The sequence below is a fragment of the Solidesulfovibrio magneticus RS-1 genome, from assembly GCF_000010665.1.
Taxonomy (GTDB): domain Bacteria; phylum Desulfobacterota; class Desulfovibrionia; order Desulfovibrionales; family Desulfovibrionaceae; genus Solidesulfovibrio; species Solidesulfovibrio magneticus.
Genome location: NC_012796.1, coordinates 4,240,001 through 4,353,911, shown reverse-complemented (window position 1 = coordinate 4,353,911; position 113,911 = coordinate 4,240,001). Strand labels below are relative to the sequence as shown.

The 113,911-nt window shown below is 66.7% G+C and carries 100 protein-coding genes and 1 riboswitch (2 of these 101 cut by a window edge); of the genes, 52 read left to right on the top strand and 48 right to left on the bottom strand.

The annotated features are described in order from the left end of the window. The 6 genes from DMR_RS18045 to DMR_RS25450 form a co-directional block, all read right to left on the bottom strand. On the bottom strand, positions 1-553 hold the 5' portion of the coding sequence (locus DMR_RS18045; RefSeq protein WP_015862479.1) for a LuxR family transcriptional regulator. It extends 221 nt beyond the left edge of the window; 553 of the gene's 774 nt are visible here — the first part of the coding sequence; the start codon lies at positions 551-553; its stop codon lies off the left edge, out of view. A 300-nt stretch (positions 554-853) separates the two neighbouring features. Beyond that, a complete protein-coding gene (locus tag DMR_RS18040; protein WP_015862478.1) occupies positions 854-2,572 on the bottom strand; it encodes an HD domain-containing phosphohydrolase in 1,719 nt (572 codons plus the stop codon). A gap of 22 nt (positions 2,573-2,594) precedes the next feature. Further along, positions 2,595-2,981 (bottom strand): response regulator transcription factor, encoded by a 387-nt coding sequence (locus DMR_RS18035; RefSeq protein ID WP_015862477.1) that lies wholly within the window; start codon positions 2,979-2,981, stop codon positions 2,595-2,597. 121 nt (positions 2,982-3,102) lie between these two features. Then, positions 3,103-3,441, bottom strand: coding sequence for a hypothetical protein (locus DMR_RS18030; protein WP_015862476.1), 339 nt, complete (start codon positions 3,439-3,441; stop codon positions 3,103-3,105). A gap of 113 nt (positions 3,442-3,554) precedes the next feature. Next, positions 3,555-3,896: an IscA/HesB family protein gene (locus tag DMR_RS18025; protein WP_015862475.1), complete on the bottom strand. Its 342-nt coding sequence runs from the start codon at positions 3,894-3,896 to the stop codon at positions 3,555-3,557. Positions 3,897-4,131: 235 nt separating this feature from the next. Next, the gene (locus DMR_RS25450) at positions 4,132-4,452 is read right to left on the bottom strand and encodes an IscA/HesB family protein (RefSeq protein WP_232502828.1); all 321 of its coding nucleotides are present in this window, start codon (positions 4,450-4,452) and stop codon (positions 4,132-4,134) included. 146 nt (positions 4,453-4,598) lie between these two features. Here DMR_RS25450 and pyrR point away from each other — a divergent pair, with 146 nt between their 5' ends. Beyond that, positions 4,599-5,135, top strand: a complete 537-nt coding sequence (pyrR, locus tag DMR_RS18010) for a bifunctional pyr operon transcriptional regulator/uracil phosphoribosyltransferase PyrR (RefSeq protein WP_015862472.1) — start codon at positions 4,599-4,601, stop codon at positions 5,133-5,135. 117 nt (positions 5,136-5,252) lie between these two features. Next, complete coding sequence (locus tag DMR_RS18005; RefSeq protein WP_015862471.1) at positions 5,253-5,906, top strand: flavodoxin family protein; 654 nt, start codon at positions 5,253-5,255, stop codon at positions 5,904-5,906. A 195-nt stretch (positions 5,907-6,101) separates the two neighbouring features. Here the strand turns inward: DMR_RS18005 and argB are convergent, their stop codons facing one another. From argB to DMR_RS17975, 6 genes are all read right to left on the bottom strand, one after another. Continuing rightward, positions 6,102-6,995 (bottom strand): acetylglutamate kinase, encoded by an 894-nt coding sequence (argB, locus tag DMR_RS18000; protein ID WP_015862470.1) that lies wholly within the window; start codon positions 6,993-6,995, stop codon positions 6,102-6,104. Positions 6,996-7,012: 17 nt separating this feature from the next. Further along, positions 7,013-8,386 carry an ATP-dependent protease ATPase subunit HslU gene (gene hslU / locus DMR_RS17995; RefSeq protein ID WP_015862469.1) on the bottom strand — a complete coding sequence of 458 codons (1,374 nt, stop codon included), beginning with the start codon at positions 8,384-8,386 and terminating at the stop codon, positions 7,013-7,015. Positions 8,387-8,474: 88 nt separating this feature from the next. Beyond that, entirely contained in the window at positions 8,475-9,020 is a 546-nt protein-coding gene (gene hslV, locus DMR_RS17990; RefSeq protein ID WP_015862468.1) for an ATP-dependent protease subunit HslV, read from the bottom strand. A 239-nt stretch (positions 9,021-9,259) separates the two neighbouring features. Further along, positions 9,260-9,829, bottom strand: a complete 570-nt coding sequence (locus DMR_RS17985; RefSeq protein ID WP_015862467.1) for a macro domain-containing protein — start codon at positions 9,827-9,829, stop codon at positions 9,260-9,262. 98 nt (positions 9,830-9,927) lie between these two features. Then, positions 9,928-11,187 (bottom strand): M16 family metallopeptidase, encoded by a 1,260-nt coding sequence (locus DMR_RS17980; protein WP_015862466.1) that lies wholly within the window; start codon positions 11,185-11,187, stop codon positions 9,928-9,930. 9 nt (positions 11,188-11,196) lie between these two features. Next, the gene (locus DMR_RS17975) at positions 11,197-12,318 is read right to left on the bottom strand and encodes a sigma 54-interacting transcriptional regulator (protein ID WP_015862465.1); all 1,122 of its coding nucleotides are present in this window, start codon (positions 12,316-12,318) and stop codon (positions 11,197-11,199) included. Positions 12,319-12,484: 166 nt separating this feature from the next. Between DMR_RS17975 and DMR_RS17970 the strand changes: the two genes are divergently transcribed. The 6 genes from DMR_RS17970 to DMR_RS17945 all read left to right on the top strand — a co-directional run bounded on the left by DMR_RS17970 (position 12,485) and on the right by DMR_RS17945 (position 17,092). Next, entirely contained in the window at positions 12,485-13,165 is a 681-nt protein-coding gene (locus tag DMR_RS17970; protein ID WP_015862464.1) for a PspA/IM30 family protein, read from the top strand. 120 nt (positions 13,166-13,285) lie between these two features. Continuing rightward, complete coding sequence (locus DMR_RS17965; protein ID WP_015862463.1) at positions 13,286-13,537, top strand: hypothetical protein; 252 nt, start codon at positions 13,286-13,288, stop codon at positions 13,535-13,537. Continuing rightward, positions 13,524-13,892: a PspC domain-containing protein gene (locus DMR_RS17960; protein WP_043601056.1), complete on the top strand. Its 369-nt coding sequence runs from the start codon at positions 13,524-13,526 to the stop codon at positions 13,890-13,892. Before DMR_RS17965 ends, DMR_RS17960 begins: the two co-directional genes overlap by 14 nt. A gap of 395 nt (positions 13,893-14,287) precedes the next feature. Beyond that, positions 14,288-14,372, top strand: a riboswitch (cyclic di-GMP riboswitch). A gap of 19 nt (positions 14,373-14,391) precedes the next feature. Continuing rightward, a complete protein-coding gene (locus DMR_RS17955) occupies positions 14,392-16,434 on the top strand; it encodes a methyl-accepting chemotaxis protein (RefSeq protein ID WP_043601053.1) in 2,043 nt (680 codons plus the stop codon). A 29-nt stretch (positions 16,435-16,463) separates the two neighbouring features. After that, positions 16,464-16,718, top strand: coding sequence for a hypothetical protein (locus DMR_RS17950; RefSeq protein ID WP_015862461.1), 255 nt, complete (start codon positions 16,464-16,466; stop codon positions 16,716-16,718). Then, the gene (locus DMR_RS17945; RefSeq protein WP_015862460.1) at positions 16,706-17,092 is read left to right on the top strand and encodes a PspC domain-containing protein; all 387 of its coding nucleotides are present in this window, start codon (positions 16,706-16,708) and stop codon (positions 17,090-17,092) included. Before DMR_RS17950 ends, DMR_RS17945 begins: the two co-directional genes overlap by 13 nt. Positions 17,093-17,306: 214 nt before the next feature. On the opposite strand, the gene DMR_RS17940 is transcribed toward DMR_RS17945, so the two are convergent. Next, a complete protein-coding gene (locus DMR_RS17940; protein WP_232502827.1) occupies positions 17,307-18,293 on the bottom strand; it encodes a hypothetical protein in 987 nt (328 codons plus the stop codon). A 134-nt stretch (positions 18,294-18,427) separates the two neighbouring features. Between DMR_RS17940 and DMR_RS17935 the strand changes: the two genes are divergently transcribed. Then, entirely contained in the window at positions 18,428-19,270 is an 843-nt protein-coding gene (locus tag DMR_RS17935) for a ribonuclease H-like domain-containing protein (protein ID WP_015862458.1), read from the top strand. Positions 19,271-19,674: 404 nt separating this feature from the next. Here the strand turns inward: DMR_RS17935 and DMR_RS17930 are convergent, their stop codons facing one another. Together DMR_RS17930 and DMR_RS17925 are read right to left on the bottom strand one after the other, a co-directional pair. Beyond that, positions 19,675-20,121, bottom strand: coding sequence for a hypothetical protein (locus tag DMR_RS17930; RefSeq protein ID WP_015862457.1), 447 nt, complete (start codon positions 20,119-20,121; stop codon positions 19,675-19,677). Between the two features lie 89 nt (positions 20,122-20,210). After that, positions 20,211-21,455 (bottom strand): DUF459 domain-containing protein, encoded by a 1,245-nt coding sequence (locus tag DMR_RS17925; RefSeq protein WP_043601049.1) that lies wholly within the window; start codon positions 21,453-21,455, stop codon positions 20,211-20,213. A gap of 234 nt (positions 21,456-21,689) precedes the next feature. Between DMR_RS17925 and DMR_RS17920 the strand changes: the two genes are divergently transcribed. From DMR_RS17920 to DMR_RS17860, 13 genes are all read left to right on the top strand, one after another. Further along, the gene (locus tag DMR_RS17920) at positions 21,690-23,156 is read left to right on the top strand and encodes an MBOAT family O-acyltransferase (RefSeq protein WP_015862455.1); all 1,467 of its coding nucleotides are present in this window, start codon (positions 21,690-21,692) and stop codon (positions 23,154-23,156) included. A gap of 444 nt (positions 23,157-23,600) precedes the next feature. After that, entirely contained in the window at positions 23,601-26,033 is a 2,433-nt protein-coding gene (locus DMR_RS17915; protein WP_043601046.1) for a DUF459 domain-containing protein, read from the top strand. A 175-nt stretch (positions 26,034-26,208) separates the two neighbouring features. Then, a complete protein-coding gene (locus tag DMR_RS17910) occupies positions 26,209-26,421 on the top strand; it encodes a hypothetical protein (RefSeq protein WP_015862453.1) in 213 nt (70 codons plus the stop codon). A 236-nt stretch (positions 26,422-26,657) separates the two neighbouring features. Further along, positions 26,658-26,960, top strand: coding sequence for a hypothetical protein (locus DMR_RS17905; protein WP_015862452.1), 303 nt, complete (start codon positions 26,658-26,660; stop codon positions 26,958-26,960). Between the two features lie 302 nt (positions 26,961-27,262). After that, on the top strand, positions 27,263-28,123 hold the full coding sequence (locus DMR_RS17900; protein WP_015862451.1) for a 50S ribosomal protein L11 methyltransferase: 861 nt from the start codon (positions 27,263-27,265) through the stop codon (positions 28,121-28,123). Between the two features lie 82 nt (positions 28,124-28,205). Beyond that, positions 28,206-29,156, top strand: coding sequence for a UDP-glucuronic acid decarboxylase family protein (locus DMR_RS17895; protein WP_015862450.1), 951 nt, complete (start codon positions 28,206-28,208; stop codon positions 29,154-29,156). Between the two features lie 21 nt (positions 29,157-29,177). Then, positions 29,178-30,161: a glycosyltransferase family 2 protein gene (locus DMR_RS17890; protein WP_015862449.1), complete on the top strand. Its 984-nt coding sequence runs from the start codon at positions 29,178-29,180 to the stop codon at positions 30,159-30,161. Further along, a complete protein-coding gene (locus tag DMR_RS17885) occupies positions 30,158-31,186 on the top strand; it encodes a glycosyltransferase (RefSeq protein WP_015862448.1) in 1,029 nt (342 codons plus the stop codon). Before DMR_RS17890 ends, DMR_RS17885 begins: the two co-directional genes overlap by 4 nt. 1 nt (position 31,187) lies before the next feature. Beyond that, on the top strand, positions 31,188-32,663 hold the full coding sequence (locus tag DMR_RS17880) for a B12-binding domain-containing radical SAM protein (RefSeq protein ID WP_015862447.1): 1,476 nt from the start codon (positions 31,188-31,190) through the stop codon (positions 32,661-32,663). A 98-nt stretch (positions 32,664-32,761) separates the two neighbouring features. After that, on the top strand, positions 32,762-33,697 hold the full coding sequence (locus DMR_RS17875) for a glycosyltransferase (protein ID WP_015862446.1): 936 nt from the start codon (positions 32,762-32,764) through the stop codon (positions 33,695-33,697). A gap of 45 nt (positions 33,698-33,742) precedes the next feature. Then, complete coding sequence (locus DMR_RS17870; protein ID WP_015862445.1) at positions 33,743-34,810, top strand: NAD-dependent epimerase/dehydratase family protein; 1,068 nt, start codon at positions 33,743-33,745, stop codon at positions 34,808-34,810. Between the two features lie 251 nt (positions 34,811-35,061). Next, positions 35,062-36,129 (top strand): NAD-dependent epimerase/dehydratase family protein, encoded by a 1,068-nt coding sequence (locus DMR_RS17865; protein ID WP_015862444.1) that lies wholly within the window; start codon positions 35,062-35,064, stop codon positions 36,127-36,129. Between the two features lie 65 nt (positions 36,130-36,194). Next, positions 36,195-37,040 (top strand): tetratricopeptide repeat protein, encoded by an 846-nt coding sequence (locus DMR_RS17860; RefSeq protein WP_043601043.1) that lies wholly within the window; start codon positions 36,195-36,197, stop codon positions 37,038-37,040. Positions 37,041-37,258: 218 nt separating this feature from the next. On the opposite strand, the gene DMR_RS17855 is transcribed toward DMR_RS17860, so the two are convergent. The 6 genes from DMR_RS17855 to DMR_RS17830 all read right to left on the bottom strand — a co-directional run bounded on the left by DMR_RS17855 (position 37,259) and on the right by DMR_RS17830 (position 45,090). Continuing rightward, positions 37,259-38,095: a hypothetical protein gene (locus DMR_RS17855; protein WP_015862442.1), complete on the bottom strand. Its 837-nt coding sequence runs from the start codon at positions 38,093-38,095 to the stop codon at positions 37,259-37,261. A 406-nt stretch (positions 38,096-38,501) separates the two neighbouring features. Beyond that, positions 38,502-39,893, bottom strand: a complete 1,392-nt coding sequence (gene mnmE / locus DMR_RS17850) for a tRNA uridine-5-carboxymethylaminomethyl(34) synthesis GTPase MnmE (RefSeq protein ID WP_015862441.1) — start codon at positions 39,891-39,893, stop codon at positions 38,502-38,504. Between the two features lie 6 nt (positions 39,894-39,899). Continuing rightward, positions 39,900-41,108, bottom strand: coding sequence for a PLP-dependent aminotransferase family protein (locus DMR_RS17845; RefSeq protein ID WP_015862440.1), 1,209 nt, complete (start codon positions 41,106-41,108; stop codon positions 39,900-39,902). A gap of 126 nt (positions 41,109-41,234) precedes the next feature. Continuing rightward, on the bottom strand, positions 41,235-42,587 hold the full coding sequence (locus DMR_RS17840; protein WP_015862439.1) for a TolC family protein: 1,353 nt from the start codon (positions 42,585-42,587) through the stop codon (positions 41,235-41,237). 2 nt (positions 42,588-42,589) lie between these two features. Beyond that, a complete protein-coding gene (locus DMR_RS17835; protein WP_015862438.1) occupies positions 42,590-44,014 on the bottom strand; it encodes a multicopper oxidase family protein in 1,425 nt (474 codons plus the stop codon). A 77-nt stretch (positions 44,015-44,091) separates the two neighbouring features. Continuing rightward, positions 44,092-45,090, bottom strand: coding sequence for a glycosyltransferase (locus DMR_RS17830; protein ID WP_043601040.1), 999 nt, complete (start codon positions 45,088-45,090; stop codon positions 44,092-44,094). A gap of 90 nt (positions 45,091-45,180) precedes the next feature. Here DMR_RS17830 and DMR_RS17825 point away from each other — a divergent pair, with 90 nt between their 5' ends. From DMR_RS17825 to cobT, 3 genes are all read left to right on the top strand, one after another. Then, entirely contained in the window at positions 45,181-46,509 is a 1,329-nt protein-coding gene (locus DMR_RS17825) for an ATP-dependent 6-phosphofructokinase (protein ID WP_015862436.1), read from the top strand. Between the two features lie 158 nt (positions 46,510-46,667). Then, positions 46,668-49,292, top strand: coding sequence for a WD40/YVTN/BNR-like repeat-containing protein (locus DMR_RS17820; protein WP_015862435.1), 2,625 nt, complete (start codon positions 46,668-46,670; stop codon positions 49,290-49,292). An 85-nt stretch (positions 49,293-49,377) separates the two neighbouring features. Then, positions 49,378-50,442, top strand: a complete 1,065-nt coding sequence (cobT, locus tag DMR_RS17815) for a nicotinate-nucleotide--dimethylbenzimidazole phosphoribosyltransferase (RefSeq protein WP_015862434.1) — start codon at positions 49,378-49,380, stop codon at positions 50,440-50,442. A 336-nt stretch (positions 50,443-50,778) separates the two neighbouring features. Here the strand turns inward: cobT and DMR_RS17810 are convergent, their stop codons facing one another. From DMR_RS17810 to DMR_RS17790, 5 genes are all read right to left on the bottom strand, one after another. Next, positions 50,779-51,930 carry a cytidylyltransferase domain-containing protein gene (locus tag DMR_RS17810; protein WP_232502826.1) on the bottom strand — a complete coding sequence of 384 codons (1,152 nt, stop codon included), beginning with the start codon at positions 51,928-51,930 and terminating at the stop codon, positions 50,779-50,781. Beyond that, positions 51,927-54,575, bottom strand: a complete 2,649-nt coding sequence (locus DMR_RS17805) for a glycosyltransferase (RefSeq protein ID WP_015862432.1) — start codon at positions 54,573-54,575, stop codon at positions 51,927-51,929. Before DMR_RS17805 ends, DMR_RS17810 begins: the two co-directional genes overlap by 4 nt. After that, positions 54,572-56,380, bottom strand: a complete 1,809-nt coding sequence (locus DMR_RS25640) for a glycosyltransferase (protein ID WP_015862431.1) — start codon at positions 56,378-56,380, stop codon at positions 54,572-54,574. The genes DMR_RS17805 and DMR_RS25640 overlap by 4 nt, the downstream gene beginning before the upstream one ends. A 185-nt stretch (positions 56,381-56,565) precedes the next feature. Next, entirely contained in the window at positions 56,566-56,874 is a 309-nt protein-coding gene (locus tag DMR_RS17795; protein ID WP_015862430.1) for an isoamylase early set domain-containing protein, read from the bottom strand. A 138-nt stretch (positions 56,875-57,012) separates the two neighbouring features. Beyond that, positions 57,013-57,408: a response regulator gene (locus DMR_RS17790; RefSeq protein ID WP_015862429.1), complete on the bottom strand. Its 396-nt coding sequence runs from the start codon at positions 57,406-57,408 to the stop codon at positions 57,013-57,015. A 204-nt stretch (positions 57,409-57,612) separates the two neighbouring features. Here DMR_RS17790 and DMR_RS17785 point away from each other — a divergent pair, with 204 nt between their 5' ends. The 8 genes from DMR_RS17785 (at position 57,613) to uppS (ending at position 64,621) form a co-directional block, all read left to right on the top strand. Beyond that, entirely contained in the window at positions 57,613-58,326 is a 714-nt protein-coding gene (locus DMR_RS17785; protein ID WP_015862428.1) for a lysophospholipid acyltransferase family protein, read from the top strand. After that, positions 58,323-59,978 carry a ribonuclease J gene (locus tag DMR_RS17780; protein ID WP_015862427.1) on the top strand — a complete coding sequence of 552 codons (1,656 nt, stop codon included), beginning with the start codon at positions 58,323-58,325 and terminating at the stop codon, positions 59,976-59,978. Before DMR_RS17785 ends, DMR_RS17780 begins: the two co-directional genes overlap by 4 nt. Positions 59,979-59,994: 16 nt before the next feature. Further along, a complete protein-coding gene (locus DMR_RS17775; RefSeq protein WP_015862426.1) occupies positions 59,995-60,768 on the top strand; it encodes a fumarylacetoacetate hydrolase family protein in 774 nt (257 codons plus the stop codon). A 154-nt stretch (positions 60,769-60,922) separates the two neighbouring features. Beyond that, on the top strand, positions 60,923-61,699 hold the full coding sequence (gene rpsB / locus DMR_RS17770; RefSeq protein WP_015862425.1) for a 30S ribosomal protein S2: 777 nt from the start codon (positions 60,923-60,925) through the stop codon (positions 61,697-61,699). Between the two features lie 12 nt (positions 61,700-61,711). Then, positions 61,712-62,314, top strand: a complete 603-nt coding sequence (tsf, locus tag DMR_RS17765) for a translation elongation factor Ts (RefSeq protein WP_015862424.1) — start codon at positions 61,712-61,714, stop codon at positions 62,312-62,314. Positions 62,315-62,620: 306 nt separating this feature from the next. Next, on the top strand, positions 62,621-63,343 hold the full coding sequence (gene pyrH / locus DMR_RS17760) for a UMP kinase (RefSeq protein ID WP_006919013.1): 723 nt from the start codon (positions 62,621-62,623) through the stop codon (positions 63,341-63,343). Between the two features lies 1 nt (position 63,344). Continuing rightward, entirely contained in the window at positions 63,345-63,899 is a 555-nt protein-coding gene (frr, locus tag DMR_RS17755; protein ID WP_015862423.1) for a ribosome recycling factor, read from the top strand. A 47-nt stretch (positions 63,900-63,946) separates the two neighbouring features. Continuing rightward, positions 63,947-64,621, top strand: coding sequence for a polyprenyl diphosphate synthase (gene uppS, locus DMR_RS17750; protein WP_232502938.1), 675 nt, complete (start codon positions 63,947-63,949; stop codon positions 64,619-64,621). A 237-nt stretch (positions 64,622-64,858) separates the two neighbouring features. Here the strand turns inward: uppS and DMR_RS17745 are convergent, their stop codons facing one another. From DMR_RS17745 to DMR_RS17735, 3 genes are read right to left on the bottom strand one after another with little or no spacing between them, the layout of a single operon-like run. Continuing rightward, positions 64,859-65,146, bottom strand: coding sequence for a DUF1330 domain-containing protein (locus tag DMR_RS17745; RefSeq protein ID WP_043601034.1), 288 nt, complete (start codon positions 65,144-65,146; stop codon positions 64,859-64,861). A 10-nt stretch (positions 65,147-65,156) separates the two neighbouring features. After that, positions 65,157-65,936 (bottom strand): SDR family oxidoreductase, encoded by a 780-nt coding sequence (locus tag DMR_RS17740; protein ID WP_015862421.1) that lies wholly within the window; start codon positions 65,934-65,936, stop codon positions 65,157-65,159. After that, positions 65,927-66,262: a nuclear transport factor 2 family protein gene (locus DMR_RS17735; RefSeq protein ID WP_015862420.1), complete on the bottom strand. Its 336-nt coding sequence runs from the start codon at positions 66,260-66,262 to the stop codon at positions 65,927-65,929. The genes DMR_RS17740 and DMR_RS17735 overlap by 10 nt, the downstream gene beginning before the upstream one ends. A gap of 92 nt (positions 66,263-66,354) precedes the next feature. Here DMR_RS17735 and DMR_RS17730 point away from each other — a divergent pair, with 92 nt between their 5' ends. Further along, complete coding sequence (locus DMR_RS17730; RefSeq protein ID WP_015862419.1) at positions 66,355-66,693, top strand: winged helix-turn-helix transcriptional regulator; 339 nt, start codon at positions 66,355-66,357, stop codon at positions 66,691-66,693. A gap of 208 nt (positions 66,694-66,901) precedes the next feature. On the opposite strand, the gene DMR_RS17725 is transcribed toward DMR_RS17730, so the two are convergent. The 4 genes from DMR_RS17725 to DMR_RS22550 all read right to left on the bottom strand — a co-directional run bounded on the left by DMR_RS17725 (position 66,902) and on the right by DMR_RS22550 (position 73,634). After that, positions 66,902-68,770, bottom strand: a complete 1,869-nt coding sequence (locus DMR_RS17725; protein WP_232502825.1) for a methyl-accepting chemotaxis protein — start codon at positions 68,768-68,770, stop codon at positions 66,902-66,904. A gap of 751 nt (positions 68,771-69,521) precedes the next feature. Further along, entirely contained in the window at positions 69,522-70,901 is a 1,380-nt protein-coding gene (locus DMR_RS17720; RefSeq protein WP_015862417.1) for a sensor histidine kinase, read from the bottom strand. Then, positions 70,888-71,565 (bottom strand): response regulator transcription factor, encoded by a 678-nt coding sequence (locus DMR_RS17715; protein WP_015862416.1) that lies wholly within the window; start codon positions 71,563-71,565, stop codon positions 70,888-70,890. Before DMR_RS17715 ends, DMR_RS17720 begins: the two co-directional genes overlap by 14 nt. An 11-nt stretch (positions 71,566-71,576) precedes the next feature. Next, a complete protein-coding gene (locus DMR_RS22550) occupies positions 71,577-73,634 on the bottom strand; it encodes an ATP-binding protein (protein WP_015862415.1) in 2,058 nt (685 codons plus the stop codon). A 220-nt stretch (positions 73,635-73,854) separates the two neighbouring features. On the opposite strand from DMR_RS22550, the gene DMR_RS17705 reads away from it, so the two are divergent. Next, a complete protein-coding gene (locus tag DMR_RS17705; protein WP_052279013.1) occupies positions 73,855-75,096 on the top strand; it encodes an ABC transporter substrate-binding protein in 1,242 nt (413 codons plus the stop codon). 65 nt (positions 75,097-75,161) lie between these two features. Here the strand turns inward: DMR_RS17705 and DMR_RS17700 are convergent, their stop codons facing one another. The 4 genes from DMR_RS17700 to rnr are packed head-to-tail and all read right to left on the bottom strand — an operon-like array spanning position 75,162 to position 80,856. Further along, complete coding sequence (locus DMR_RS17700; RefSeq protein ID WP_015862413.1) at positions 75,162-77,354, bottom strand: ATP-binding protein; 2,193 nt, start codon at positions 77,352-77,354, stop codon at positions 75,162-75,164. Continuing rightward, positions 77,354-78,220, bottom strand: coding sequence for a substrate-binding domain-containing protein (locus tag DMR_RS17695; RefSeq protein WP_015862412.1), 867 nt, complete (start codon positions 78,218-78,220; stop codon positions 77,354-77,356). Before DMR_RS17695 ends, DMR_RS17700 begins: the two co-directional genes overlap by 1 nt. Positions 78,221-78,232: 12 nt before the next feature. Further along, positions 78,233-78,643 carry a hypothetical protein gene (locus tag DMR_RS17690; protein WP_015862411.1) on the bottom strand — a complete coding sequence of 137 codons (411 nt, stop codon included), beginning with the start codon at positions 78,641-78,643 and terminating at the stop codon, positions 78,233-78,235. Then, positions 78,640-80,856: a ribonuclease R gene (gene rnr, locus DMR_RS17685; protein ID WP_043601029.1), complete on the bottom strand. Its 2,217-nt coding sequence runs from the start codon at positions 80,854-80,856 to the stop codon at positions 78,640-78,642. Before rnr ends, DMR_RS17690 begins: the two co-directional genes overlap by 4 nt. Positions 80,857-80,981: 125 nt before the next feature. Between rnr and DMR_RS17680 the strand changes: the two genes are divergently transcribed. Next, a complete protein-coding gene (locus DMR_RS17680; RefSeq protein WP_043601027.1) occupies positions 80,982-81,350 on the top strand; it encodes a hypothetical protein in 369 nt (122 codons plus the stop codon). A gap of 4 nt (positions 81,351-81,354) precedes the next feature. On the opposite strand, the gene DMR_RS17675 is transcribed toward DMR_RS17680, so the two are convergent. Further along, positions 81,355-82,191 (bottom strand): M48 family metallopeptidase, encoded by an 837-nt coding sequence (locus DMR_RS17675; RefSeq protein WP_015862408.1) that lies wholly within the window; start codon positions 82,189-82,191, stop codon positions 81,355-81,357. A gap of 71 nt (positions 82,192-82,262) precedes the next feature. Between DMR_RS17675 and DMR_RS17670 the strand changes: the two genes are divergently transcribed. From DMR_RS17670 to DMR_RS17660, 3 genes are all read left to right on the top strand, one after another. Continuing rightward, positions 82,263-83,633, top strand: coding sequence for an SH3 domain-containing protein (locus tag DMR_RS17670; RefSeq protein ID WP_015862407.1), 1,371 nt, complete (start codon positions 82,263-82,265; stop codon positions 83,631-83,633). Positions 83,634-83,654: 21 nt separating this feature from the next. Beyond that, positions 83,655-84,092 carry a hypothetical protein gene (locus tag DMR_RS17665; protein ID WP_015862406.1) on the top strand — a complete coding sequence of 146 codons (438 nt, stop codon included), beginning with the start codon at positions 83,655-83,657 and terminating at the stop codon, positions 84,090-84,092. 203 nt (positions 84,093-84,295) lie between these two features. Next, complete coding sequence (locus DMR_RS17660) at positions 84,296-85,513, top strand: C45 family autoproteolytic acyltransferase/hydolase (protein ID WP_015862405.1); 1,218 nt, start codon at positions 84,296-84,298, stop codon at positions 85,511-85,513. Positions 85,514-85,637: 124 nt separating this feature from the next. On the opposite strand, the gene DMR_RS17655 is transcribed toward DMR_RS17660, so the two are convergent. After that, positions 85,638-87,038: an NAD(P)/FAD-dependent oxidoreductase gene (locus DMR_RS17655; RefSeq protein WP_015862404.1), complete on the bottom strand. Its 1,401-nt coding sequence runs from the start codon at positions 87,036-87,038 to the stop codon at positions 85,638-85,640. 285 nt (positions 87,039-87,323) lie between these two features. Between DMR_RS17655 and DMR_RS17650 the strand changes: the two genes are divergently transcribed. Both DMR_RS17650 and DMR_RS17645 read left to right on the top strand, forming a co-directional pair. Beyond that, entirely contained in the window at positions 87,324-88,541 is a 1,218-nt protein-coding gene (locus DMR_RS17650; protein WP_015862403.1) for a response regulator, read from the top strand. Next, positions 88,538-89,692, top strand: a complete 1,155-nt coding sequence (locus DMR_RS17645; protein WP_015862402.1) for an HD domain-containing phosphohydrolase — start codon at positions 88,538-88,540, stop codon at positions 89,690-89,692. Before DMR_RS17650 ends, DMR_RS17645 begins: the two co-directional genes overlap by 4 nt. 48 nt (positions 89,693-89,740) lie before the next feature. On the opposite strand, the gene DMR_RS17640 is transcribed toward DMR_RS17645, so the two are convergent. Continuing rightward, positions 89,741-90,145, bottom strand: coding sequence for a hypothetical protein (locus tag DMR_RS17640; protein WP_015862401.1), 405 nt, complete (start codon positions 90,143-90,145; stop codon positions 89,741-89,743). Positions 90,146-90,301: 156 nt separating this feature from the next. After that, the gene (locus tag DMR_RS17635) at positions 90,302-92,869 is read right to left on the bottom strand and encodes a PAS domain S-box protein (protein WP_015862400.1); all 2,568 of its coding nucleotides are present in this window, start codon (positions 92,867-92,869) and stop codon (positions 90,302-90,304) included. 369 nt (positions 92,870-93,238) lie between these two features. Here DMR_RS17635 and DMR_RS17630 point away from each other — a divergent pair, with 369 nt between their 5' ends. Beyond that, positions 93,239-94,039: a DUF169 domain-containing protein gene (locus DMR_RS17630; protein ID WP_015862399.1), complete on the top strand. Its 801-nt coding sequence runs from the start codon at positions 93,239-93,241 to the stop codon at positions 94,037-94,039. 224 nt (positions 94,040-94,263) lie between these two features. Here DMR_RS17630 and DMR_RS17625 read toward each other — a convergent pair whose 3' ends face one another. Further along, entirely contained in the window at positions 94,264-94,485 is a 222-nt protein-coding gene (locus DMR_RS17625; RefSeq protein ID WP_015862398.1) for a hypothetical protein, read from the bottom strand. Between the two features lie 198 nt (positions 94,486-94,683). Between DMR_RS17625 and DMR_RS17620 the strand changes: the two genes are divergently transcribed. Continuing rightward, positions 94,684-94,953, top strand: coding sequence for a hypothetical protein (locus tag DMR_RS17620; RefSeq protein WP_043601024.1), 270 nt, complete (start codon positions 94,684-94,686; stop codon positions 94,951-94,953). Positions 94,954-95,096: 143 nt separating this feature from the next. Here the strand turns inward: DMR_RS17620 and DMR_RS17615 are convergent, their stop codons facing one another. Continuing rightward, positions 95,097-95,735 carry a hypothetical protein gene (locus DMR_RS17615; protein ID WP_043601021.1) on the bottom strand — a complete coding sequence of 213 codons (639 nt, stop codon included), beginning with the start codon at positions 95,733-95,735 and terminating at the stop codon, positions 95,097-95,099. A gap of 411 nt (positions 95,736-96,146) precedes the next feature. Here DMR_RS17615 and DMR_RS17610 point away from each other — a divergent pair, with 411 nt between their 5' ends. The 7 genes from DMR_RS17610 (at position 96,147) to DMR_RS24745 (ending at position 106,464) form a co-directional block, all read left to right on the top strand. Then, entirely contained in the window at positions 96,147-97,511 is a 1,365-nt protein-coding gene (locus DMR_RS17610) for a sigma-54 interaction domain-containing protein (RefSeq protein ID WP_015862394.1), read from the top strand. Then, entirely contained in the window at positions 97,501-99,648 is a 2,148-nt protein-coding gene (locus DMR_RS17605; protein ID WP_043601019.1) for a peptidase domain-containing ABC transporter, read from the top strand. The genes DMR_RS17610 and DMR_RS17605 overlap by 11 nt, the downstream gene beginning before the upstream one ends. Beyond that, a complete protein-coding gene (locus DMR_RS17600; RefSeq protein WP_015862392.1) occupies positions 99,648-101,015 on the top strand; it encodes an HlyD family type I secretion periplasmic adaptor subunit in 1,368 nt (455 codons plus the stop codon). The genes DMR_RS17605 and DMR_RS17600 overlap by 1 nt, the downstream gene beginning before the upstream one ends. A gap of 28 nt (positions 101,016-101,043) precedes the next feature. Then, positions 101,044-102,252 (top strand): hypothetical protein, encoded by a 1,209-nt coding sequence (locus DMR_RS17595; protein ID WP_015862391.1) that lies wholly within the window; start codon positions 101,044-101,046, stop codon positions 102,250-102,252. Positions 102,253-102,470: 218 nt separating this feature from the next. Continuing rightward, positions 102,471-102,845 carry a hypothetical protein gene (locus DMR_RS24940; RefSeq protein WP_043601016.1) on the top strand — a complete coding sequence of 125 codons (375 nt, stop codon included), beginning with the start codon at positions 102,471-102,473 and terminating at the stop codon, positions 102,843-102,845. After that, on the top strand, positions 102,842-105,793 hold the full coding sequence (locus DMR_RS17585; protein WP_015862389.1) for a glycosyltransferase family 39 protein: 2,952 nt from the start codon (positions 102,842-102,844) through the stop codon (positions 105,791-105,793). Before DMR_RS24940 ends, DMR_RS17585 begins: the two co-directional genes overlap by 4 nt. A 407-nt stretch (positions 105,794-106,200) precedes the next feature. Further along, a complete protein-coding gene (locus DMR_RS24745) occupies positions 106,201-106,464 on the top strand; it encodes a hypothetical protein (protein WP_148208478.1) in 264 nt (87 codons plus the stop codon). A gap of 32 nt (positions 106,465-106,496) precedes the next feature. Here DMR_RS24745 and DMR_RS22540 read toward each other — a convergent pair whose 3' ends face one another. The 3 genes from DMR_RS22540 to DMR_RS17575 form a co-directional block, all read right to left on the bottom strand. Next, complete coding sequence (locus DMR_RS22540; protein ID WP_015862387.1) at positions 106,497-106,691, bottom strand: hypothetical protein; 195 nt, start codon at positions 106,689-106,691, stop codon at positions 106,497-106,499. Next, positions 106,681-107,973, bottom strand: coding sequence for a hypothetical protein (locus DMR_RS17580; RefSeq protein WP_015862386.1), 1,293 nt, complete (start codon positions 107,971-107,973; stop codon positions 106,681-106,683). The genes DMR_RS22540 and DMR_RS17580 overlap by 11 nt, the downstream gene beginning before the upstream one ends. Before the next feature lie 122 nt (positions 107,974-108,095). After that, complete coding sequence (locus DMR_RS17575) at positions 108,096-108,905, bottom strand: TIM barrel protein (RefSeq protein WP_232502937.1); 810 nt, start codon at positions 108,903-108,905, stop codon at positions 108,096-108,098. Between the two features lie 399 nt (positions 108,906-109,304). Here DMR_RS17575 and DMR_RS17570 point away from each other — a divergent pair, with 399 nt between their 5' ends. Together DMR_RS17570 and rsgA are read left to right on the top strand one after the other, a co-directional pair. After that, a complete protein-coding gene (locus DMR_RS17570; RefSeq protein ID WP_015862384.1) occupies positions 109,305-109,820 on the top strand; it encodes a GNAT family N-acetyltransferase in 516 nt (171 codons plus the stop codon). A gap of 245 nt (positions 109,821-110,065) precedes the next feature. Then, a complete protein-coding gene (rsgA, locus tag DMR_RS17565) occupies positions 110,066-111,115 on the top strand; it encodes a ribosome small subunit-dependent GTPase A (RefSeq protein ID WP_015862383.1) in 1,050 nt (349 codons plus the stop codon). A gap of 89 nt (positions 111,116-111,204) precedes the next feature. Here the strand turns inward: rsgA and purT are convergent, their stop codons facing one another. Both purT and DMR_RS17555 read right to left on the bottom strand, forming a co-directional pair. After that, positions 111,205-112,386, bottom strand: a complete 1,182-nt coding sequence (purT, locus tag DMR_RS17560; RefSeq protein WP_015862382.1) for a formate-dependent phosphoribosylglycinamide formyltransferase — start codon at positions 112,384-112,386, stop codon at positions 111,205-111,207. A 106-nt stretch (positions 112,387-112,492) separates the two neighbouring features. Then, positions 112,493-113,911, bottom strand: partial view of a GGDEF domain-containing protein gene (locus DMR_RS17555; RefSeq protein WP_015862381.1) — the 3' portion only. The gene runs 141 nt beyond the window's last position; the window shows 1,419 of its 1,560 coding nt (coding positions 142-1,560); its start codon lies beyond the right edge, outside the window; its stop codon occupies positions 112,493-112,495.

The window sequence follows — 113,911 nt, the reverse complement described above, 5'->3', positions numbered from 1 at the left end:
GCGACTCGATGATTCTCGAAGAGGCCAGATGCAGATGGGGGACGATGGTCTGCAAAATGGCGATGACGGTCGGGTCATATTTCTTGAAATTTCCGGAAAAGGAAAACAAGCTGGCCTGCTTGCAAAAACCGAACGGTCTGGCGCCGTAGGTGTAGCCATGGATCAGGTTGAAGTCCGAGGCCAGGGTGATGAACTCGCGGGCCGGCTTGTGCGCTTTGTAGGTATGGTCCCAGTATTGCGGGGTAAAAGACGTGAAGTTGCGTTTGACGATGACGTCGATGCCGCTGAAGTTCTTCTCCTTGTAGGTTTGGAGCCATTCAACGGGATAGTTGATGTTGGCCAGTTCGTAGGACTCGACCGCGCCGTCCGAGCTCAGCTTGGCCAGGCCCGAGGTGGACTGGTCGAAGGGCACGATGGTGTTTAAAAGGGCAAATATCTGTTTGTACTCGGCTTCCGTGCTGCACTCCAGACATTTGACCGTGATGTCGAGCAGGGTAAGCGCGTCGAGTTTGGACAGTCGTGGCAGTTTTTTGGGGCCATCGTTTTGAGACATGGGCGGCGCCGTGTGGTTGAAGCTTCGTTGCCGGTTGGATCGAGACGGTTTCCCTGTTGCAAGGCTTGGCGTTCATGGGCCGGCCCCGCTCTCGCGCCGTGGCGTTTGCGTGTTGGGCCGGCAAACGGCGCGGCAAAGCCGCGGCAGCCTGCCGGCGGCCGGGCGCATCGCGAGGAGCCGGATGCCCGGAAGGGCCAGGGCCTTCAGCTTGGCCTACTCGGACCTGGGGCTGTTGACAAGTCTGTAAAAGAGAGCCTGTGCGGCAAACGCTTTTCGCGTGGCCTTTGCGGGCGGGCGGGATCAGGAAAGGTCGGGGAACGGGGCCAACAGCAGCTCGCCGAGGTCGAAGCCAGTCTCCAGACGGGCGCTGTCGCGTTCCACAGCCTCGATGTTGGCCGCCAGCAGAGCCACCAGCTCGCCGTCGATGCGGCCCCTGGCCGCCTCGTCGCCCAGGATCGACAGCGCCCGCTGCCGGGACAGGGCCGGTTTGTAATGGCGGGCCATGGTGATGGCGTCGTAGATGTCGACAATGGCGATGATGCGGCTTTGCAGCAGGATGGCCTCGCCGCGCAGGGCGTCGGGGTAGCCCGAGCCGTCCAGGCGTTCGTGGTGCTGGGAGATGATGGCTAAAAGGCGGGCCATGTTTTCGGGAAAGGGGATGTGCTGGAGGATGCGCCGGCTTTCCTCGGGGTGGCGCTCGATCTCCTTGCGCTCCTCGGGGGTCAGGTTGCCCCGGGCGATGCAAAGGCAGGCGGCTTCGTCCGGTTCGAGCACGGGCAGGGACCCGTGGGCGGTGTCCAGGCGCAGCTGGCTGATCCTGGCCACCAGGGCGAGGTCGTCGGAGCTGACGGCGTCGGCGGCGTTGATCCGGGCCAGGTGTTCCGCCTCAGGCCCGTAATCCCGCCCCTGGAGCTGGCCGAGCAGGGCCAGACGCTGGCCGATGACGGCCATGGTCCCGTCGGACAGGCGGGTGGCCTTGGTGAGCACTTCCTCGCGGATGCCGATCTTGCCCACGTCGTGGAGCAGCCCGGCGTAGAGCAGTTCCTCAAGATCGCTTGGGGTGAAGGTCACGCCGGCAAACGCGCCCTCGTCTTCGTGCACGGCCCGGGCCAGGGCCACGCCGAGGCGGGCCACCCGCTGGGAATGGCCCGAGGTGAAGGGATCGCGGGCGTCGATGGCCGTGGCCAGGGCCTGCATGAGGGAATTGATCAGGGTCTGGATGGACTTGAAGTGGAGCGCGTTGCCCAGGGCGATGCCGGCCACTGCGGCCAGGGTGCCGACGTGCTGGAGGTGGCTGGCCTCGAACAGCATGGGGACCGGCCCGGCCAGAACCAGCATGCCCACGCATTTGCCCGAGGACAAAAGGGGATAGACCAGCAGGGAGGCCACGTCGGCCTCGCCGGCCCAGCGTTTGTCGGCGGCCAGGTCGTTGATGATCTCGCCCTTGCGGCTGGCGACGATGGCGGTAAAAAGGGTCGAGGCGGCGATGTTGTCCAGGCGGCAGGCACTGGTCTGGCCGAAGCTCACGGCCGGCGCGAACGGGGCGTCGGCGGCTTCGCGCAAAAACACCATGCCGCTGTCGGCCGGCAGTTCGCCGCGGCGGCATTCGTCTAAAAGGGCCAGGGCCGCTTCGCGGGGGCGCAGGGAGGCGTTGAGTCCGGTGGTGGCCCGGTGGAGCAGGGAGACTTCGCGGTATTTGACCAGGGTTTCGGCGGCCAGGGTCCGGCGCAGGGCCTCGCCGTCGATGATGGTTTCCAGGCAGTCGGCGGCGAATCGGGCCGTTTCGGCCAGGGCGGCCTCGCCGGCCGGGTCCGGGGGCGCGCCTCCTGGCGGCGTGCAGGCCAGATAGCCCAGGATTAGGCCGTCCTGGCGCAGGGGTTCAAGCCGATGGACGCTTGCCGGGATGGGGTCGGCGGCGTCGATGACCGTGGCGGCCCAACCCGGGCCCAACATGCGGCTGGCCCGTTCGAGCAGGGGGGCCAGGGCCCTTTTTTTGAGCAGTCGCCGCAACGGCACCATGTCGGCAGATTCCCCGGCCCGCTCAGGGGTCGAGTCCGAGCAGTTCCTTGGCCACCTTGAGCACTTCATCGGGGTCGAAAGGCTTGGTCATGTAGCGGCTGGCCCCGAGTTCCAGGCCTTGGCGGCGGTCGACCTCCTGGCCCTTGGCGGTCAGCAGCACGATGCCGATGCCGGTGGCTTCGGGGTCTTCCTTGACGCGCTGGCAGACTTCGTAGCCGTTGAGCTTGGGCATCATGATGTCGAGGAAAACGACGTCGGGCTTGCGGGACTTGATGAGTCCCAGACCTTCCTCGCCGTTTTGGGCGGAAAGAATCTCCACGCCATAATCCTCTTCCAGCTCTTCCAGCGTCTGCTCCAGGAGCATACGGATGTGGACCTCATCATCGACGATGAGAATCGTTCCGGGCATGACCGTCTCCTTTGGGTGGCGCCAACCGACCCGAATGGTAGTCAATGCCCAAGCCGAAGGCAAGGACACACGGGCATTTGCGCGCAAAAAACCGAAAACGGCGGTCGGTCCGTGACCAGGATCAGTGATGATGGGAGCCGCAGGCCCCGCCGCAATTGCCGCCGGCCCCGGAAAAATCCAGGCTCGAATGGATGACGAAGCCCTGCGGCCCGCAGTCCACGGTGACCGGCGCGGCCTGATCGCACAGCAGCCGGGCCATGCACAGGGCATGACCGGCCGCCTCCACGACGACGTCGGCGTCCGTGGCCGTATCCGGGGCAAGGTCGAGCCGGGGGCCGGAGGCGTGCATAAAGGACAAAAAGATGCGGAGTTGCGGCCGGGCCGCGCCCGGGAAAAGGCCCTCCAGGGCCTGGCGGGCGGTCTCGGTCAGACGGATGGGGGACGTGGCGGCGGACTCCATACGCGTGACTTACGTTTCGTGGCGCGGGCTGTCAACCGGCCATGGACATTGAAGAAAAAAGGCCGGCGAAAGCCGGCCTGCAAACACGGTGTTTGGAGGGGACGTCGCGACAATCAGGAGCAGGAGCCGCCGCCGCAGCCGCCGCCGGAACCGCCGCCGCAACCCCCGGAACCGCAGGAGCCGCCGCCAAGCTGCAGGCTTGATTTCACGGTGAACCCGTAGTCGGTCATGTCGATGTCGATGGGGCTGGCCATGGCCGCCAGTTCCTTGTCCACAACAATGGTGTAGCCGTTGACGTCAAAGACGTCGTCGTTGTCCCGGGGCTCGTCCAGGGCCAGGGTCAGGGACGGACCGCAGCAGCCGCCCTTGTTGAGATAGACGCGGATGGGCGTTTTCTGTTTGTCGGCAAAGTAATTGTCCAGTTCGGTCCGGGCAGAATCGCTCAAAGAAACCATGGATACCTCCAGGCGAGAGTTGGTTAACGGGTAATCACGCCCCAGGGCATTGTCAAATACGCCTGGTCGATGGATTTTCGGGTGTTTGAGAGGAAAACGTGATGCAAGGGCGGTTTCGGCCCGTCTTGCTTCGGCCAGTCGGCCAAGCCCGTCGCCCTGTCCGGCGAACCGGCCGGAACCATAAAAAAGGCCGGCTGTCGCCAGCCGGCCCGGGAAAGCACATCAACCTCGGCGGTTAGACCGAGCAGGAACCGCCGGAACAGGACGAGCCGCAGCCGCTGCCGCCGCCCAGCTCCAGGCTGGAAGTCACCGAAAAGCCCATGTAGGTCATGTCGACCTTCAGCGGGGAAGCCTTCTCGTAAAGCTCCTTTTCGATGACAAAGGTGTATCCGGAAACGTCGAGCACCTCGTCCGCTTCGCGCGGCTCATCCAGAGCCAGCGCTAGTCTCGGACCCGCTCAGCCGCCAGACGACAGGTAAATACGGACCGGGGTCTTTTCCTTGTCGGCGAAATACCCATCCAACTGGGTCTTTGCCGATTCCGTCAACTCAACCATGGGAACCTCCATAGGACAAGCTCGTTCAATGCAACTAAGCATGACCGATCAGAAAGTCAAATAGGAGCCGCCGCCGGGCCGTCGGGCCGATTGCCAGGGTTTCCCCTTTTAGGCTAGACGGATGCAAAGCCGGACGGGAGTATTGCGTGAGCAAGCACAAAAAAATTATGACCGCCGGCGAGGTGCGCCGCACCCTGGAGCGCCTCGCTTTCGAAATCATCGAACGCCACGACCCTAGCTGCCATCTGGCCATCGTCGGCATCCAACGGCGCGGGGCCGAGCTGGCCACCCGGCTCAAAGCCCTCATCGACGCCCGGGGCCAGTGCGACGTGCCGCTGGGCAAGCTCGACATCAATCTCTACCGCGACGACTGGACCACCCGCGAGGTGCAGCCCCAGGTCGGGCCGTCGGAGATCGCCTTCTCCCTGGCCGAAAAAAACGTCATCCTCGTTGACGACGTGCTGTTCTCCGGCCGCACCATCCGGGCCGCCCTGGAAGCGCTGCTGGACTACGGCCGCCCCAAACGCGTGGAACTGCTCGTGCTCATCGACCGGCGCGGCCACCGCGAACTGCCCATCCAGGCCGATTACGTGGGCAAACGCGTGCACACCGAACCTGGCGAACGGGTGGATGTGGCCGTGGCCGAGCTCGACGGCGAGGACGGCGTGTTGCTCATGGAGTAAGGCACTTTTGGGGAACGCAGTACCTTGGCGGAGCCTCTGTACCGTTTCGGGAAGCCGTTGCCACGGCCCGGCAAAAGACGTATCCGGCGGCCATACCTGCTTCAGGAGGAAACCGCCATGACGATACTCGCCATTAACGGCAGCCCGCGCAAGAAATGGAACACCGCCCAGGTCCTTAAAAGCGTCCTCGACGGCGCGGCCAAGGCCGGAGCCGAAACCAAGCTTGTTCATCTCTACGACTACGACTTCAAAGGCTGCGTCAGCTGCTTTGAATGCAAGCGCATCGGCGGCAAGAACTACGGCCGCTGCGCCGTCAAGGACGGCCTGACCCCGCTTCTGGCCGAAGCCGCCGCGGCCGATGCCCTGGTCATCGGCACGCCCGTCTACTTCGGGGCCGAAACCGGCGAAACCCGCTCGTTCATCGAACGGCTGCTGTTCCCCTACCTGACCTACACCCCGGGCTACGCCGCCATCTTCCCGCGCAAGATCCCCACGGCCATGGTCTACACCATGAATGTGCCCGAAGACGTCATGGAACAGCGCAACTACGGCCACATGACCGGTCTGGCCCAAGGCTTCATGAGCCGCACCTTCGGCGCCTGCGAAGTGCTCACCGTCAACGACACCTACCAGTTCGACGACTATTCCAAATATCTCTGCACCGTCTGGGACGCCGAAGCCAAGGCCAAACGCCGCGAGGAAGTGTTCCCGCAGGACCTGGCCAAAGCGTTTGATTTGGGCGAGAGATTGGCGGCGGGGTTTAAAGAGTAGGACGATGGACTATAACAGGTCGGAATAAGAATAAGATGCCTCCGGCGGCCAAAGGGGTGACCCCTTTGGAATCCCTCCTGAAAGACGAAACGGGGACGACGTTACAACGTTGTCCCCGTTAAATCTCGCTCATCAAGGGGGTCCGGGGGGGATTATCCCCCCCGGCCGCCGGAGGCATCTTTATATTCTTTTCCCCTACGCCTGGCACCGCTTGCACACGATTTCGGTGCCGATGCCGGAGCGGGTGAACAGTTCCAGGATGATGCAGTTCTCGACGCGGCCGTCGAGGATGTGGGCTTTTTCCACGCCCGCGTCCACGGCTTCCATGCAGCAGCTGACCTTGGGGATCATGCCGCCGACCAGCACGCCGTCGGCCATGGCCTGGGAGGCTTCCTTGATGTCCAGCGACGAGATGAGCGTCTTGTCCTTGTCCAGGACGCCGGAAACGTCGGTTAAAAGCACCAGGCGCTTGGCCCCGAGGGCGGCGGCTACGGCTCCGGCCACGGTGTCGGCGTTGATGTTGTAGGTCTCGCCGTCTTCGTCGACGCCCACTGGCGCGATGACCGGGATGAATCCCTGGGCAAGGAGCGTGGTGATGAGCTGGGTGTTGATGCCGGTCACTTCGCCGACCTTGCCGAGGTCGATGATTTCGGGCGGGGCGTCGCCGCGTTCCAGCACCATTTCGAGCTTGCGGGCGGTGATGAGCCGGCCGTCCTTGCCGGACAGGCCCACGGCCGAGCCGCCTTTGAGGTTGATCAGGTTGACGATGTTTTTGTTGACCTTGCCCACGAGCACCATCTCGACCACGTCCATGGTGGCGTCGTCGGTGACGCGAAGGCCTTGTTTGAACTGGCTTTCGATGTTCAGCAGCTTAAGCATCCGGCCGATCTGCGGGCCGCCGCCGTGGACGATGACGGGGTTGATGCCGATGTATTTGAGCAGGATGACGTTTAAGGCGAAGCTTTCCTGCAACTGTTCATCGACCATGGCGTGGCCGCCGTATTTGATGACCACGGTCTGGCCGTAGAAATTGCGGATGTAGGGCAGGGCCTCCAGCAGCAGATGCGCCTTGGCGTGTTCGCGGTTCATTGTCGCTCCCCGGGAGATTAGAGAATGTACCGGGACAAATCCCGGTCCTCGGCCACGTCGGCGAGCTTTTCGCGCACGTAGGCCGGGTCCACGACCACGGTTTGGCCGCCCTGGTCCGAGGCGGCAAAGGACAGGTCGGATAGAATCTTTTCCATGATGGTGTAAAGCCGCCTGGCTCCGATATTCTCGGTGTCCGCGTTGATACGCTGGGCGAACTGGGCCACTTCCCGCAGCGCCTCATCGGTGAATTCCAGGGTCACGTTCTCGGTGGCGAGCAGGGCCTTGTACTGCACGGTGAGCGCGTTTTGCGGCTCGGTGAGGATGCGGTGGAAATCCTCGGCCGTCAGCGCCCGCAGCTCCACGCGCAGGGGAAACCGGCCTTGCAGCTCCGGCACGAGGTCGGAGGGCTTGGAGAAGTGGAACGCGCCGGCGGCGATGAACAGAATATGGTCGGTCTTGACCATGCCGTACTTGGTGTTGACCACGCAGCCTTCGACCACGGGCAAGAGGTCGCGCTGCACGCCCTCGCGGGACACGTCCGGCCCCTGGCCGCCGCCCTGCCTGCCGCAGATCTTGTCGATCTCGTCGATAAAGATGATGCCGGTCTGTTCCACGCGCTCCCGGGCCGTCTCGGAAACCTTGTCCATGTCCACCAGCCGGTCGGACTCCTCCTGCAGGATCACCTCGTAGGCCTCGCGCACCCGCATGGTCTTGGTCTTCTTGCGCTGGGGAAAGGCCTTGGAGAACAGGTCCTTGAACTGGCTGCCCATCTCTTCCATGCCCGGCATGGACATGATCTCCACCTGGGGCGAGGGCATGGACACCTCCACGGGCACCATGCGGTCGTCGAGCTTGCCCTCGCGCCACAGCTTGCGCAGCTTGTCGCGGGTGGTCAGCCCTTGCTCGCCGGCCGGCTCGGCCGGGGCCTCGATGGCGGCCGGCATGGGGATGGGGCCGTGGGCCGGACGCTGGGATTCGGGCAGGAGCAAATCAAGCAGGCGTTCCTCGGCGGCCTTCTCGGCCTTGACCCGCACCCGCTCCAGTTCTTCCTGGCGCACGAGGTTGACGCCGATTTCCATGAGGTCGCGCACCATGGATTCCACGTCGCGCCCGACATAACCGACCTCGGTGAACTTGGTGGCTTCGACCTTGAAAAAAGGCGACCCGGCCAGCCGCGCCAGCCGCCGGGCGATCTCGGTCTTGCCCACGCCCGTGGGGCCGATCATGATGATGTTTTTGGGCGCGATCTCGTCGCGCAAGACCGGCTCGATCTGCTGGCGACGCCAGCGGTTGCGCATGGCGATGGCCACCATGCGCTTGGCGTCGCGCTGGCCGATGATGTATTTGTCGAGTTCCGAAACGATTTCACGCGGCGTCAGGCTGGCGTGCATGGGTGCTCCTTGCTGCGGCGTCCGCGAAAAGCGCCTTGGCGCTTTCGCTGGCAAGCCACGAAAACCATTCTTCTTCTACGATACGCAATTAAGCAGGCTTTTCCAGCGTCTCCACCACCAACTGGTCGTTGGTGTAGACGCACATCTCGGCGGCGATGGCCATGGATTTTTCCACGATCTCCCGGGCCGACAGTTCGGTGTTGCGCAACAGCGCCCGGGCGGCGGCCATGGCGTAGGGGCCGCCGGAACCAATGGCGGCCACGCCGTCGTCGGGCTCGATGACGTCGCCCGTGCCGGATAAAATCAACACATTGCCGGCGTCGGCCACGATCATCATGGCCTCCAGACGCCGTAAATACTTGTCTTTGCGCCAATCCTTGGCCAGCTCCACCGAGGCGCGCACGAGGTTGCCGCCGAATTCCTCCAGCTTGGCCTCGAAGCGCTCGAAAAGCGTGAAGGCGTCGGCCGTGGCCCCGGCAAAGCCGATGACGACCTTGTCCTTGTACATCCGGCGCACCTTGCGCGCGGTATGCTTGACGGCAATGGCCTGGCCCAACGTCACCTGCCCGTCGCCGGCCACGGCCACGCCGGCCTCGGTCCGCACCGCCACAATCGTCGTTCCACGTAGTTGCATCGTGAGTTTGCCTCCGGCGGCTGGGGGAAGGAACCCTTTTTTGAAAAAAAGGGTTCCTTCCCCCAGACCCCCATCCTCCCCAAAAACTTTCAATGGGGGGGTGTACTTTTCACCAACTATGGGTCGTATCAGCCGAAAATCTTCTCTCGGGCCTGCCGCCCGCCGACCATCCCCCCTCCGCACGACCGTCCCCAGGTCGGGGGTCCGGGGGGCTGAGCCCCCCGGCCGCCGGAGGCATCCTACTCTCCCGCGTTCCCGCCAAATAACGCATCCGCCGCCGAGCGCCAGACCCCGAAAGCTGCCGTGCCGTGCAGGTACATGCGCACTTCGCGCAGTCTTCCGCCCCTTAACGCCTCGGCCATAACGCCAAGGGCGATGGGCGCGGCCAGGTGGACGGGGAAACCGTAGACGCCGGTGGACACGGCCGGGAAGGCGACGGTGGTCAGGCCGTGTTCCACGGCCCGGTTGATGGACTGGGCGTAAGCCGAGCGCAGGGCTTCGGGTTCGCCCGTCTCGCCGCCGCGCCAGATGGGGCCGACGGTGTGGATGATGTGGCGGGCGGGCAGCTCGAAGCCGGGAGTGATGACCGCGCCGCCGGCCGGCAGGCTGCCGATGCGGGCGATGATGTCGCGGCAGGCTGCGGGCAGTTTCGGGCCGGCGGCGCGGTGGATGGCCCCGTCCACGCCGCCGCCGCCGGCCAGGGCCGAGTTGGCGGCGTTGACGATGGCGTCGGCGTCATCGACGGTGATGTCGCCTTCGATGAGGCGAAGGCTTCCTGGGCCGATGTCGTAGGCGGCGTGTCCGGGCATGGGGAACACCTCCGGGGCATGGTCTTGGGACGGGCGGTTTCCTGTTGCGATACCGAACGCTGCAAGAAGACCGGCGTGTTTTCGAAGCACCGCCGGGCTTAGGGCAAGGCGGCAGTCGGCCCCATGACGGCCAATCCGGCGCTGCCCGGCGCAAAGGCCGCCTTGGCGGTGCGGGCGATGTCGTCCGGGGTCACGGCGTCGAGGCAGGCGGCGGTTTCCTCAAGCGGGATGGAGCGGTTAAACAGCAGGATGTTGCGGGCCAGGCGCATCATGCGGTTCTCGGTGGATTCCGCGCCGAGGTATAAAAGGCCCTTCAAGTGTTCGCGGGTGTGGTCGAGTTCCTCGGCCGTCACCGCGCCGTCGGCCACGGCGGCCAGTTCGGCGTTGACCACCGAGAGCAGCTCGGCCGTGCGGTCCGGGTCCACGGCGGCCTGGATTTCCAGCAGCCCCACGTCGGCCAGGCCGTTGACGCCAGCGTAGATGGAGTAGGCCAGTCCGCGTTTTTCCCGCACTTCCTGGAAAAGCCGCGAGGACATGTTGCCGCCAAGCAGCGTGGCCAAAAGGGTATGGGCGAAGCGGTCGGCGCTGACGTTGCCGACCGAGGGGTAGGACAGGATGACGTGGTTTTGTTCCCAGTCACGGCGCTCGGCCAGGTACGGCGGCGTGTAGGCCCCGGCGGCCGGCGCGGGCGCGGTCTGGATTTTTCGCAACGAGCCGAAGGCGGCCTCGGCCATTTCGGCCAGGGCGTCGTGGTCAAGGGCCCCGGCGGCGACCACGGTGATGGCCTCGGGATGGTAAGCGGCGCGCCGCCACTGAGCCAGGGCCTCGGCCGTGACCGCGCCCACGGACTGCGGCGTGCCGGTGATGGGATGGGCCAGCCCCGGATCGGCCCAGGCGGCGGCCCAGAAGTCCTCGTGGATTTTTTCCTCGGGCGTCTCCTCGACCATGGAGATTTCCTGCAGGATGACGGCCTGTTCCCGGGCCAGCTCCTCGGGATCAAGCAGCGGACGCAAGACGATGTCGCTTAAAATGTCGAAAGCCCGGGCCAAGTGGGCGTCCATGACGCGCACGTGGAAACAGGTGGCCTCGCGGGAGGTAAACGCGTTGGAAAGCCCGCCCAGGGTGTCAAGTTCCTTGGCGATGGCCAGGGCGTCGCGCCGGGCCGTGCCCTTGAAAGCCATGTGCTCCATCAGATGGGCCATGCCTTCCTGACCCGGGGCTTCGTGGCGCGAACCGGCCTCGATCCAGATGCCGAGGCTGGCGGTTTTGGAAACGGGCATGTGTTCGGTGACGATACGGACGCCGTTAGGCAGCCTGTCGGCGCGGATACGGCTGTCGGATTCGGTGATTTGGCGCATCGCCTGGGGCTACGGGGCTTTGGACGCGGCGTCAAGAGCGCCGGCATACTTGCGGTACAGCCCCCGGAACTGGTGATAGCCAAGCCCGAGCAACCCGGCCGCCCGGCGCTGGTTGCCGCCCGAACGCGCCAAGGCGCGGCCGAGCAGCGCGATTTCCAGGGACGCGACAGCTTCGGTGAAGTTGGGGAGGGGAGAAGATGGGGATGCCTCCGGCGGCCAGGGCGCTGCCCTGGACCCGTCGGGGGGGATCATCCCCCCCGAACCCCCTGGATGGGGGGAAGGGGTGGATGAAACAGTAGATGCCTCCGGCGGCCAGGAGGGGGTCACCCCCTCCTGGACCTCCCGGGTGGGGGACAGGGCGGCGAAAGGGTCGAGGGTGATCGTGTCGATAAGGGGGGTGGGGCAGGCCAGCACGGCGCGTTCGACCACGGTCTTGAGTTCGCGGATGTTGCCGGGCCAGGGGTGGGCGGCAAGGGCGGTCATGGCAGCCCGGGAAAAGGTCGGCGGCTCGGGCCGGCCGAGCTGGGCGGCGAACCGGGCGGCGAACCGCTCGGCCAGGTACGGGATGTCGCCATGGCGCTCGCGCAGGGGCGGCATGACCAGCACGCAAAAGGCCAGCCGGTCCAGGAGATCGGGCAAGAGCCTGCCCTTGGCCACGAGCCGACGCGGATCGACGTTGACCGCCGCCACGATGCGCACGTCCACGGCCACGGGCTGGCTCGACCCGATGCGCTCAATAAGCCCATATTCCACCGCCCGCAGCAGTTTGGCCTGGACGGCCACCGGCGCGGCGTGGAGTTCGTCCAGAAACAGCGTCCCCCCGTCAGCTGTCTCGAAGCGCCCGGCCCGACGCCGCGCCGCGCCGGTAAAAGCCCCGGCCTCATGGCCGAACAGCTCGGATTCCATGAGCGTTCGGGGCAAGGCGGCCAGATTGACCGGCACATAGGGGCGGTCCCAGCGCGGGGAATGGTAGTGCAGCCGGGCGGCGGCCAGCTCCTTGCCCGTGCCGCGCTCGCCCACGACGAGCGCCGGCCGGTCGATGCCGGCGGCCTGGGCCACGGCCTCCATGCAGGCCAGAAAGGCGTCGGATTGGCCCAGGGCCTCGGCCAGCCAGGGAGCGTCGGGCGTCATGGCGATTTTCTCCAGTTTTGTGGCGAAAAATACCAGTATCTGGCGATAACTGCAACGATCTTGCTTCGTCATTTCGGGCAACATCCTGAAAGTACGACAGAAAATATCTGGCACGCTCCCTGCTTTACGGCAGCCATCACGGCGCAGCCGCGCCAGGAGGAACGCCATGGGTATTTTCAGCCGCTTCCGCGACATCATCCACTCCAACATCAACGCCATGCTCGACAAGGCCGAGGAGCCCGAAAAGCTCATCCGGCTCATGATCCAGGAGATGGAAGAAACGCTGGTGGAACTTAAGGCCGACTGCGCCCGCACCATGGCCCAGGCCGCCCGCATCGCCCGCGAACACGACATGCTCGCCGCCGCCGCCGGCCGCTGGGGCGAAAAGGCCGAACTGGCCGTGGACAAGGGCCGCGAAGACATGGCCCGGGAGGCGCTGCTGGAAAAGCGCGACCTCGAAACCCGGGCCAGCGTCGTGGCCGGCGAACTGGCCGCCGTGGAAGGCCTCATCGAAGCCTGCCGCGAAGACATCGCCACCCTTGAGGAAAAGCTCGCCTCGGCCAAGGAGCGCCAGCGCACCCTGCTGGCCCGCCATATGCGCGCCACCGGACGCAAGCGCATGCGCGAGGACGTCTCCCGCGCCGACTCCAGCGAAGCCCTGCAACGCTTCGAGGCCTTCGAAGCCCGCATCGACCGCCTGGAAGCCGAAGCCGAACTGGCCGGCACGGCCGCCTCGCGACGCCGGCCGGCCGAAGACCAAAGCCTCGACGCCCGCTTCGACCGCCTGGCTGCCGACGAAGACGTGGAACGCGAACTGGCTCAAATCAAATCCCGCCGCGCCCAGTAGGGCGGAGGGGGAGGCCTCCGGTGGCTGGGGGCCTGAGGCCCCCAGAACCCCCACCTGGGAAAAGGCATAAGGGGAACGTCGCGGCCCCAAGACGGACACGCTGTTGCAAAAGGACAAGCAGTGCTGGAACACACAGTTTATATCGGCCACGTGCCGCTGGTCGTCAAAATCCTTCTGGTGGTCGCAGCCATCCTCGTGCTGCGGCAGTTGCGCCGCCGCGACGACCGGGTGCGCGGCCGCGACGAGGAAGCGGCCATGGCTGTGGTGGACGAGGTGCGCGCCGGACTGGCCCGCCTGGAAGAGCGCATGGACAACCTGGAAACCCTGCTGCCGGAAGCATCCGGCAAACGAGGCGGACATGAGAAGCCGTAACGACGATTTCCCCGGCCGCAAAAAGCTCTATCGGTCCCGAAACGGCTTGGCCCTGGGCGTGTGCCGGGGGCTGGCCGACTATCTCGGCTTGCCGCGCTGGGTGGTGCGGGCCTTTGTGGTCGTGCTGTTTGTTTCCACCGGTTTTACGGCCGCGATTCTCTACTTTGCCGCAGCCTTCTTCGTGCCCCTGGCTCCCGAAACGGGGGGGGGCGAAGACATCGACACGGGCCGGCTCGGCCGGGCAGCAGTCGATGTATCGCGGCGTTTCAAGGATTTGGATGTCCGGCTTTCGCGGATGGAGTCCCATGTGACCTCCCGGGAGTATGATTTCGACCGGAGATTGCGCGGCCGATGAGCGGGAGGAAACGTCTCTTGTGCGATTTTTAACAAAGATGGTGTTCGCCTGGCCTATAGTGATTCTTGATATGGTGAAGATGGGAACAATTGCCCCGGGCATGAATCCTCCCCGGCGCACGGGGCGTTGCGAAAGCCCTGGTGTCGGGTGGCTTCGGATGATTGCGTGTTGATGCTACGTTGACGCAGCGCGGGCATAATTTCTTGGCACAGATGAGCGAGGAGGCATCCTGGAGCGGCTGTACGCTTTCTTGGTTAATTACTATCGTGTTGCATCGGTGGTTTGTTCGGGCATCTGGTTCGGCTATTGGCGTCGCATGGCTCATGTAACTGTGGAAAAAGTACACACATAAAACGTCTCTTGCTTCGGTCCGCTGGCGTTGCTAGGAGGATTTTGCCCAATAACGCCACCCCTGCCGCGAGGCAGGTCCGGAAAGCCGCGGGTCTCGACGGCCGTCGTCGAGACAGCCGGGCCGCTGGGAAACACCGAGGGGGACGTCATGCGGGTTTCCATCGCGGCCAAAATCATGGCCCTGGTCATTGCTTCCGTCGTCGCCACCGTGGCCATCATCCAGGCCGTGGCCTACTCCAGCGTCAAGGACGGCTACGAAGCCGTCACCGCCCAGGCGGTCGAAAGCTATCTTCATGTCCTCAACCGCCAGATCGAATCCTACAAGGAAGTCTACGCGGACATGGCCCGGACCCAGGCCTTGCGTCCCAACGTCATCGACGGCGTCCTGGCCGGCGACACGGCCAAACTGCGCGATCTCGGCCAAACCCTCATGGCCGGCGGCAAGGCCGACCTCGTTGTCTTCGCCAACGCCAAGGCCGACGTCTTGGCCCGGGCGCATAACGACAAGGCCGGCGACAACATCGGCAACCAGGAAGGCGTCAAGCGCGCCCTGGCCGGCGAACCCTGCTCGGTTTTCGAATCCGGCAACACGGTGCGTTTTTCCATCCGCGCCTATGCGCCCATCAAAAAAGACGGGGCCGTCATCGGCGTGGTCATCGTCGGCCAGGACCTTTCCAACAACAGCACCCTTGTCGACGGCGTGAAAAAAGACCTGGGAGCCGAAGCCACCATTTTTTACGGCGACACCCGCGTCTCCACCTCCCTGGTCGTTGACGGCAAACGCGCCGTGGGCACCGCCCTCGACAACAAGGCCATCGTCGATGCGGTGCTGCGCCAGGGCAAAACCTATCTGGGCGAGAACACCCTGTTCGGCCGCCTCTACCGCACCGCCTACGCCCCGCTCAAAAACGACGGCAACATCGTCGGCATGGTCTTTATCGGCGTGGACATTTCCCAGGTCATGGCCGCCCGCGACGCCATCATCAAGCAGATCGGCCTAGCCGGTCTCGGCAGCCTGATCCTGTTCGCCGCCCTGGCCTGGTGGCTGTCCAAGGTGCTGGTTCGTCCGCTTTTGGCCTGTATGGACTTCGCCCGAGCCGTGGCCCGGGGCGAGACCGACCGGGCGCTCGTCGTTTCCCGGGCCGACGAGACCGGCGTTCTGGCCCAGGCCCTGACCGCCATGGCCGGCGACATCCGCTGCCGCATGGACGAGGCCGCCGCCGCCAAGCAGCAGGCCGAAGCCGAGGCCCTTTGCGCCAAGGCCGACCGGGCCAAGGCCGACGAGGCCTGCCGTCTGGCCGAAACCGCCAAGATGGAAGGGATGCTCCACGCCGCTGAACGCATCGAGGTCGTGGTCGAGGCCGTGACCAACGCTTCCCACCAGCTGGCCGCCCAGATCGAGCAGTCCACCCAGGGGGCTAAGGACCAGTCGCGCCAGGTGGCCGAAGCCGCCGGCTCCATGGAGCAGCTCAATTCCACGGTGCTGGAGGTGGCCAAAAACGCTTCCGAGGCCGCCGATGCCGCCGAGGCCGCCCGCAAGCGGGCCGAGGAAGGCGCATCGGTGGTGGACGAGGTGGTGCGCGGCATCTTCCAGGTGGCCGACCAGGCCCGGGGCCTCAAGGACGACATGGGGGCGCTGGGCCAGAAGGCCCAGAACATCGGGGCCATCATGGAAGTCATTTCCGACATCGCCGACCAGACCAACCTCCTGGCCCTTAATGCCGCCATCGAGGCCGCCCGGGCCGGCGACGCCGGCCGGGGATTTGCCGTGGTGGCCGACGAAGTGCGAAAACTGGCCGAAAAGACCATGACCGCCACCAAGGAAGTCGGCGCGGCCATCCAGGGTATCCAGGACGGCGCGCGGCGCAACGTCGCCGGTTTCGACAAGGCCGTGGAAGGCGTGGAAGCCGCCACCGATCTGGCCCGTCGTTCCGGCGAGGCCCTGACCTCCATCGTCGGCCTTGTCGACGCTGTGGCCGATCAGGTACGCTCCATCGCCACCGCCGCCGAAGAACAGTCCGCCGCCGCCGAGGAAATCGGCCGCACCGTGGACCGCGTCAGCCGCATTTCCGGCGAAACCGCCCAGGCCATGGGCGAGTCGTCGGCGGCCGTGGACAACCTTGCCGGACAGGCCAAGGCCTTGCAGGGGCTCGTCCTCGACATGCAGCGCGAGGGGGAGGCCAAGGCCTAGACCGCCTGCTCCGGTCCGGAGCCGCATGTATGATGGGACTGCTTTCTTCCCTGGTGGTGGCCGGGGCCACCCTGGTCGGTCTGGTGATTCTTGGCGCGGTGTTTCTCATCGGCGTGCGTCTCGTGCGCCCGGCAGGCCGGGCCGCGCCCGGCGGCGACGCCGATGAGGTCCGGCTGCTCCAGGAAATCCACCGAAGCCTGGAACGTCTGGAATCCCGGGTCGATACCCTCGAAACCGTGGTGCTCGACGCCCGGGCCAAGGGGCGCGGGTCATGCGACACGTAAGCGAACTCGATTGGCGGCGGCTTTACCGCTCGCGTACCGGGGCCGTGCTTGGCGTGTGCAAGGGGCTGGCCGCCTTTCTCGACGTGCCCGTGGCCGCCGTTCGCGCCGGCGTGGTCCTGCTGACCCTTTCCGCCGGCGTGTGGCCCGTGGTCGCCGCCTACGTCATTGCCGGTTTCTGCCTCAAGCTGGAGCCGGCCCTGCCCCCGGACTCCGAGGCCGAAAGCGACGCCTGCAACGCCTATCAGACCGACCGCAAAGCCGTCTTGGCCCGGCTGCGCGACCGGGCCGAGCGCCTGGAACGCCGGGTACGCCGCCTGGAAGACCACGTCACCTCCCGGGAATTCGACTTCGATCGCCGCCTGTTCCGGCCCTGACCCCTCGCCCCTTGAAAATACAACAGTATTTTCAAGACCTCACGCGGTGCTCGGAAGCTGCTTGCAAGGCGAAAGACCCCTTTTCAAGGCTCGTGGCCAAGACGAACCGCTGACGGCCAAGCCCAGATCCGCAGCGTTGGAAACCTTTGGATGCCGCAAAAAAAGGGCGCGGGGACCCTGTCCCCGCGCCCGAAGCGTTTCCTGTCTCCCCGGGCTACCAGCGCCCGGGCATGATCGACTGCCAGGCCTCCGGAATAAGCGGCCGGAAATCCTTACCCACCTGCCACAGCTTGGTCAGCCGTCCCTCAATGACAATGGAGCGCGGCCTGGGCCGCAGCGCCCGATAATGGCGCGGAATCTGGAAGCGATTGTTTTTTGACAGCACCACGTCCAACTCGGCGTCCCGGTCGCGCACCACCAGCGCCTCCGGGAAAAAGACGGTATGCTTGAGTCTTGCGGCCATGGCCTCGAACAGCGCGGCATGGAGCTGGCTGAAAGGCTCGGCCGTATGCCGGGCTGTGGGCGCGGCCACATTTTCGTTGGCCACGAACGCCACCGGCCCGTCCGGCAGCGCGGCATACACGCCCGGATCGCGCGCGTCGGCCGCCATCACCTGCCCGACGCCCAGGGAACGCAGCAAGGCGTCGGTGCGCTCGCTGATGCCCGAATCCAGCTCGAAGCCGTACAACCGGGTCTCCCCCACCCCGTTGCGCCTGGCCTGAAACCAGGCCGCGGCCAACAAAATGCCGCTGCCCGTGCCGATGTCCAGACCCAAAAACGGGTCCTGCACCATGGCCGGCGGCAATGGCCGGTTGGCGATGGAACGGAAAATATGGGCCGTGCGCGGCAAATCCGTCAGCATCCGCAGCGGGTAGGCGCTGTAGTCCCCGGCCAGGGGCAACACCTTCTCCAGCGAACCCTCGGACCACAGCTCGTAAAACTGCTCCAAAAGCCCGCTGATCTCTTTGAGCGCAATGGGGTGCTCCTGAGAGCCGGGATACAGACAAGCATGGAAATACTTGAGCAAAAGGCTCAAAATGTCGGCTTCGGCCATGGGCGTTGCCGGGCTTGCCAGCCGCTCGAAGTCATTTCGCAACGTCCCGGAACGGTAAACGTCAGCGGCGATGACGGTTTCCCGACGGATCGCGGCCGGCGTCTGCCGCCGTGGCGAGGCGGAAGCGGCGTCGTTTGGTCGCATCATGGGCTCCTTCCTTGGATAAGCGGTCCAACCCGGCGGAAAAAATCGCCGAGTCGGCGTAACCCATGCAGAAATGATGCCGTCGCAGCCTTTGCAAATGGTTGAGATCGGCAGACAAAACAGGTACACGACCAGCCGTGCTGCGCCATACCTTCCTCCATCTGCCCGGCTTGGGGCCGTCCACCGAACGCCGCCTCTGGGCCGCCGGCATCCGCGACTGGGACGCTTTCCTTGACGCCGACACCCCGCCCCTGGCTTCGGCCAAGGCGCCCATGTGGCGCAACGAACTCCTCGAATCCAAGGAACGCCTGGCCGCCGGCGACGCCGACTGGTTTGCTCAGCGCCTGCCGCCCGCCGAAGCCTGGAGGCTGTTCTTCGACTTCAAGGACAGCCTGGCCTGCGTCGATATCGAAACCGACGGCACACCCCAAAACGAAGTCACCGCCGTGGCCCTCTACGACGGCATAAACGCCGCCCGCACCTACGCCCACGGCCAAAACCTCCACGACTTCACCGGCGACATCCTGACCAGCAAGGTGCTGGTCACCTACAACGGCCGCTGCTTCGACGCCCCGGTGCTCACCTCGCACCTCGGCGCAAAACTTCCCAAAGCCCACATCGACCTGCGAAACGTCCTATGCGGTATCGGCATCAAGGGCGGGCTGAAAAAAAGCGAGGAACACTTCGGCATCGACCGGGGCGATCTGGCCGGAGCCGATGGCTACATGGCCGTGCTGCTGTGGCGTGAATACTCCCGCCACGGCGATCCCGCCGTCCTGGAAACGCTGCTCGCCTACAACGCCGCCGACGTCCTGGCCCTGCCCGTGCTGCTGGCCCACGCCATCAATCGGCTGCTGGAAGACACCCCCTTCGCCGACGCCTACGGCCAGGACATCCCCAGCCCAGGCCAAAATCCGCATATCCCCGATCCCGCCGTCCTGCGCCGCGTCTGGCACGAACGCTATCATCATCGTTCATAACTAGGGCGCTGCCCGTGACCCGCCGGGGGGATAATCCCTCCGGACCCCCTGATCGTCTGTGGCGGGCGGGCGAGCGACAAGCGGGAGGGACAGGCGCGGGGGCATGGCGGCTGCGCCGCGTGGGTCGTTGGAATTTCCGGGGCGTCGAGCGCCCGGCTTGCGCCGGGTGCTCGACGCCCCGGAAATTCCAACGACCCGGTTCGCCCGGGGGTGCCCGGTGCGGGAGAGCTTTAGCTGAACATTTATTGCCCAGCCCAGTCATCCTGTTGATCTTCCTCTCTCTCGGGCCAACCGCCCGCCGACCATCGCCTCACCCCCGCCGACCGTCCCCCCATGTCGGGGGTCCGGGGGGCTGAGCCCCCCGGCCGCCGGAGGCATCTTCTCTTCTCTCGCTCTCCATCAACCTACTTAAATCGATCAAACTTCTCGAATTCGGCAAACGCGCTGCGCTTGGCTTTATTCTTCGCCTTGATGTCGTCGAGGATGGAGTGGCTCAGGTCCGAGGCGTCCACGGCTTTGACCTTGCCGCGCGGCATCTGGCCGGGATCGAGGAACTGGCCGCCGAGGTCGGCCAGTTCGTTGACGGTGAGCCGCCCGCCGGGCTGTTGTTGCGGCGGCGCGAGGTAGGGTTGCGGCTCGGGTTCCGGCTCGGGCACGAAGGTGGGCGTGTAGGCGGCCTGCGGCGCGGGTTCGGGCGCGGACGGCGGCGCGGCGGCGGTGAGGGGCTGGCTGGCGGGAGCGGCGGCCTGGGCGGCCAGGGGCGCGCCGTGGGTGACGGCCTGGCGCAGCATCCGCACTTCCGCGAGGATCTCGTTTTGGACTTCGAGGATTTTGAGCAGGATGGTTTCCATGGGGCGGGCTTAGCACGCGCGAAATGGGTGGTAAAGCGGCCCGCCCCGGGAAATGTGGTGGCTCGTTTTTGTTCTGTTTTAGTGGTGGGTTAAGGTTTGGACAAGGCGGCGAGGTTGGGGCCAAGGGAGGCCAGGGCGGCGTTGGCCAGGAGTTTGGCGCCAAAGGGGGTGAGGTGGACGCCGTCCTTGGTGCGGGTGGCTTTGGGGCCGTCGGGGGTGATTTTGGCCTGGGCGTAGCGGCCGGCCGGGTCGGCCAGGGTGCGGGAGACGTCGATGTAGCGGCAGCCGGGCAGGGCGGCCAGTTCCCGGGCGATGACGGCGTTGATGGCGGCCACGTCGGCGTTGAGCTTGGGGTCGGCCATGACCGGCGCGCCGAGCCAGTAGATGCGGGCGCTGGGGTTGGCCGAGCGGGCGATTTCCACCAGCCGGCGCACCCGGCGGCCGTATTCAGCGTCCCAGCCCGGGCGGCCGAAGGCGAGCTTGGTTCCGTCTGGGCGGGCCAGGGTCTGGTTGTCGTTGGTGGCGATCATGACGATGACGGTGTCGGGGGCGTGGGCGGTGGTGAGGGCGGCCATTTCGCGTTCCCAGTTGAAGAAATCGGGCCGGGCTAGGCCGCTGGAGACCTTGCCGCGCGAGGCGAAGGCGGTTTGGGGCCGGCCAGCCAGCATGGGGCGCAGGGCGTCGGCCAAAAACAGCGACAAGGAGTCGCCGGCGACCAGGATGCGTTTGCCGGGTGCGGTGGCGAGCTGGGCCGGGGCGGGCGGCGCAGCGGGCGCGGCGGCCTTGGCCGAGGGGACCGGCTGGGCTGGCGTGGTCTGGGCGGCTGGTGTGGCGGTTCGGAGCGGGGCGGCCGGCTGGGGCGTTGCCGGCGGCAGGGCCTTGCCGCCGGGAGCGGTCGCCGAGGTGGCGGCCAGGATGGCGACGGATTTGGCGGCTGGCGTGTCGGGAGCAGGCGACGGAGTTTTGACGGGTGGCGTTTCCAGGGCGGCGACGGCATCGATCCCGGGGGCGGGCAGGCGTACCAGGCGCAGGGCCGAGGCCTTGGACCCGAGGGGTTCGCCGGGGCGCACGGCCAGCCGGCTGTCCAGGGGATGGCGGGCGGCCTTGTCCACGGGCAGTCGCACGGCGTGTGGCATGACGGCGGCGATCAAGGCGGCGTTCGGGGACTGGTCCGGGGCGTCGAACACGGCGGCCAGGGACGGCCGATCCGGGCCGTGGGGCGGGGCCAGGCCCGGGTGGGTGAGGGCCGGCGCGGCGAGCAGGGCGGCCAAGGCCAGGGCCAGGGCGGCGGCAGGGCGGCGCGAGCGCGGGTGGTCGGAGCGGATATGCTGCATGGTGGTTGCCGGCTGTTTGCCCCAAGCGGGGCATCCGCTCGGGGGCATGACAGGCAAAGCAAGGTCCGGGCCGAAATGCGCGATGGGGCAGTTCTTTGGAATAATGGAGAAAAGCAGCTTTTGGCCGGCGTCAGACCGCCGACGGTCCGGGGTTGGGGCGGTTGGCCGGTTGCCTTTTGGCGGCGGCGCGGCTAGCGTGCGCCACATTTCCCGGAGGTCCCGAGGCGACGCCCTATGAACATCACCAGCTTTGAATTCGCCCTGTTTTTTGCCGCCATCTTGCCGCTCAACTGGCTGCTGCGGCCCCATGCCGGGGCGTATCGCCTGTTTTTGTTGTTGGCCTCCTACGTCTTCTACGCCTCGTTTAACGCCAAATTCTTGCTGATCCTGCTGGTTTTCAGCTTCCTGACCTGGTTTTTCGCCGTGGTCTTCGCCGAAACCTCGGACCAGCGTTTTCGGCGCTTCTGCCTGGTGCTTTACGTCGGCTTTGCCTTGGGGATGCTCGTTTTCTTTAAGTATTACGAGATGCTCTACATTTCGGCGGATTGGCTGTTCCGGGTGCTTTCGGTCAAAAGCCCGGTGCCGCTGCTTGACGTCATCATGCCGATCGGCATTTCGTTTTTCACCTTCCAGGGCATGTCATACGCCATCGACGTCTACCGCGACCCGATCAAGGTCGAGCGCAGTCTGGTGGAAGTCTTCTGTTTCATTTCCTTTTTTCCGACCATCCTGTCCGGCCCCATCCTGCGGGCCGGCAATTTCCTGCCCCAGCTCAAAAAGGAGCGGGTGGGGCAGCCGGATTTTTCCCGGGCCTTTTATCTGCTGATCCGGGGCCTTATTAAAAAGATCATCATTTCGAGTTACCTGTCCGAACACATCGTGCGCACCACCTTCGGCGCGCCCGAGGGCTTCAGCTCGGCGGCGGTCCTCGTCGGCATCCTGTCCTATGCCGCCCAGATTTATTGTGACTTTTCGGGCTATTCCGATCTGGCCCAGGGCGTGGGGCTGCTCATGGGCTTTGACATCCCGGACAACTTCAACGCCCCGTACACGAGCTTGAGCCTGCGCGATTTCTGGCGACGCTGGCACATCACCTTCTCCACCTGGCTACGAGACTACCTCTATATTTCCCTGGGCGGCAACCGCAAAGGCACCGTGCGCAAGTACGCCAACCTCGTGGCTACCATGGCCTTGGGCGGGCTGTGGCACGGCGCGGCCTACAATTTCCTGGTCTGGGGCTTCATCCACGGCTTCGGACTGGTCATCGCCCATTTCGTGGGTTCGCTGCGCCCGACCCGGGCGGCCAAGCCGGCTGCTCCGGCGGCGGGCGACGCCAATGTCCCCTCGGGGCCGGGCTTCTTCGGCGGCCTGTGGAACGCGGTCTGCTGGGTTTCAACCTTTGCCTACGTCAACGTGGCCTGGGTGTTTTTCGGGGCCGAGGACGCCGGCAAGGCCGTGGACATCTTGAAGCGCGCCGTGGCCCTGGATCCTGACGGCGCGGGTTTCCGGCCGACCTGCCTGGTCCTGGTGGTCCTGGTGTTGGGGGTGCAGTTGCTCAATTTCACCGGCCGCGACGTCTTTCGCAAGAGTTTCGACTGGATGCCGTTTCCGCTCCAGGGCGCGGCCCTGGGCGTGGCTGCGGCCTGCATCTTGAAACTCGGCCCGGACGGCGTGCTGCCGTTTATCTACTTCGCCTTCTGATTTTTTTCTTCCGCCATCGGTCTGGCGGGGCTGGGCGGGGACATGGCCGCCAAGTCCCGCCAGTCCTCGTTTTGCGGCCGCCGTGCCCGACAGCGGGGCAGTCGCCCGATCCTTTCTCTCTGCATTTTTTCCTTTTTTTTCCGATAAGTGGATGAATCTGGTATTTATCTTGAAAGGAGCATCGCGTTCTGCTAGTGTGCAGACTCAGGATGGGAACGCAGCTTCGGCGGCGTCGTCCACAGATAAGCGCCCGAAATCGTTGGGGAACGAAGTCCGTAGGAGGCTTGGGCGCAGATCCGGACGAGGCTTTATGGGACGCCGGCTGTTTGAGAAACTCATACCATCCAGGGTCGCGTTTCTTACATTATCATGCCGTTACCGGGACTTGGCGGGCGCGATGGGGGTCGCGCGGCGCGGGGCCGGGCCGGCACTGAGGTGTTGTGTATGCGAAGCCCGAGTCAGGTCCTCCTCCTGGCCGTACTGATCGTCTCCTTGATTCTCCCTCCCGGACTGCCCGTGGCGGGCGCGGCCAAGGTCGATCCCGGCGCGCCCAAAGCCAAGCGTATCCTGCTGGTGGGCGATTCCTTGTCCATTGGCCTGGGCCAGCAGATGGAGACCGCTTTCGCCGGCAAGCCAGCGGTGCGTTTCGCGTACCTGGGCAAGGTGTCGAGCGGTCTGGCCAATCCCTCGTTTTTCGACTGGGAGGCCAATCTCGACGCCCAGGTGAAGGCTCATCATCCCGATGTGGTCATGATCATGCTCGGAGCCAATGACGACAAGCCCCTGCCCACGCCCTCCGGGCGCAGCGCGCCGTACAAGTCCGCGTCCTGGGACGTCGAATACGCCCGGCGCGTGGCCCGGCTGCACGCCATCGCCAAAAGCGAGAACCCCGCCGCTGCCGTGTACTTGATCGGCGTGCCCATTATGGGCGACGCCGCTTTCGACGCCGGCATGGGCCATGTCAACGGCGTGCTGGCCAGGACCGCCGCCAGCTTGCCGGACTGCGCCTATATTAACGTTCGCGACGTCCTGGCCGACGCCTCCGGGGCCTACGCTCCGGTGGCCCGCACGGCTTTGGGCGCCACTGTCAAGCTACGCGCCGACGACGGGGTGCACATCTCCGCCGCCGGCTCGCGCCTGCTGGCTGCCCGGCTGATCGAAACCGTGGCCGAACCCTCGGGCCTGCCCCGGGGCGAACTGCTGGCCGCCATTGAAAACCGCGATCTGACGCCCATGGCCCGCCCCGGCCGTCCGGCGACCCCGTCCGTGACGGCGGTCGCTTCCGCGACGGCCCCGGCTTCGGCCCCGGCCGTTGCCGCCGCCGAGAAGCCGGCCGCCCCCGTGGCCGTTGCCGCCGCCGCCGTGGCGGCCAAGCCTGTAGCCGCCCCGGCCGTGCAGGTCGCCCAGGCGACCGCCGCGCCCAAGGCTCTGTCCTCGGCCGCTGCGCCGGCCAAGGGCGCCGCTCCGGCTGTCCAGCCGACGCCTGCTCCGGCCGCCGCCGCCAAGGCCGCCGCGCCGATCCAGGTCGCCGAGGCTCCGACCAAGGCCGCCGCCTCGTCCGTCGATCCCATGGGCCGCCCGGCCGCGCCGGCTCCGGTGGTCGCCACGCCGGCTGTGGCTCCCGGCGTCAGCTACGCCGTGGCCGACGGCGACACCCTGTGGTCCGTGGCCAAGCGCCTGGGGGTGTCCGCCGACGCCCTGGCCGCTGCCAATCCCGGCGTCGATCCCCGTCGCATGAGCATCGGCCAGCGCCTGGCCGTGCCGGCCGGGGTGGACCTCGCCCAGGTCACCAAGGCCCAGATCCGCCCGAGCAGCCCCACCGCCGCGACCAAGGTCCACACCGTGGCCGACGGCGACAACTTTTGGTCCGTGGCCCGCCAGCACAGCGTCACCGTAGCCGCGCTCACCGAAGCCAATCCCGGCGTCGATCCCACCCGGCTGCGCATCGGCCAGCCCCTGGCCCTGCCCGCCGCCGCCTCGGCCACGGCCGCCCGGCCGGCCGCCGGCAAGCAGCACGCTGCCCTGGACGGGGCTGGCTATGTGGTGGCCGACGGCGACAACTTCTGGTCCATCGCCAAGCGCCTGGGCGTGTCGGCCGACGACCTGACCCGCTTAAACGCCGGCCTTGACCCCCTGCGCCTGCAGCCCGGACAGGTCCTGGCCGTGCCGGACAACGCCCGGGCCGAGGCCCTGGCCGCACCCGCTCCGGCCGCCGCCGAAACCCGGACGGTCAGCGACGCGGGGCTTTATCCCGTGGCCCCGGGCGACACCCTGTGGGGCCTGTCGCGCCGGTTCGGCGTCTCCCTGGAGGAGATGCTGGCCGTCAACGGCGAGGTCGATCCGTCGCGGCTGCGCGTTGGCCAGCTGGTCACCGTGCCTGCGGAGGGCGGCCTGGCCAGCGCCGAAATGCTGCTCTTCCCGGTCTCGGCCGGCGATAGCCTGTGGAGCATCGCCAAGCGTTTCGACGTCAGCGTCGAGGCTTTGACCGCCGCCAATCCCGGCGTCGATCCGTTGCGCCTGCGCGAGGGCCAGACCCTGCGCGTGCCGTCGTCTCTGGCTGCCGTGGCCGCTTCCGGCGCGCCGGCCAAGGAAGCTTCGGCCAAGGCGGCGTCCGTGGCCGCGCCGGCTATCCTGCCGGCCGAGGCCCAGGGCGGGACTGTCCCGGCCGCCACCCCGGCGCCGACCGCAGGTCCGGCCCATGCCCCGGCCCGGCAGCACGTCATTTCCGAGGGCGACAACCTCTGGAAGCTCTCGCGGGCGTATGGCCTGAGCGTCCAGCGCATCCTGGCCGAGAACAGCGGGCTGGACCCCATGCGTCTGCGCGTGGGCACGGTGTTGCAGTTGCCCGTGGGCGTGGCCTCCATGGCCGCCCGCTAGTTTCGTGCGCGGCAAAGCCGATTCGCGGGTGGGCGTGATGGTGTTTTGAACAGGCTGTTGTGTTGGCTAGAATGTGTTTTCCGTTTGCGATTGCCCGAAGATGGCCTGACGCCATTTGACCGGCGACCCTCGGCCGGGTAGAGAGGAAAAAACAGGTTTGTCGGCGGAGTCGGCCATGGGCGGAAAAATCTGGGACGTCATGGGGAGCAAGGCCGGGTATACCCTGATGATGGACACCCTGGACAACATCCGGGAAGTCGCGCCCACCACAGCCTTCGAGCGCGGCGACGCCATCGACCTTGTCTACACGGGGCCCAGCACGCCCCGGAGCGGCGAAGCCCAGGCATTTGCTTCGGGCGTGGGGTCGCTGGCGGATAAAAAAACCTGACCGGTCGGGCGCGCTCCGGCAGTTGACGTGAGCACTGCGGCCGGCGCATTGGTGGAAATCCCGAAGATTTGCGAGGTTGGGCGACAGCCTGGGTTTTTAGGGCAGGCACCGGGCTTTTCCTGCAGAAGTATTCCCGGCCCGCGCCATAGGCGCACGCCGGGAGCGCGACACGAGGCGACGAACCGAACACGCCGTGCGCCGGGGCCTGCTCCGACGACGCGGCAGGGAGCAACGCCATGAGCGCCATCACGTTTTCCAATCCCTTAAGCGCCGAGGTCGCCGGCGGCATCGTGACCAAGACGCTGGACACCTTCAACAGCATGCCTTCCTCGTCCGGCGCATCCTCGGCCGGCGACGCCGCGCCCTTCGACAAGCAGACCTTTGGCGCGGCTGTGGTGGAAAAAACTTTGGATTACATGAACTCCGGCTCCTCGGGGGCGACCGCCTCAAACGACATGAGCCAGACCTACCAGTTTTCCAAGGACGTGCTCGGAGCCTACGCCTCGGGCATAGGCACCCTGGCCGACGCCGACGTCTGAGGCCGGCCGGCGGGGAATGCCGTCGTGGGCGCTGCGCAGAACGCAGGCCCAGGCGAGGCGGCGTTGCCCCGGGAACGGGGCCTGGCGCTTCCACTTCCAGCACGGCGGCCCTGGCCCTGGGGAGGGCGGCCGGCCCTGCGGTCGAGAAACCTGGGTCTGCCCCGGTGTGGTTGACCGGCAAGGGCGATACATGGCGCACCAAAGGGCGAAAGCCCGGCGGCCTGTGTTTTTTGCGTTTGGATATGTCGAATGCCACAATAACGACAGGGGCTTGGCCCCTGTTTCTGCGTTTAGGAGCACCTGTGCGCAAACTGCTTCGCGTTGATATCACCGTGCCCGGCGGCGGCGAAACCGCCGAACTGCTGGAAGCTTGGCTGGCCGGCCGGGCCGCCCAGGGCTGGGAAGAGGCCGTCCTGGAGGACGGCGAGACCGTCCGCTTCCGCGTCCACATGGAAGACGCCCCGCCGGCCCGGGCCTTTGCCGAGGAAGTCGCCGCCGACTGGCCGGACCTGCCCCGGGAAGTCTCCACCCTGGAAGAAGAGGACTGGGGCGCGGCCTGGATGGCCTTTTTCACGCCCATCGAGGTCGGCGGCGTCTACGAGATCCTGCCGCCCTGGATGGCCGACCACGACACCGGCGGCAAGAAGCCCCTCCTCATCGAACCCAAGATGGCCTTCGGCACCGGCCACCACCCCACCACGGCCCTGTGTCTGGAAGCCTTTGCCCAGGCCCAGACCTCGGGCTGGCTGACCCCGTCCATGCGTTTTCTCGATCTCGGCACCGGCTCGGGCATCCTGGGCATCGGGCTTTGCCGCCTGGGGCTGACTGGCGTGGGCCTGGACATCGACCCCCAGGCCGTGTGGTGCGCCGCCGACAACCTGCGCTTAAACGGCGTGGAAGGCGCCATGTCCCTGGCCGTGGGCGGGGTGGGGAGCCTGGCCCCGGACAGCCGCTTCGAGGTCGTGGCCGCCAACATCCTGGCCGCGCCGCTCATGGCCATGGCCAAGCTGCTCACGCGCCACGTGGCCCAGGGCGGGATGCTCGTCCTGTCCGGCATCCTCGAAACCCAGGCCAACGACGTGGCCGCCGCCTACCAGGCCACTGGCCTCGGGCAGCCCGTGCGACGGGTGTCCGGGGAATGGGCCTCGCTTTCCTGGCAGTGATTTACATTCCCCCAAAAGGGGATTATGGGGACGCTTTCCGCGTTTGCATCATCCACCTCAAACCGTCTTCAAGGCACAAGCCATGCACCTGAAAAAACGTGTTCTCGTCACCGGCGGCGCCGGCTTTCTCGGTTCGCACCTGTGCGAACGCCTGCTCGCCCAGGGTTGCGACGTCATCTGCCTGGACAACTATTTCACCGGCTCCAAGCAAAACGTCGCGCATCTCCTCGACAATCCGAACTTCGAGCTGATGCGCCACGACGTCACCTTCCCCCTCTACGTGGAAGTCGACGAGATCTACAACCTGGCCTGTCCGGCCTCGCCCATCCACTACCAGCACGACCCGGTGGCCACCACCAAGACCAGCGTGCATGGCGCCATCAACATGCTCGGCCTGGCCAAGCGCCTGCGGGCCAAGATCATGCAGGCCTCCACTTCCGAGGTCTACGGCGACCCGTCGGTGCATCCCCAGCCCGAATCCTACTGGGGCAACGTCAACCCCATCGGTTTCCGCTCCTGCTACGACGAAGGCAAGCGCTGCGCCGAAACCTTGTTCTTCGACTACCGCCGTCAGCACAACCTGCGCATCAAAGTCGCCCGCATCTTCAATACCTACGGGCCGAGAATGCATCCCAACGACGGCCGCGTTGTCTCCAACTTCATCATCCAGGCTTTGCGCGGCGAGCCGCTGACCGTCTACGGCCAGGGCCAGCAGACCCGGTCGTTTTGCTATGTTGACGACCTCGTCGAAGCCTTCCTGCGCCTCATGGATACCCCCGACGACTTCACCGGCCCGGTCAACACCGGCAACCCGGGCGAATTCACCATACTGGAACTGGCCAAGCTGGTCATCGAATACACCGGCTCCAAGTCGATCATCGACTACCGCCCCCTGCCCCAGGACGATCCCAAACAGCGCCGCCCGGACATCACCCTGGCCAAGGCCAAGCTTGGTTGGGAACCCAAGGTTGCCCTGCCCGAGGGCCTTAAAAAGACCATCGAATACTTCGATGCCTTCCTGCGCCAGGCCTAAGCCAGCGAAACGGAATCCCGGATGACGTATGACGCCGACAGCCGCCCCGCCTCCCGGCGGGGCGGCAAAATTTCCCTTGTGGTCCCGGTCTACAACGAAGGCCCGGGGCTTTATGCCCTGCGCGACAGCGTCACGGCGGTCATGGAGGCCACGGCCTACGATTGGGAGTGCATCCTGGTCGATGACGGCAGCCGCGACCGCTCTTGGGCCGTCATTGAAGAGCTGTCCGCCGCCGACGGCCGCTTCAAGGGCCTCATGTTCTCGCGCAACTTCGGCAAGGAGATGGCCCTGACCGCCGGCGTGGAGCACGCCATCGGCTCCGACGCCGTCATCTGCCTCGACGCCGACCTCCAGCATCCGCCCGAGATCATCCCCGAGCTTTTGGCCAAGTGGGAGGAGGGCTACGACATCGTGGCCACCATCCGCGAAAAGGTCGCCGACTACTCCCTGGTCAAAAAGATGGGGTCCAAGGCCTTTTACTGGTTCATGCGTCGGTTCACCGATCTCGATTTGCCGCCCAATTCCACCGATTTCCGGCTGCTGGACCGCAAGGTGGTGGAGACGCTGTCGCAGTTCACCGAAGGCTCGCGCATGTTTCGGGGACTTATCGACTGGATGGGCTATAAAAAGACCTACATTTCCTTTTGCGCCCCGGCCCGCAGCCAGGGCGAGCCGGCCTATTCCGTCAAGAAGCTTTTTGATCTGGCCATCAACAGCTTCACCTCCTTTTCCCTGGTGCCGCTGCGCCTGACCGGCTATCTGGGGCTTTTGATCATGGCCGTCACCGTGCCGGTGCTGGGGCTTATGGTCGTCAGCAACTGGTTTTTCGGGGCCAACATCACCGCCTTGGCCTTTTTCACGGTCTTTAATACGCTTTTAATCGGCATCGTGCTGTGCGCTTTGGGCATGATGTCGCTGTATATCGGCCACATCCACACCGAGGTGGTCAACCGGCCCCTCTACATCGTGCGCTCCCGCGCCGGAACCTGGGACGAGACGCAGTGAGTCCGACGCCGCCGCTGTTTTCCATCATCATTCCGTTTAGGGCCCCCGGCCCTTACATCGAAGAGAGCCTGCCTCATCTGCTGGCCCTGGCCGAAGCGGATTTCGAGGTCATCCTCGTGCCCGACGGCCCCATGGACGTGGCCGCCCTGACGGCCGATCCCCGGGTGCGGGCCATTGCCTCGGGGCCGGTGTCGCCAGCCGTCAAGCGCGACCTCGGCGCGGCCGCCTCCCTTGGGCTTTACCTCGCTTTCATCGACGACGACGCCTATCCCGAACGCGGCTGGCTCTCCATCGCCCGGGCCGCCTTCGAGGGCGATCCGACCCTGTCCGCCGTGGGCGGACCGGCGGCCACGCCCCCGGACGATCCCTTCTGGGCCAGGGCTTCGGGCGCCGTCTTTTTGAGCCGCCTCACCGGCGTGCCCGAGCGCTACCGCCCGACCCCGCCCCGGCGGGAGGTGGACGACTGGCCCACGGTGAACCTCATCGTGCGGCGCGACGCCTTTTACGACGTGGGCGGCTTCGACACCGCCTGCTGGCCCGGCGAGGACACCAAGTTCTGCCTGGATCTGGTCCACAAAAAGGGCGGGCGCATCCTCTATCTGCCCGAGCTATTTGTGTGGCACCACCGCCGGCCGGGCCTGGCCAAGCACCTGCGTCAGGTCGGCAACTACGGCCTGCACCGGGGCCATTTCGTGCGGGTGCATCCCGAAACCTCGCGCCGCCCGTGTTATTTCATCCCCTCGGCCTGGGTGCTCTTTCTGGTCCTGGCCCTGGGCTACGGCTTTTTTTACGTGGCCGACGGGAGCTCGCCCTGGCCGTTTCTGGGCTGCCTTTTAAGCCTGGGCTTTGCCGCCTACGGCTGTTTCCTGGCCGCCGTCTTTTTCGATCTCACGGTCCTTCGCCGCGAGCCGGCCCTTGTGGCCCTAGCCGCTTTGCCTTACGTGGCGCTCACCCACGTTTGGTACGGCGTCCGTTTTCTCGTAGGCCTTTCCCGCAAAACGCTGACCAGCTCCCTTGGCAGGTGATATGAAAGTTTCCGTGGCCTATCCGCCGCTGTCCTCGGACAAAGGCACGCCGCTTCTGTCCCAGAACCGGCAGTTCCAGTGGTTCACCAACCCCACCTACATCTACCCCATGGTGCCGGCCTATGCCGCCAGCCTCATGGCCTCGCGCGGGCATACCGTCACCTTTGACGACGGCATCGCCGACGAGATGACCTACGAGGCCTTCAAGCGCGATCTGGTGGCCAAGGCCCCGGATGTCATCGCCATGGAGACCAAGACCCCGGTGGTGACCCGGCACTGGAAGATCGTGGCCGACTTCAAGGCGGCTTTGCCCGGCGCGACCATCGTGCTCATGGGCGACCACGTCACCGCGCTTCCCCGCGAAACCATGGAAAACTGCCCGGTGGACTACGTCATTTGCGGCGGCGACTTCGATTTCATCCTGGCCGATCTGGTCGATCATCTCGACGGCCGGCCCGTGGCCCTGCCGGCTGGTGTCTGGCGGCGCGAGAACGGTGAAATCGTCGACGGCGGCCTGGGGAACCTCACCCACAACCTGGACGAGTTGCCCTACATCGACCGCGAACTCATCAAGTGGAAGCGCTACGCCTTTAAAAACGGCAATTTCAAGTACACCCCCGGGGCCTATGTCATGGCCGGGCGCGACTGCTGGTGGGGGCGTTGCACCTTTTGCAGCTGGACGACCCTGTTTCCCGGCGCGACCTACCGCACCGTGTCCCCGGCCCGCCACGTGGCCGAGATCGAGCGGCTGGTTGCCGACTACGGCATCCGCGAGATCTTCGACGACTCGGGTTGCTTCCCGCGCGGGGCTTGGCTGGAGGAGTTCTGCAACCTTCTTATCGCCAAGGGCTTGCACAAGAAAGTCGTCATGGGCTGCAACATGCGCGTGGGCGAGCTGACCCAGGCCCAGTGGAATCTGCTGAAAAAAGCTAATTTCCGCTTTATCCTGATCGGCCTGGAGTCCATGTCCCAGGATACGCTCAATCGTCTCAAAAAGGGCATCAAGGTCTCCCAGATCGAGGAGACCGTGCGCATGGCCAAGAAGGCCGGCCTGGAACCCCACATCACCACCATGGTGGGCTACCCCTGGGAAACCCGCGAGGACGCCCGGCGCACCGTGGATTTCGCCAAGTCGCTGTTCTCGCGCGGCCTGCTCAATACCTTGCAGGCCACCATCGTCGTGCCCTATCCCGGCACGCCGCTTTTCGAGGAAGCCAAGGCCAACGGCTGGCTCACCACCGAGAACTGGGATGACTACGACATGCGCGACTCGGTCTGGAAAAGCCCCATCTCCTCCAGCGACGTGTTGCAATTCAAGGACGAGTTGTATAAAGCCGCCCTCACGCCGGCGTTCATCGCCCGAAAGATCCTGAGCATCCGGGACCTCGACGACATCAAGTTCCTGGCCCGGGCCGCTTCCAAGCTCATCGGACACCTGCTCAACAAAAGCCGCGCCAAATCCTGCGGCTGCAAATAGGCAGCCGCCGACCCGCCATCCACCATGTCAAAGACGCGCATACGCTTTACCGGCCACGGTCGCCTGTCCGCCGGCTCCAGCCGGCCCGGAGTCCCGGCATGATCCGCGTTTCCGTGGTGGTCACCACTCGAAACGAGGCGGCCAACATCGGCAATTGCCTGGCTTCGGTGGCCGGCCAGGACTTCCCCCGGGAAGCCCTGGAAATCATCGTCGTGGACAACGCCTCCACCGACGACACCAAGGCCATTGCCCGCCGTTTCACCGACCGCGTCTTCGACAAAGGGCCGGAACGCTCTGCCCAGCGCAACTACGGCATGCTCGACGTGGCCGCCGGGGAGTACGTCATGTTCCTCGACGCGGACATGATCCTGTCGCGCACCGTGGTGCGGCGTTGCGTGGAACTCCTGGACGCCTCCGGCCACGTGGCCCTGCATGTGCCCGAGATCGTGCTCGGCACGGGCTTTTTTCCGTCGGTGCGACGTTTCGAGCGCAGCTTCTACGACGGCACGGTCATCGACGGCGCGCGGTTCATGCGCCGTGACGCCTTTGCCGCCGTGGGCGGGTTCGACACGTCCCTGACCGGTCCCGAGGACTGGGACCTGGACAAGAAACTTAAAGGCATCGGGACCATCGGCCTCCTGTCGCGCTACGATTTCGACGCGGTGGACGCCTATGTTTCCGGGTTGCCCGCTGCGGGCATTCCCGATGCGCTCGTGGGCTTCGAAGCGAAAAGCGGACAGGACGTGCCGCTGCTGTTTCACAACGAAGCCGCCTTTCACCTCGGCCGCTACCTGAAGAAGAAGACGTATTACACAGGCAGCGCCGAAGCCTACATCGCCAAATGGACCCGGCAGGACCCGGACATCGCCCGCCAGTACGGGGCGTTCTACCGGTTCGTTGGCGTATTCGTCGAACAAGGCCGCTACCGCCGGCTCCTGGCCCATCCGGTCAAGGCCTGCGGCATGTATTTCCTGCGTTTCCTCGTGGGCGCCCTGTTTTTGGCCAGAAGATCACGCCAGGCCCCAAGCGCGTAAGCCGCCCCCGAAACTCGCACCCAATCGCCAACAGGAGAGATCCCCGTGGCTGTCGCCATCGTTACCGGCTCCGCCGGCCTCATCGGTTCGGAAACCGTCAAGTTTTTCTGTGACAAAGGCTTCGATGTCGTCGGCATCGACAACAACTTCCGCAAGACCTTCTTCGGCGAGGACGCTTCCACTGAGTGGAACCGCCAGCGCCTGGAAGCTTCCCACAAGAACTACACCCACTACGACGCCGACATCCGCGACCACGAAGGCATCTCCAAGATCTACGGCCGCTACGGCAAGGACATCAAGGCGGTCATCCACTGCGCCGCCCAGCCCTCCCACGACTGGGCCGCTTCCGACCCCTACATGGACTTCACCGTCAACGCCAACGGCACCCTGGTGATGCTCGAGAATTTCCGCGCCCACTGCCCGGACAGCGTGTTCATCTTCACCTCCACCAACAAGGTCTACGGCGACACGCCCAACTACCTGCCCCTGGTGGAGCTTGAAACCCGCTGGGAAATCGATCCGTCCCATGCCTACAACGACGGCATCGACGAGACCATGTCCATCGACCACACCAAGCACAGCCTGTTTGGCGCGTCCAAGGTGGCCGCCGACGTGCTGGTCCAGGAATACGGCCGTTACTTCGGCTTCAAGACCGGCGTCTTCCGGGGCGGCTGCCTCACCGGCCCCTCCCACTCCGGCACGCGGCTGCACGGGTTTCTCTCCTATCTCATGCGCTGCTGCATCACCGGCAACAAGTATTTCATCTACGGCTACAAGGGCAAGCAGGTCCGGGACAACATCCACTCCTACGATCTGGTCAACAGCCTGTGGCACTTCTTCGAGAAGCCCCGCGTCGGCGAGGTCTACAACATGGGCGGCGGCCGCTACTCCAACTGCTCCATGCTCGAAGCCATCCACTTGTGCGAAGAGATCACCGGCAAGAAGCTCAACTGCGAATACGACGAGACCAACCGCATCGGCGACCACATCTGGTGGATCAGCGGCCTCAAGAAGTTCGAGCAGCACTACCCCGACTGGAAGATGACCTACGACGTGCCCCGCATCCTCAAGGAAATCTACGAGACCCAAAAAGACGTTGTCGAGACGGCTTAAATCGAAGATGCCTCCGGCGGCCGGGGGACATGATGCCCCCCGGACCCCCTCTATTGAGGCGGGGTTGCGGCCGAAACGGCCGCAACCCCGCCTCTTCAGTTGATTCCCGAAGTGGAAGTACGGTATCCCCCATTGATATTTTGGGGAGAGGAAGGTGGGGACCCATGCCAGGGTTTTCCCTGTTGCTGCGGGCCGCTTGGCCCGGGGTTTCCTCCCCCCGGGGCTTCGCTTCGTTACCCGAAGGAGTTGATATGCAGACCATGTTGGTGACCGGCGGCGCCGGATTCGTGGGCAGCAATCTGGCCGTGGCCTTCAAGCGCAAATATCCCGAGCGCACGGTCATCGTGCTCGATAACCTCAAGCGGCGCGGTTCGGAATTCAACGTGCCCCGGCTGGTGGCCGAGGGCATCCGGTTTATCCACGGCGACATCCGCAATCCCGAGGACATGGAGTTCGACGACAAGATCGACGTGCTGCTGGAATGCTCAGCCGAGCCGTCGGTGCTGGCCGGCTTTGGCGGTTCGCCCAAGTACCTCATCAACACCAACCTGACCGGCACCATCAACTGCCTGGAAGTGGCCCGTAAAAACGCCGCCGACGTGGTGTTTCTCTCCACCAGCCGGGTCTATCCCTACGATCCCATCAACGCCATCGGCCTGCGCGAGGAAGAATCGCGCTTCGTGTGGCAGGCCGGGGACGGGCCGCGCGGCTGGAGCGAAGCGGGCGTGGACATCGACTTTGACTTAAACGGTCCCAAGTCCATGTACGGCGCGACCAAGCTCTGTTCGGAATTCGTGCTGCGCGAATACGAAGCCATGTACGGCGTGCGCAGCGTCATCAACCGCTGCGGCGTCATCGCCGGTCCCTGGCAGTTCGGCAAGGTCGACCAGGGCGTGTTCTCGCTGTGGGTCCAGGCCCATTATTTCAAACGCAAGCTCTCCTACATCGGCTTTGGCGGCCTGGGCAAGCAGGTGCGCGATCTGCTCCATATCGACGACTTGTTCGATCTGCTCGATCTGCAGCTGGCCGACCTTGAGAAAGCCAAGGGCAAGGTGTACAATGTCGGCGGCGGCAGGGAAACCAGCCTGTCGCTTCTGGAGACCACCCGCCTTTGCGAGCAGCTCACCGGCAACGCCATCGAGATACGGCGCGATCCGGTCAATCGGCCGGCCGATCTGGCCATCTACATCGGCGACAACCGCCGGGTGACGGCCGACTATGGGTGGAAGCCCAAGCGGAGCGCGGAAACGGTCCTGACGGACCTCTTTGACTGGGTCCGCGACAACGAAGCGAGCCTGCGCACGCTCTCCGGCCTCTAAAGCCCCCCCGGATCAGGGGCGCCGTTTGGCCGGTTGCGCGGGCCGCCGTCCACGGAGGCGGACACATGGCGCAACGTAAGGTCGACCATAACCGGATGCTGGCCGATGCCCGCACCATCCGGGAGAACATCAGTCGCGCCCGGGGGTATCTGCGGCGCGACGACTTCTACCGCTGCATCGAGGCGGCCAACGACGCGCTGGTGCTCAAATCCACCAGCTCGGCCCTGGGCATGGGCCGGTCCGAGGTCGATCTGCTTTTTGTCGAAATGTGCGACGATTTCAGCCGCCACCCGCGCGTGATCGCTTTCCTGGAAAGCCTCGGCGTGTGTGGCGGCCCGTTTTTGCGCTACAAGTCCGGCGATGAGACGCTGCTGATTAAAAAACTCACGGCCTTTCGCCTCAAGATGGAAGAGCTGGAGGAGCAGGCCGCCGCCAAGGAAGAAAAGCGCCGCAACGCCCAGCGCGAGGAATGGCTGGCCCTGGGCCGGGAGTGCCTGGACCAGAAGAGCTTCCCCAAGGGCAAGGTCTACCTGCGCCGGCTGGTGGAAAACTACGGCGATGAGCCGGGCATGATCCGCGAAGTCGGCAAGCTTTTCGCCGACGCCGGGCTGTTGCCCGAAGCCTCGGAAATGTTCATGCTGGCCATCGAACGCTTCCCGTCCGACCAGCAGGCCTGGCGCATGGCCATCGACGCCTGGGACGCCCTTGGCGAATTCAAACAGGCCGAAGCCCTCTACCTCGACGCCGTCAAAACCTTCGGCGGCCACCCCATGACCTTCCTCAACATCGCCAAGTTCTATATGAAATGGCACAAGAAAGACGACGCCTACGACTACGCCCAACGGGCCTTGGACCTGGACGCCACCTTGGCGGAGGCCAAGGCTATTCAGGACGCGATTGAGAATCGTTGAGAGAGAGGGGCGAGAAGAGAAGGGCGGAGAAGCGGAAGATGCCTCGATTGTAGGTGTCTATTGCCAGAATAGATCTGAAAACATCCTCACTGAGCGCCCCGATTATACGAATCCATTGCCAGAATGGATCGAAAGACATCATTATCGATAGCCATAAAGCTTCCTCCATAAAGGAGTATTTCTTCTGGTTTCTACGAAATCAGCCAAGCATCAACAATTTAATTCCCTCTCTTGAATAATAGCATAGAGTAGTCTAGCTTGTTAGTAAAAGGAGTGCTTAAAGCGCCTGCATTACCAGCGTTTACGTACTTGCTCATATGATAAATCCATGGCAATTTTTCTTCGATCCCTGCTCTCGTCACGTCATCCATCGTCATCTCAATCCAGGCCCCCTTAAATCGATATCCTGGACCGAAGACGGTCGCGAACTCGTCAGGCATAACAACTTGGACCGTATAAGGGTCGGCGAGATCGCCAAATGTGACCATGGTAGGGATGAGGTCGCCATGGAGTTCGGCCCGCCCTTCCCAGGTGCGCGCCCTCGTATAGGACTGACCATTGTCCCCACCAAGCACCTCCGACGGCAACCGCGACAGCCGACCCTCATTGGCTCCAGTGGGACCGAAGCCTAGGGTAGCAATAACATTTTTCCCTTGGCCAAGATCAAGAAAAATTGCCTCTCCCTCGACGCGGATGATTATGGGAGAAGCACTCGGGTTCCAATGGACAAACTTCGGCGTAATAGTCACCTGGACAACATTCGATCCTGTCTTTAATCCTTCTGGCGTTTCAACTTCAATAATTATTTTATATTTTATAACTGTTGTCGTCAGCGCATCGCTCACGATCTTTCCGCTCGATACGAACAACCTCGGGCCGGCAACGAGAATGAGGATTGTCAGAAAAATCCATCGCAACAAAGAGACGCGCCAAAACAAAAGCATTGCTATAAATGAAAAGATAGATATGGCAATCTGGGCGTGAAGGCCAATAATGGTATGCAGCAGCGCTGCATACATCCAGATATAACTTACGAAATCACTGCCCTGTAACATGCTTACCAACGTCGTTGCGGCAAGTTGTTGTCTACCGCAGTATTATAGAGTTGCGCGACCATTTTTGCCTGAGCCCCCCGGTGAGCCAGTCCCATGTCTCATACATTCCAAGCGTCTCCACGGGCATCAGTTGCCCATGGAGCTTCGTTTTGACCTGCCCGTATCTAAACCTTCGAGGATTGGATACAGGAAATACTCAATGACGCGGCGCTTGCCAACAGTGATTTCAGCGCAAAGGGTCAGGCGGGGATGCCCGGAAAGCCGGGCGGCAGATTCTTGAGCTCCGCGCAGGAGGCGGGCGGGAGGACGATCCTGGCGCGAACGGTCAGCGTGTCGCCCAGGGCCTGTGTTTGTGGAAGATGTCCTGCTGATGGTCTTGACCGTTGCGCTTCTCACGCCATGCTTGTCATTTTCCGATGCAGAACCGGTCGAAGACGGCGTTTAGGACGTCGTCGGGCGTGGTCTCGCCGGTGATGTCGGCGACCAGCCCGGCGGCCGTCTCCAGGCGCACGCCCATGAGGTCGTAGGGGATGCCTGAAGCGATGTCCTCGGCCAGGGCGGCCAGCTCGGCTCGAGCCGCCGACAGCGCCGCCGCTTCGCGGTCGCTGGGGGCCGGCGTGTCCGGCTCGGGCGGGCCGTTCTCGGCGGTCAGCATGGCCCGGATGGCGGCCACAAGACCGGTGAGGCCGTGGCCGGTGCGCGAGGACACGGCCACGCCACGGATGCCGCGCCCGGCAAGCGCGGCCAACGGCGCGGGTTCGGCCGGCGGCAGGTCGGCCTTGGTGGCGACGGCCAGCACCTTGCCCGGCCCCAGTTCGGCCAGCACGGCCTCGGCCTCGGGGTCCGGGGCAAAGGGCGTGGAGCCGTCCACCACGTACAGTCCCAGCGTGGCCCGCCGGGCCTTTTCCAGGCCGCGCTTCTTGCCCATGTCCTCGATGGCGTCGTCGGTGGCCCGCAGCCCGGCCGTGTCGGTCAGGCGCACGGGCAGGCCGTCGAGGTCGAGGCTCTCTTCCAGATAATCGCGGGTGGTGCCGGGAAGCGCCGTCACGATGGCCCGGTCCGTGCCGAGCAGGGCATTAAATAAGCTCGACTTGCCGGCGTTGACCTTGCCGAAAAGGGCCACCGTCGCGCCTTGCCGGTAGGGCGCGGCCCGTTGTCCGGCTTCGAGCAGGGCGTCGATGCGGGCAACAGCCGCTGCCACGCCGTCGGCAAAGGCCTCGCGCGGCAGGCATTCCACTTCCTCTTCCGGAAAATCCACGGCCAGGCAGATGCCGGCCAGGAGATCGGCCAGGGCCTGCCCCAGTTCCCGGGCCGCCTCGCCCATGCCGCCGGTCAGGCGGTTTAGCGCCAGATCGGCCTGGACCGCGCCCCGGGCGGCGATGAGTTCGGCCACGGCCTCGGCCTGGGACAGGTCCAGCCGGCCGTTTAAAAAGGCGCGCTTGGTGAATTCCCCGGCTTCGGCCGGCCGCGCGCCCAGGGCGTAAGCGGCCCCGAGCACGGCAGCCAGCACGGCCGGGGAGCCGTGGCAGAAAAGCTCGGCCGTGTCCTGCCCGGTGTAGCTGCCCGGGCCGGGCATGAAGGCGGCCATGCCCTCGTCGAGGAGCCTGCCCCCGGGCGCGTGAAAGGTCCCGTGGTGCAGGCGGTAGGGCCTAAGGCCCGAAAAGTCCGGCCGTGGCGACCGGAAGAGCTTCTCGGCAATGTCCCGGGCGGCCGGGCCGCTGACGCGAATAATGCCGACGCCGCCGCGACCCGGCGGGGTCGCGACGGCGGCGATGGTGTCGGAAGGCTTGGGGCGCATGGGGCGTTAGGCGTCCGGTCCGGCCGGACAGGCCGGCGTTTCCAGAAGCTTTTCAATGGCCCGGCCCATGCGGCGGATGCCTTCCACGATGCGCTCGGGTTCGGCGTTGGAGAAGTTGAGCCGCATGGTGCGCTGGCCCGAGCCGTCCACGAAAAACGGCTCGCCGGGCACGAAGGCGACCTTTTCCTTGATGCACAGGTCAAACAGGGCAAAGGCCGAGCAGCCCTCGGGCAGAGTGACCCACAGGAACATGCCGCCCTCGGGTTCGGTGTACGCCACGCCTTCGGGGAATTCGGCCTTGATGCGTTCGACCATGAGATCGCGCTGGGCCCCGTAGGCGGCCTTGATGGTGGCGATATGGGCGTCGAGGTCGTTGTCGGCCAGGTACTGCACCAGGATGCGCTGCACCAGCGTCGAACAGTGGAGGTCGGAGGCCTGCTTGGCCGTGACGAGCTTGGGCAGGGAGTCGGGATCGGCCACCACCCAGCCCAGGCGCAGGCCCGGGGCGGCGATCTTGGAGAACGTGCCCAGCAGATAGCGGTCCTGGGTCATGAAGGCTGACACCGGCGGCAGGGCTTCGCCCATGAAGCGCAGTTCGCCGTAAGGGTCGTCCTCGACGAAAACCGCGTCGGACACGCGCATGGCCTCGGACACGGCCCGGCGGGCGGCCAGGGAATAGGTCAGGCCCGAAGGATTCTGGAAGTTGGGAACGGCGTAGAACATCTTGGCCCGTTGCCGGGTGAGCACGTCGGTCAGGCGGTCGATGTCCGGGCCTTCGGGCCCCAGCGGCACGCCGGCAAAGGTCGGTTCGAAGACCGAGAAGGCCTGGATGGCCCCGATGTAGCCGGGCAGCTCCACGCCGACCACGTCGCCGGGGTCGAGAAAGACCTTGCCCAAGAGATCCAGGCTTTGCTGGGAGCCGTTGGTGATCAGGATCGTGGCCGGATCAATGTCCAGGCCGCGCTTTTTTTTGTAGCGGTCGGCGATCCACTGGCGCAGGGCCGGTTCGCCTTCGGTGACGGAGTATTGCAGGGCGGCGGGGCCGTTTTCGGCCAATACCCGGGCGGCGGCGTCGGCGATGGGGCCGGTGGGAAACAGGTCGGGCTTGGGCAAACCGCCGGCAAAGGAGATGATGGACGGATCGGCGGTGACCTTGAGGATTTCCCGGATGAACGAGCGGCGCACCTGGGACATGCGTTTGGCGAAAGCGGGCACGGCGTGAGCCTCCTTGGGTTGGTGGAGGGCCGCGACGTTCTGGCGGGCGACAGGCCGCCAGACGCGGCCGGTCGCCCCATGCTAGCCTGAAAGGTTGCCCGAGGAAAGATTTTTCCGCGTCCCGGATCAGGCTCCCGGGATGGGGCCGCCCAGTACGAACTCCAGCCGGACCAGGGCTTGCTGTTCGGCCAAGAGCGCCTGGTTGTGGCGCAGCCGTTCGCGCAAAAGCTCCAAGGATGCCTCCAGGGCGGTCAGCTCCGAAAGCTGCATGGCCCCGGCGTAGGTTCCGGCCCACTTGGCCGCCCGGGCGGCCGGCGGCAGCACGCCCGTTTCCAGGGCCTCGGCCGTGGTCCGGGCCAATCCGGCTTCCTCCAGGGCGCGCAGGGCCTCCTCGGCGGCCCGCCCCCTGGCCTCCTCCACCAGCCGGGCGGCCTGCCGCCGCAGGTGGTCGGCCTTGGCCTTTTGGGCCTGGTTCTGGTCAAAAAGCGGCAGCCGCACCGACGCGCCCGGGCCGACGGTGCGGTTGCTCTCGATGTCGAGGTCGTAGCCCAGGCCAATGTCGAAGTCCTTAAGCCACCGGATTTTTTCCAGGGCTACGCCGCTTTGGGCGGCCTTTTCGGCAAAGATCGCGGCCTGGACGGCCAGATTGTGGGCCTTGGCGTAGGCCGAGGCCTCGCCGGCTGGGGGCAGGGGCACGGCCTTGGCCGGAACTTCGCCGGCGATGTCCAAGGGCTGGGCCGGGTCGAGGCCGGTCAGCCGGGCCAGCCGGGCCTTGGCCACCTGGAGCCTAGCCCGCAGTTCGGCGGTTTCCAGGCCCGCCTTGGCCGTGCCGGCTTCCAGAGCGGCCACCCGGGCGTCGTCGGCCAGCCCAAAGGATCGGTAGTATTTGGCGGCCTCGGACAGTTTCTTCACCTGTCCGGCCACCTCCCCGCCAAGGGTCAGGGCGCGCTTGGCATAGGCGACTTCGAGCCAGGCCAGCCGGGCTTCCCGGGCGATCTCGCAGGCCCTTAGTCCCACCAGCAGGATGTCGCGTTCGAGTTCGGCCTGGGCCTTGGCCGTGCGGTCCTTCACCTGGGCCAGATCGGACACCGAGGTCATGGCCGTGGCCGCCAGACTGCCCAGGGGACCGCCGGCGAATAGCGGGAACCCGAACAGCACGGCCAGGGACGGATTCTGGGGCAGCCCGGCCTGGACCACCTCGGACCGGGCCACGCCGATGTCCTCGAACCGGGCCTGGACGCCGGGGTTGTTGACCAGGGCCAGACGCACGGCGTCGGAGAGCGTCATGCCCCGGGCGGCCACGGCGGCGGCTTGCCCGGCCACGGCCGCGTCGTCCTCGGGGGTGCGCCGCCACAGGGGCTGGACCCCTTCGCGCTCGGCCACCAGGGCTGCCATCTTGGCGAAATCGGCCTGGGGTTCCACCTTGGCGCAGCCGGCGGCCAGGAACACGAGCAGCACGGGCAAAAGGGCGCGTCCCATGGCTAGTTGCCTCCGTGGCCTTGGTGGCTGTCATGTCCGGCGTTGGCCGGAGCAGGCTGGACGTGGCCGTCGTGTCCGGCGTTTGCCGGGGCTTGTCCGTCGAGTCCGGTTTGGGGCGGGGCGTGTCCGGCGTCGTGCCCGCCCTGGGCCGGGGCGACCTCGAAGAGCATGGTCATGCCGCCCATGGGCATCACGCCCATGGGCACGGCGGCGTGGGCGTTCACGGTGTGGTGGAGCTTGTGGCAGTGCAGGTGCCAGTAGCCGGGATAATGGAAGGTGAATTCCACGTCGCGTACGGTTCCGGGAGCCACGTTGACGGTGTTGCCCGGCCACTGGGCCGATTCCGGGATGGGGCCGCCCTCGGTGCCGGTGACGCGCCAGGTGACGCCGTGGAGGTGGATGGGGTGGGCGTGCATGTTGGACAGGTTGGCGATGCGCAGGCGCACGGTCTGGCCGACCCTGGCCGTCAGCACGTCGGTGGACGGCGCGGCCTTGCCGTTGATGGTGAACCAGTTGGGGTCGGTGGAGGTCACGTCCACGTGCTCGTTGCCGGGATAAAAAAAACATTCCTGCAACAGCAGGCCGTAGTCGCGGTCCACCCGGCGCGTGCCGTCGGCCGGATGGCTGATGAAAAAGCCGCCCAGGCCCATGCCCACCTGCTTTTTCTCGTTAAACGAGGAGTGGTACATGAAGGTGCCGACCTGATTGACGGTGAATTCGTAGACGTACGTCTGGCCCGGGCGGATGGGCGGCTGGGTCAGCCCCCCGACGCCGTCCTGGTCGTTGGGGATCTCCAGGCCGTGCCAGTGGATGCTGGTGGCCTCGGGCAGCTCGTTTTTGACGATGATCCGCACCCGGTCGCCCTGGATGACCTCGATGGCCGGGCCGGGCATGGAGCCGTTGAATCCCCAGAGCTTGACCGGTTTGGGGATGTCCATGCCGTGCATGGCCCCCTTGGCCTTGTGCCAGCGGTCCCACAGCGAACCGGGACGCGGCGGCCCGTCCAGCAGCAGCCGGGTCACGGGCTGGGCCGTCAGACGAAAAACCTTGACGTCGCCGTCGCGCTCGTAGCCCAGGCTGGGGATATGGGGTGTGATGACCTCTCCCTCGCCCTTGCCGGTAAGCGGCGGGGGCGGGGTGATAGCCACGGCCGGATCGCGCCAGGGAAAGATCATGCCGCCGTGGCCGCCGTGGCCGCCGTGTCCGCCGTGTCCGCCTGGTCCGCTAGGTCCGGGCGGCATGGCATGGCCGGCGTGGGGATCGGACTTGGCCAGGGCCGGGGCGGCGGCCAGCACCGGGGCCAGGGCGGCCAGGGAGAGGAAGCGGCGGCGCGCCGGCCGCGCGGCGGCCGTGTCGTCGGGCGTGGTATCGGGCGTGTCCGGGCGACGCGGCAGCCAGGAAGCGAGACGATAGAAAAAACCGGCCATGGGAACTCCTTGCCTGGGACGGGAACTGTTTCCTACCAATGTAAGCAACAATTCGCCGCGAAAGGCAAGGGGCGCTTTCAGCCGACGAGCGTTTGCCAAATGGCCGCCAACGCCTCCTGCCGGGCCTGGGGCCCATAGGCCGCCGCCGTGGCCGCCGCATTCTCCAGCGCCGCTGCCAGGGCCGGGCCGCCGTCCAGCCACAGTCGGGCCGCCGCCTCCAGGGCCAGGGTCGCCCCGAAAACGTCATTGTCGGCGGCGTAAAACCCGTTGCCGCCCCAGGGAACCTCACGCAGGGAAACCGATGGGACATGGCCGCCCGGGCCGATGGAGCGCATGTAGTCAAAGCCGCCAAAGCCGGCAAAGCCGGCCACGATGCAGCCGCAGGCCAAGGCCTCCAGCGGCGGCAGCGGGCAGCCCTCGGGAAAGCCCGTGGCCAGAAACACGTGGCAAGCGCGCAGGGCCTCGGCCACGCCCTCACGCGGCAGCCCCTCGATGGCGATCCATTCGAGGGCCAGCCCGGTCCGGGCGGCCCGGGCCGTGGTCGTCTGGCGGATCATGGTCGCCAGGGCCTTGTTCTTGCGCGGCATGTAGCCGACTCGCACCGGCGAGGGGGCCGGCTTTTGGGCGGGCGGCGAAAAAAGCGCCGGATCGATGGCCGGGCGCAGCACCGACGGCAGGGTTCCGGTCGCCAGTTCGATATAGCGGGCCACCGGGTCGGACACGGCGAGAAAGGAAACCGGCAGCTGGTCCCAGGTCACGCCATCGGGCAGGCCGTTGTGGAAGTAGGCCCAGTTCTGGCAGTAGACCAGGCAGCGCGCCCCGGCGGCCAGGCCCGGAGCCAGGGCGTTGGGCCAACCCTCGGGCACGACGTAGACGTCGTCCGGGGTCAGGCCGGCGGCGTCCAGCGCGACCGCCGGCAGCCCGGGCGGCAGGCGTAGCGGCGGCGCGGCCGGATCGCGCAGCACCAGGACCACGTCCTGGCCCAGTCCGGCCAGCCCGGCCGCGACCTCGGCCAGCACGGCCAGGCCCCCGGAGACCGCCCGAAGCGGCGGCAGGAAAATGCAGGTACGCGCCAAAACGCCTCCCAGGGCCGGTTGCCGGGAACCGGGCAAAAGGCTACGACCGGAATAATCGCCCAACGCGTATTTGTGCCGCAAGGAGTCCTCATGCGCAACACCCAGGACGCCGCCCTGATCGAACGCCTCACCCCGGCCGACGCGGCCGTGCCCCAGCTCGGCCAGGCCGCCTGCGACAGCCCCAAGTGTTCCGGGGCCTTTATTGAAGACGAGTCCGGGGTGCTGGTCGGCATAAGCCGGCAGAATCTGGCCGATCCCGAGACCGTGCCGGTCTTTTTCGAGGAGGCCGGCCCGCGCCGCCAGCTTTTTTTCTCGCCCCACAAGACCAAGGTGGCCGTGGTCACTTGCGGCGGCGTGTGCCCGGGCATCAACGACGTCATCCGCTCCATCGTCATGGAGGCCCACCACCACTACGGCGTGGCCGCCGTGCTGGGCATCCGCTACGGCCTGCGCGGCTTCATCCCGGCCTGTCGCCATGACGTCATGGAACTGACCCCGGACGCCGTGGCCGAGATCCACGAATTCGGCGGCACCATCCTGGGCTCCTCGCGCGGTCCCCAGGCCGTGGACGAGATCGTGGACGCCATGGAGCGCCTGGGCATCGGCTTTTGCGTCTTCATCGGCGGTGTGGGCACCATGCGCGCCGCCTCGGCCATCCGGGACGAAATCACCGCCCGCGAACTGCCCATGGGGGTGGTGTGCATCCCCAAGACCGTGGACAACGACATCCATTTCGTCTCGCGCACCTTCGGCTTCGCCACCGCCGTGGAGCAGGCCGCCGAAGCCATTGCCTGCGCCCATGTCGAGGCTTCGGGCGCGCCCTACGGCATAGGCCTGGTCAAGCTCATGGGCCGGCAGTCCGGGTTTATCGCCGCCGAGGCCAGCATGGGGCTCAAGCACGTCAACATGGTGCTGGTGCCCGAGGACCTGTTTGCCCTGGACGGGCCGGGCGGGGTGCTGGACGTGCTGGAAAAGCGCCTGCGCTCCCGGGGCCATGCCGTCATCGTGGCGGCCGAGGGCGGCGGGCAGCATCTCGTGGACGACACCGGCCGGTTCGATCCCTCGGGCAATCCGGTGCTCGGCGATTTCTGCGGCCTGCTGGCCGCGCGCATCAAGGCCCACTGCAAGGCGGCCGGCCTGCCCATCACGCTCAAGGCCATCGACCCCAGCTACATCATCCGCTCCGTGCCGGCCAACACTGCTGACGCCGTCTACTGCGGCTTTCTGGGCCGTCTGGCCGTCCACGCCGGCATGGCCGGCAAGACCGGGCTCATGATCGGCTCGGTCAACGACCGCTTCGTCCATGTGCCGTTGCGGCTCGTCACCGGCGAGCGCAAGCGCGTGGACATCGCCTCGGACTATTGGCAGGCCGTGCTTGATTCCACGGGCCAGCCACGTTTTGCCCAGGCCGGGGGCTGATGCCGCGTCCCTTAAAAAAATACGAGAGTTTTTTTCTTTGATATGTCCTGTGCGCTTTTCGTGAGCGCGACACGAGGCCCCGGGCGAGGGCATCCCTGGGGCGTTGGCGGCGGGAAGGGTTTGGTCGTTTCAAGAACCTGCAACCCGGGAGGGAGGCCATGCCTCGTCGACGTCTTAGGTGGCCATGCTTTGTTTGGTTGATGCTCGCCGGCTGCGCGGCGCTCGGACTTTGGGGCTGCAGCCAGGGCGAGGGGCCGGTCCCGGCGGCCAAGCCCGCCGCCCAGACCGCCGCGCCTGCACCTGAGCCGGCCTTCAAGCCGGGGATTTCCGAGGCCAAGAAACTGGCCGCCCTCGATCCCCAGGCCGAGGCGGCCCGCCTGGCCAAGATCATGGAGCGCAAACGGGCCAAGCCCAAGAAGAGCTTTGACAAGCCCCGGGAAGCCCAAATCTTTTTTGCCGAGAAACGCGCTCCCGTGGGCCAGACCGCCATTCCGGTCCAGCGCTATGTCGAGGCCATGCAGGCCATGCAGGCCATGCCGGTCTTTTCCACCCAAGCCGACAAACTTGTCTCCGCCGCCGATGCCAAGGCCGACGCGCCCTTTGGCCAGGCCCTTGGCCGCTGGACGGGCGTGGGGCCGGGCAATGTGGGCGGGCGGGTGCGTTCCTTGCTTATCGATCCGGCCACCCCGGCCACCATGTACCTCGGCGGCGTGGCCGGCGGCGTCTGGAAGACCGTCAACAGCGGCACGACCTGGACGCCGCTGACCGATCTCTTGTCCAATCTGGCTGTGTGCTCCATGGCCATGGACCCCAAAAACAGCAGCATCCTCTACGCCGGCACCGGCGAAGGCTACTACAACGTGGACGCCGTGCGCGGGGCCGGCATCTTCAAGTCGACCAACGCCGGCACGAGTTGGAGCCAGCTGGCCTCCACGGGCAACGAAGATTTTTATTACGTCAACAAGATCGTGGTGAGCCCCAACGACTCCAACCGGGTCTACGCCGCCACGCGCAAGGGCATCTACGTCTCCACCGACGCCGGTGCCAGCTTCACCCGCAAGGTGGACGCCGAGAGTGTAAACGGCTGCACCGACATGGTGGTGCGCACCGACGTGACCAGCGCCGACGTGGTGGTGGCTTCCTGCGGCACGTACATGGCCCCAGGCAGCGCCGCCATTGTCTACCGCACTACCGACAACGGCCAGAACTGGTCGAACGTGCTCAGCGTCGCCAACATGGACCGCACCTCCCTGGCCGTGGCCAAGAGCGACCAGAGCGTCATGTACGCCCTGGCCTCCACCAACGCCAAGACCAAATGGGAAAACGGTTTGTTTGCTGTCTACAAGTCCGTCGACGGCGGCGCGACCTGGGTGGCGGCCTACACCAACTCCGGGACCGACGTGCTTTCCAACATGCTGCTGACCAACGTCTGCTCGGCTTTTTGCTCCCAGTGCGAGGGCACGCTGACCACCCTGGCCAACCAGGGCTGGTACGACAACGTCATCGCCGTGGACCCGACCAATGCCAACATGGTCTGGGTCGGCGGCATCGACCTATTTCGCTCGGACAACGGCGGGACGAGCTGGGGCATGGCCTCGGTGTGGTGGGCCAATACGAGCAAGGCCGCCTACAACCATGCCGACCACCATGTGCTGGTCTTTCATCCCGACTATAACGGCGGCAGCAACAAGATTCTCTACAGCGGCAACGACGGCGGGCTGTATCGTACCGACGACGCCCAAGCCGGCGTCACCACCCAGACCTGCTCCGACTCATCTTCCCAGGTCGCCTGGGTGAGCCTCAACAATGGCCTGGGCATCACCCAGTACTACTATGGCGCGGTCTACCCGGGCGGGGGGACCTTTTTCGGCGGAGCCCAGGACAACGGCACCACCCGGGGAACCATCGCCGCCGGAGCCAACGCCTGGACCTCGCTTATGGGCGGCGACGGCGGGGCCGTGGCCGTCAATCCGCAAAACACCAACATCCTCTACGGCGAATACACCAACCTGAGTCTGCAAAAATCCACCGACGGCGGCGCGAACTTCAGCGCCGCCACCACCGGCATCACCGACGCCTCAAACACCTTTCCCTTCATCACGCCCTTTCTTATGGACTCCAACAATCCCAACACCCTGTGGCTCGGCGGCCGCAAGGTCTGGCGCACCACCGACGGCGCGGCCACCTGGACCCAGGCCAGCAACGATATGGCCGGCAGCGGCACGGTCAGTGCCCTGGCCGTGGCCCCGGGCAACGCCAACATCGTGGCCGTGGGCACGAGCAACGGGTATGTGTACGTCACCACAAACGGCCAGCAGACCGGCAGCCTGCCTACCTGGACCAGCTCCACGCCGGTTGCCGGCCAGGTTTCCGGCCTGGCTTTCGACCCGGGCGATTCCAACATCCTCTACATGACCTGCTCCAACTTTGGTCAGGCCCATGTGCGCAAGTCCACGGACCGCGGCGTGACCTGGACCACCATCACCGGCTCGGGCGCAACAGCCCTGCCCGACGTGCCGACCTTCGCCCCGGTGGTCGATCCCAACAATCGCAAACGCCTCTACGTCGGCACGGACCTCGGCGTCTTCGCCAGCCTCGACGGCGGGGGCAGCTGGGCCGTGGAAAACACCGGCTTCGCCAACGTCATTACCGAGTCCCTGGTGGTTGAATCCCAGTCCAAACGGCTGTACGCCTTCACCCACGGCCGGGGCGTCTGGCATGTCAATCTTCCGGCCAAGACGGCCGCCGGCCCGGCCGTGGATTTGCTGTTGCTGCAAAATTGACGTCCGCACCCGGCACGGGCAGCATCGGCGGCCGGAAGGCGATCCTTCCGGCCGCCCGGCTTTTGCATCCCCAAAAGGAGTCTCCATGTCCCGCGTTCTGTCCGAGGTCCTGGCCGCCGTGCGGCCGGTGGACCAGTCGCTTTTTCCCGTGGCCAAGGCCCATCTCGACAACCTCACCAAGCCACGCGGCAGCCTGGGCCGCCTGGAAGAACTGGCGGCCCGGCTGTTCGTCATCGGCGGCGGGGCCAAACCCGTCGTGGACCCGGCCCGCATCTACGTCTGCGCCGGCGACCACGGCGTGGCCGCCGAGGGCGTGAGCCTGTTTCCCCAGGAAGTCACCCGCCAGATGGTGGCCAATTTTCTGGCCGGCGGCGCGGGCATCAACGTCCTGGCCGCCACGGCCGGCATCGATTTGCGGGTGGTGGACGCCGGCTGTCTGGGCGATCCCTTCGCCCCCCATCCCCGGTTCGCCGGCGCGCGGGTGGCCTCGGGCACGGCCAATCTGGCCGAGGCCCCGGCCATGACCCGGGAGCAGTGCGAGAGCGCGCTGCTGCTTGGCGTGTCCCTGGCCGAGGCCGCCGCCGCCGAAGGCGTGCGGGCTCTTGGCACCGGCGACATGGGCATCGCCAACACCACGCCGTCCACCGCGCTTTTCTGCGCCTATCTCGGCCTTTCCCCGGCCGAGATCACCGGCCCGGGCACGGGCCTGGACGCCGGGGGCGTGGGCCGCAAGGCGGCCATCGTGGCCAAGGGGCTTGCCCTGCACGCGGACGTCGTGGCCGGCGGCGACCCGGTGGCTGTCCTGGCCTGTCTGGGCGGGCTGGAAATCGCCTGCCTGGCCGGTCTGGTCATCGGCGCGGCTGCCTGCCGGCTGCCCATCGCCGTGGACGGCTTCATCTCCACCGCCGCCTACGTGGCCGCCCGGGCCATCTGCCCGACAGTCGCCGACTACGCCGTCGTCAGCCACGCCTCGGCCGAGCCGGGCTACGCCCCGATCATGGCCGCCCTGGGCCAAAAGCCGCTGCTCGATCTTGGCCTGCGCCTGGGCGAAGGCACCGGCGCGGCCCTGGCCCTGTTCCTCATGCGCTCGGCCTGCAATATCTATAATGATATGGCGACCTTCGCCTCGGCCGGCGTGAGCGAAGGGTAGGGCAGGGGGAAGATGGAGGATGCCTCCGGCGGCCGGGGGGATGATCCCCCCGGACCCCTGTAATGAGAAAAGTTGCTTAAAAGGGCGTTGGTAGGGGGCGGTTGTGGGCCGGGACAGGCTGGTTGCCGGCATAGCCTGGGGCGGCTGTTGGTGCTGCCCCGGCGGCCGGCGTCCTGGCCAGGGGCAATGCTGCCCCCGACACCCTTGTGCCGTCTGGTTGCGCGGCAAGCGATAAAGAACAAACTGGTTCTCGGCTGTTCTTCCTGTCCCCCAAAACAGCAACGCCGTCTCGGATCGCTCCGGGGCGGCGTTTGGCATTGGAGGCGATGCCGGCCTTCAATCCTCCAGCCGATACGGCCCCTCATAGAACGCCTCGCCTTCCATGTCGGCGACAAAACGTGCGCGTGCAGCCGGGATAAGGTGGTCGGCCGCAGCAGCCGGCTGGCCAAGACTGCTTCGATCCACCGGCTCGGGCGGTTGATGCTGGGGGGCGTCGCGCGGGATGATCCGCCACACCGGGCTTTGCTGGTAAATGGGCAGACAGTGGGCGGTGTTGGCCGTTTGGATGTAGCGCGGCGACCAGGTGTGGTCCTTGGCTTCGGGGTTGAGGAAATGCAGTTCCGGCAGATCGCTCACCAGCCGGGCCGTGAACAGCGGCGGCCTGGGCTTTTGCAAAAGCAGCGGCGGACTCGCCGGATCGGCCAGGAGTTCCGGCCCCAGCCAGCGCAAAAACGCGGCCACGTCGGCTCCGGCCGGGGTTTGGACGAAATAGGGACCCACCGCCGTGGTCGTCGCCGGAGTCAGGCCGTAGCGCGCCCCGGCCAGGATGCGCCGGGCCAGGGCCAGATCGGCCGCGTCGTCGATGTCCAGGGTTTCGGCCAGACCGACGTCGAGACGGTACTCTCGTTCGCCCAGACGGTAGCCCATGTACATGGCCTGAAATCTTGGGGTTTCCCGCCGCCAGAGCATGTAGCTCGTGGAAGAAAACCGCAGCAGATTGGGAAAGCCGGCAAAAACCGGGGCAAAGCCGCCGGCCGCAGGGTAGAAGTAGTCGCGGTCCCAGTGCTGTTCGGGCCGCACGGCCTGGACGCGCAGGGCGTGGCCGGTGTGGATGGCGGCGGCGGCTTCACGCAGCCGGTCGGCCGTGCGAAAAGGAAAGGTCGGCATGAAAAGGCCCAACCACTGGAGGTCGGGCCGGTTTTCGGCGTAGTGCTCGGCCACCAGATGCAAGGGCGCATCATCCCCGGCCAGGGACTCGGGGCGCGGCAGCACGGCCACTTCGCCGGCCGGATAGCGCGAGCGCACCAGCTCCGCCACGACCGGGCTTTCCGTGGACACCGTGACGTCGGCGAACACGCCGCTTTGCAGCAGTATGTCCAGGGTACGGCAGACCAGCGGCACGCCGCCGAGTTCGATGATGTTCTTGCCGGGCAACCGCTTGGAGCCCATGCGGGCCGGAACCAACGCGCCGATGCGCATGGCGCTCATCCTTCCTTGTCGGGCCAAAGCGCGGCCCGGTGCTTGTCCAGGGCGGCCCGTGCCTCGCCCAGGTATTGCTCGTAACCGATCACGGCCCGATTGGCCCCGTGGCGACGGTAGCCGCCAAGGAGCCTGTCCACGACGACCAGGGGCGCGCGGGCGAAAAAGCGCAGCCACAGCTCGAAATCCCCGGCCAGGGGGAAGGCGGGATCGAAGCCGCCGCCGGCCGCCAGCCACAACTGCCGCGAAAAGAATGTGCTCTCCTGCTGGATAAACGCCCGGAAGTCGCCGCCGTAGAAGATATCCGGCGACCACTCGGGCAGGTCGGGCCGCACCCAGTCGAGTCTGCCTGCGGCGTCGAAAGCGGTGGGCCGGCCGGTGATCCAGCCGGCGGCGGGGTCGGACAGGAAGGCGTCGGCGACCTTGAAAAGCGCCAGGGGGTGGAGCAGATCGTCGGCGTTGAGCCAGCCCAGGATGTCGGCGTGGCTGCCGGCCAGGCCTTCGGCCACGGCCGGATAGTGGCCGGCGTCGGGTCGGGAGCGCCAGCCGGCCAGATGGCGGGCTTGGCGGCGGATGAGGGCTGGTGAGCCGTCGCGGCTGCCGCCGTCCAGGACCACGTAGGCGAGGTTGGGGTAGTTTTGCGACAGTACGCTGTCCAGGGCTGCGGCCAGAAACGGGGCCTGATTGAGGGACGGCGTGACCAGCCCGATGGCCGGCAGCGGCCTGCGGGAGAGGATTTCCGGCAGCCCGAGGGTGGTGGCCGCGTCGCGGGCGACGTGGACGGCCGGGGCATGGCCGGCGGCGTCGGCCGCCGGGGGCTGGGGCGGCAGTTCCTCGGCCGTAAAAAACAGGTTCCAGGAAAAGGCCCGGCCGAAGGCGGCGAAGGGGACGCCGGTGATGGGCCGCCAGTTGCGCTGGTAGGCCGCCTCGGAAAGAAAGTGCCAGTCCGGGTCGGCCAGGGCGTCGCCAAAGGCGGCCAGTTCGTCTCGCCGGCCGAGACGCGCCAGCAGGTAGGGCAGAAAACCGCTTGTCCAGTTGCTGTCCGGCTTGGCCACCACGTCGAAGAGGTGGAGGTGCAAGCCCCCGGGCTTGGCCAGACGGGCCAGATCCCCGGCCATGGCCCGCCAGGCGTCCGGGTCCTCGGGCACGTGTTCCAGGGCCGAGACCGAGATCACGGCGTCGAAAGCGCCATCCGGCAATTGGGGGGAAAAATCTCCTAGCCCGGCCCGCACCAGCCGGCCGGGCTGGTCGGCAGGCACGGCGGTCGGACCATTGCCGGCCCCGGCCAGGGGATCGAGGTTGGTGTAGTCGAAGCGCCGGGCCAGGGCCTGCCCAAGGGGCGAGACGCCGCCGCCGATCTCCAGCACTCGCGCTCCCTCGGGCAACGAGGCGTAAAGCACCTGCCAGGCGAGCTGGTGCTGGTAGTATTTGAGATCGGCCAGGCCGGCATCGCGGAAAACGAGTTCCGGCGGCGGCGAAAAGGCCGCGAAGTGGCTTTTTTTCGAATACCGCCAGGGGACATAATTCCGGCCGGAAGCAAAGGGCGGCCAAGGGTGGCCGGTCGCCGCCAGATGGTCCGCCCGGCGGCCGGCCTGGACGGCTTCGGGCAGGGCGACGGCGAAAAAGCGCTGGCCCGGGCCGTCCAGGGACAATTCCGGCTGGCGGCGTACCGAAGCCGGATCGGCCAGGAGCCGCGCATAGGCCGCGACATAGTGTTCCACCCGGGTTTTGGCGGAAAAATGGCGCATCAGCCAGTCCCGGCCGGCCAGCCCCAGGTCCTCGGCGGCGGCGGGATCATCCAGCAGCCCGGCAATGACCGGCCCGGCTTCTTCCAGACGCACGTTTAAAAAGGGGCAGCGCGGCGTGCCGGCAAAGGCGGCCAACAGCTCCAGGCAGCGGCCATCGAGAAAGGACAGCACGGGCTTGGCCATGGCCAGCCCTTCCAGGCCCGTCAGATGGTAGCTGCCACTGGCCAGGTCGTCGATGACGACGCGCGAGCGGCGTTTGCGGGTCAGGGCCTGGGCCAGGGGAACGCCCGTGGCCACGTCGGCCGTTATGCCGCGCTCCTGGGCCAGCCGGGCCAGCAAGGCCCGGACCTCGGGGGCTGCCTTGGTGTTCCAGCGGTCCTCGAAGGCCCCCACGGCCTTGGTGTGGCTGAAAAAGACGTCCACGGCCGGCGGCGCGTCGGCCGGCTGATATTTCGGTTCGTCCTCGGGCACGAAATTGGGGACGATAAGGGCGCGCGGGTAGAGCCGTTCGGGATACTGGGCAATGACCAGGGCGGGCAGGGGATCGGCTAAAAGGGCCTGGACGGCAATGCCCATGGTTCCGGCCACCAGGGCCGGGGTACTGTGGAACTGCCGCACCACGGCCGCGCCGCGTTTGGCCAGGGCGGCGAAGTCGATGGGCGAAAAGGTGGTCGAGGTCAGGTCAAGGTAATTGTGCAGATGGAGGATATCGGCGGTCTCGGCCAGGGCCAGGGCGGCGGCGGGGTCGTCGGCCAGGACCACGTCGCGGCCGAAGAGGCCGAAATCCACGGGTTCGATCAGCCGGGCGTCCAGGCCGGCATGGCGGGCCTGGGCGCGAACCAGCCGCAGGGGCATCCCGGCCAGGGGCGAGGCCGAGAAGTGGACCACGCGAAGGGGTCTGGTCATGGCCCATCCTGCGCGGCGGGCAGGGCCATGCCGCGCCCGGCCAGGACGGCGGCCAGGCGTCCGGCCGGATCGGCGGCGGCCAGCCGGCGGGCGAACCGGGCCGCCTGCCCTTGGGCCATGGCCGCCTCGGCGGCGACCAGGGCTTCCTCGACGCCTGGCTCGCGGCGAAAGGCGGCCAGATTGGCCAGGGCCAGTTCCAGGCCCAGGGACCAGTCGCCGGGGCGGTGAAGGGAGAGATTGGAGAGCAAGCCCACCCGTTCGGCCTGGGAGCCGGGATGGCGGCGCAGGATGGCGGCCAGCCGGCGGTCGGGCTCCAGGGCCTCGGGGCGCAGCAGCTTGGCCGCGATCAGGCATTCGGCGGCGTTGTCCGGCACAAGCTTTTTGGGGTCAAAGGTCGTGCCCGGGGCGGCGTCGCGGTTGTCGCCTTCCAGGGCGGCGGCGAAAAAGACCAGGGCGTCGAAGGGGTCGTCGAGGCGGGCGGCCCGGGCCTTGCCGGTCGCGCCCACAAAGGCGGCGTAGGCCCGGCGGGCGGCCTCGGGGTCGCCAAGCCGGTAGCCGGCCAGGCAGGCCACGGCGGCCACATGGGGGGTTGCCCGCAGATCCGGCCGGGCCAGGCAGGCTCCGGCCAGGTGGGCGTAGAGATCCCGGCTGCCCAGCCCGGCGGCGGTGTGGAGCAGGGCGGCGGCCACGGCGGGCGTGGGCGGGGCGGCAGACAGGCGTTCCCAGATTTCCGGGGCGCCAAGGGGCAGATGCTCCGCCCGCCACAGGGCGAAAAGGGTCAGGGCCAGGGCCTCCCGGGCCTGGGGGCCGGCGGCCGGTCTGCCCGGCGAGGCGGCGGCTGCCTCGGCCAGCGCAAGCAGGGCCTGGGCCCGGTGGCGGGGCAGGTGGCGGTCGGCCACGGCGGCGTGGGCGGCCCGGCCCATGGCCTCGGCCGCTTCGGGATGGCCGGCCAGGAAGCGAATATGCTCGTCGAGTTCCAGCACGTCGCCGTAGTACAGCGCCTCGCGTCCCGGGACGAACAGCGTCTCCACGCCGGGCGGCTGGCGTTCGGTCACCGGCGGGCAGCCGCTGGAAGCGGCTTCGAACAGCCGTTGGTTGACTTCGCCGGCGATGCACTCGTTGGGGCAGGCCCGGGCGTCGTCGTAGACGGCGGCCAGGGCCGGGCCGTGGGCGTCCTGGCAGGGGACAAGCCCGGCGGCGGCCAGATGTTCGGCGAACCAGGTCCGGCGGCGGCGATGGGGGGTGATGCGGCCCACGAAGGCCAGCTCGTGGCGGCGGTCGGCAAAGGGCACAAAGGGCCGAACCGTGCCGTTCCAGGTGATCCAGGCCGTGCGTGGCAATCCGGCTTCGGACAAAGGGACGGCCTGCTGCTGGGGCTGGGTGGAGGCGACGGCGTCAAAAAGCCGGGCATAATGGCGTTGCCAGAAGCCATTGAGGTGCGGATCGCGGGCCCAGAAAAGGATCGGGCATGGGGCGGCCTCGACATCGGTCAGGATGACCCGTTTGCCCAGGTGCTCCTGGTGGATGACGCAGTCCGGCGGCTCGGGCAGTCCGGCCAGGAGCTGCGGCAGGCTGACGACGCCGGCCGGCGGGTCGAGATTGGTTGCGGCGATGCCCAGCCCGGCAAAGGCCGGGCCCAAGGAGGAGTGGATGAGGCAGACGTTGCGTATCCGGGCGGCCATGGCTGGGGGAGGTTTGTCCCGCGCCCGGCGGGCCTTGGCGAGACGTTTGAGCGGTTTGGCCCGTTTGGGCGTCCGGCCGCCGTGGCTGGCCTGGCCGGTTGCCGTCCTGTGTCGGAAATCCACCCGGCCCGTGTCCGGCCCCGGTTCGTGTCGCTGGCGTAGTGTCCTGGCGGCCGCAAGCCCTCGGTTCCGGCTCTCCCCGCCACAGGCCCGTCAGGTCCTTACGCCACAGCGGGCGCTTGGCGCTGCCTGGCCGCGAGCATACTGCTTTCCCGGAAACCGGCGGCCGTATTTCCCAGGGGACGCGGCTAGACCACGACCACGGAATTTTCGCAGTCGCCAAAGGGGCTGAAGGCGTATTTGTCGGCCTCGGGGTCGCTGATCCAGACTTCTCCGTCAATCAGATAACGGAACTGGTATTCGCGGCCGGCGGGCAGGTCGAGGGTGGCGGAAAACGAGCCGTCCTTCTGGCGGCGCATGGGCGCGGCGGCCACGTCCCAGTCGTTGAATTCGCCGACAAGATGGACGCCGGAGGCGTTCTTGGCCTGTTCCTTGGTCAAGGCGAATGTCACCTTGCACACGGGCTTGCTTTTGAGCGGCTTTTTTTTCAGCGACATATTCTCTCCTTGGGGCGACGGCTCCATGCCGACTGGACGGCCGGCGGCACGGCGCAATGTGGAGGCATAGGCCAGGAGGTACCCCCTCCAGGCGGCGAAGTAAAATCTTTTTTGGGAAGATCGCGTCACACTGCCAAACTACAGCACGGATTCCTTTTTGAGCGTTTCCACCATGGCGGCCAGATGCAGGGGCTTGGTGAAATAGCAGGTGGCGTTGCCCCGGAAAAACGAAGTGGCCACGTTTTTGACGTCATCATGGCAGGTGATCATCACGACCTTGGCTTCCTGGCCCGGGGCCACGGCGCGGGCGCGCTCCAGTTCCCGGATGGCGGTTAGGGCGGCGTGGCCGTCCATGACCGGCATCTGGATGTCCATGAAGACGACGGCAAACGGCTTGCCGTCGTCCAGAGCCAGGGTGAAAAGATCCACGCCCTCGCGGCCGTTGCCGGCGCAGACGCACTCGCCAAATGGGGCCAGGGTGGCCCGCAGGGTGATCTGCGAGAGCTGGTCATCGTCCACGATGAGAATTTTCATGGAGCCCCCTTGCAATCGGTCCGCCTGAACAGGCAATCCGGTTCATGTGATGCCAAAAAAGCGTTGGCGACGCAAGGCCGGCCGGCAATACCCGGCGGGCGCACCGCAAGGCTGGATTTTTTCGGCGCAGGGCACTAGGATGGCAGGCGGCCCGGCCAGCCCCGTCGCGGGGCGGCCCTTTTCCTTCGTCAAACGGATGCGTCTATGCGAGCTGTGCTGTTCAAACTGGCGGTTGTGCCGCTGACGTTGTTTTTTTCCAGCCTGTGCTGGCTGACCGCGCGCCTGGGCCGCGACGGCCGGGTGTCCCATTTTCTGGAGTGCCTGTGGGCCAAAAGCCTCGTGGGGGCGGCCGGCATCCGGATCGAAGCCGACCTGTCGGCCCTTGATCCCGGCCAAGCGTACATTTTCATGGCCAACCATCAAAGCCACATGGACATCCCGATCCTCTTCGCCGCGCTGTCGGGCTGGAACTTCCGTTTCCTGGCCAAGGAGAGCCTGTTTCAGATTCCGGTCTTCGGCCCGGCCATGCGCCGCATGGGCCATGTGGCCATCGACCGGGGCAACCGGCGCAAGGCCATGGAATCCATTCAGGAAGCCGTCGACCTTGTTTCCCGGGGGATCGGCCTGTTGGTCTTTCCCGAAGGCACCCGGTCCATGGATTATTCCAAGCTCCAGGATTTTAAGACCGGCGGCATGATCGTGGCGCTCAAGTGCCAGGCCCAGGTGGCCCCGTTGGTGCTTGAGGGGTCCGGGGGCGTGCTGCCCAAGCACGGCCGCCGGCTGACCCCGGGCGTGGTGCGGCTGCGGGCCCTGCCCCCCTTTGACGCCGCCGCCCTGTATACGCTCAAGGAGCGTGAAAATTTCAAAAACGACCTCTGGGACCGCATGGACGCGGCCTATCAGGAGATGCGCGCATGACAGGCTCCCCCGCCGTGACCCTCTATCCCTTGGGCGGCCTCGGCGAAATCGGGCTTAACTGCATGGCCCTGGTTTCCGGCGATTCCATGATCGTCGTGGACTGCGGACTCATGTTTCCCGACGACTCCCTTTTCGGCATCGACGTGGTCATTCCGCGTTTCGATTTCATTTTGCAAAACCGCGACAAACTCAAAGGCATCGTGCTGACCCACGGCCACGAGGACCATATCGGCGCGCTGCCGTGGCTCATGCGCAGCTGCGACGCGCCGCTGTACGCCTCAAGTTTCACCCTGGCCCTGGCCGGCAAGAAGCTCGAAGAGCACGGGCTTAAGGAATTCACCACCTGCGTGCCGGTTTCGGCCGGCGACACGGTGACCCTGGGCGATTTCAAGGTCACCTTCTTTCCGGTGTGCCACTCCATCGTCCACGGCTTTGCCCTGGGCATCGAAACTCCGGCCGGGCGCATCGTCCACACCGGGGATTTCAAGATCGACCGCAATCCCCTGGACGGCCACGCCACCGACCTCGACGCCATCAAGCGGTTTTCCGGGGACGGGGCCATGCTGCTGCTCTCCGACTCCACCAACGCCGAGCGCGAGGGGTTCGCGCTCACCGAGCGCGAGATCAAGGCCGCCCTGGGCGATATTTTCGCCACCTGTTCCGGCCGCATCGTGGTGACGCTTTTTTCCAGCCACATCCAGCGGATGCAGGAGATCTACGATCTGGCCCACGCCACCGGCCGCAAGGTGGCGGTCTCGGGCAAGAGCCTTTTCACCAACATCGAGATCGCCCGGGAACTGAAACACCTTCGTGTCCCTCCCGGAACCGAGGCGACCCTTGAGGAACTGGCCAGTCTGCCCGACGCACAGGTGGTGCTGCTGGTCACCGGCTCCCAGGGCGAGCCGCTCTCGGCGCTGTCCCGGTTGGCTTACGGCGAACACCGGCAGGTGAAGATCCAAAAAGGCGACACCGTCATCCTGTCCTCGCGCTTCATTCCGGGCAACATCCGGGCCATCACCCGGCTCATCAACCGCCTCTACAAGCTCGGGGCCGAGGTGCTCTACGAGCGGGTCCAGGCCATCCACGCCTCGGGCCATGCCCATGCCGACGAGCTGCGGCTCATGCTCAAGACCGTTTCGCCCAAGTTTTTCATTCCCATCCACGGCGAATACCGCCATCTGGTCAAGCACGCCCGCATCGCCGTGTCCTGCGGCGTGGCCCCGGAACGGGCCCTGGTCATCGAGGACGGCCAGCCCGTGACCTTCGCCGAGGGCCTCATCCGCCTGGAGGACGCCATCCCGGTGGAGCACATCTATGTCGACGGCAAGGGCGTGGGCGACGTGGGCGTCACCGTGCTCAAGGAACGCCAGCTCTTGGCCGGCGAGGGGCTGGTCATCGTGGTGCTGGTGGTGGACGAGAAATCCGGCGAGCTGACCTTTGGCCCCAACATCCTGTCCAAGGGGTTCGTCTTCGAACAGCACTACAGCCACGTGCTGGAAGACGCCAAATGCATCGTGCTCGACATCTACGAAAACGTGCCGCCCGGCCAGTCCGATCTGCTCAAGGAGCGCATCCGCTCCGCCTTGCGGCGGTTTTTCCGCAAGATCCTGGAACGCGACCCGGTGGTCGTGCCCCTGGTCATCACCCTGTGACGCGGGAGAACCGTTCATGAAGGTCTTGCGGGTGCGCCATGGCGACGCCGCCTTTTATGCCCAGCTGCTCATGGAGCAAAACGCCGTGCGCTGCCTGGACAAGACCCTTGGCCTGGACGCGCCCATCCCCCTGGCCGAGGTGGCGGTGCTGGCCCCGGTGACGCCCTCCAAGGTGGTCTGCGCCGCCGGCAATTTCCGCGACCGGCTGCGCGAGATGGGACGCGACCCGTCCGACGGGCCCATGCTCTTCTTGAAGCCGCCCTCGGCCGTCATCGGTTCGGGCCAGGCCATCGTGCTGCCGCGGGCCTCGGCCCGGGTCGAGGCCGAATGCGAGCTGGCCCTGGTCATGGGCCGGGCCTGCCGCAACGTGGCTCCGGCCGACGTGCCCAAGCATCTTTTCGGCCTGGCCTGCGCCAACGACGTCACGGCCGTGGACCTGCGCCAGCGCGACGAGACCCTGGGCCGGGCCAAGGGCTACGACACCTTCGCCCCCATCGGCCCCTGGATCGAGACCGAGCTCGGCGATCCGGCGAGCCTGACCCTGCGCCTGCTCATAAACGGCCAGACCGTGCAGACGGGGTCCTGCGCCGACATGGCCGTGGGGCCTTTCGAGCTGGTGAGCTTCGTCTCCTCGGTGATGACCCTTCTGCCCGGCGACGTGATCCTGGCCGGTTCGCCGGCGAGGCCGTGTCCGCTTACCCCTGGCGACGAGGCCCGGGTGGAGATCGACGGGGTGGGGGTGCTCATCAACCCGGTGCGGGCCGAAGGCGAGGCCGCGCCCCTGCAGTAGGAAGTTCGCGTCCGGGCCGTCCGGGCGCTTGCCTTTTCGAGAAAAGCGGACTACAAGCCGCAGTTCTCCAAACACGCACGCCCCGCGAGCCAATCCTGGGTGCCGGATGGTCCGGCCCAAATTTCGGGGCGGAGGGAAAACCCAAGGAGTTCCCATGCCTTACGTTACCATGAAGCAACTGCTTGAGACCGGCGTCCACTTCGGGCACCAGACCCGTCGCTGGAACCCCAAGATGCGCCCGTTCATCTTCGGGGCCAGAAACGGCATTCACATCATCGACCTGCAGCAGACCGTCAAGCTGTACCAGAAGGCCCACGACTTCATTTCCAACGTCGTCGCCGGCGGCGGCCGGGTCATCTTCGTGGGCACCAAGCGCCAGGCCCAGGAGTCGGTGAAAAAGGAAGCCGAGCGCGTCGGCCAGTTTTCCGTCACCAACCGTTGGATGGGCGGCATGCTCACCAACTTCCAGACCATCAAAAAGAGCATCGACCGCATGAAGACCCTCGAACGCATGTTCGAGGACGGCTCCATCAAGCGCTTTCCGAAAAAGGAAATCGTCATGATGGGCCGCGAAGTGGCCAAGCTCAACGATAACCTGGGCGGCATCAAGCACATGGATCGCCTGCCCCAGGCCGCGTTCATCATCGACCCCAAGCGCGAAGAGATCGCCGTGCAGGAATGCCGCAAGCTCGGCATCCCCATCGTGGCCGTGGTGGACACCAACTGCGATCCCGACGTCATCGACTACGTGATCCCGGGCAATGACGACGCCATCCGGGCCATCAAGCTTTTTGCCGCCAGCATCGCGGAAGCCTGCATGGAAGGCGCTGCCCAGAACAAGGACGTCGAGCCGGTTGCGGACAAGGACGAAAAGCCCGAAGCCGCCCCGGTCGATGAAGCCGAAACCGCTACCGAAACCACCGGCGAGTAGGAGGATTCCCCCATGTCGGCTATTTCCGCTGCCAGCGTGAAGGCCCTGCGCGACAAGACCGGCGCGGGCATGATGGATTGCAAGAAGGCTCTTGGCGAGTGCAACGGCGATGAAGAAAAGGCTGTTGCCTGGCTGCGCGAGAAGGGGCTGTCCAAGGCCCAGAAGCGTGCCGGCCGCGCCACCTCGGAAGGGGTGATCGGCTCCTACATCCACTCCAACGGCAAGCTCGGCGTCATGGTCGAGATCAAGTGCGAGACCGACTTCGTCGCCCGCTCCGAGCGCTTCCTGGAGTTCGCGAAAAACGTGGCCATGCAGATCGCCGCGGCCAACCCGGTGTGCGTGACCCCCGAGGAAGTGCCGGCCGACCTGCTGGCCAAGGAACGCGAGATCTTCAAGAACCAGGCCATGGAAGAGGGCAAGCCCGAAGCCATCGCCGAGAAGATCGTCGATGGACGGGTCAAGAAGCTCTACAAGGAAATCTGCCTGTTGGAGCAGCCGTTTATCAAAGACGACAAGGTCACCATCAAGGACCTGATGAACGAACTCGTCGGCGTCATCGGCGAGAACGTCCAGATCGGACGCTTTAGCCGCATGGCCCTGGGCGAGGACGCCTAGGCGGCCACGCACCAATGCTTAAACGGGCCGCAAGGCCCGTTTTTTTTGAGTCGCAGGGCGAACCCGCCAGGGTTTCGCTTGCATCGCGGCCCGATGCGGGCAAGATGGCGCAACCGCCCGACCGGGCGGGCGACGCCTTGCCCCGTCGGACACGCCGCCAACGGTCGTCGTCTGTTCGGGAGGGGGCGGATGGCCCGGAGGCGGCCTGTGGCTAACCGGCGCGTCAGACGGGGGGCATCCCGCGTCGCCGCGCGTCCGGCCCTGGCCGGCCATGGACCGACACCCTTCCCCTTCAGGAGACGTCCCATGTCGAAATTGCGGTTTTCCCAGGTTTTGCTTAAGATCAGCGGCGAGGCGTTGGCTGGCGGCCGGCCGTTTGGCATCGACAACCAGACCATCACGAATTTTTGCCGGGAGATCGTGTCGGCAACCGAAAAGGGGGCCAGGATCTCCCTGGTCATCGGCGGCGGCAACATTTTTCGCGGCGTCTCGGAGCAGGCCGCCGGCATGGATCGGTCCTCGGCCGACTACATGGGGATGCTGGCCACGGTGTTAAACGCCCTGGCCGTGCAGGAGGGCCTGGAGAAGCAGGGACTGTCCACCCGCGTCATGTCGGCCATCACCATGCGCGAGGTCTGCGAGCCCTACATCCGCCGCCGCGCCCTGCACCACCTGGACAAGGGCCGGGTGGTGATCTGCGCCGCCGGCACGGGCAATCCGTATTTCACCACGGACACGGCCGCGGCGCTTAGGGCCATGGAACTCAAAAGCGAGGCCATCCTCAAGGGCACCAAGGTCGACGGCGTGTATGACAAGGACCCGGCCAAGCACGCCGACGCCGTGAAATTCGACGAGCTGACCTACATGGACGTGCTGGAAAAGCGGCTGCGGGTCATGGACACCACGGCCATCAGCTTGGCCATGGACAACAACATGCCCATCGTGGTCTTTAATATGTTTACCGCTGGAAATCTGAGCCGGGTGCTGGCCGGCGAACCTGTCGGCACCGTCGTCAAAGGAGGCCAATAACATGCAGACCGTGCTCAAGGACGCTGAAGATCGGATGAAAAAGGCGCTGGCCGCCCTGGACAAGGAGTTCTCCCGTCTGCGCACCGGACGGGCCACGACTTCGCTCCTCGACGGCGTGCGCGTGGACTATTACGGCACCGCGACCCAGCTCGACCAGCTGGCCTCGGTGGCCACCCCCGACAGCCGCACCATCACCATCCAGCCCTGGGACCGCAAGGCCTTTGCCGACATCGAAAAGGCCATCCTCAAGTCGGGCCTGGGACTGACGCCGGTCAACGACGGCAAGATCATCCGTATTTCCATTCCGCCTCTGACCGAGGACCGCCGCAAGGATCTGGTCAAGGTGGCCAAGAAGTACGTCGAGGAAGCCAAGGTGGCCATGCGCAACGTGCGTCGCGACGCCAACGAGCTGCTGAAAAAAAAGAAGAACGACAAGGCCATCAGCGAGGACGATCAGCGCAAGGGCCAGGACGACGTGCAAAAGCTCACCGACAACTACATCGTCAAAACCGATGAGGCCTTTTCCAAGAAGGAAAAGGAAATCATGGAGATCTAGCCCTGGACGTCCAGAAGCTTCCGTTGCCCCGGCATGTGGCCGTCATCATGGACGGCAACGGCCGCTGGGCCACCATGCGCGGGCTGCCGCGCAGCGAGGGACACCGGGCCGGCGTGGAGTCGGCCCGGGGTATCGTCACGCGCTGTCGCGAGCTCGGCATCGAACACCTGACGCTCTACACCTTCTCCAAGGAAAACTGGGGCCGGCCGGCCGACGAGATCAAATTCCTCTTCGACCTGCTCGTGCGTTTTCTGACCAAGGAACTCGACACGCTTTTGGCCCAGTCCATCCGCTTCAAGGTGCTTGGCGAGCTGGACGAGCTGCCCCTGGCCGCGCGCACGGTGTTGTCCCGGGTCATCGCCAAGACGGCCCACTGCGAGGCCATGACGCTCAATCTGGCGCTCAACTATTCCGGGCGCGAGGAGATCCTGCGGGCCTGCCGCCGTTTGGCGGCCAAGGGCCTGGCTTCCGAGGCCGTCACCGAGGAGGCCCTGGCCGCCGAGCTCTACACCGCCGGCCAGCCCGACCCTGACCTCATCATCCGCACCAGCGGCGAGATGCGTCTGTCCGGCTATCTGCTGTGGCAGTCGGCCTACAGCGAATTTGCTTTTCCCGAGACGCTGTGGCCGGACTTCACCCCGGCCTGTCTTGACGCCATCCTCGCCGACTACTGCAATCGCACGCGCCGTTTCGGCCTGACCGGCGAACAGATCCAAGCCTAGTTTTTTCCCGGGCGACCCGGGACAGGAAAACTTTGGGGCCGTTGACGCTCCCGGCGTTGGCCGGCGGCATCAACGGCCCCGTTTTTTGCGGCGGCGCACGGCGTCAACCGCGTATCCGCGCCTATCCCACCCGCTTGTGGTTACCCCGCCCGCCACAGACGGCCAGGGGGTCCGGGGGGATTATCCCCCCGGCGGATCCGGGCAGCGCCCGGCGGGTGCAGGGCAGCGCCCTGCCGGTTAGAGGCCTTCGGTCAGGATGACGCGGTAGTCGCAGCCCAGGTGTCGGGCGCGGCTTGCCTCCTGGTAGGCCGGTCTGTGGTAGAAGTCGCGCGCCGCCGCCATGGAGGCGAATTCCAGGATGACGACGCCTTGGGCCTCGGGACCTTCCAGGGTTTCGCACAAGCCGTAGACGGCGCGAGCCGTGGCGTCATGGCCTTGCATGGCGGCCGGGACCGTGTCCTTGTAAACGGCGTACTGTGCCTGGTCCCGCAGCCGTTCCCGAATGAAGAGCAAATACGCGGGCATGGGGTCTCCTTTATGCGGTCGGAATGGTTCCGCCGTCGATGACATACTCGGTTCCGGTGATGGCGGCGGCCAGGGGGGAAGCCAGGAAGACGACGAGGTTGGCCACCTCCGCTGGCTTGGCCGGCCGGCCCAGGGGGATGCCGCCCAGAGCCTGCATGATGATCCGTTTGCCACCCTCGTAGTCCGTGCCGGCTTGGTCGGCCAAGCGATGGGCCAGGGCGACGGCGGCTTCGGTCTCCACCCAGCCGGGCGACACCCGCACGACGCGGATGCCCTTGGGGGCGAGTTCCTTGGATAGGCTTTTGCTGTAGGTGGACAGGGCGGCCTTGGCGGCGGCGTAGGCGGTGGTGGAATCGGGCAAGGGCAGACGGTCCTGGATGGAGGTCACGTGGATGACGACGCCGGAGCCCTGGGTGATCATGGCCGGGAGCAGGGCGCGGTCGAGGCGCACGGCGGCCATGAGGTTCAGGTCGAGTTCCCGTTGCCAGACCTCGTCGTCCAGGACGGCGAAGCCGCCAGGCGGGGCCGAGGAACCGCCGAGCACATGGACCAGGACATCGACGGCCTGCCACCGTTCGGCCACGGCCCGGGCGAGGTCGGCGCAGCCTTGGGGGGTCGTCAGATCGGCGGCGACAAAGGCGTCCGGGGACAAGCTCTCGGGCCGGGTCCGGGCGACGGCAAGCACGTCGGCCCCGGCCTGCCGGAGGGCTTGGGCGACGGCCGCGCCGATGCCTTTGGTGGCGGAGGTCACCAGGGCGCGTTTTCCGGCCAGTTCCAGGTTCATTGACATGGTTTGATCTCCAGTGCTGTGATGCCCTCGGGCGACAGGCAAAAACGCTGTTCCAGCTCGACGGGGCTGCCGGGGAAGTCGCCGGCGACCCGCGTCTTGACGGTCACGGCGTCGCTGTGGCCCCGGCTGTCGAGGACTTCGGTTTTATAGCGGTATTGCTGTTTCGTTTGGGCGTGCCAGTCGGCGATGGCCTTGGGGCCGTGGTGTTCCCGGCCTTCGTCGCGCACCACGGCGTTATCGGCAAAACAGCGTTCGAGCCGAAGTAAATCCGAGGCGTTGCTGGCCGCGAAATAGTCGGCCACGGGTTGGGGGAGAGGGCTTGGCATGGCGGGCCTCGTTTTGTGTTCTGGGATGATGGAGACCAGTAAGCCCGCCGGGGCGCTTCTTCAAGAACGCACGGAAAAGTGAGCGACTCACCATGAGGAAAGTGTATACGGTCGTGACGGCGGCCGAGGATGTCGAAAAGACCCTGCATTTGCTGGAAGGCCGCTGGAAACTGCTGATCCTGTTTCACCTGTTTGGCGGGCAGGTGCAGCGCTATAGCGACTTGGAGCGGCTTATTCCGGGGATATCCCAGAAGATGTTGGCCCAGCAGTTGCGGCAGTTGGAGGCGGACGGCCTGGTGTCGCGAAAAGTGTATCCCCAGACGCCGCCCAAGGTGGAGTATCGCTTGACCGAGTGGGGCCAGGCTTTGTGTCCGGCCTTGGACGCGCTGCTGTTCTGGGCCGAGCAACGCCCCGAGGCCGACGCCGGCTGACGGCGAGACGATCAAGGCCCGCGCGGCGCGCCCCTCCGCTTCCCGTGCCTATCCCACTCGCTTGTGGTTCCTCCGCCCGCCACAGACGGCCAGGGGGTCCGGGGGGCTTAGCCCCCCGGCGGGTCACGGGCAGCGCCCGTGCGGGTCCGGGCAGCGCCCGGCGGGTGCAGGGCAGCGCCCTGCCGGGTGCAGGGCAGCGCCCTGCCGGTTACGTCAGCGCCCGGGGGGCGGCGCGGCCTTCGCGTTCGAGTTCTTCCATGAGCGCGGCCAGTTCCTGGGTTTGGCCGGCCAGTTCGGCCACGGCTCGGGAGGCGTCGGCCAGGGTGCGGGAGCTGGCCTCGGCCGTGGCGCTGACGGCTTCCACCGATCGATTGATTTCCTCGCTGGTGGCGGACTGCTGTTCGGCCGCCGTGGCGATGGAGCGCACCTGATCGGAAGCGTTTTCCACCAGGGTGACAATGCTGGCCAGGGCCTCGCCGGCGGCGGCGGCCAGGGAGGTGGCCTTTTCCACGGCTCCGGCGGCGGCGTCCACATTGCCGACGTTGCGCCGGGCCCCGTCCTGGATGCCGCGGATGGCGTCGCCGACTTCCTTGGTGGCGGTCATGGTCTTTTCGGCGAGCTTGCGCACCTCGTCGGCCACCACGGCGAAGCCGCGTCCGGCGTCGCCGGCCCGGGCGGCCTCGATGGCGGCGTTTAGGGCCAGCAGATTGGTCTGGTCGGCGATGTCGGAGATGACGTTCATGATGGCCCCGATGTCCTGGGCCTGCTTGCCCAGCGCCCCCATATCCGCCTTGAGGCTTTGGGCCTGGCGCTCCACCGCGCCGATGGCGGCCACCACTTCTTCCACCACGCCCGAGCCGTCCACGGCCTTGGAGCGGGCCGTCTCGGCGGTCTGCGAAGCGGACGAGGCGTTTCTGGCGACCTCCAGGACGGTGGCATTCATTTCTTCCATGGCCGTGGCTGTTTCGGCCATGCGCCGGGACTGGTCTTCAGCTCCCTGGCTGGATTCGGCGATGCGGGTGGCCAACTCGGCCGAGGTGGAATCGACGACGGACACCACGCCGCCCAAACGGGCGGCAGCGTGGGCCAGGCCTTCGGCCCGGGCTTGTTCGGCCTTGCGGGTGGCGTCCTCGGCCAGTCGGGTGGCGGCCTCGGCGGCCCGGGCCTTTTCCTCGGCTTCCTTGGTCTTGGTTTCGATGGCGGCCATGTTGTCGCGCAGGGTGGCCACCATGGCGTTGAGGGCGACCTGCATCCGGGCGGCTTCGTCGTTGCCGACGGCGTCCAGGCGCACGGACAGGTCGCCAGCGGCGCACTGCATGGCGGCCTGGGTGGTCTGGCGGATGGGGCCGGTGACGGAGGCCATGATGACGAGGCACAGGCCGATGAGGATGGCCAGGCCCAGGCCGCAGGCCACGGCGATGGCGGTCAGGGCGTCGCGGATGCGGGCGGCGTTGTCGGCCTTGATGGCGGCCTTGGTGCGGTCGACGTTGTCGATGTACACGCCCGTGCCGAGCCAGAGGTCGGTGCCGGGGATGGCGATGGCGTAGGCGAGTTTGGGCTGGTCGCCGGCCCCGGGCTTGGGGAAGACGTATTCCACGAAGCCACCGGCGGCGGCGGCTTTGGCGAGTTCGCGGACGAAATAGACGTTGTTCTTGTCTTTGACGTCGCCCAGATCCTTGCCTTGATTGGCTTTGTTTGGCGGCAGGGCGATGTTGACCGTGCCTTGGTAGACGAAAAAGTAGCCGGACTTGTCGTCCTCGAAGCGGAAGGCATCGACCATGTTGCGGATGATGTCGTAGCGCTTTTCCTTATCCGGCACATCTTTGACGATGGCGGCAATGGCCTGGGCCATGCCGTTGGACGCAACGGCCAGCTTTTGCCGTTCGCCTTGCAGCATGATGTCCTGGGCGGCGGAGACGGTGTGGTCTTCAAGACGCTGGAGCTCGCGGGAGAACGTGAGGATCATGCCGGCCGTGAACAGGGCGAAAAGCGCCAGCAACAGGACAAAGCGCCAGGAGAGGGAGAAACGGCGCAAGACGCCAAACGCGCCGCCGGAACCGGAAGGTTGTACAGCCACGAAAGGCCTCCGCACGCAGCATGTCGCAGGTTGGAGAAGGATAAGTCTGGTTGGAACACTACGGGAAAGGCCAGAACATGGCAACGCGTGGTCGGGAACAAGAGGGCGCGGCATTACAAAAAGGCGGCCCCCGCCGGGGAAGCGGGGGCCTTTCAAGGAGGGAGGAGAGCATGTGCGGTCACGCCGTTTGCCGGTTGCCTGCCGGGACGGCGTTGACGTCCGGGCCTGAGGGGTGGCCTGGGCCGTCAAAACACAAATAAGGCCGGATCATGAAAACGGCATGGAGGGGGGATGAATTCGGCGACGGGTTGGACAAAAGGAAACCCCCGCCGGGGAGCGGGGGTTTCGCTGTCGAGGAGGGGGAGAACAGGCTTCCGGTTGCGGGAGGGGACCGCCCCGGGGGCCGTGTGTTTGGCGGCAAGTGCAGGGGCCGGAGGGGGTGGCCGTCTGCCGTTGATTGAAGAGATAGTCCCGGCCCATGAAACGGCCATGGCCGCTCCATGAATTCCAGCTTAGAATTCGTTTTTCGTTCTACCCAAAAAAGGAAGCCCCCGCCGGGGAGCGGGGGCTTCGTTCAAGGAGGGGGAGAGCGTCCTTGGGACCGCCTGAGGATGGGAGGGGCCATCCGGTATGGCGAAACAAGGCTGAGGGTTTTGTCTTGGGTGTCTCGCCCGGGCGTTTCCGCCTCGTTCGATGGCTACTGTATAGGAGTGGGACGTGAAACGGGAATGGCCGTAGGATGAACGATAATTTAACTTTTGGCGCGGCCGGCCGGGAAGGCCAGGGTGACGCGAAGACCGGGGCTGTTGTCGCCCAGGCGCAACTCGGCCTGGTGCAGGCCGGCGGCGGCGGCGACCAGGGACAGGCCCAGGCCGCTGCCCGGGGTATTGCGGCTCGATTCCAGGCGGGTAAAGCGCTCCAGGACGAATTCGCGGTGTTCGGGGGGGATGCCCGGGCCGGTGTCGGCCACGGTCAGTTCCGGGCCGGCCGGGCCGGAGGTCAGCGACAGGGTCACCCGGCCGCCGTCGGGGGTGTATTTGACGGCGTTGTCCAGGAGGTTGGCCAGGGCCTGGGAGAGCAGGTGGCGGTTGCCGGGCACGGTCACCTGGGGGGCGAGGTCCACTTCCAGGGACAGGCCGGCCTCCTCGGCCACGGGCTCGTAGAGTTCGGCGGCGTCGGCGGCCAGGCTCGTCAGGTCGATGTCGGTGAAATCCTGGCGGCGAGCCCCGGATTCGGCCTGGGCGATGGTTAAAAGCGCGTTGAAGGTTTGCAGCAGCCCGTCGATCTCGGTGATGGCCCGTTCCAGGGCCTGGCGGCAGGCCTCGGGCTCCTGGGGCCGGGACAGGGTGATTTCCAGGCCCGAGCGGATGCGGTTTAGGGGGCCGCGCAGGTCGTGGGCGATGTTGTTGGAGACCTGCTTGACGCCGTCCATGAGCCGGCCGATCTGGTCGAGCATGGCGTTCAAGTTTTCGGCCAGGCGGTCGAATTCGTCGCCGGCCCCCCGGGTGGGGATGCGGCGGCTGAGGTCGCCGTTCATGATTTCCCGGCTGGCCTTGGTGATGACGTCAATGCGCTTGAGCATCCAGCGGCTGGTCAACACGCCCCCGGCCCCGCCGAGAACGACGGTGAGGAGCATGCCCCAGATGAGCGCGTCGACGATGAGCCGTTCCACCTTGACCCGCTCGGACACGTCGCGGCCGACCACCAGATGGAAGTTGCCGGGCAGCAGGAAGTAGCGCATCCGCACCCGGCGCGGCTCGAAGTTCTCGGTGTCCTCCAGGGTGGCGTCGAACCAGCCCGAGCCGGTGTCCTTGAACTTGGGCCAGTCGGGCAGGTTGCCGGCCAGGGGATTGAATTTCCAGTCGGTGAGGAGATAGACGCTCGATCCGGCCTTGTCCTTGGCCACGCGGGACTTGATGACGCGGATAAGCCCGGTCAGCCCGAGCTGGCTGTACTGTTCGGCCAGCCCCTGGATCTCGGCGTTTATCGTTTCGTCGGTCTGGCGTTCCATGAAACCGGCCGTGGACGAATAGATGAACCACAACAGCACCAGCACCGACAGGCCGAAGGCGGCCATGTGCAGGATGGACAGGCGCAGGGTGGAGGAACGCAGGATCTTAGTGGCTATCACGCAGGCTGTACCCGGCGCCGCGGATGGTGGAGAGAAGCGGCTTGTCGTGGCCCTTGTCGATCTTCTGGCGCAGGCGGCTCACATGGACGTCGATGACGTTGGTCTGGGGATCGAAGGAATAGTCCCAGACGTTTTCCAGCAGCATGGTGCGGGTGACCACATGGCCGGCGTGGCGCATGAGGTATTCGAGCAGGGCGAATTCCTTGGGCTTGAGTTCGATGGGCCGGCCGGCCCGGCGCACGGTGCGGCCGACCAGATCCATTTCCAGGTCGGCCACCTTGAGCATGGTGTCCGGGGCGTCGGAGCGGCCCCGGCGCAGCAGGGCCTCCAGCCGGGCCAGCAGCTCGGCAAAGGCGTAGGGCTTGACCAGATAGTCGTCGCCGCCGGCCTTTAAGCCCTTGACCCGGTCGTCCACGTCGCCCAGGGCCGAAAGAATGAGCACCGGGGCGGCGTTGCCGGCCGAGCGCATGGTCTTGACGATGGTCAGCCCGTCAACGCCGGGCAGCATCCGGTCGACCACGCAGGCGTCGTAGGTCTCGGCGGCCACGCGGTAGAGGGCCTCGCGGCCGTCGGCCACATGGTCCACCACATAGCCCGATTCCTTGAGTCCCTTGACCAGATAGGCGGCAGCGTCCAGGTCGTCTTCCACGATGAGTACGCGCATGATGATTTCCTTTACCCCGTTGGGGGGTCCGGGGGCCTTAGGCCCCCGGCCGCCGGAGGCATCTTCTCTTCGCCCTTCATGGCCCGCCTGGCGGCGACGCGGGCCAGGGCGGCGTCGAGTTCGTGCATGTCGATGGGTTTGGCCACGTAGTCGTCGAAACCGGCTTGGAGCATCCGTTCGCGGTAGCCTTTGACGGCGTGGGCGGTGAGCGCCACGGCCGGGGTGGCGGCGGCCGGTCCGAAGCGGACCGGGTCGCGCAGCAGGGCCAGGGTCTCGGGGCCGCTTAAGTCCGGCATTTCCACGTCCATGAGCACGCAGTCGAAGGGTGTTTCGGCCAGGACGGCCAGGGCTTGGCGGCCGTTGTCCACGGCGGTGACCATGTGCCCCCGGCGTTCCAGGAGCCGTTTGGCCACGATCTGGTTGATGTTGTTGTCCTCGACCAAAAGCAGGCGAAGGGGGGTGACTGGTCCGCCTGGCCTAGCCGTGGCCGGGGGCGAAGGGGTGGCCTGGAGCGGGGCTTCGGGCAGGTCGAAGGCGGCGGTGAAGGAAAAGGTGCTGCCGCGGCCCGGGTCGGAAGCGACCCAGATACGGCCGCTCATGAGGGTCACGAGGCTTTTGCTGATGGCCAGCCCCAGGCCCGTGCCGCCGGCCCCTCGGTTGAGGCTGGCGTCGAGCTGGGTGAAATAATCGAAGATGCGGGCCTGCTTGTCGGTCGGGATGCCGATGCCGTCGTCGGAGACGTCGAAACGCAGGGACAGCGCGCCGGACTTGCGGGGGGCGTCCGGGTCGAGGCCCACAGCCACTCGCACGAAGCCGTTTTTGGTGAATTTGAGGCCGTTGGACACGAGATTGGCCACGATCTGGGCCAGGCGGCCGGGATCGCCGACCAGCTCGCCCGGCACGTCCGGGGCGATGTCCAGGGACAAGCGGTTGCCGCTGCGCGCGGCCGGGGCCTCAAAAAGGCGCAGGCACACGCCAAGGGCCTGGCCCAGGGAGAACCGGGAGCGGGCAAGCTCCATGCGCCCGGCCTCGATGCGGGAGAAATCGAGGATGTCGTTGATGATTTCCAGCAGATGGACGGCGGACTGGCGGGCCAGGTCGATGTAGTCGCGCTGCTCGGGGGTGAGTTCGGTGGCCATGGCCAGTTCGATCATGCCCATGATGCCGTTCATGGGGGTGCGAATCTCATGGCTCATGGTGGCTAAAAATTGCGACTTGGCGCGGTTGGCGGCCTCGGCGGCCTCCATGGCTCGGGTCAGGCGCTGCCGGGTGCGCATGAGCTCGGTGACGTCGATCATAGCCTCGATGATGGAGGGCGAACCGGGCAGGCGGCGGGCGGTCTTGTACATGACGCGCTCGCCGGCCAGGGTGTTTATGAGGCACTCGCGCTCGCGCACCAGGCCGGACTCGTCGGCCAGGACCGGGCAGGTCTCCTTGTTGCAGAGCGAATTCTTGCAGGACAGCCCGGTGGCGCCCTTACCGAACAGCCGCTCGGCGGCCGGGTTCTGGTATTCGAGGCGGCGGTCGCCGTCGTCGCCCAGGCGTACCTTGACGATGGGGATGGGGGCGCTGTCCAGGACCATTTCCAGATCGCGGCGGGCCAGCACGCTTTCGGTGACGTCCAGGACCAGGGCCTGGACGGCGACGACCCGGCCGGCGGCGTCGCGGTGCAGCTGGATGCGGTCGGTGACGTGGCGGACGCCGCCGTCGGGGGTGCGCTGGCGGTAGTCCAGGGCAAAGGCGTCACGACCGGCGTCGGCGTGGTCGCGCAGGGCCGCCTCGACCCGGTCCCGGTCGTCGGGGTGGATGAGATCCCAGGGCGAGCGTCGGCCGGTGAGCAGTTCCTCGCGGGAAAAGCCGAAGCGGTCGATATTGGAGGAAACGTAGGAGACCGGCCCGGGTTTGCCGTCCTTGACGGCGTAGCGGATCAGATAGGCCGGGCTGGCTTCCAGGATGAGCCGGGCCATGGCGGCGTCGGAAAGGTCCTCATCCTCGGGGGCAGCGGCGGCGCGGCTTTCGGCTTGACGCCGCATTTCGGCGGCGGGATCGTCGTCGGCAGGGTCGATCATAAACGGCACCCATGGTGGGCGGCGACCGGAGGAGGCCCGGCGTCCGCGCTTAGTCTTTGTATATGCCAAGGCGGGAGCCTTGGAAAGAGGCCCTGGGCGCGGTTTCTTTTTGGTCGCTTTGTGGGTATGTCCCGGGCTGGATATGCTGCATACGCCGCCCGGCCCGGACTGGGTGCAAGGAGCTGATATGGACCGTCGTGGAGCGGGAGTTGGGAAGAGGATGAGGCTGGCAAAGCTGGTTTTGTGGGCGGCGTTCTGGCTGGCGGCCCTGGCCCCGGCGGCCCTGGCCCAGAAGGCCGGGCCGTTGACCTTTGGCGTGCTGCTGCCGATTACCGGACCCCTGGCCGAATTCGGCAAGACATCCAAGGCCGCGCTGGACTTGGCCCAGGCCGACATCAACGCCTATCTGGCCGCTTCGGGCCAGGGCGGGACGGCGACGTTTCTGATCGAGAACACCGGCGGCAGCCCGGAGCAGGCGCTGGAAAAGCTCAAATCCCTGGCCGGGCGCGGCGTGCGGGCGGTCCTTGGCCCCTATTCCGACGACGAGGCCGAGGCCTGCCTGGAATTCGCCGACAAAAACAACATCGTGCTCATAAGCCAGGGCAGCTCCGGCCCGTTTCTCTCCAAAAAGGGCGACAACCTGTTTCGCCTTTCGCCCTCGGACACCTATCAGGCCGAGGCGGTCACCGGGCTGATGCGCCAGGAGGGCGTGACGGCGGTGGTTCCGTTGTGGCGGGCCGACCGGTTTGGCGACGACATGGTGGTGCACGTCAAGGCGCGCTTCAAGCAGCTTGGCGGCGAGGCCCTGCCTGGATCGCGCTATTCGGCCGACCGCAAGGATTTCGGACCCATCCTCGATGATCTGGCCAAGCAGCTGGCCCAGGCCCAGCGCAGCGGCGCGTCGGCCAAGGCGGCCATCTATTTCGCCGGCGGCGAGGAGATCGTGCCCATCCTCAAGGCGGCGGCCAAGCGGCCGGAGCTGGTCAGCGTGGGCTGGTACGGCTCCAGCGCCACGGCCATGCTCGACGCCATCGCCAAGGACCCGGAGAGCGCGGCGGCGGCCATGAAGGTGCGCCTGGCCAGCCCCCGCTACGGCGAGGGCGGGGCCAACGTCTACGGGCTTATCGAGCGGCGCATCCAGGAAAAGACCGACACCTTCCCCGACGCCGAGAGCGTGGCCGCTTACGACGCGGCCTGGGCGGCCTTTTTCACGGCCCAGGCCGTGGGCGGCACATCGGATTTCGCCCGGTTCAAGCAGGGGCTGGTCCAGACCTGCGAGCGCATGTACGGGGCCACCGGCTGGCTGGCCCTCAACGAGCACGGCGACCGCCGCGAGGACTGGGATTTCGATTTTTGGGTGCTGCGGACCGAAAACGGCAAGCCGTTTTGGGAAAAGGCGGCCCGTTACCAGTTCGAGCCGGGCACGGCCAAGGAGCTGTTCCTGAGTTCGGGCAAGAAGTAGCCGGCTCTGTTGATACGAAACGGCCCGCCCCGGGACAACCGGGGCGGGCCGTTTTGCGTGGCGGGCTATTCGTCCAGTTCCAGCGGCACGGTCAGGTAGACGTCGGTGCCCTGGCCGGGGCGGCTGTCCATGCAGATGGTCCCGCCCATGAGGCCGACCAGCCGGCGGGTGATGGCCAGTCCCAGACCCAGACCGCCGAAACGCCGCGAGGCCGAGGCGTCCTCCTGGGTAAACGGCTCGAAAATGTACTCCAGCTTGGCGTCGGTCACGCCCATGCCCGTGTCCGAGACCATGGCCAAAAGCCGCCAGACCTCGCCGTCCGGCCCGGGCGTTCGTCGGCCGCCCAGGAACAGCCTGGCCTCGCCGCCCATGGTGAAGCGCACGGCGTTGCTCAGGAGGTTGGCCAGGGCCTGGGTGAGGCGGGCCGCGTCGCCGATAAGCGTCGCCGGCAGGTCGGGCGAGATGTCGACCGCCAGGGTGACGCCCTTGGCCTTGGCCACGTCGGTGAAACGGCCGGTCACCTCCATGGCAACCAGCCCCGGAGAAAACGGCTGGCGGCGCAGCACCACCCGGTTGGCTTCCAGGCTGGCGTAGTCGAGCATGGCTGCGATGACGTCGAGCATGGTCTGGCCGGACTTGACGGCCTGGACCAGCCCAGCCTGGGTCGGGGCGGGCAGGTCGCAGTCTTGGACGTGCTCAAGCATCCCGAGCATGATGTTTAAGGGCGTGCGCAGCTCATGGGACAACACGGCCAAAAATTCGGTCTTGGCCCGGCTGACGGCCTCGGCGGCCTTGCGGGCCCGGGCCAGATCGTCGGCCCGTTTGCGTTCGGTGATGTCCATGGCCAGGCAGACCACGCCTTCCTCGCCGGCGTCCTGGCCGCGCAAGAGCGCCAGGGACACCAGCACCGCCAGCGTGCGGCCGTCCTTGCCGCACAGGGTTTTTTCCAGGCCCGTCATGCCGCCGGAGGCCAGCAGCTCCGTCACCGGAGCCGAGGCCAGAAAGACGCCCAGGGGGTCGCCGGGCGGGAAAAGGCTGGTGGCCGGCAGGCCGACGAGTTCCTGCGGGGCGTAGCCGAGCATGTCGCTGCCGGCCCGGTTGCACAGGCGTACATGGCCTTCCCGGTCAATGACCCACAAGGCTTCGTTGACGTGGGACAGGATGCGCTCCAGGGATTCCTTGGCCCGGGCCAGGCCTTCCCGGGAGGCGACCAGACCCTCGGCCATGGCGTTGAAGGCCGTGGCCAGTTCCCGGGTTTCAGTCGGGCCGGCCACCGGGGCGCGCACCGACAGGTCGCCCTCGGCAATGGCCTGCACGGCCTGTCCCAGCCGGGCCAGGGGGCGGGTCAGGCCACGCGTCCACCACAACGAGGCCAGAAAGGACAGAAAGGCGGCAGCGGCGGCCACGGCGGTGAGCCACAGCCCCAGCTTGGCCAGCTCCTGGTCCACGACCTGATGCAGGGGCGCGGCCACGACCACCGCCAACCCATGGCGCCCCACCGGGGCTGCGCCGAGAATGCTCGGCAGGCCGGCAAATTCGCCGATTGTGGCGTGCTCCCCGCCCAGGGCCAGCAGCCCGGCCACGGCTTCGGGCAGGGCTGTCTGGCTCAACCCGCCTTCCGCTCCCTCGGCCGGCAGCAGCAGGCCGCCGTCGTGGGCCAGTCCGGCAACGCCGCCATGGTCCAGGCGCAAGGATTGAAGGGGGGCGGTGAGTTCGGACAGAGGCAGGGTGACCAGAAAAACGCCCTGGGTGGTGTTGAATGGGTCTAGCCGGGCCACGGCCATGGACAGCCAGGCGTCCCGGCCGTCGGCGGACAGGCGCAGGGCCGAAACCACCGTGCCGGGGACGGTCAGGGCGTCGGTGACCAGGGCCGTGTCGGCGGCCGGGGCCAGGGCGTCGGTGAAACCGGTGCGGGTGGCGGCGTACTCCCGCACGCCCTGGGCATTGACGAAAGCGATGGCGGAAAAGGCGGCGCGGTGCTGGCCGAAAAGGGCCTGGAGCACATGATAGTCGCGCGTCGCCTCGAAGCGGTCAAGGTCGCGGTCGCTGGCCAGAAGCCGCAGCCGGTTTTCGCCCTGGGCGACGGCCATGGCCGTTTCCCGGGCCAGGCCGGCGGCCAGGAGGCGCATTTTTTCCTGTTCCTCGCGTTCGAGAACCAAAGCGGCCAAGTGGAACATGCCGCCGCCAAGAAGCAGGGTTAAAAGCGCCACCAGGGCCAACTGGCCCATGAGCGCCTGCGTCTTGATGGACCGGATCATCAGGGCGCGGTGGGCTTGGCCGGACTGGGCAGGCAGCCCAGGCGGGCCATGAGGGATAGGGCGTCGGGGCTGGACAGGAATTTGAGGAAACGGGCGGCGGCCGGGGACAGGGGCGCTTTGTAGGCCAGACCAAAGGGGACGACGAGGCGGTAGCTGCCCCGGCCGACGTTTTCCAGGGTCGGGGCGACGCCGTCCAGGGCCAGGGGCGTGAGGTTGGCGGCGGCCATGGCCGCCAGGGAGACGTAGCCCACGGCTCCGGGGTGTCCGGCCACCAGGGCCACGGCCTCGGGGGTGGTGTAGGCCACGGCCTGGTCGTGGCAGCCGCCGGCCTCGAAACCGGGGATGGCGGCGTTTAAGAGTTCCCGGGTGGTTTCCGGGGTTTCGCGGCAGACTCGGGCCACGGCCAGATCCGGGCCGCCGAGTTCCGACCAGTTCTTGACGCGGCCGGCAAAGACGGCCTGTGCCTGGGCGCTCGTGACGCCCTTGACGCCGGTCACCGCAGGATGGACGGCGAAGACCACGGGTGTGGCGGCGAAAACGGTTTGGCTCAGGCCCGCCGCGATCTCGTCGTCACGAAGGGGCCGAGCCGTGCGGGCCAGCTCGGCTTTGCCGCCGATAACCAGCCGCAGGCCGGCGGTGCTGCCCACGGAATCGGGAAGGTTCACCGTGATGTCGGGATTGTCGCGCTTGAAGCGTTCGGCCAGAAGGCGCAGCAGATCCTGGCTGTCGCCGGTGCCCGGGATGGTCAGGACGGTCTCCCCGGCGGCCAGGGTCGAGGGCGGCCACAGCCCGGCCAGCGCAAGAATCCCGGCCAGGACAGCCAGGAACCAGGGGCGCGTCAGGCGCGAAAATAAGGCGCAAACCATGGCTCCTCCGGGTCAGGCCGGCCTGGATTGCTTCTTCAGGCCGGTGTGCAACAACGCCAGCAGCCCCCACAGGGCGGCGGTGGCGGCCAGGGTGAACAGGGTCAGGCGCACCCGCGTCGACGCCAGGCCGGCCAGGGCTTCCCGGTGTCGGGCCTCCACGGCCGAGAGGTCGAACCGGGGGCCGAGGCGGGCCGCAAAATCCACGGCCAAGCGCTCGTAGGCCCGGTCCCAGTCGCCGCCGGCGGCGGCGGGATCGGGCAGAAACGACTTGTCGGCGGCGTTGACGGTCAAGATCGCCAGCCGGTAGCGCTGTTCGGACAGTTTCTCCGGGGTCGGCCAGTCGGCCCGGGCCGCGGCCAGGGCGATCACGAGCCAGCCGGCCCCGGCCAGCAGGAACAGGCGCTTGCGGACAGCCGGACTCAACGCCGTCTCCGCCGTCCCTTGCGCTTGACCGAAGGCACGGCCAGGGGCGCTTCGCCGCCTTCAATGAGCGTCAGGTCCACGGCCAGCCGGCCGAGGTCCACGCCGGACAGCTCCACCGACACCGCCTGGCCCAGGCGGAAGCGCCGGCCGGTGCGTTCGCCCAGCAGTTCGTGGCGCTCGGCGTTGTGCTGGTAGTAGTCGTCGGACAGGCTCGACAGACGCACCATGCCTTCGGCCATGACTTCCTTGAGCTCCACCCAGAAGCCGAAGTCGGCGATGGAGCCGATGACGCCGGTGAATTCCCGGCCCACCTTGTCGGCCAGAAAGAGCACGGTCACGCGTTTTAAGATCTCGCGTTCGGCCTCCATGGCCACCCGCTCGCGGCGGCTGATGTGCTCGGCCACCTTGGGCAGTTTGGAGGCGAGCTTGGCCGGCGCGCCCTTGCCGGCGGCCACGGCCTTGAGCGACCTATGGACGACCAGATCGGCGTAGCGGCGAATGGGCGAGGTGAAGTGGCAGTAGCAGGTGGAGGCCAGGCCGAAATGGCCGTCGTTTTTGGGCGAGTACGAGGCCTGCATCATGGTGCGCAGGGCCAGCCGGCTGACCAGGAAGTCGACGTCGGAACCCGAAGCGTCGCGCAGCACGGCCGACAGGTCGCCGGGGCCGGGCTTGACCGGCAGCTTGGTGGCCATGTCGGTGGTGGCCAGGAGTTTGAACAGCGCTTCCAGCTTGGCTGGGTCCGGCTCGGGGTGGACGCGGTAGAGCACCGGCGCTTCGCGTTCGGTGAGGAAGCGGGCCACGGCCTCGTTGGCCGCGACCATGAATTCCTCGACGAGTTGGTGGCCAAAGTGGTGGGCCTTGGGCCGGATGTCCTCGGCTTCGCCCTGGAGATTGAACAGGATTTCCGGTTCGGGCAGGTCGAAGTCGAGGTTGCCCCGGGCGGCGCGCACCTCATGGATGGCCCGGGCCAGGACCTCGGCCGTTTCCAGCAGCGGCAGGATCTTGCCGAGGTTTTTGCGCTCGTCCTCGTCGCCCAGAAACAGCGCCCGGTTGACCTGGGAATAGGTGAGCCGGGCCTTGCTCTCGATGACTGCCGGATAGAAGTCGGTGCGCCCGGGCACGCCCTTGGCCGTGAAATCGATCTCGGCCACCACGGCCAGACGCGGCACGTGGGGGTTTAAGCTGCACAGTCCATTGGAGATGCGCTCGGGCAGCATGGGTTCCACGGACTGGGGGAAGTAGTACGAGTTGCCGCGCTCCAGGGCTTCCTTGTCCAGGGCCGAGCCCTCGGGCACGTAGTGGGAGACGTCGGCGATGGCCACGAACAGCGTGAAGGCCCGGCCGCGTTTTTTAACGTACACGGCGTCGTCGAAGTCCCGGGCCTTGGCCCCGTCGATGGTGACAAACGGCAGGGCGCGCAGGTCCTTGCGACCCGCGAAATCGGCCTCGCCGGGCTGCTCGGGCAGGGCTTCGGCCTCGCGCAGCACCTTGGGCGGGAAGGGGCCGGGGATGTCGTGGTTGAGCTTGACCAGCCGTTCCTGCACGGACACGTCGCCCTGGGCGCCGAGCAGCTCCAGGCCCCGGCCGGAGTAGAGCTTGTATTCGAGCTTTTCGCCGATATGCACCTGCATGACGTCGTCGGCCATGGGGTCACGGCCGCCGTCCTTGGGCAGGAAGTCCACCATGAAGCTCATGGTGTGGCGGGGGTCGGTGGGGCGGCACAGGTACAGGTCCGAGGCCATGCGCTTGACCACCCGGCAGGGCAGGGTGACCACGCCGCGTTCGATGACGCGGGCGATGCGGCCTTCGTGGTTCTTGTCCTTGCGTTCCCGGGTGACGGCGGCCACGACTCGGTCGCCGTGCCAGGCGTCGCCCAGGTCCTTGGGATGGATGAAGATGTCCTTGCGGCGTTTGTCCTCGGGCAGAACATAGCCCACGCCCGAGCGGCTGATTTCCAGGGTTCCGGTCACCAGGTGCATGCTTTCGACGAGGCCGAAACCCCGGCGGACGCGTATGATCTTGCCGGCCTCGAGCAGTTCGTCGAGGGCGGCGAGGACTTCGTGCATCTTGGCGCGCGGCGCGCCGAGCTGGCGCAGCAAATCCTTTTCGCCAAGGGGCTTGCCGCTTTCGCGGAAAACCCGGGCCACGGCGGCGGCGTCGATGCCTCCTCCCTGGACTTTCTTGGCGTCTTTTTTCTTTCTCTTGGTCGTCATGGTTCCTCCGGCATTGCGCGCTCCCCATGCTGTATATCCCCATGGCCCGGGGCACAAGCATGGCGGGGCGTTGCCGGCGTTTTTCGGTCATGCTAGCAGAAGCCAGGACGAACCAAGGAGGCGTCATGGTCCCTTTTGCCTGCCGGTTGCTGGGCGAGATTCGCTATCCCGAGGACTATTCCTTTGAACGGGTGGCGGCCATTGAAACGGAAATCGGGGCGGTTTTGGAAGACGCGCTGGCCGAATTGGGCGTTGCCCGGGTGGAAGTCGCGCCCGGTCCGGAGTCATTGACCTTTGAAGTGGCCTGCGATGCCTGCTCTTCCGAAGAAGGCGCGGCGGTGTGCGAGGCGATATTGCCCCTGGTCGACGACGGCCCCCTTGGCCGGGTGGTGGTGATGCGGTCGGCCGACGAGCCGATTACGGTCTACTACTTTTGCGGCGAAAATCTGGACGAGGTGTCGGTGGAGCGGCCGACCTGCTCGGTGGCCGAATAATCCGTCAGTCGGCCGCTGCCAGCCAGCCCGGCAAATAGTGGCGCGCCGAGGCCAGTTTCGCGTCAAGGGCCCGACAGCCCGGGACATGCTCCTCGACAAGGGCCCAGAATCGGGCCGAGTGGTTGAGTTCCCTGGTGTGGCACAGCTCGTGGACCAAGACCAGCCGGCACAGCTCCCACGGCAAAAACGCCAGCGTAAAATTGAGGCTGATGCGGCCCCGGGCCGTGCAGCTGCCCCAGCGGGTGCGCTGGGCGCGGATGGTCGCGCCGGCGTAAGAAAGGCCCGTTTCCCGGCTGACCCGGGCCAGGGCTTCCTTTAAAAGCTCCCCGCCCCGGTCGCGGCAAAAGGTGGTCAGCGCGCCGGCCACGGCCGCCATGTCGTCCACCGCCCCGGACACCAGCAGCGACTGCGGCCCCCTGGCCGTCAGCAGGCAGCCGTCACGGTCGCGCGCGGCATAGGCCACCTCCCACTGCCGGTCAAAGGCCGTGAGCACGATTTTTCCCGGACGCGCGGCGATCGCTCCTGGCTGCGGGGGGGAGCCTTCGGCGGCCAGCCGGTCCCAGGTGGCGGCGATCCAGGCGCTTCTGGCCCCGACCGCCTCGGCCAGACGCGCGGGCGGCAGCCCGACCGGCGTGGTCACGACCAGCCCCTGGCCGGGGATCAGGCGCAGCACCACGTTTTTGGCCCGGGCGTTTTCCCGCACCGCCACCGGCATGGGGCGCGGCAGCCGGGCGGCGGCCGCCGCAGCCGCGCCGGCCGCGTCAAAGGGCGGCCGACGTTTGGCCGGGCAGGCCCGGACCGGCCCGGAATGCGGCTTTGGGGTTGTGTTCGCGCGCGTCAACGTCTACCCTCCTGCGGGCCGCATAGTCGGCCGCACGGCTGGCCGTCAAGGGTCGGCCCAAGGAGCTTTTCATGCCTGTCACGCGCCTGCGCCTTGCCGCGTATGCCCTGCTTCTGGCGTTGCTGCTTGCCTTTGGCTGCGCCCCGAAAACGCCGGTCGCGCCGCCCGTCGCGCCCCCCGTGGTCAAGGGCCAGGGCGAGGTCGAGGACCTGCGCGTCCTGCCCCAGGACTTAAACGCCTACCTCGGCCCCGACGCCGACAAGCCGCTGTTCTCCCAGGAACAGACCACCTTGCGCATGGAAGGCTTTCTCCAGGAATGGACCAAGCCCTGGTATCTGACCAAACCCAGCCCCCAGCGCAAGGATGTGGAAAAGATCTTCCGCGCCTATGAAAACCGTCCCGGCTTCGGCCCCCGGGGCGTGCGCCACGAACCGGGTTCGGCTGCGGCGCTCCTGGCCGCCGCCGGCCTGGGCAACTTCCCCAACAACGTGCGCAAGGCCATCACGGTCAAAAACACCAATCAACGCGGGATGCCGACCAGCGAGCCGCGTTTCCTCGACCCGAGCCAGCCCGGCGAAGGCTACCCCTTCGACTATCTGCAACATACCTCGCTGCCGCCGGGAACGCCCCTTTACGTGATCCACTCAAGCCGCGACGGCTCCTGGGTCTACACCGAATCGGCCCTGACCCACGGCTGGATGCCGGCGGCGGACATGGCCTACGTGGACGACGCCGTCATGCGGGCCTTTACCACGCCGCGTCTGGCCGCCGTCATCCGCGACAACGTCATGGTCGCCGAGATCGGCCAGGGCGTGGACATCGGCGCGGTTTTCCCCCTGGCCGGGCCTCCCGGGTCCGGGGGCGTCACGGTGCTCGTGCCGGTGCGCGGCGCGTCGGGCATGGCCGAGCTCAAACAGGTTCGCCTGCCGGCCGGTACGGCCGTGCCCATGCCCATGGTCATGACCCCGCGCAACGTGGCCGCCGTCGGCAACCAGATGATGCGCCAGCCCTACGGCTGGGGGGGCCTGGACGACCGGCGCGACTGTTCGGCGCTCACCCACGACCTGTTTACGCCCTTTGGCATCTACCTGCCCCGCAACTCGGCCAGCCAGGCCGCTTACGGCGGCTCGGTGCCCCTTGGCGACCTGCCCGGCGACCAGAAAGAGGCGGCCATCATCCACCAGGGCATCCCGTTCGCCACCCTGGCCTACATGCCCGGCCATATCCTGGTCTACGTCGGCCAGTACAAGGGCCATCCGGTGATGTTCCACAACATGTGGGGTTTTCGGACCTTTGGCGAGAACGGCCGCGACGGCCGGCTGGTGATCGGCCGGGCGGTGGTGACCACGTTGCGGGCCGGCGAGGAAGTGCCGGCCGTGGGGCCCAGCCACATTCTGCTCAACAAGGTGCGCTCCCTTTCCATCCTGAGCCGCCCTTACTGATAGCGACCCGCGGAGGACGCGATGGGTAATCTTTTCGCCTGGGTAAGCCTGTGTTTCTGCGGCGGCGTGTTTGGCGCGCTGGCCAACAGCGTGCTGGTGTGGATGGCCGGGGCCTATGGCTGGACAGCGGCCATGGGGGTGGCCATCGCCCCGGAGTGGACCTTGCCGTGGCTGTATCAGCGCCTGGTCTGGGGCGGGCTGTGGGGGCTGGCCTTCGCGCCGCGCTTCATGCCTAATTCCTGCTTGTGGCGCGGGCTTCTGGTGAGTATTGGGCCGACCTTGGCCCAGTTGCTGATCGTGTTCCCCAACCAGCTCGGTAAGGGCTACTGGGGGCTGGAGCTTGGCAACCTGACGCCGCTTGTGGTGGTGGTCGCCAACGCGGTTTGGGGCATGGCGGCGGCCGCCTGGATCATGGGCGGCGACGACAACCGCCACGGCTACGGGCGACGGCTGCGGTAGTGACGCGCCCGTTCATGAAGGGGAGGCATCTTTCGAAGGACAAGTAATGGTTTTGCGCTGTTGTTCGCGAAACGCCACATGTTTCTTTCGTGGTCGCGACAGCAGGACGGCGGACATGGGCCGCCGCGCTTGAAGAGGTTTGACATCAGCGTCGGCGCGCAGCATATTCTTCTGAGAACCCCACGCGGCTTACGGAGGATGTCATGGCTGGCAGTTCTTCAGGCGTCACTATCGAGCGTATTGATGACCTCTATTACAAGACGACGTTGGATTTCACCACGCAGTCGCATTTTGCGGTCGGACAGGCCTACGCGCAAGCCATCGTCGATATTTTTCCTGCCTACGGTGCCGTAGTCGACAACTTCCTGTACCTGTCGGCCATATCCTCGCCGACGCATCCGGAATTGCCGGAACTCGTCGCCAAGGCGTACGACCTCGCCGTCGGGATGCCCCAATCGTATAAAGACGAGCTGGCCGGCATGATGACGGTTTTCTCTTCGCCCGTGGATCGTCTCGGCGACGGCGTTTTGTCCGCCAACGAACTGTTGGTTTTCGAAGTCGTTCACGATGTCGTTGATCCGGGCAGTTGTTCGGCCGGGGCGGTGTATGCCGGAGCTTCCGCCACGGGCGCGACCATCGTCGGGCGCAACTTCGACTGGTACGACATGCCCGGCGTCTCGTCGCTGCACAATGTCCAGCTTTACGTCAACGGCGACGAGGCCAACGACATCGTGGGCATAGGCCTGCTCGGACAGCTCTTCCCGGCGTCGGTTTTCAACGAGAAGCATCTTTCGGGCGCGCTGCTCGACAGCGACATGCACCGCGGCTACTTCACGACGCAAGGGGCCACATCCTACCCGGCCGATTTTCGCTACGCTTTTGAACAGCAGGACACCCTGGAAGGCGTGAGCCAGTATCTGCTCAGTCAAACCAACACCCATTCCTACATCGGTTTTTTGGCCGACGTCGAGACGGCGGCGGTGCTGGAAAACGATTTGGAACATCCGGCGTCGCGGGGGCTGCGCACGGCCGAATCGCCGCTGCGCGAAGGGGCCGTCTGGGAGGTGTCCGGGGCCGTGGCGGCGGTGAACTCGTTTTTGTTGCCCGGCACGACGGACAACTTTACGGATGATCCGGCGAATCAACGGCGTTTTGCAAGCTATCGGACGCTTTTTGAGGCGGAATTCGCCGAAAATGGCCTGCTTGACATGCAGGATATACAGAACATCGTGTCCTATGCCGGGACCGACGGCATCGCCAAGAATTCCGGCGCGATCTACCGTGCGACCAACGACTATCCCACCTATCAGTCGTACATCCTCGACATGGGTTCGTTACGGCTTGTCGCCAATTTCGGCCCGACCGACGGCAACCCGCCGCAGCCGGCATACGTTCAGGTCTTCGCCGCGAGTCCGTTCTAACGAAGGGCATTTGGGCTTTCCTACCGGCACAGATCCAATACACGCCCCCCCTTTAAACCACTCTCCATTTGGGGGGTCCGGGGGCCTCAGGCCCCCGGCCGCCGGAGGCATCCCTTTGTTTTTTCTACCTCGCCCGATCCCGAATAATCGCCTTGGCCGGGATCAGGCCGGTGGCCGCCGCCGACACGATGTTGCCGGCCACGCCCGGCCCGTCTCCGGCCACGTACATGCCGCCGATGGCCGTTTCCAGGTCCTTGGTCGTGTCGATCTGGGTGGCGAAGAACTTGATTTCCGGCGCGTAGAGCAGGGTTTCGTCGTTGGCCACGCCCGGGGCCACGGCGTTTAATTGTTCCAGGCCGTCCACGATATTGGCCACGATGCGCTCGGGCAGGGCCATGGCGATGTCGCCGCAGGTGACCGAGGTCAGGGTCGGCTCGACGCTGCCCCGGCGGATGCGGCTCCAGGTGCTTCTGCGGCCGCGTTTGAGGTCGCCGAAGCGCTGGAGGATGGGGTTGCCGCCGCCGATCATGGTGGCCAGCCGGCCGATGGCCTCGCCGTAAGCCTGGTTGTCCGAGACCGGGTCGTTTAAAACGACCTTGGAGAGAAAGGCGAAGTTGGAGCTGTCCGACTTGGCGTCCATGTAGGCGTGGCCGTTGACGCACACGAAGTCCTGATAATTCTCCAGGGCCACGTAGCCGCCCTGGTTGGTGCAAAATGTCCGGGTCTGGTCGTCGTATTTGCGGGTGCGCACGAAAAAGGTCGGATCGTAGATCACGTCGGTGATGTCGGCTAAAATCTCGCTGTGCACCTCCACCCGCACCCCGACCTCGATGCCGCGCTGGCTGTAGGGCAGGCCGTGGCGGCGGGCCAGCTGGCCCATCCACTCCGCCCCCACCCGGCCCGGGGCCAGGATGGCGGCCGGAGCCGTGTAGGTCGCCTTGTCCGTGGCCACGCCGGCCAGCCGGCCGCTTTCCACCACGATGTCGCGCACGGTCTCGCCGGTGCGGATGACGACGCCTTTTTCCTCCAGCCCCTTGGCCATGGCTCCGATGTGGGCCGGCAGATGGTCGCTGCCCAGATGCTTCTGGCGAATCAGCAGCAGTTCGATGCCGAGCTTGCGGGCTTCCTTGCGGATGGCCTTGGCCCGGTCCATGTCCGTGGGGTAGACCTGCCCGTCCATGCCCAGGCTCGTGAACACGGCCTCGGTCTCCTCGATGAGCGCGTTGGCCGCCGACAGCGGCATGAACTGGGTCAGGTCGGTCTTGCCGAGCTTGGGAATGAAATTGAGCTTGCCATCGGAAAAAAGCCCGGCTCCGCCGATGCCCGAGAGAATGTTGCAGGGCTTGCATTTGACGCAGTCGGCCCGGCCCTTGAGGGGGCAGCGGCGCTTGGCCGGGGCCTTGCCCTTTTCCAGCAGCAGCACGGACAGGTTGGAGTGGTTGCACAGGTAGTGGGCCGCGAACAACCCGGCCGGGCCGCCGCCGACCACAATGACGTCGAATTCGGTGCGCGTGGACTGGGACACGGGGAACCTCCGCAAAAAACCCCGCGCGCGGCGGGGGATGGTACGGACATACAGGGGAGCGGGGCGTCTTGGCAAGGCGTGGGAGGGGCGGCCAGGCCCTGCGCGTTGTCCGGCGGACACGGCCAGCCGGCTCCCGACGGTCCGACAGGAAGGGCAGGTTCGTGGTGGCGGGATGTGCTCGCGGTTCTTTTGCTTTGCACCGCAATGGTGTAGGCTTGTGACAGGCGTGAAGTCGGCGCGGGAAGTCGCGCGCCCGAAACCGGAGGGCGGCGGCGGGGAGGTCACATGACCCGGCAGCGAATACTGTTCGTCGACGATGATCCGCAACTGCTCGGCGGCTTGCGGCGGATGCTGTGGGATCGGCGCGAGGTTTGGGACATGCGTTTCGCCGAGGGCGGGGCGGCGGCCCTGGCCATGCTGGAGGCGGCCCCGGCCGATCTGGTCGTGTCCGATGTGCGGATGCCGGGCATGGACGGGCCGGAACTCCTGGAGCAGGTGCGGCTTCGCTGGCCGGCCACGGTGCGCATGATCCTGTCGGGCCACTCGGACCGGGATTTCGTGGTGCGCGCCATCAAGCCCGCCCACCAGTTTTTGTCCAAGCCTTGCACGCCCCAGGAACTGCGGGCGGCCATCGAACGGGTGCTGGGGCTTCGCGACATTTTCACCGACAAGCGCCTGTGCGAGGCCGTGGCCCGCCTCGACGCCCTGCCGGTGCTGCCGGCGGCTTTCGCCGAACTGACCGAGGAACTGCGCTCGCCCAATGCCTCGCCGCGCAGCCTTGGCGACATCCTCGACCGCGACGCCGGACTGGCCGCCGGGCTGCTCAAGCTCGTCAACTCCTCCTTTTTCGGCCTGGCCCGGCGGGTCTCCTCCACCGAGCAGGCCGTCACGCTGCTTGGCCTGGACACGGTGCGGGCGCTGGTCCTGTCCCATGGCCTTTTTTCCCGGTTCGACGCCGGGCGCTATCCCGGGTTCACCTTGTCGGGGCTGTGGAACCACAGCCTGGGCACGGCCCGGCTGGCCCAGGGCATCGCCCGCCAGGAAGGTGCGCCCAAAAACATGCTCGACGCCTGTTTCATGGCCGGGCTGGTCCATGATGTGGGCAAGCTCATCCTGGCCGAGCTGTTCGAGCCGGAATACCTCCGGGCGCTTTCCCTGTCCCGGGAGCGCAATATGCCCATTTTCGATGCGGAAATGGAAGTCTTCGGGGTGTCTCATGCCGGCGTCGGCGCGTATTTGCTGGGGCTTTGGGGGTTCGAGGAGCGGGTGGTCCTGGGCGTGGCCCGCCATCATCAACCCGAGGCGGCCGGACCGGACGCCTCGCTGGCCGTGGCCGCCGTCCACGCCGCCAACGCCCTGGAGCACGAACTGGTGGTCATAAACAGCCACTATGCTCCTCATGTCGTGAGCGAAGAGGCCCTGGCCGCCCTGGGCTTTGACGGGCGGCTCCAGGCCTGGCGCGAGGCCGGCCTTGATCTCTTGAGCCAAGGAGCGCAGCCTTGAACAAGCGGGTGCTTTTCATCGACGACGACGAACGCATCCTGGCCGGTTTCCGGCGCAACCTCCACAGCCATTTCGAGGTGGACGTCGCCGTGGGCCCCGAGGCAGGGCTTGCCAAGGTGCGCGACAATCCGCCTTATGCCGTGGTGGTGTCCGACCTGCGGATGCCGGGCATGGACGGCATCGCCGTGCTGGCCAAGGTGCGCGAGCTGCGGCCCGACACCGTGCGCGTGATGCTGACCGGTTTCGCCGAACTGGAGGCGGCCATCGCGGCCGTCAACGAGGGCAACATCTTCCGGTTTCTGACCAAGCCCTGCGAGACCGGCTATCTCATCGGCGCGCTGACCGCCGCCGTGGAGCAATACCGCCTGGTCATGGCCGAGCGGGAGCTGCTCGAAGGCACGCTTCGCGGCAGCCTCAAGATGCTCTCGGAAGTGCTGTCGCTGTTGCGGCCGGAGGTCTACGGCCGGGCGGCCCGCATCGCGCCCTACGTGCGGCCCCTGGCCAAGCTGTGTGGCGATCCCGCCCCCTGGCAGACGGAAGTGGCGGCCATGCTGTGCCTGATGGGCTACATCGTCCTGCCCGAAGGGGTGGTCTCCAAGGTGGAGCGGGGCCGGCAGCTCTCGGCCGACGACGCCGCCGTCTACCGCCAGCACGCCGAGGTGGCGGCCAAGCTCGTGGCCAACATCCCCCGCATGGGGCATGTGGCCAAGTCCATCGCCTATCAGGAAAAAAATTTTGACGGCACGGGCTTTCCCGAGGGCGGCCCGACGGGCAAGGAGCTGCCGCTGGGGGCGCGCATCCTGCGGGTGTTGCTCGACTTCGACCGCCTGACCGGGGCCGGGCTGGCCAAGGCCGAGGCCTACAAATCCCTCAAGCAGACAACCGGCCTGTACGATCCCGACGTGCTGGCCGCCCTGGGCGAGGTGCTTGGTGAGGAAGGCCGCTACGTCATCGTCAAGATGGCCATCAAGAACCTGCGCGAGGGCATGGTGCTGGCCGAGGACATCTTCGTGACCCGGGGCGGCCAAGTGATGAAGGTGCTGCCCAAGGGCTACGAACTCTCCGACGTGGCCCTGGCCCACATCGCCAAGCTCGCCCGCTACGACAGCATCACCGATCCGGTGACGGTCATCGTGCCTTCGGACGTCTAGCGGCGCGCCCCTGTTGGCCGGTTCCATTTTGCGTGGATAGGAGCGCGTTCAGACGCGACGGGGGCGGCCAGGCGGCAGGTGGCCTGGCAGGGGCGGGCCGAAGTGGTTGGCTGTGCGCCGCAGGGCCGGCAGCACGCCGCCGTGGCCCCGACGCAGGACGAGCAGGCACACGACCAAGAGCACCGGCGGCACGACCAGCAGCACATGGAGCAGATCGCAGCCGAGCACAAAGCGCCACACTGCGGTCGGCAGATCGTCCCTGGGCATGGTGCTTAAATCGAAATTGAGGAAATCCGGCAGGATGCCATAGATCGTGGTGTCCGGCCAGACGCCGTAGAGCTGCTGCCAGCCGACCTTGAACAGGGCCACCAGCAGCGAGCCGACAGCCCAGAGCACCAGCAGGCAGGCGGCGGCGAAAGCCGCCAGGCGTTCAAACGGATCGGCGTCGGCCATGGTCCCTTCCCGGCCGCGCCCAGGCGCGGCGCAAGAAATAAAGCAAGAATAATGCCTGCCGGCAACGCCAGCGTAGGCCTCGCTGGCTCCAACATCGCGCCGGACAAGGCCGGTCTGGAGGCGCTCAGGTACGGCCGGCGCGTCCGGCCTTGGGCCTCAGTCCTCGGCCGCCCGGTGGCGCCGGGCGGCCAGGGCGGCGGCGGCGATGACCCGGGCCAGATCGGCTTGCCCCAGGGGCTTGGCCAGATAATCGTCCATGCCGGCGGCCAGGCAGCGTTCGCGGTCGCCGGGCAGGGCGTGGGCGGTGATGGCGGCGATGAAGACCCGGGAGCGCCGGGGATCGGGCAGGGCGCGAATGGCCCGGGCAGCGGCCAGACCGTCGAGGCCCGGCATCTGCACGTCCATGAGGATGAGGTCAAAGTCCTCGGCGGCGGCGGCGGCCAGGGCTTGCCGGCCGTCCTCGGCCACGGCGATCCGGCAGCCCAGGCGGCCGAGCAGGGCGGCCAGGACATCGCGGTTGACCCGGTTGTCGTCGGCCACCAGCAACCGGAGGTCGTCTTGGAGGCGGCAGGCCTGGCGGATGGCGGCCACCGAGTCTTCGTCGTGTCCCTCTCGGAGCCGGGGAACGGCGTCCGCGGTCTCATCAGGGGTGTTGTCCAGGCCGAAACGGGCGGAAAGGGTGAAGGTCGAGCCCTGGCCCGGTTCGCTGTCCAGGCTGATGTCGCCGCCCATGAGCCGGGCCAGGCGGCGGCTGATGGCCAGCCCCAGGCCCGTGCCGCCGAAACGGCGGGTGTAGGAGCCGTCGGCCTGGGTGAAGGCCTCGAAGATGCGCCCGGCATCCTCGGGACGTATGCCGATGCCGGTGTCGCTGACGGAAAAAAGGATTTCCCGGGTTGCTTCCGTTGTTTCTGCTTCGCCGGGGAGCGTCACGTCCGGGTCCGGTTCGGCCGGGCGGGCGCTGATGACGATGCCGCCGCGCGTGGTGAACTTGATGGCGTTGCCGACCAGATTGACCAGCACCTGGCGCAGGCGGTCGGCGTCGCCGATCAGGATGTCGGGGGTCTCGGGCGCCACCTCCACGGACAGGCCCAGGCCCTTTTCCCGGGCCAGGACGCCAAGGCTGGCCTCGATAAGCGAAAGCAGCCCGCGCAGGGAAAAGGGTTCCTGGGCCAGTTCCAGACGGTCGGCCTCGATCTTGGAGAAGTCCAGGATGTCGTTGATGAGTTTTAACAGTGAGGCGGCGGAGTCCTCGATGTCGCGCAGATAGCTGGCCTGGGCGGCGTCGAGGTCGGTTTGCCCCAGCACCTGGGCCATGCCCAGGATGCCGTTCATGGGCGTGCGGATCTCGTGGCTCATGTTGGCCAGAAACTCCGATTTGGCCTGGCTGGCCGCTTCGGCCGCCTCCTTGGCCTGGGCCATGGCCGCCTCAGCCTCGCGACGCTCAGTGACCTCGTGGATGAGCTCCTGGTTCATGCGGTTGAGCGTGCGGGTGCGCTCGCGCACCATGTCTTCCAGACGCTCGTTGACCCGTTCCAGGTCCTGGCGGGACAGCACCCGGTCGGTGATGTCCTCGGCGATGCCGGCCACCCGATAGACCACGCCGGCGTCGTCGATAACGGGAAAAATGCGGGCCGCGATCCAGCGCATACTGCCGTCAGGGCGCACGATTCGATATTCCGGGAACTGGCCTGGGCGAAGCGGTCGGCCGGCCAGATCGGCGATGTAGCGCAGCACCCGGTCGCGGTCGTCGGGATGGACCGCGTCGAGCCAGGACATGGGAGCGTCGTAGAGGCTTTTGGTGGTGTGGCCCCACAGACGTTCGTAGGCCGGGCTGATATAGTAGATGCGCTTCCAGTCGGGCGAGCCGAGCCAGAACACCTCGCCAATGGCTTCGGCCAGCTGTCGGAATTTCTTTTCGCTTTCCCGCAGGGCCCGTTCGGTGGTCTTGCGTTCGGAAATGTCGCGCACCACGGCGATGACCCGTCCGGGGCGGCCGGTGTCCATGCCCCGCAGGCTCACCTCCACCCAGAAAAGCCGGCCGGCTTTGTCCCGGGCCAGCCAATCGAACAGCCGCGGCTGGCCGGCGGCGGCCTGGCCCAGGTTTATCAGAGCGTCGGCCAGGGTGTAGGGCGGAAATCCCGAGCTCAAGCGTTCCGGGTCAAGGCGGCGCAGTTCGTCGCGGGCATAGCCGTAAAGCGACACGGCCCGGTCGTTGGCATCGAGAAAAATACCCGTGGCGGCGTCCTGGATGAAGATAGCGTCGCTTGCGGCATTAAAGACTGCCCGGTAGTCGGCTTCGCTCTCGCAGGCTCCTTCGGCCAGGGGCGGGCAGGAGGACACGGGCAGCCGACCGCTGATAAGGACGGCCTTTGGCCGACCGCCAGGACCGGGCAGGGAGGTCATGGACCAGAACAGGGAAATGCTGCCGCCGGCTGTGAGCAGATCGGCCGCCATGGGCTTTGGCGGCACAGCCCCGCCCTGGATCGCTGCAAACGCGTGGCGCAGCCGGTCCCGTCCGTCCCCGGGGGCGAGGTGCTCCATGAAGTCCGTGCCGGCCAGATGGGCTTCGTCCGGGCCGAGCAGCGCCGCGCCCGGGGCCCCGATGTCCTGGATGCGTCCGTCCGGGGCGAGAATTGCGGCGATGTCCCCGGCGGCGGCGAGCAGGATTTTGGCGTGCTCCGCAGTGAGCGGCTCGCGGTTTTCCGGGCGGGGCGTGGGCGGCATGGCGTTCCTGGCGTTTGGGGTCCGGGGCTTGGGATTGTTGAAGTATGACCCTTTTTGGAGAGTGGGGCAAGCAGGGCCGGCGACTGGGGCAGTGATATTTATTTTTCCGGCCCGGCGTCTTCGGGGCCGGCTCGGTCGGTAAGGGGACGCGGTATCGAAAGTACCGGCGGCGGCTTGCAGGTTGGGTGTCACGATAAGAAAAGGATTTCGTGACTGCTGGTTGCGGGAACAGGTTGTATTGACAGCCGGGCGATCCTTCTTCACCCTCCGGGCGTTTTCACCGCGCAGGAAGACGCCGGGGCGAAAGCCGGGCGCGGCTTTGCCGCGCCGGCCGTCAGCCGTGTGCGTCGCCAGAAAAAAGGAGTCGTCATGAACGCGATGTCGTACGGGGATATGCAGAAGGTGTTGATGGATGAGCTGCGGCTCATGCACTATCCTATCGCCATCAAGTATTTTTTTGACCAAGCCGAGCTGGACGCCTTCAAGGCCGAGAAGGAGTATTACCTGCCGGCCAAGGCCTTGACCTTTTGCCAGGCCGAGCTTGGCGCGCGCATGGAGGGCATCACCGTCCTTATGGGGCCGGAGCAGTTGGGCTGTTCCAACGCCAAGTGCGGTTTCGGCTGGAAGGAGATCGACGCGGCCGAGATCAAGGGCCATCTCAAATACGTGCGCGACCTGGAGCAAGCCGAGAAGTTCGTGCGCAGCAAGCCGCGCCTGTCCGGGAAACTCCTGGCCGTGGCCGTCTCGCCCCTGGCCGACACCATGTTCGCGCCCGACGTGGTGCATTTCTACTGCGACAACATGCAGGCCTACCATCTGGTCGTGGACTGGATGGCGGCCCTGGACAAGCATCCGCTGCGTCCCAACATGACCATCAATTCGGCGGCCTGTGCTGGCAACGTCCACGTGTTCAACACCGGCGAGGCCAACGTGTTTCTGGCCTGCAGCGGCAGTTACAACGCCGGCAAGACCGAGCGCGGGGAGATCAACGTGGGCATTCCGGGCGCGGACATCGGCAAGGTCGTGGCCCAGCTCATGGCGCGCAAGGAAGCCACGGGCGGCGCGGCCCTGACCCGCTCCGGCCATCCTTTCCCCGGAGCCGACATCTGCAAGAACTGTCCGCTGATCGTCTTCAAGAAGGGCAAGGCCCCGGCCGAGGCCGATTCGTAATTTTGCCGCCCGGCGAGGCAGCAAAAAAGGCGGTCCCCCATGCGGGGCCGCCTTTTTTCTTTTTTACCGGGGACGCCAAGCTGCCCGAGGGGCGCTACTACAGACCGGCCGGTCCTTCGCCCTGTGTCGTCCCCCTCGCTCCTTTCCCCATTTGGGGGGTCTGGGGGCCTCAGGCCCCCAGCCGCCGGAGGCCTCTTCTCTTCTCTTTTCTTCGCTCTTTTCAGCTAAATAGACGTGCGCACAATAGCCCCCAGGCCGGTGTCGAGGAAGTGGGTGGTGATGGCCTTGGGGTCGGAGGTGTCCGGCACGTTGGAGCCCATGCGCGGGGACAGGCGCTCGATGGCGTAGTGGTCCGCGCCAAGGGCGGCCACCATGTCGGCGGTGGAGGTCCCGTCGAAGCGGGTGAGGAACAGGGCGCGGTCCCACATGCGGTCGGAGATGGACATGGCGGACTCCCGGTCAGCTTGTCCGTAAGATAGTGCGGCCGGGCGCGGCCGGCAAGGGAATTGCGGATATTTCGGCGAATTGGCAGGGCCGGGCAGGGGCGGGCGCGGCCGGGAAGCCGGGCGGCGGGCGTCTTGGCGGCTTGGCACGCTTCTGGCTCATGGGAGGCCAAACGCCTCATCATGGGGAGGAACATTGCCATGCGACGCACGCTTATCATACTGATCATTTTTTGCTTGCTGACCGCCTTGCTGGCGGCCCGGGCGGAAGCCTTCACCATCGTCACGCCCGGGTTTGCCGTGAGCGTGCCGCTCTATGCCGCCGTCCCGCCGCCGGTCTATGTCGCGCCGCCGCCGCCGGTGTACGTGGCTCCGGCCTACGCGCCGCCGGTGGTGGTCGCGCCGGCCTATCCCGGGCCGGTCTATGTGGGTCCGGGCTATCCGCTGCCTCCCCCGCCACCTCGCTGGTAACGTGCCGGCCGCTGCCCGGCCGCCCAGGATCGCGTTTGCGGCGGTCGGGCTGAAGCGGCCCTGGCCCAAGGCCGGCCTTGGGCCAGGACCAAGCAACAAGCCCCCGTGGTCCGACGGACGACGGGGCTTGTTGCTTGGGCCGGCTAGGCGGCCAGGAGCTGGGCCTTGTCCTGGCTGGCCTGGGCCACCGAGGCGCTGCTGGTGCTGGTCGTGGCCAGTCCGGTCTGGTCGCGGTAGGCCACGGATTCGCCGGTGGCGGCCGCCGTTGGCGTCGCGGCGGTGGTTGATGCCGTTTCCGTCGTTTCGCCGGCCGCCGTGGGCGAGGCCGTGCCCGCCACGGTGGCGGAATCGCTCTTCGTGTCCACGGCTTCGGCCACGTCCTTGGCCTGGTCCACGATGGTCTCCGCGTATTGCGTGCCGGTGGTCACGGTGTTGGAGACAAACTCGCTTGCCGTGGCCACCGTATCCTTGGTCCATTCGTAGGCGGTGGTCGCCCGTTCGGCCACGTAGCTCACCGCCTGGCTGATCTTCTCCACGGCGGCGGAACCCGTGGAACTGGCGATGTCGGCCACCATGCCCGTGACGGTCGCCACCGTTTCCTGCACGTAGCTTACCGCCGTGGACACCTTGTCCGCCACCCAGTTGGCGGCGGTGGACACCGTCGTGGCCGCCCAGCTTACCGCCGAGCCCACCGTGGACACCAGCTTGCCCACCGAAGAAGTCGCGCTGACCGCCGTCTTCACCGCCGAGGCCACCTTGGAGAAAAAGGACTTCAGGCTCATCTGGTCACCCTCCCATGGTTAATGCGTTGTTGTTGGCTTCCGTGCCGTATTTGTCCTGCTATGAGCCAGAAGCGTGCCAGGTGATAACACACTGATTTAACAGGGTTGGGGTGCAGGGAGACTGCCTCATGCCGCAACGAAGCGAGGCAGGGGGCGGGGGATTTTGGGGCAGCGGCCGGGCAGGGCGCGGGACGTCGGGAGGGCGGCGGCGCGCGGGCACCCGACGCAAACCGGGACATGCCCTCCTTGGCGGCCAAGAGCGGCTGGCAAGGGCGGTCCCACCGGTCGCCGGCCGCCAGCTTCGAATTGCCGACGAATCCGAAACCCGTTACAATATCAAGCGTAAAGGCGTAAGCGCCCGGCCGGCCGCACCACGCGGCCGGGGCTTGGCCGACCTGATCAGGAGGTCTGATGCAGCCGCCCCCGCTTGCCCTGACGCCGGAGATGTCCGCGCGCCTGACGCGTTTTGCCGTGCTTGTGTCCGACGCCGCCTACGAGGCCGCCGCCGAGGAACTGGCCGCCTGCCGCAAACTCTGCGACAAGCTGCCCGGCCGGCCCAAGACCGCCGCCGACCTCATCGAGGGCATGGACCGGATGCTGGGCTACGTGCGCGACCGGGAGCAGCTCCTGGAAGACGCCGTGGACCGCCTCGACAGCTCCCATGAGGAGCTTTCCCGCCTCGGCCGCCAGCTCAAGATCGAAAACGCGGCGCTCAAAAGCCAGCTGCGCCAGAATTTTTCCCCGGCCCGGGTCATCGGGGCCAGCCCGCGCATGGCCCGGGTGCTCCAGCTGGCCCAGCGCGTGGCCGAGACCACCGTCAACGTGCTCATCACCGGCGAGACCGGCACGGGCAAGGAGATGGTGGCCAAGGTGGTGCATTATTCCGGCCGCCGCCGCCATGGCCCGTTTATGGCCGTCAACTGCACGGCCGTGCCGGAAACGCTATTTGAGAGCGAGTTTTTCGGCATCGAAAAGGGCGTGGCCACGGGGGTGGAAAAGCGCCGGGGCATCATCGAGGGCGCTTGCGGGGGGACGCTTTTTCTCGACGAGATCGGCGACATGAGCGAGGCCAGCCAGGCCAAGATCCTGCGCGTGCTGGAGCTTGGCGAGGTGACGCCGGTGGGCGGCCGGGGGCCGGTTTCCGTGGATCTGCGCCTGGTCTCGGCCACCAACCGCGATCTGCGCCAGGACATCGAGACCGGCCGGTTTCGTCGCGACCTGTTCTACCGCATCAAGGTCGTCCACCTGGAGCTGCCGCCCCTTCGGGAGCGCGCCGACGACATTCCGCTTCTGGCCGAGAATTTCCTGGCCACTTTCGCCCGCAACATGGGCCGGGGCAAGCTGGTCTTTTCCAAGCGCGCCCGGGAGGCCCTCATGGAATACGCCTGGCCCGGCAACATCCGCGAGTTGGAAAACGAGGTCGAGCGGGCCGTGGCCCTGGCCTACACCGAGACCATCCACGTCGAGGACCTCTCCCGCGACGTGCGAAACGCCAAGGCCCGCCGGCCGCAACCGGCCGCCGAGACCTTCCGCCCGGCCGCCGAGGTCGGCCGGCTGCGCGCCCTGGAGCGCGAGGCCATCGAGGCCTGTCTGGCCGAATGTTCGGGCAACCGCACCCAGGCGGCCCGCAAGCTCGGCATCAGCCGCGAGAGCCTGCGCCGCAAGCTCAAGCTGCTCTATCCGGCCGCCGGCGACGAAGCGGCGGAGGTTGGCGACGATCCGGACGCCGGAGCGGCCGCCGTGGTCCTGCGGCCGGGAAGTTTTCGTGACGACTAGCGCCGCCCTGGACGCCCTGGTCGTTGTCCTGCGCCACCATGGGATATCCACCACCAGCGCCGATCTCATCGCCCGCCACGGCCTGGCCGGCCGGCCCCTGCACGTGGCCACGCTTTTGCGCATCGCCAAGGCCCTGGGCTTTGCCGCCAAGCGCCGTCGGCTGCCGCCGGCCGGGCTGCTCGAACTCGGCGAGGCCTATCCCTGCCTGGGACTTTGTCGCGACGGCGGCGCGGCGATCCTGTCCGGGGCGCGCCTGGGCCCTGACGGCGGGCGCGAACTGGTGCTCTACGACGCCGCCGGCGCACCCGGCGGGACCGCCTTCGTCTTCGTGCCCGAGGCCGAGGTCGCCGCGCGCCTGACCGGCGAGGTCCTGCTTTTCAAAAAGCGCCGGGTGGAAGCCGGCGACGCCAAGCGCTTCAGCCTGTCCTGGTTCTGGCCCCAGGTGGCCCGGGAAAAACGCATCTTCCTCGAAATCGCCGGCATCGCCTTTTTCATGCACGGCCTGGCCTTTGTCGTGCCGCTGTATTTCCAGGCCGTGGTGGACAAGGTGCTGGCCCACCACACCATCTCCACCCTCAACGTCCTGGGGCTGGGCGTGGTCGGGGCCATCCTGTTCGAGGGCGCGCTGCGCTATCTGCGCGAATTTCTGCTGCGTTTCGCCACCACCAAGATCGATCTGCGTCTGGCCATGGAGACGTTTGCCCACATGATCAAGCTGCCGCTCCCCTTTTTCGAGCGCAGCTTCGCGGGCGTGATCATCAAGCACATGCAGCAGACCGATCAGGTGCGGGAGTTTTTGACCGGCAACCTCCTCAACACGCTGCTCGACGCTTCCTCGCTCATCGTCTTCGTGCCCGTGCTTTTTTGCTACAGCCCGCGCCTGACCATGCTGGTGCTGGCCTTTGCCGTGGTCACGGCCGGGGCCATCGGGCTTATGGTCGGGCCGTTTCACCGCCGGCTCATGGCCCTGTACGCCGCCGAGGGCGAGCGGCAGGCCCTGCTCGTGGAAACCATCCACGGCATCGGCACCATCAAGAGCCTGGCCCTGGAAGGCGGCCGCCAGCGCCGCTGGGAGGAAGGCTCGGCCTTGGCCGTTTCCCGCAACTTCGACGTGCGCCGCATGTCGGCCCTGGGCAACGCGCTCATAAAGACCCTGGAGCGGCTCATGACCGTGGCCGTCATCTGGGTGGGGGCCTTGGGCGTTTTTGACGAGTCGCTCACCATGGGCGAACTCATCGCCTTCCAGATGCTGTCCCAGTCCGTGACCATGCCCCTTATCCGCATCGTGGAGCTGGTCCACGAATACCAAAAGGTCCATCTGGCCGTGGAGATGCTGGGCGAAGTCATGAACCGCAAGCCCGAGGCCGGGCTTGTGCGCGGTGGGGCGCGGCCGGCCATCGGCGGCGAGATCGTGGTCACCGAGGCTCGTTTTGCATATGTGCCGGGCGAACCGCCGGCCCTGGACGGCGTGTCCTTCAGCGTGGCTCCGGGCGAGGTGCTCGGGGTTGTCGGGCGCAGCGGCTCGGGCAAGACCACGCTCACGCGTCTCATCCAGGGCTTGTATCCCCTGGGCGGCGGGCGCATCAGCTTCGACGGCACGCCCATAACCGATCTCGACGTGGTGCACCTGCGCCAGAACATCGGCGTGGTGCTCCAGGAAAATTTCATTTTCAGCGGCACGGTGCGCGACAACATCGCCGTCACCCGGCCCACGGCCGACCTCGACGACGTGCGCCGCGCCGCAAAACTGGCCGGGGCCGACGAATTCATCGAGCGCCTGGCTTCTGGCTACGACACGGTGCTGGAGGAAAACGGGTCCAACCTCTCCGGCGGCCAGAAGCAACGCCTGGCCATCGCCCGGGCGCTGCTCAAGGACCCGCGCATCATGATCTTTGACGAAGCCACCAGCGCCCTGGACCCGGAGAGCGAGGCCCGCATCCAGGAAAACCTCGACGGCATCGCCAAGGGCCGCACCACCATCATCGTGGCCCACCGGCTCTCCACCCTGCGAAACGCCGACCGCATCATGGTCCTGGACCGGGGGCGCATCGTGGACATCGGCCCCCACGCCGAACTGCTGGAGCGCTGCGACATCTACCGCACCCTCTGGGAGCGCCAGACCAAGGGGATGCGCTGATGGGCAGGCGCAACATCCGGCCCGAGGCCATGGAGTTCCAGCCCGACGCCGTGGCCGTGTCCGAGGGCGAGCCGCCGGTCCAGGCCAGGATCGCCGTCTACGTCATCTTCGCCTGTCTGGTCTTTGGCGGGCTGTGGGCCTGGTTTTCCGAACTCGACCGGGTGGTTTCGGCCGGCGGCATGCTCGTCACCCGGGTGCCGCCCATTGTGGTGCAGCCCCTGGAAACGGCCGTGGTGCGCCAGATCAACGTGCGCCCCGGCGACGTGGTGCGGCGCGGAGCGGTGCTGGCCACCCTGGACCCGACCTTTGCCAGCGCCGACTTTGGCCAGTTGGCGGCCAAACGGCGGTTCCTGTCGGCCTTCGTGGTGCTGCTGGCCGCCGAGCTGGACGGCCGCCCCCTGCCGGCTCTGGATGAGAGCGCCATGGACGGCGAGGAAAAGGTGCGGCTCACCCTTTTCGCCATGCGCAAGGAGGAGTTTCGGGCCAAGGTCGAGGCCAACGACCGCGAGGTGGCCCTGCTCGAAGACGCCGTGGCCGCCAACGCGGCCGAGCGGATGCGTCTGGGCGAGCAGGCCAATCTGGCCAAGGAGATCGAGGGCATGTTCGGCAAGCTCGTGCCCGGCGGCGGGGCCAGCCGGCTGGAATACCTGGGGGCGCTGCGCGAAAAGCTGCGGGTGGACGATCTGGCCGCCAAGACCGAGGAAAAGCGCGAACAGCTGGTGGAGCAGCTCAGCCGGGCCAAAATGGAGCGGCAGGCCTTTGTGAGCAACTGGCGGGCCCAGACCGCCACCCAGTTGCTCGAAGCCCGGCAAAATCTCGACGAGGTGGACCATTCCCTGGCCAAGGCCTCGCGGCGCAGCGAACTGGTGGAACTTTCCGCCGTGGCCGACGCCATCGTCAAGGAGGTCGCGCCGCTCTCCGAGGGTTCCATCGCCAAGGCGGCCGAGACTTTTTGCGTGCTGGTGCCCATCGGCGACGCCGACGGGGCCCTGGAGGCCGAAGTGTCCATCGCTGCGGCGGACATCGGCCATATCCGCGTCGGCAACGAGACTCGCCTGAAACTTGCCGCCTATCCCTTCCAGCGCCACGGCTTTCTCGACGGCGTGGTGCGCATGGTCAGCCCCGACGCCTTCGTGGCCGAGGGCGCGGCCCCGGGCCACGAAGGCGGCCAGGACGGCGTGGGCGGGGTGCATTACAAGGCGCGCATCCGGCTCACCAGGACGACGCTGCGCGATGTGGGGCCGGATTTCCGCCTGCTGCCGGGCATGACCGTGTCGGCGGAAATACTGGTGGGCAAACGCCGGGTGGCGACCTACATTCTCGATCCGGTGATCCGGGGGCTGCATGAGGCGTTAAACGAGCCATAAGACAACCAAAACAGGGGAGGGTGGTCGTATGCCGCGCCAGAATTGTTGCGTCCGTGGAGTGCCATCTCGCGGGGCTTGGGCTCTGACCGTCCTGTATCGCGCTCTGGCCGCCGTGCTCCTGGCCGGGCTGCTGGCTCCGGCCGCTCTGGCCGGGCCGTCGTCTTCCTGGGAGTTCGCCAAGGTCGGCCTAAACGGCGCGCTCTATCCGTCGCTGATGCTCAACATCGCCAAGATGAAGCTGGAGATGCAGCACAATGACAACGAGCTTGGCGACCCCAACGGCCTGTTTGGCGTTTCGGTTGTCGCGCCCAGGGCCGGGGCAAAGGCCGTGGTGGAGCTGGTCTCCTCCTCGCCCCTGGTCAACCCCGGGCGGGTGGAAGTGGCCCTGGCCCGCAAGGGCAAAAAATACATGGTCTATCCCTTCCTGACCTACGCCGACGCGATCCTGCTCAATCACCAGCCCATCCCCACGACCATGACGGCCCGGCTGTGGCTGGACGGCATAGCCCAGGGCGAGCGCACGGCCCGGGTGGTGATCGCCTCGGTCAATGACTGCGTGCACAGTTTCGACGATGACGACGACTACTACGACACCGACTGGCTCTACGCCGCCTACGTCAATGAAAACCATCCGGTGGTGCAGCAAATCCTGCGCGAGGCCCTGGCCACGGGCGAGGTGTCGTCGTTTACGGGCTATCAGGCCGACGCCCGGGGCGTGCGCAAGCAGGTGAAGGCCGTGTGGCAGGCCCTGCGGCGGCGCGGCATCCGCTATTCGTCCATCAACCGCCCCTCGGCCAAACCCGAGGGGGTGGGCGTGCAGCATGTGCGGCTTCTGGCCGAGGCCCTGGCGACCCGGCAGGCCAACTGCGTGGAAGGCAGCTGCCTGCTGGCCTCCGTATTCTATAAAATAGGTCTGGAAACCTCCCTGGTGTCGTTGCCCGAGCACATGCTCGTGGCCGTGGACCTCGACCCCAAGGGGCGGCAGCCGCTCTATCTGGAAACCACCATGCTCGACGACGGCTCCTTTGAGGAGGCGGCCGAGTCCGGCGGCGAACAGGTGGCCGAGGCCCTGGAGCAGGCCCGTAAGGCCGCCGCCCGAAAAAAAGCCGGCAAAAGTCCGAACGACGATGACGAAGAGGCCGTGAACTTCATTTCCATCCGCGAGATGCGCCAGGCCGGGGTCCTGCCGATTCCAGACCCGGGCGCGGGAAGGGCTCCCTGGTCGCCGGCCAAATAACCCATCGCCAGGGGGCGGGTGGCCTGCTTTGCCTGAGGCCCGTTGTGCGGTATGCTGCCCGGATGTTGCGGATATCGATAGTATGCTGTCTCCTGGCGATCCTGTCCGGGAGCGCGTTTGGGGCTGGCGGACCTTGCCCGGGAGCGGCTGGCGACGACCCGGCCGGGCTGGCCGCCGCGGCGTTTGCCGCCCTTGGCAAAACGCCGCCGGACGCCGCCTTGGCGGTTTCGTGTCTGCAGGCCGCCGCCGCCCTTGGCGACCCCGGGGCCCAGGTCGCCCTGGGACATTTGGCCGTCGCCGGCCTTGACGGACCGGTGGACCGGACCCGGGCTGCCGCCGCGTTCAGCCAGTCGGCCGCCGGGGGCTCGCCCCAGGGCTATCTGGCCATGGGGCTGGCCTATGCCCGGGGGGACGGCGTGCCGGCCGAACCGTACTGGGCTTACTGGTTTTGTCGTCGGGCGGAGCTTGGCGGCGGACTCTCTCCGGAGGAAGCGGCCCTGGCCTCCGCCACGGCCGCCGCGGCGTTGCCGCGTTTGCAGCCCCACGAACGCCGGGCCCTGGACGCCAGCCTCAACCCCGGGGGCGTGCCGTGAGCACCCCCGAAGCGTCGCCCCGTCCCGGAGCCCTGCCTCCTCGCGGCGTCTGGACCTGGCTGGTCCTGCTCACCCTGGCCGGTCTGGCCCTGCGCTTGGCTGCCCTCGACGTCGTCGGCCTGTGGTGGGACGAATTCGTGACCCTTGGCCGGGCGGCCTGGCCCGTGCCGGATCTGCTGCGTTCCCTGGCCCACGAGGGGCCAAGCGACGTCAGCCTCGATTCTTCGCCGCCGCTGCTGCATCTGCTGGTCCATGCCAGCCTGGCTTTGTTCGGGCCGGGGGACGTGGCCGTCAAGCTGCCAAGCGTGGCGGCCGGTACGTTGACCATTCCGGTGGTCTGGCTGGTCGGCCGGCGGCTTTTTTCCGACCGGGTGGCCCTGGCCGCCGCCGCCATGGACGCCCTGGCCCTGTTTCCCGTCCATTATTCCCGCGAAGCCCGGCCCTATGCCCTGTATCTGCTGCTGGCCCTGACGGCCCTGGCCTGTCTGCTGCAGGCGCTTAAACGGGGGCGCTGGCGGGATTTCGCGGCCTTTAGCGCCGCCGGCATCGGGATGCTCTATACCTCCTATCTGGCCTCGGCCACCTTGGCCGCTTTGGGGCTGGTGGCCGGCTGGCGCATCGTGGAGACCGCGCGGGCTGGGGAGCGCCGTTTGGCCGGTAGGCTTTTGGGGCGCTTGAGCGCAGCCGTCCTGATCATGCTCGCGGCCTACGCGCCGTGGATGGAAGCCCACTGGTTCCAGATGCGCACCATCGCCGGTGTTGCGCCGCTGGCCCGGCGTCTGGAGGGCGTGAGCCTGGAGTCGGTCCTCAAAAGCTTTGCCGCCTGGCACTACCAGGGCGAGATTCCTTGGGTCGCCATGTTGACGGCCCTGGCCGCCCTGGGGTTTGTCCGTTTTCTGGTCGTCGGCCGAGGCCGGTCCCTGGCAATTTTGGCCATTTGGTCCTTGACCGGCCTGGCCATGGCCGTGGCCCTGCCCACGAACATCAACGTTTCCATCCGTTATCTGGTCAATAATTATTATTTGTTCTGCTTTCTTGCGGCAGGCGGCATCGAGGCCCTGGCTGCCGCCTGCGGCCGGTGGGGGCGGGGGGCTTCTGGCGCGGCGCTGTGCGTCCTGTTGGGCGTGGCCGCCTGCGGGCCGACGTTGATGATCTTTGATCTCTACGCCAAGCGCGACAGCCCGAGCATTAAAAGCGTGTTGGCCGATCTCGTGGCGCAGCGCGTCAATATCGAGGCCATCCGCTACTACCGGCCCCGGCACCTCAAGATCGTGGGCGACTGGTATCTGCGCGGAGCATTGCAGACGGCCGGCGACGCCTTTGACCGGCGCTACAGGCGGGCCTATTTTCTTTCGCCGGCCGACGATCCCGCTGCCGCGTTGTTGCCCGGTGCCCTGCCCGTGCGACGGACCTTCTGGGCCGACATCGCCAAGATCGGCCTGCCTAACCGGGCACCGTTGCCCCTGGCCGCACCCTATCGCAACAGTTTCGACGACCTGTCGGTCTTGGCCGACGCCTACGAACTGGAAAACATGACGCCCGACCTGGGCTACGGAACCCTGGCCCTCTATGATTGTCGCCTGCCGGGCCGGGCTGTCTTCGCCTTCGCCGCCGCCCCTGGAAGCCGGGCCGGCACGACGCGGATGGCCCTGCGCTTTGCCCGTCGCCAGGGGCAGGCCGCCCCGCCCGAGGGGCGCATTGTCGTTCGGGCCGGGACAACCCTGGAAAACGCGCCTGTCCTGGCCACGGTGACAAGCGCGGATTTCCCGGCCGGGGACTCGGAATACGATCTTGTCGTGGAACTGCCCGAACCGGACGCCGCCTCGGGCCGGGTCTACCTCATCCTCGAAAGCCAGGCCGGCTTCACCGACGGCTTTTTGGAACTTGCCCACCTCGAAACCAGACCGGCCGCCCAGACGCTCCCGGCCGCCGCCTCGGGCACCTGGGAAATCTCGGCCGCTTCTCTGGCCGCCAACACGACCGTGGCGCCGGCCCTGCCCCAGGGCCGCCCCTTTGGCGGCGACGTCCTGTACGGCTTTGGCGACACACCCCGGCCGGAGCTGGGCCTTGGCGGACCAGCCGACCAGGCTGCCTATCTCGCGGCGTTTCCCGGCGACGTCCCGGTCCTGGCGTTGTCCGACGCCAACGGCCGGGAGCGCGCCCGCTATTACGATCCGCTGTTGGCCAGGCCCTACGCTTCCCTCGGTCCGGGTGTCCACCTGGCTTGGAACGGGCGGCCGGCCAAAGGCCTTTGGGCCACGGGCGACATCGCCGGGCAGACCGTGACCCTTGGCGAGACCGCCGTGGCCCTGCCCCTGGCCTGTCCGCCCGGGGCCAGCCTGGCCCTGGCCGACGACGGACGGGGGCTGGCCCGGTTGTCGCCGGACTATGCCGCGCCGTTGCCCGATATCCTGCAGGCGGCGACGCTCTCCCATGCCGTGCGCAAGGTTGACGGCCAGGACGCTTTGACCTGCGCCGGGGACGCCCCGTGTTTCCTGACCTACGCCTTCAGCGCGCCTGGAAACCAAACGCCCATCACCGGCTTTCGCGCCACCTGGTACCCGTCCGTCCTGACCGACGGCGTCGGACATAACCGCGTCCTCGCCCAGTGGTCCGTGGACGGCAACGTCTATCACGACCTGGACAGCCTGCGCAGCCGGGGCGACTACTTCCTGTATTCCGGCACGATGCGCCAGGCCGCCCGGGTGCGACTGCCCGCGCCGGCCAACCGCCTCTATCTGCGATTTGTCCTGTCCGGCGGCGGCGCAAGGCTTTTCAGCTCCGGAGACACTCGCCTAGTCATGGAGTGCGATCTGGCCCAAACCGGATTTTCCGGCCTGGCGCTTCCCGCCGCCCCGGCTTTGGCGACCGCCGGTGGGGAGGGCCTGGGGCTGGCCGCCACCGCCGCCCCGCCGGTCCTGGATCTTGACCTGCGGGAGCGGCACTGAAACGGGCCGTTACCGAGAGGCGAAGGCCGGATCGATGCTGCAAGAGGCGGCCAGAGTCCGGACCACGGGACCGAACAGGGCCTTTAGTGTCGCGTCCGCGAAAAGCGCATATGGGGTTTTGTCGTCAACGAGCTAAAACCATTTGTTTCCTTAAAAAATACTATCGTATTTTTTAAGGGACGTGACATTAGAGCCGGGGCGTAGGTTGGTTTGAAGCTGGCCAGGACGCCGTGTCCAGCACGCATCATGCGGCCCCGTGGCCAGGCAGTGCTTGTCAACCTGGCCTTGGTATGCGCCCATAAGCAACAACGCGACGAAGACATGCCCGGGGTGCGATGGGAACAAGAAACATGCCGCCTAGGCAGGCGGGATAAAAAGGGCCATGCTGCTGCAAAAAGGAGGCAGCCATGCAAGGCGACCACGAACACCACCATGACCATGCCCACGAACATGCCCATGAGCACGAGCATGAACATGAGCATCCGGGGATGGGAAAGCACAGCCACGGTCATGTCCACACGCACACCCACGAACATGCCCACGAGCACAAGCATCCCCACGACCACGGCGCGGGGGAAGGCGTCCATGACCACGACCATGCCGGGGAGCACGGCCGCCATGACCATGTCCACGAGGGGCATGAAAGCGAACCCCACGACCACGCTCATTGAGGTGTTTGGCCGGGCGGCCAGGCCGCTGCCGCTCAAGGTCCGGCCGGCGGCATGGGGTCTTCCCCCGGCCCCAGATCCACCGGGGCCTGGCCTGCCCGCCGCGCCTCGGCCAGCCAGCCGTCCGGCGGCGTCTCATCGGCGGCGTAGCGCTCCCGGCTGCAGGCCTTGTCCAGGGCATCGACACGGGGCGCGCCCGAGGATGCCGTCTTGTCCCAATCAGCGTCCACGCGCCCCCCATTCCTGGCGGATGTGGGCCAGGATGGCCTTGGCCCGGTCGGTGTACAGGTTGACGGCCTCGAAATCCGGCTGCGCCGCCAGCCGTTGCAGCATCAGCGCGTCGCCGTCCGGGAACCACTGCGGCGCAAACGCCCCGAACACGTAGCCCCGTTGCCGCAGGGTTCTCACCGCCCAGGCCGTGCTCGGGGATGAGGCGTTTATGGATACCTGGACCACGGCCAAGCCCAGCCGGTCGGCCCGCTCCTCGATGGCGGCGGTCCGGGCCGGAAAATCGTGGCCCACGGCCGCGACCTGGACGCGCTCCACCTGGGCGAGGTCGAAAAGGCGTGAAGTGAGGACCGTTTCCCCGGAAGCAGGGTGGTCGCCCGGGTCGAAACGGATGTCGCGGCGCAGGGAGAAGCCGGACAGGATGCCCTCCAGCACCGGGCGATAGACTTCGGGCAAATAGAGCGGTGACGGCTTGTCGCGGTGCATGCGCCAGCCCATCATGCAGCTGACCCGGCCGGCTGCCCCTTCCTTGGCGTAGGCCGCGTCCGGCATGAGCGACAGTTCGATGCCGCAGGGGGTGTAGCCTTGTTTGTCACCGCTTTTCTGGGTGACGAGGTGGTTGCAAACCGCTTCGCCGAAAAAGGCCTCGGCCCAGGGCATGGCGTAGGAGAGCGCGTCGAGTTCCCGCAGCAGCTTGAAGGCCATGGAGCTCTGGCGGTAGGCTGGATCGACCAGGAGCTGGCCCTGCTCGTAGACGGCCGGATTGGGCGGTGAGCTGCGGTAATAGGCCCCGTGGCCGGCGATCTCGCCGGTTTCGAGCCTGGCCACCAGGGTCAGCACGGCCTTTTGCCGGTTCAGGGCGATGAGTTTTTCCGGCACGTAGTAGTCCAGCACCGGATAGTTGGCGTCGTAGATGGTATGGAACAGGCCGGCGACGCCGGGGGCGTCGGCTGGGCGCATGGCGTCAATGGTATAGGCCTTGCCGGGAGAGATGTTGCCCTTGCCGTTGATGATGCGGGCCATGGCCGCCCGCTTGAGAGCCGCGTCGTCGTGATGGCCGGCGACGAAGCGGAGCCAGTCATCCAGGGAACCATGTTCGAGGAGTTCCGAGGGAGCGGCGGGCGTTCCCAGGGCCTCGGTTAGGGCGGCGGCCAGGGCCGCGCCTGTTGCCGGCGGGAGGCCTTGGGCCGTCTGCGGCATGTCCCGGGCCAGGACGGCGGCGGTTTCGGCCGGACAGCCCACGGTTTCCAGAAACGCCCTCAGCGTGTCAATATCGCATTCCATGCCTTCTCCTGCCTCGGTTTTGGGCCGGGGCGTCGTTCCGCGCCCGTGGCGCGAGGCCGAAATCTAGCCGACGCGGTGGACCCTGGCAAAGGCGCCCTGGCCGCGGCGGCGGGCTTTGTCCGCTACAGGGCGAGCCAGGTCTTTTTGAGCAGCATGGCGTCGTGCTCCAGCACCGGCGACTCGCAGATGACGCAGCCGGCCGCGCCGTGGTCCCGCAGCGCCGCCAGGCAGGCCGTATAATCGAAGTCGCTTTGGGCCAGCGGCAGGTGGCGCTTTTCGCCCTTGGGGCCGTATTCGATGCCGCTGATATGGATATGCAGTTCGCCAAGGGCCGCCTCGCCCAGGATGTCGGCCAGTTGGCGCAGCACCCGGCTGAAATCGGCCCGGGTCTTGAGTGCGCCGTTGTCCCGGGCGTGGATGTGGGAAAAATCCAGGCACGGCTTGCAGGTCGGAACCTCCCGGCACAGGCCGGCCAGTTCGGCCACGGTCCCGAACTGGGTGGCCTTGCCCGTGGTCTCCAGGCGGTAGCGCACGCCCGTGTCCGGCAGGCGGCGCAGATTTTCGCCGATGGTCTGGAGCACGGCCTGCGGCGGCTGGCCGAGGTAGTAGCCGGGGTGGAAGACCAGATCGCGTCCGCCGACCAGGGCAAGCGCTTCGGCTCCCTGGCGGATGCGGGCCAGGGAGGCTTCCAGCTTGTCCGGTTCGGCGGCGTTGAGGTTAATGAAATACGAGGCGTGGGCCGTGAGGTGGAAATCGTTTTCCGCCTTGGCCCGCAAGATGGCCGCTTGATTTTTGGCCGTGACGTTGACCGAGCGCACAAAGGGCAGTTCCATGGCGTCCAGGCCTAGGCCCCGCAAATGGGGGATGGCCGTGGCGTAGGCGAATTTGGTTTTGCCGTCGCCGTGAGGCAGGCCGGAGATGCCGAAAAGCATGGTGTTCACCGTGGGCTTCCGCGATCAAGCTGGTTTGGGGCGTGGGGCCGCTTGACGCCGCCGAAGCGGCCGGCTATCGCCCGGGAGCAACGCTTCTCCCAGGAGGTCTTTTTTGTCCAGCGCCACTTCGGACCTTGCGGCACGGGTTGTCGGCGAAAGCCGCGCCCGCTAGTCGCCCCAAGGACCAACTCCGCCTTCCTCCACGAAGGCGGCCCATTCCCCTGGGGCGGCCCGCCGCGCCCGCTTTGAGCCTGTTCGTCCTTCGAACCGGACTCTTGTTGCTTTCCCCGACACCCACTCCCTGACGACGGCCCTTCCGGGCCGGTCGCGTCTTCCGGCTTGGCTTCTCCCTGTCCGGTTGCGCCCCGGCCGTACCTTCGACCGTTTATGGAGTGTCCCATGGGTATCCGCACCGAACGCCCGGGCGATGAAACGCCCATCGCGCGTCTTTTGTACGCCGCTTTCCACAACCATCCCCAGCATCCGCCCGGGGCCGAACCCGTCGAACACGAGATCGTCGCCCGGCTGCGGGCCGATGCCGCTTTGGCCCTGTCGCTTGTGGCCGAGGCGGACGGCGACATCGTCGGCCATCTGGCCCTGAGCCCGGCCCGCGTCGGCGCATCCGGCCCGGGTTGGCTGCTGCTTGGCCCCCTGGGCGTGCTGCCGGCCCGGCAAGGACAGGGCATCGGCTCGGCCCTGGTCCGGCAGGCCCTTGGCCGTCTGGCCGGCACTGGCCCGACCGGGGTCGTGCTTGTCGGCGATCCCGGCTTCTACGGCCGTTTCGGCTTTGCCGCCGTGCCCGGCCTGGGCTGGCCGGGCGTGCCGCAGCGCTACGTCCTGGCCGTCAGCTTCGGCCAGATCAGGCCCGTGGGCGACATCGTGGCCCACGCGGCCTTTGGCGGGGCAGCGTCGTGAATTGTTAGCGCATTAATCAAGGGTGTTATGGATTGTTTGTCGAAGAGGGGCGCCTCCGGCGGCCGGGGGGATGATCCCCCCGGACCCCCCTCGACGGGAAACGGGATCAAGGGTGGTTTGTCGACGTGTCTTCAGGCGTCGGCCGGCCGCCCTGGACGGCGACGTTATCGGGCGCGGGATTGCCGCGCCGTGGAACAACAACGGCGGGCCGGCCGGTCGGCCGCTCCGCTTGGGGATAGACGATCATGGAAATGCAACAGCTTGGATTGACGACCTGGCATGAGGAAAAAGCCCGGTCCATGGGCCTGGAAACAAACGGCATCGCCCGGGTGTCGGCCGTGGATCGTGGCCTGTACCGGGTCTGGGACCGGGCCGGCGAGACGGCGGCGGTCCTGGCCGGCCGGCTGGCCCATGAGGCCGGCTGCGGCGAGGATCTGCCCTGCGTCGGCGATTTCGTGGCCGTGCGCGGCCAGGATGGCCTGCGGGTCATCGAGACCGTGCTGCCGCGCCGCACGGTGCTGCGGCGCAAGGCCGCCGGCCCGGGCACGGACAGCCAGCTCATCGCGGCCGGCGTGGATCTGGCGTTTGTCGTTCAGGCCAGCCGCTACGACTACAACCCCCGGCGGCTGGAACGCTACCTGGCCATGGCTGCGGCCGGCGGCGTCGTGGTCACGGTGCTGCTCGCCAAGGCCGATCTGGCCTCGCCCGGGGAATTGGCCGTGCAGATGTCCAGGCTTGAGGAAACGGCCCGGGCGCCGGTCCTGGCCGTCAGCGCGGCCACCGGCGAAGGCCTCGATGCCCTGGCCGGGCTGCTCGTTCCGGGCCTGACCTGCTGCCTGCTCGGTTCGTCCGGGGTGGGCAAGACCACCCTGGTCAACCGGCTGCTTGGCCGGGAGGCCTTTGCCGTGCGGGAGACCAGCGGCACGGGGGAGGGCGTGCATACGACCACCCGCCGTCAGATGGTCCGGCTGGAAGGCGGGGCGCTGCTCATCGACACGCCGGGGATGCGCGAACTGGGCCTTCTTGGCGACGACGAGGGCCGCCTTGGCGGCTACGGCGACATCGAGGCTCTGGCCCGGGACTGCCGGTTCGCCGATTGTCGCCACGAGGGCGAACCGGGCTGCGCCGTGCGGGCGGCCGTGAAAGCGGGTGGGCTTGAGGCTTCGCGGCTGGAGTCCTGGAACCGTCTTGGCCGGGAGGCGGCGTTTAACGCCATGACCCTGGGGCAGCGGCGGCAAAAGGACAAGGCCTTTGGCCGGATGGTCAAATCGATCAAGAAGGATCTGCGGGGCTGACCCGCCCGGGCCGGGGACATCCCGCGCCCGCGTCATCGTCGCGGCCAGGCCGAGGAATGCTCCTCGGCCTGGCCGTTTGGCGTTTGGCGCTACAATTCCACCTTCACATGGGAGGCGGCGGCGATGGCCTTGGCCTTGGCCTCCTCCACGTCCCGGCCCAGGGCCAGGGCCACGCCCAGGCGGCGCGTGCCGTGGAGCTCGGGCTTGCCGAAAAGCTTGATGGCCGTGTCGGGCTGGGCCAGGGCGGCCGGATCAATGGCGAAACGCGGCGAGGTGGAATCGCCTTCGCCCAGGATAACCCGGGAGGCGGCCGGGCCGTAGAGGCGGATGGCCGGGATGGGCAGCCCCAGGATGGCCCGCACGTGCAGGGCGAATTCCGAAAGGTCCTGGGAAATGAGCGTCACCATGCCGGTGTCGTGGGGCCGGGGCGAGACTTCCGAGAAGATGACCGCGTCGCCCTTGATGAAAAGCTCCACGCCGAAGATGCCGCGCCCGCCCAGAGCCTCGGTGACGGCCCCGGCCATGGCCTGGGCCTTGGCCAGGGCGGACTGGCTCATGGGATGGGGCTGCCAGGACTCGCGGTAGTCGCCCTTTTCCTGGCGATGGCCGATGGGGGCGCAAAAGCTCGTGCCGCCGGCGTGGCGGACGGTGAGCAGCGTGATTTCGTAGTCGAAATCGACAAAACCCTCGACAATGACCCGCCCGGCCCCGGCCCGGCCGGCCGTCTGGGCGTAGTCCCAGGAGGCCTCGGCCGAGGCGGCGTCCCGGGCCACGCTTTGGCCCTTGCCCGAAGACGACATCACGGGCTTGACCACGCAGGGAAAACCCACGGCGTCGCAGGCGGCCAGGAACTCTTCCCGGGTGTCGGCGAAACGGTAGGGCGAGGTGACAAGGCCCAACTCCTCGGCGGCCAGGCGGCGGATGCCCTCGCGGTCCATGGTCAGTCGGGCGGCCCGGGCCGTGGGCACCACCGGATAGCCTTCGGCTTCGAGCTTGATGAGCTCCTCGGTGGCGATGGCCTCGATCTCGGGCACGATATAGTCGGGCTTTTCGGCCTCGATGATGGAGCGAAGGGCCGGCGCGTCGAGCATGCTGACCACGTGGCGGCGATGGGCCACCTGCATGGCTGGGGCGTTGGGGTAGCGGTCCACGGCGATGACCTCGACGCCCAGGCGCTGGGCTTCGATGGCCACTTCCTTGCCGAGTTCGCCGGAACCGAGCAGCAATATTTTGGTCGCGGACGCGGTGAGCGGCGTGCCGATGGTGGTCATGGGGGCCTCCTGAAGTGGGGAATGTCGGGCGGCGACAACGTATAAGGGCGGCGCGGCCAGGACAAGGGGGCAGCAGCGTCTTTGCGCCAAAAAAGGCCGCCTTGCTTCAGTTTGCGCAGCTTTCGGCCGCGGCCTGATCGCGTCCGGCGGCCTTGGCCCGGTAGAGTTGTTCGTCGGCCCGGGCCAGGAGCTCAAGGGGCGAGCCGCCCGGCAGGCAACGCACCGTGGCCGCGCCGCAACTGATGGTGACGCGGCAGGCCGTGGGCGAGGCCTCGTGGGGAATGTCCAGGGCGGCCACGGCCTGGCGCAGGCGCTCGGCCATGGCTGCGGCCGACGGCGCGTCGGTCTCGGCCAGGATGCAGGCGAACTCCTCGCCGCCGTAGCGGGCGACCAGATCGCCGGCCCGGGTGACGTTTTGGCGCAGCACCCCGGCCACCTGACGCAGGCAGGCGTCGCCATGAAGGTGGCCGTAGCGGTCGTTAAAGGCCTTGAAGTGGTCGATGTCGATAAGGACAAGGGACAACGACGCGCCGCCTCGGGCATGGCGGCGGTATTCCCGGGCCAGGGCCTCGTCGAAGCGGCGGCGGTTGGCGATGCCGGTCAGCCCGTCGAGCAGGCTTTGCTCGGCCAGGCGCTTGTTGGATGCCGTCAGGGCCGTCTCGGTCCTCTTGCGGGCGTCGATGTCGATGATGACGGAAAACGCGCCGGCGTAATGGCCGGCGGCGTCCAGCACGGCCCGGGCCGAAACCTGCACCCATTTTCGGCCGCCGTCCTTGCGCAGCAGGCAGCGTTCGTAGACGCCGTCGAGGCCCTGGGTCCGTTCGGCCTGCTTGGCTGTGGCGTCCGCGAACTGGTCCTCGGCCAGAAAATCCAAATACGGTTTGCCCAGGACCTCTTCCACGCGATAGCCCACCATCTCGGCCATGCGCCGGTTGAGGAACGTGACGCGGCCGTCCCTGTCCAGGGCCACGATGCCTTCCAGGGCGTTGTCGACGATGAAGCGGTATTGGGCGTCTTGCTCGCGCAAGGACCGCCGGGCACGCTCCAAGGCCTCGTCGCTTTTTTGTTGGGCCAACAGGAGCAGCGAAAATCCGCTGACCAGGAGCATGACGTAAACCGCCGCCGGGATGACGGCGTCCAGGGACGGGACAGGCGCAAGGCCACACAGGGCCAAGGCGCTTTGGGCCGTGAACACGGCGGCCAGCAGGACGAAGCAACCGCCAAGGACAACGCGCAGGGACAGCTCCCGTTTTTGGTTTGCCAGCAGCGCCCAGGCGGGCAGGGCATAGAAAATCGCGTGCAGGGCCGGCAGCATGGCCATGCGCCACGGCTGGCCCAGGCCGGCGGCGGCAAGGGTGAGAACAAGGATAATGGCGGCGGTCCAAAGGTGCGTGCGCCGGCTGACGGGATGGCCGCAAATGGCGAAGAGGGCCCAGCTTTCGTAGGCGCACCCCGTCAGCAGCAGGGGCGCGGCGACGATGGGGAACTCCGGCGGGGCCGGAGTCATGAAGTACAGGCACAGCGA

What these genes read in the sequence shown, in the direction of transcription:
- DMR_RS17660 (WP_015862405.1), top strand. Translation starts at nt 84,296, where the DNA reads ATGGCTGGCAGTTCTTCAGGCGTCACTATCGAGCGTATTGATGACCTC.
- DMR_RS17910 (WP_015862453.1), top strand. Translation starts at nt 26,209, where the DNA reads ATGGGCGGAAAAATCTGGGACGTCATGGGGAGCAAGGCCGGGTATACC.
- rsgA (WP_015862383.1), top strand. Translation starts at nt 110,066, where the DNA reads ATGGAAATGCAACAGCTTGGATTGACGACCTGGCATGAGGAAAAAGCC.
- DMR_RS17785 (WP_015862428.1), top strand. Translation starts at nt 57,613, where the DNA reads ATGCGAGCTGTGCTGTTCAAACTGGCGGTTGTGCCGCTGACGTTGTTT.
- DMR_RS17620 (WP_043601024.1), top strand. Translation starts at nt 94,684, where the DNA reads ATGCGACGCACGCTTATCATACTGATCATTTTTTGCTTGCTGACCGCC.
- DMR_RS17835 (WP_015862438.1), bottom strand. Translation starts at nt 44,014, where the DNA reads ATGGCCGGTTTTTTCTATCGTCTCGCTTCCTGGCTGCCGCGTCGCCCG.
- DMR_RS17625 (WP_015862398.1), bottom strand. Translation starts at nt 94,485, where the DNA reads ATGTCCATCTCCGACCGCATGTGGGACCGCGCCCTGTTCCTCACCCGC.
- DMR_RS17670 (WP_015862407.1), top strand. Translation starts at nt 82,263, where the DNA reads ATGCCTGTCACGCGCCTGCGCCTTGCCGCGTATGCCCTGCTTCTGGCG.
- DMR_RS22550 (WP_015862415.1), bottom strand. Translation starts at nt 73,634, where the DNA reads ATGATCGACCCTGCCGACGACGATCCCGCCGCCGAAATGCGGCGTCAA.
- DMR_RS17955 (WP_043601053.1), top strand. Translation starts at nt 14,392, where the DNA reads ATGCGGGTTTCCATCGCGGCCAAAATCATGGCCCTGGTCATTGCTTCC.
- argB (WP_015862470.1), bottom strand. Translation starts at nt 6,995, where the DNA reads ATGAACCGCGAACACGCCAAGGCGCATCTGCTGCTGGAGGCCCTGCCC.
- DMR_RS17790 (WP_015862429.1), bottom strand. Translation starts at nt 57,408, where the DNA reads ATGAAAATTCTCATCGTGGACGATGACCAGCTCTCGCAGATCACCCTG.
- DMR_RS17825 (WP_015862436.1), top strand. Translation starts at nt 45,181, where the DNA reads ATGCGCAACACCCAGGACGCCGCCCTGATCGAACGCCTCACCCCGGCC.
- DMR_RS17950 (WP_015862461.1), top strand. Translation starts at nt 16,464, where the DNA reads ATGATGGGACTGCTTTCTTCCCTGGTGGTGGCCGGGGCCACCCTGGTC.
- DMR_RS17805 (WP_015862432.1), bottom strand. Translation starts at nt 54,575, where the DNA reads ATGACCAGACCCCTTCGCGTGGTCCACTTCTCGGCCTCGCCCCTGGCC.
- DMR_RS24745 (WP_148208478.1), top strand. Translation starts at nt 106,201, where the DNA reads ATGCAAGGCGACCACGAACACCACCATGACCATGCCCACGAACATGCC.
- hslU (WP_015862469.1), bottom strand. Translation starts at nt 8,386, where the DNA reads ATGCACGCCAGCCTGACGCCGCGTGAAATCGTTTCGGAACTCGACAAA.
- DMR_RS17970 (WP_015862464.1), top strand. Translation starts at nt 12,485, where the DNA reads ATGGGTATTTTCAGCCGCTTCCGCGACATCATCCACTCCAACATCAAC.
- DMR_RS17975 (WP_015862465.1), bottom strand. Translation starts at nt 12,318, where the DNA reads ATGACGCCCGACGCTCCCTGGCTGGCCGAGGCCCTGGGCCAATCCGAC.
- DMR_RS17945 (WP_015862460.1), top strand. Translation starts at nt 16,706, where the DNA reads ATGCGACACGTAAGCGAACTCGATTGGCGGCGGCTTTACCGCTCGCGT.
- DMR_RS18035 (WP_015862477.1), bottom strand. Translation starts at nt 2,981, where the DNA reads ATGCCCGGAACGATTCTCATCGTCGATGATGAGGTCCACATCCGTATG.
- DMR_RS17895 (WP_015862450.1), top strand. Translation starts at nt 28,206, where the DNA reads ATGCACCTGAAAAAACGTGTTCTCGTCACCGGCGGCGCCGGCTTTCTC.
- DMR_RS17820 (WP_015862435.1), top strand. Translation starts at nt 46,668, where the DNA reads ATGCCTCGTCGACGTCTTAGGTGGCCATGCTTTGTTTGGTTGATGCTC.
- DMR_RS17600 (WP_015862392.1), top strand. Translation starts at nt 99,648, where the DNA reads ATGGGCAGGCGCAACATCCGGCCCGAGGCCATGGAGTTCCAGCCCGAC.
- DMR_RS17680 (WP_043601027.1), top strand. Translation starts at nt 80,982, where the DNA reads ATGGTCCCTTTTGCCTGCCGGTTGCTGGGCGAGATTCGCTATCCCGAG.
- pyrH (WP_006919013.1), top strand. Translation starts at nt 62,621, where the DNA reads ATGTCGAAATTGCGGTTTTCCCAGGTTTTGCTTAAGATCAGCGGCGAG.
- DMR_RS17865 (WP_015862444.1), top strand. Translation starts at nt 35,062, where the DNA reads ATGCAGACCATGTTGGTGACCGGCGGCGCCGGATTCGTGGGCAGCAAT.
- DMR_RS17915 (WP_043601046.1), top strand. Translation starts at nt 23,601, where the DNA reads ATGCGAAGCCCGAGTCAGGTCCTCCTCCTGGCCGTACTGATCGTCTCC.
- DMR_RS18025 (WP_015862475.1), bottom strand. Translation starts at nt 3,896, where the DNA reads ATGGTTTCTTTGAGCGATTCTGCCCGGACCGAACTGGACAATTACTTT.
- DMR_RS17905 (WP_015862452.1), top strand. Translation starts at nt 26,658, where the DNA reads ATGAGCGCCATCACGTTTTCCAATCCCTTAAGCGCCGAGGTCGCCGGC.
- DMR_RS17735 (WP_015862420.1), bottom strand. Translation starts at nt 66,262, where the DNA reads ATGCCAAGCCCTCTCCCCCAACCCGTGGCCGACTATTTCGCGGCCAGC.
- DMR_RS17840 (WP_015862439.1), bottom strand. Translation starts at nt 42,587, where the DNA reads ATGGGACGCGCCCTTTTGCCCGTGCTGCTCGTGTTCCTGGCCGCCGGC.
- DMR_RS17930 (WP_015862457.1), bottom strand. Translation starts at nt 20,121, where the DNA reads ATGGAAACCATCCTGCTCAAAATCCTCGAAGTCCAAAACGAGATCCTC.
- hslV (WP_015862468.1), bottom strand. Translation starts at nt 9,020, where the DNA reads ATGCAACTACGTGGAACGACGATTGTGGCGGTGCGGACCGAGGCCGGC.
- mnmE (WP_015862441.1), bottom strand. Translation starts at nt 39,893, where the DNA reads ATGCGCCCCAAGCCTTCCGACACCATCGCCGCCGTCGCGACCCCGCCG.
- cobT (WP_015862434.1), top strand. Translation starts at nt 49,378, where the DNA reads ATGTCCCGCGTTCTGTCCGAGGTCCTGGCCGCCGTGCGGCCGGTGGAC.
- DMR_RS17980 (WP_015862466.1), bottom strand. Translation starts at nt 11,187, where the DNA reads ATGCGCCAAATCACCGAATCCGACAGCCGTATCCGCGCCGACAGGCTG.
- DMR_RS17890 (WP_015862449.1), top strand. Translation starts at nt 29,178, where the DNA reads ATGACGTATGACGCCGACAGCCGCCCCGCCTCCCGGCGGGGCGGCAAA.
- DMR_RS17960 (WP_043601056.1), top strand. Translation starts at nt 13,524, where the DNA reads ATGAGAAGCCGTAACGACGATTTCCCCGGCCGCAAAAAGCTCTATCGG.
- DMR_RS17740 (WP_015862421.1), bottom strand. Translation starts at nt 65,936, where the DNA reads ATGTCAATGAACCTGGAACTGGCCGGAAAACGCGCCCTGGTGACCTCC.
- DMR_RS17780 (WP_015862427.1), top strand. Translation starts at nt 58,323, where the DNA reads ATGACAGGCTCCCCCGCCGTGACCCTCTATCCCTTGGGCGGCCTCGGC.
- DMR_RS17920 (WP_015862455.1), top strand. Translation starts at nt 21,690, where the DNA reads ATGAACATCACCAGCTTTGAATTCGCCCTGTTTTTTGCCGCCATCTTG.
- DMR_RS17575 (WP_232502937.1), bottom strand. Translation starts at nt 108,905, where the DNA reads ATGCTTTTCGGCATCTCCGGCCTGCCTCACGGCGACGGCAAAACCAAA.
- DMR_RS17580 (WP_015862386.1), bottom strand. Translation starts at nt 107,973, where the DNA reads ATGGAATGCGATATTGACACGCTGAGGGCGTTTCTGGAAACCGTGGGC.
- rnr (WP_043601029.1), bottom strand. Translation starts at nt 80,856, where the DNA reads ATGACGACCAAGAGAAAGAAAAAAGACGCCAAGAAAGTCCAGGGAGGA.
- DMR_RS18030 (WP_015862476.1), bottom strand. Translation starts at nt 3,441, where the DNA reads ATGGAGTCCGCCGCCACGTCCCCCATCCGTCTGACCGAGACCGCCCGC.
- DMR_RS17860 (WP_043601043.1), top strand. Translation starts at nt 36,195, where the DNA reads ATGGCGCAACGTAAGGTCGACCATAACCGGATGCTGGCCGATGCCCGC.
- purT (WP_015862382.1), bottom strand. Translation starts at nt 112,386, where the DNA reads ATGACCACCATCGGCACGCCGCTCACCGCGTCCGCGACCAAAATATTG.
- DMR_RS17570 (WP_015862384.1), top strand. Translation starts at nt 109,305, where the DNA reads ATGGGTATCCGCACCGAACGCCCGGGCGATGAAACGCCCATCGCGCGT.
- DMR_RS18040 (WP_015862478.1), bottom strand. Translation starts at nt 2,572, where the DNA reads ATGGTGCCGTTGCGGCGACTGCTCAAAAAAAGGGCCCTGGCCCCCCTG.
- DMR_RS17635 (WP_015862400.1), bottom strand. Translation starts at nt 92,869, where the DNA reads ATGCCGCCCACGCCCCGCCCGGAAAACCGCGAGCCGCTCACTGCGGAG.
- DMR_RS17875 (WP_015862446.1), top strand. Translation starts at nt 32,762, where the DNA reads ATGATCCGCGTTTCCGTGGTGGTCACCACTCGAAACGAGGCGGCCAAC.
- DMR_RS17940 (WP_232502827.1), bottom strand. Translation starts at nt 18,293, where the DNA reads ATGATGCGACCAAACGACGCCGCTTCCGCCTCGCCACGGCGGCAGACG.
- DMR_RS17985 (WP_015862467.1), bottom strand. Translation starts at nt 9,829, where the DNA reads ATGCCCGGACACGCCGCCTACGACATCGGCCCAGGAAGCCTTCGCCTC.
- DMR_RS17810 (WP_232502826.1), bottom strand. Translation starts at nt 51,930, where the DNA reads ATGAGCGCCATGCGCATCGGCGCGTTGGTTCCGGCCCGCATGGGCTCC.
- DMR_RS17640 (WP_015862401.1), bottom strand. Translation starts at nt 90,145, where the DNA reads ATGGCCGACGCCGATCCGTTTGAACGCCTGGCGGCTTTCGCCGCCGCC.
- DMR_RS17615 (WP_043601021.1), bottom strand. Translation starts at nt 95,735, where the DNA reads ATGAGCCTGAAGTCCTTTTTCTCCAAGGTGGCCTCGGCGGTGAAGACG.
- DMR_RS17695 (WP_015862412.1), bottom strand. Translation starts at nt 78,220, where the DNA reads ATGGTTTGCGCCTTATTTTCGCGCCTGACGCGCCCCTGGTTCCTGGCT.
- DMR_RS17855 (WP_015862442.1), bottom strand. Translation starts at nt 38,095, where the DNA reads ATGTTACAGGGCAGTGATTTCGTAAGTTATATCTGGATGTATGCAGCG.
- DMR_RS17730 (WP_015862419.1), top strand. Translation starts at nt 66,355, where the DNA reads ATGAGGAAAGTGTATACGGTCGTGACGGCGGCCGAGGATGTCGAAAAG.
- DMR_RS17775 (WP_015862426.1), top strand. Translation starts at nt 59,995, where the DNA reads ATGAAGGTCTTGCGGGTGCGCCATGGCGACGCCGCCTTTTATGCCCAG.
- DMR_RS17595 (WP_015862391.1), top strand. Translation starts at nt 101,044, where the DNA reads ATGCCGCGCCAGAATTGTTGCGTCCGTGGAGTGCCATCTCGCGGGGCT.
- DMR_RS17700 (WP_015862413.1), bottom strand. Translation starts at nt 77,354, where the DNA reads ATGATCCGGTCCATCAAGACGCAGGCGCTCATGGGCCAGTTGGCCCTG.
- DMR_RS17705 (WP_052279013.1), top strand. Translation starts at nt 73,855, where the DNA reads ATGAGGCTGGCAAAGCTGGTTTTGTGGGCGGCGTTCTGGCTGGCGGCC.
- rpsB (WP_015862425.1), top strand. Translation starts at nt 60,923, where the DNA reads ATGCCTTACGTTACCATGAAGCAACTGCTTGAGACCGGCGTCCACTTC.
- DMR_RS17925 (WP_043601049.1), bottom strand. Translation starts at nt 21,455, where the DNA reads ATGCAGCATATCCGCTCCGACCACCCGCGCTCGCGCCGCCCTGCCGCC.
- DMR_RS17715 (WP_015862416.1), bottom strand. Translation starts at nt 71,565, where the DNA reads ATGCGCGTACTCATCGTGGAAGACGACCTGGACGCTGCCGCCTATCTG.
- DMR_RS17880 (WP_015862447.1), top strand. Translation starts at nt 31,188, where the DNA reads ATGAAAGTTTCCGTGGCCTATCCGCCGCTGTCCTCGGACAAAGGCACG.
- frr (WP_015862423.1), top strand. Translation starts at nt 63,345, where the DNA reads ATGCAGACCGTGCTCAAGGACGCTGAAGATCGGATGAAAAAGGCGCTG.
- DMR_RS18005 (WP_015862471.1), top strand. Translation starts at nt 5,253, where the DNA reads ATGACGATACTCGCCATTAACGGCAGCCCGCGCAAGAAATGGAACACC.
- DMR_RS17745 (WP_043601034.1), bottom strand. Translation starts at nt 65,146, where the DNA reads ATGCCCGCGTATTTGCTCTTCATTCGGGAACGGCTGCGGGACCAGGCA.
- tsf (WP_015862424.1), top strand. Translation starts at nt 61,712, where the DNA reads ATGTCGGCTATTTCCGCTGCCAGCGTGAAGGCCCTGCGCGACAAGACC.
- DMR_RS17665 (WP_015862406.1), top strand. Translation starts at nt 83,655, where the DNA reads ATGGGTAATCTTTTCGCCTGGGTAAGCCTGTGTTTCTGCGGCGGCGTG.
- uppS (WP_232502938.1), top strand. Translation starts at nt 63,947, where the DNA reads ATGGACGGCAACGGCCGCTGGGCCACCATGCGCGGGCTGCCGCGCAGC.
- DMR_RS17795 (WP_015862430.1), bottom strand. Translation starts at nt 56,874, where the DNA reads ATGTCGCTGAAAAAAAAGCCGCTCAAAAGCAAGCCCGTGTGCAAGGTG.
- DMR_RS17610 (WP_015862394.1), top strand. Translation starts at nt 96,147, where the DNA reads ATGCAGCCGCCCCCGCTTGCCCTGACGCCGGAGATGTCCGCGCGCCTG.
- DMR_RS17630 (WP_015862399.1), top strand. Translation starts at nt 93,239, where the DNA reads ATGAACGCGATGTCGTACGGGGATATGCAGAAGGTGTTGATGGATGAG.
- DMR_RS17650 (WP_015862403.1), top strand. Translation starts at nt 87,324, where the DNA reads ATGACCCGGCAGCGAATACTGTTCGTCGACGATGATCCGCAACTGCTC.